Origin of the sequence: Mesorhizobium sp. BR-1-1-10 (genome assembly GCF_020165595.1) — a bacterium.
Classification (GTDB): domain Bacteria; phylum Pseudomonadota; class Alphaproteobacteria; order Rhizobiales; family Rhizobiaceae; genus Mesorhizobium; species Mesorhizobium australicum.
In genome coordinates this window covers 1-103386 of record NZ_JAIUIL010000018.1, presented here as the reverse complement: position 1 = coordinate 103386, position 103386 = coordinate 1, and the positions used below count along the sequence as shown (strand labels likewise).

Genomic DNA, 103386 nt, shown 5'->3' with positions numbered 1-103386 from the left:
CAGCGCTTCCGCGCTGGCGCGGCCGATGCCCGAGGAGGCTCCCGTGACGAGCGCGGTCTTTCCCGAATTCCTGTTCATTTGGTGCTCCAAAATCATGAGGGCTAGCTTTTTCGCCTCGTTAGAATTATGCTCGTAATATCACATTACACTCATAATGCAATAGAAGAAAGGAATCGCAGCCATGCGCTATGAAAAAGGCCGGAAGGACGCCTCGCGCAGCCGGATCATGGAGGTTGCCGCCAACCGTTTTCGCGGTGACGGTATCGCCGCGTCCGGGCTCGCAACCATCATGAAAGACGCCGGCCTGACCAACGGGGCCTTCTATCCGCACTTTCAATCCAAGGCGGCGCTTGTCCGTGAAACCGTGGCAGCGGCCTTGGAGGATCAGTCGGACCAGATCCGCGAAGCTTTGGCTGCCGGCGGCCTGGATATGGCCATCGACGCTTATCTGTCGACGGCACACCGGGACAATCCGGGACAGGGCTGCGCGTCCGCCGCATTGCTGCCGGAGATCGCACGCGAGCCTTCCGAAACACGTCAACTCTATACCGAGCGCTTGCTGACCCAGGTGCGCCAGGTGGCGGCGGAACTGCCGCCGCGGACCCGGAATCGGGAAAGCGTTGCGCTGGGCATCTTTGCGACCCTTATCGGCGCCCTTCAGATGGCCCGCGCCGTGGACGGAACGGAACTCTCGGAACGCATCCTCGCGGCAGGGGCAGACGCGGCGCGCACGCTAATCCAGCGGGATAGCGAGGCTTCCTCCTAGGTTCGAGCGAAGCTGTAGCTCAGACGAAGTCTGCAAGGTGCCGGCAAGCTGATCTCGGCTCTCGTAGCAGAGGCGCTTGACGGTCGCTGGGCGCTGAAACTTTCCGCAAGCCGGCCTCGTTGCTGCGCAATCGCTTCCTGAGGCGATGACAAGTCCCTCCAATCAATGCCTCGCTGGCTGCGCCCGCGAGGCCTTTTTTGTGCGGCGACAAGGCCGTCCTGCCGGAACCCGGAACCATCCGCGAGCCGCGAAGTTGTCCAGACGACCTGAAGCCTGGTCGTCCAGCGTCAGCGGCGATGAGCAGCAGCGGGGAAGATTGCTCAAAACCAAGCAGTAGCCTGGAGCCGTGGCTCGCGTTCCAAATACTGCAAATATTTCAAAGGTTAGACAGAACACATTTTGGCGGAATTAGGGAATCTTGGTCTGATAAACCGGAACTTTCGGGCAAACTGTTTCGTTATAACCTTGATCGTTGCTTCGACGATCACAAAGCAACAGGGAAGGATCCAGTCATGAACATCAAGATGATCTGTCTTGGCGCGATGGCGCTTTCGATGGCCACCGGTTCGGCTCTCGCGGGAGGCAGCACGGGAACATCCGCTCTCGACGATCCTGCCAAGATGAAGCCGTTCTACACGGACTCAGGCATGAAGAAGATGGTCGGCAATGATGACTTCGTCAAAGCCTGGAAGGCCCTCACGCCCGAGGACCAGACCGCCATGAAGACCGCCTGCGCCGACGAGGCCAAGAACGCCAACCCGACCAACACGCATCCGGAGTTCTGCAGCAGCGTGAAATTGAACGGCGGCAGTTGATAACGCGCCGCAGCCGTGAAAACAGCCCCGTTCGCGGGGCTGTTTTCGTGACCGCCGTGCTTTGCCCTGCCGCTACTCATTCGGCCCCCACTCCAAGTGCCTGACCCCACGAGTTTTTGCCTCAATCAACACATTTCCCGCTTTTTTCAAGAAGAGGAAAAAACAGCGTCCTTGCTCTGGCCATGTTGCACTGCGAAATATATGCTGCATTGCAATATCGGCTACCCGGCCGGACAGGTGACGGCTGGGCGCAAACGAAGGAGCTGTGGTGGCGGCATCGTTTCGGCCTGACATACAGGGCTTGCGCGCGCTGGCGGTTGGCGGCGTCGTCGCCTACCATTTCGGCCTCACGGCGCTGCCTGGCGGCTTTGCCGGGGTCGACATCTTCTTTGTCATTTCCGGCTGGCTGATCACCACGCATTTGATGCAGGAGATCACCGAGACCGGCCGGCTCGACCTCTGGCGCTTCTATGCCAGGCGCGCACGGCGCCTTCTGCCGGCCGCCATCTTCGTCATCCTGGTCACGCTCGCCGTCGGCACCTTCATCATGGCGCCGCAGGAACAGGCGCTCTATTCGCGCGGCGCCATGTATGCCGCGGCCTACACCATCAATCTGTGGCTGCTGCGCTGGTCGTTCGACTATTTCGCCGCCGATGCCTTGAGCAACCCCTTCATCCACTTCTGGTCGCTGTCGGTGGAGGAGCAGTTCTATCTCGTCTGGCCGGCACTGCTTGTCTTCGCCGCCTGGCTGCATCGGGGCCGGCGCATGACGGTGCTCGTGATCGGTACCGTCGGCCTCGCCTCCTTCGCGGCTTGTCTCTGGCTCACCAGTCTCTCGCCGGCCTGGGCTTTCTATTTCTCGCCGCTGCGGGCCTGGGAATTCGCCGCCGGCGGCCTGGCGACCTTTGCCGCGCCAATCTTGTGGCGGCATCAGTCCTGGCTGCGGGCGGCACAGGGATGGCTGGGCTTGGCGCTGATCGCCGTCGCCTATCTCTGTTTGAGCGAAGACCTGCCCTTCCCCGGCTGGTACGCGCTGCTGCCGGTTGCCGGCTCCGTGCTGGTGCTGTTGAACGGCGCCGGCGAGCAGGGCGATGCCCCGGCCAGGACTCGCTGGCGGGCCTTGGCGCCCGCCGCCATGCTCTCGCTGCCGCCCTTGCAGTGGGTCGGCACGCTCTCCTATTCGCTCTATCTCTGGCATTGGCCCGTCATCGTCTATGCCACCATGTTGCAGCCCGACCTCGGCGTGGCGCAGCGCATCGGCTGCGCCGTGCTGGCGCTGGCGCTGTCGGCGGCCACCTACCGGCTGATCGAAAACCCCGCGCGGCGCGGCGACTGGCTGGCGGCGACAGCCAGAGCCTTTCGCTTCGACGCCAGCCCGGCCGCAGGACCGCTTCGGCTTTTCCCCGGGCTTGCCCTCGCCCCGGCCCTCGTGCTGACCGCCGCCGGCGTGGCTGCGGCCTACGCCAACGCGCATCTGGCCACGCGCAACATCGACCCCACCCAGCGCGGCATCGAAGAGGCCGCCGAACAGCCGTCCATCGCGCGCGCCGTCGACAAGGACTGCCTGCTCGATTTTCACACGGTGGAGCCGAAACCTTGCACCTTCGGGCCGGCCGACGCCGCCCACACCATCGTGCTGTTCGGCGATTCGCATGCCGACCACTGGTCGACGCCGCTGGTCGAGGCAGCAAAACGCAACGACACCAAAGTGATCACCTACCTCAAATCCTCGTGCCGCGCTTCACGCCTGTCGACCTTCAACGCCGTGCTCAAGCGCGACTACACCGAATGCGACGCCTGGCGCGAACAGGCGATTTCAGACATTATCCGCAGCAAGCCGCGCCTGGTGGTGATCTCGGAATTCTCGATCGGCAATCTGACACGCGACATGTCCGCCGCCAGCCGGAAGGCCGAGATAGCTCGCTGGCAGGCTGGCCTGCGCTCCACCTTGGAGGCCTTCAGCCAGGCCGGCGTCGAGGCCGCCGTCATCCGCGACACGCCGATCGGCGACAGCTTCGCGAACGCCTGCGTCGCCCGCGCGCTGTGGTGGCGCGAGGCGCCGTCGCTGTGCGACACGCCGAGGGCCGAGGCCGCCAATGACGACGTGGCCGCCGCCGAGCGCGCGGTGGTGAAAAGCATCCCCGACACGCTCTATGTCGACCTCACCGACCGCTTCTGCGGCCCGACCGAATGCCACGTCTTCATCGACGGCAAGCTCGCCTTCCGCGACAGGCATCATCTGGCGACGGCCTTTGCCGAGACATTGGCAGGACCGCTGGAAAAGGCGCTGTTCTAGAGGGTTTCCTTTCTCCTGCGGAAGAAAGAAGAGGCGCCCGCTTACTCGGCCCCCGTTGCATCCAGGGGAAATGGACAGCGGCGGCCAAGGTTCAAAACGCCCCCCAGCATGCTGACAGGTACGGCCAGGGCGGCATCGCCGGACAGGTCCTTTCGCGCCCCGGCAAACAGCTCGAACGATCGATCCACCGATTTATGGGAACAGGGCCGCGGCTGCAGCGTTTATTAGGCACACCTTAAGAAGGAGGTTGTCATGAAAAAGCTCTTGCTTGCATCCGTGATCGCGGCCGCTTCGGCGATGGCGGTGATCGCTCCGGCAAATGCCGCCAGCATCACGCTCGGCATCGGGAACGGCTATGATGACGACTACTACGTTCCCAGACATCGCGACTATTACCGTCACTACTCCGACGATAGCGACTATTACGGTGGCTACTCCGACGATGGAGCCTATTACCGCCGTCACCACTATCGTTATGGCGTGTACGACGACGGCTACCGGCCGCGCTATTACGGCATGTACCATCGCCGCTGCCACACCGAGTTGGTGAAGCATTGGCGCCACCACCACCGTGTAATCGAGAGAGTGCGGGTCTGCGGCTACTGACCTTGGGATTTGGCCCGGCCGGCGTTAGCCGGCCGGATCAATATTGCCGTCCGGCTTGCGTAAAACACCAGCATCTGCCGGCGCGCCCGCATCGTCGGGGTTGAACTAACCCTAACGCCTCATCATCATCCCATAGTGCACGGCCAGCAGGTCGAGCCCTACCTTCAACAGCCTTGTCACCACATCGCGGCCTTCGCCATCCTGTTCGGCCACGGTCTTCACCGGCTGTTCCAGGCACACGACCTTATGCACGATTGCCGCCACGTCCCAATGCCCGAGGGCCCGTGTCGCGGCGGCGTGCGTGCGGCCGGCGTTGAGCACGCTGTCGGCGATGCCGCCGCCGATGCGGCCGCCGTCGACGCGCTCCGTCCAGCGCATCGGCTTGATATCGGCCTGCTGGCTGCACCGGAAGTGCTCGCGGTAGCGCATGCCGGCCTCGCGCTGTTGGCGGGTCAGCGAGGTGATGCCCAGCAGCGGGTCGACATTGCGCATCCGCACGATGCCGCCGGTGGAAGTGTGGCCGTCATTCGACACCTCGTAGACGCGCCGCGCCTCGGCCGTGCCCGGTGTCAGCCGCTTGCGGCCGAAGGCATCGTCCTTCAGCGCGAAATCATGGCCGACCTCGCGACGGATGCGCACCTGCTCGGCCTCGCCTCTCGGCAGTTTCGGCGCTTGCGGCCTGGCGGCCTTGGTTTTTTTGGGCATGGGTGGCTCCTTGGTTGCGTTCGAGTGGTGGCCAATTCTCAGTCGGCTCTGGCGTGGCCGACGGCGTCCCCCTCTCCGTCCCGGCTTCGCCGGGCCACCTGCCCGCCGCTTCGCACAGGCGAGGAAACCAGGCCGGCGCCCCTCCGCGCCAGCAACTCCCGCATCACCCGCCGCTCGCGCACTTCGATGCAGAGCTGCGCGCTCGAAGGGCAGAACTGCGCGTTGCCGCTCCTCACCTCGCCGCGCACGAAGCGCTGGATGGCGGCCTGCAGGTCGCCCAGCTCGGCATCCCTGATCGCGCCGAGGTAGCCGCGCAGTTGCATCTCGACGTCAGTCAGGGCGGATTGCGGGAAGCAGGAGAACATTGCCGCCAGCGCCTTCGTTGCCTGCTGCAGTTCGACCGTGGTCATATCCGCGGATCTCCTCGATGATGGCGTTGGCGGCGTCCCCGTGGGTTTTCGGCCTGGTCCAGCCCGGCGGCTTTTTGAGCCGGCCCGGTCTTTCGCGCCCTTCGCGCGCTGAAAAAGCCGAAGCTTTTTCCATCTGGTTTCTGGACTCTGGAGAATGCCGCGTCAAAACATCGGCATTTGCTTGGGTATGCGCCTTTGTTTTCAAGGCGGTGGCGGCTCCGCCGCGCGCGCCGGCGGCCGCTCTCGCCTCGCTCTTGAGCCGCGCCTTGCGCAGCTCCTTCGTCAGTCTCTTGTGTCCGATCTCGTCGCCCTCGCGCTCGAAGAAGGCGAGCAGCTCGGCACTGATCGCGCGCCATCGCTTCAACGGCAGGCGCGCCACGCGCGCCAGCCTCGCGTCATCCTCGGGCAGGCTTCCCCCGGCGTTCCACATCGCCATCAGCAGCAGCATGTAGGCGCCGATCTGCTCGGTCGAGAGTTGCAGCGTGTCGCCGACGAAATCGGAGACGTAGAGCTGCATGAAGGGCCGTTCGCTCATGCCGCGCACCACCTCGTTCTTACAGCCGCGCTAATGGAACCCGCCGCCGGTCCGGACGTTGTGACGCGTCCATGCCCAAGGGGAGGATTGCCCATGACGGCTTTCATGCCGGTGACCCTGCGTTTCTGCGACAACAAGACCATGCTGGTCGGCTCGGTGGCCGATGCGGCGACAGCGCTTCGTCACCAATGGCCCGACAAAACCGCGCCGGGCTATCTCGAGGCGGCGCGGCTCGTCCGGCTCGCGGTCGAGGGCACTTGCTGTCCGCGCCCCGCCTTCGAGGCCTTCCGCGAGGCGGCCAGGCAACAAGGCATATTGGTGGCCAAGCCAAGAAGCCGCGCGCATGAGTGGCTCGACGCGGCGGCGAGCCCCTGAGACGGCCGCGATGCAACCGGCGGCAGGCCTTGTGCGTTTATGAGCGTCGGCTCGGAAGCCGCGCCCGCACCGAAGGTGAATGCCGTGGGTACGATGAAGACCGGAGTGCCGCTCAAAGTCTCCCTGGACGGCCATGTCGAGGAGATCGAGACTGTCAGCGAGGCCGCCGATTTCCTGCAGCGCTGGCCGATCGAGCGGCGGGGCCACGTCTATCGCAGCGCCCTCAACGCCTGCAGCGCCGCCATCGCGGCGCAGATCTCCCAATCCGATGCGATGAAAGTGTTCACCGGCTTTGCCCGGGTTGCCGGCATTCTGGTTGCCGGCGGCGGCCCGGCGACGATGCTGGAGCGACGGGCGGTGCAGCCGCCCAAACAAGGGCGCCAGATGCCGAAATAGCGGTGCGGCGCGATAGGCGTTCACGGTAATTCTCCCGGTATTGGCGGCGATCGAAACTGGTGACGGCGGCGTGAGAAGCGCCTTTTCCTCCATTCAACGGGGAGAAGGGACCGAGCTTCACCCGGCTTCGCAAACAGGGCGGTGAAAGCGCGCCTGATGATAGCTGCAGTAGCTTTTCAACGCCGTGGTGCGCATGCCGCAGCACAGCATGTCCTGGCCGGGCCGTCCGCCGGGCTGACCATTTTTAGCATCTTCCTCCGGCGCTGGGTCGAGCGGAGCACGGCAGCGGGTGAACAGGCAATCGATGAAGCGCATGGCCACGCCATGCGGCTGCCGGCCGATAGGACCGCGCGGCGACGCCGGCACCTTGAAGCGGTAGGTTTGCCCATCAGCGATCAGCACGCCCGCCTCGCGTTGGAAAAGCCGTGGCCGGACGGGCGAAGGGGCCTGCTTCGGCCGCACGGCCGGTGTGCTCCCCGGCTGCGGGATGGCGCCGGCACGGCTCGTTGGAGGTTCCGCCTTGGCGGCTCGGCTCGCCGCCGTGGCCATCGCCGTGCCGGCCGCCGACGGGCCCTTGCCATTGGCGAAGCCGATCGCGCCCAGCATGGCATTGCGATGGACGATGCCGATAATGGCGTTGCGCGATACTGGGCTGCCGCGCTGTGCGCTGAACGCCGCCGCGATCCTGGAGGCCGAAAGCCCATCCCCGAGCCAGGCGGCAATCGCCTGCAATTCGCTGTCACTGTAGCTTGCCATGTCCGTCTCCATTGCGCGGCCAGCGGCCGCCGTGGACGGCGCCGTCAGGCAAGCGTGGGGTTTGCCCGCGGCCGTCATGGGCGCTGTCGGGCCTGGTCGGCCTGTCGGCCGCTGGGATTGCTGTGGACGAGCCGGCTCTCAGCCTCGCCGGGCGACCTGCGGCGAGGCGCGCAAGCCGCGCCCGCGCCAGGTCTCTATCGGGGGGCCGAACCAGCCCTGCCCGTCATCGGCTCGTACAGGATCTACGGTGCCGTTCTGCGTGCGACAGGCAACACCCGCGGCCGGGTCGAATGGGGGGCCGGAGCCGCGGCGAGCGGCGGCTCCGGCCGTTCCGGCCGCCGGGAACGGGCGGACCGGACGCAAGGCCGATGCACCAAGGCAATCGGCTTCGCGCTTCGCCCCGGCCGGGGAGGAGGCGGCCGGGGCGGAAGGGAAAGGGCAGGCCGGCAAGGCCGGTCTGGAGGTGCTGTCGACTCTGAGAGGGTTGAGCTTTTGCATAAGTCGATATAAGCATAACTCAAAAATTCATGCAAGCCATTCTTTCATGGACGAAAGCAGGACTTGCCGGTCACATGAGGCCATGGTGAAAACGCAACTGTCGATCAGGGTCGGGGCCGCGATCCGCCAGGCACGCAAGCAGCGTGGCCTGGTCATGCGCCACATCGCCGAGCACAACGACACCGATGTCGCCGCCGTCGGCAACTGGGAAACCGGGCGCAACCTGCCCAAGACCGAAAACTTGCTGAAGACCGCCGCCTTCCTGCGCGTCGACCCCGTGGCGCTGGGCCAAGGGCAGGTCGTCTTCCTCGACGATGCCGGCCCGGTGGCGGACGCCGAGATCGTCACCGACGCCGGCCCGCTGCCGGCCGGAGCGATGGACATTCCGGTGCTGGGCGCCGCCGTCGGCGGCGACGACGGCGACTTCACCTTCAACGGCGAGCCGGCAGGATACGTGCAGCGTCCGCCAGGGGTCCGCAACCTGCCGAGAGTATTCGCGCTCCATGTCCTCTCGGATTCCATGGTGCCGCGCTACGAACCCGGCGACATGATCTATTGCGGCGGCCGCGACGCGGTGCCGGGCGACCATGTGGTGATCGAGACCTTTCCCGACGAGAACGAGAAGAACGGCAAGGCCTTCATCAAGAAACTGGTCCGGCGCACGGCGGGTGAGCTGGTGGTCGAGCAGTACAATCCGCCCAAGACGCTGACCTTCAATCGCTACGCCATCAAGCACGTCTGGCGGGTGATTCCGCTGAAGGAACTGCTGGGATACTAGGCCGGGCCTGCGTACCGCGGGCTATGGCCCGCGAGCCACGATAGCATTCAGCGTCAAGGACAACACCGTGACGGTCTTGCAAGCCTTTCACGCAGGGCGAGACGTTGCCCTCTTCGACGAAGACGACGTCTGCTGACGACTTGGCCAGCCGGCGCCCTCAAGCCCGCCTCGACCCCTCCAGCGGCACGTCGCGGCCGCTCAGCATGCGCGCTTCCGAGCGCACGCGCTGGCGCTCGTCGATGAAAGCGGCCTGGATCGAGATCGCCGTGCCAGGCAGCCCGTCGGCCCGGCAGGCCGAGCAGACAATGCGGCCCGACAGCGCGGCCAGCGGCGTGCTCCCATTCACACCGAAGCGCTTCAACTGATCGGGCCGCCACCACCTGTTGCGGCCGCAATCGGCGCACTCGACCGACAGCGAGGCGACCTGCGCGATCACTGCTTCCCTGCCTGGCAACGCCATCACTTCTCCGTCCTTTTGTTCGTGCTTTGTTCCTATCTTCCCGTGTTTCGAAGCAGGAGTCGAGTCGCAGTTTCCAAACTCCTCCAAAAGTCTCCCTTCTATGTACGTTTGAGTTATGCTTATATCACACTTGCAAATGTGAGTCGGCGCGGGATCACCTCGCGCCAGATCCGGGAGCAAGAATGGATGCCGCCGATTTCGCCCGCGCCTGCGGCTACACCGGCGACAGTCCCGCCTTGCTCGAAGCCTTCGAGGCGATCCGCCGCACCGGCATCGCGCAGGCCCGCCTGGATCATTTCAGGCGCAAGGCCGTCATCGACGAGTTGAAGCGCGCCGAGCCGCTGTTCCTGGCCGCGATCGACCCGGCGCTGTCGGCGCACGAAGCCGTCGAGGATGCAGCCCGTTTCATCGCCGGCTGGCGCAACATGCCGCGCTGGCGCCAGGAACGGCGCCTGGCCGATCTTGCCAGGGCGAAGCAGCAGCGGCTCGTGGCGCGCTTCTTCCGCCGTTTCGGCCATCGTCTTTGGGCACTTGAAGTAGCCTGAGGCCCGAGCACGGCTGGACCGAGCCATTTGCGGTTTCAATCCCTGATTTTTCTTTCTAGATTGCGCCTGGGGTGCCTGTTCGTTCGACGCACATAATTTGGAATGTTCAAGACTGCCCGCTCAAAAGTTCAGACCTGGATAACGGCCGGCGCGGGAACCATTGCCGCCTTGTTCGTCGCCGGCCTGATGGGGGCATTCGGCGCCCTGCCCGCCCATGATCCACCACAATTGCCGCCAGACGCCGTCATCGAGGCCGGCCGCTGGCGCCTGCAGCCGGTGCGCGCCTATGTCGGCCATGCCGGGGTCCACGGCGTGCCGCTGAAGCCGGGCCAGAAGGCACTGGTGCTGGAAGTCGACATGACCAACCGCACCGCGCAATCCGACAAGGGCTATTTCAACGTCTTCGCGCCGGACGGCGTGATCCTGTCCGATCCCGTGCCGATGATCGTGTTGACACGCGATTCCACGATGACGCCGGAACTGCATCCCGGCATGACCGAGCGCATGGCCTATGTCTGGCCGCTTGCCGGGGACGCCGCCGTGCCGGCAAGCCTCGCCTTCGGCGTCACCGCCGAGATCTTCAAGCCGCGCGACAATCTCTATGGCACACCAGGCTGGTACAACCCCTACCGGCTCGGCACCGTCACCTTGCCGGTCGCCGACCTGCCGGCGGCCGGGCAGTCGCAGAGTGGGCAGTCTCAGAGTGGGCAGCCGGAAAGCGGCCCATGAGGATACGCGTGCTTGGCAATCTCGCGATCCTTTGCGCCACCGTGGTGCTGAGCTACGGCATGCAGATGACGAAGCCGCATTATGCCGACCTCACCGCACCTATCCCCATCAATGGTTCGATGCATGACACGGTGCGCGCGCGCAGCTTCGCTGTCAGCTTGGACAAGGTGATCTTCGCGCGCCGGCTCAAGACCAATCAGTTCGGCCAGGAGAAGCTTTTGACGACCAGCGGCCTATGGGCGGTGGTAACAACAAACCTCACCGCGACCAGCACCTCCACCGCGGTCGCCGACGGCTTCTGGCAAGGCCCGACCGGGCTGCGTTATCACCAGACGGAGCGGCTGGGCTACCGCCCCGACATGCCGCCGCACGGGGTCGATCCGGGCCTGGACAAGCGTAGCCTGTTCGTTTTCGAGGTACCACCGGACCAGATCCGCGGCGCCAGGCTGCTGATATCGGCGCGCCAGTTCGGCCCGCTCGACGGGCAGGCCCGCATCAGCCTCGACGCGCTGCCGACCGGCGCTGACGGCCAGCCGGCCGACATCCTGCCGGAATTCGACCTCGACGCGGCGCCGGGCCTGACACCGCAGGACAAGACACCGCAGGGCAAGACATGAGCGCCGTTTCGACAGACACCCCGACCGTGGACCGGCAATCCGAGCGACGATGGCGCCGGCGCGGCTTGATGGCGCTCGCCATCCTGCTGCCGCTGACACTGGCCGAGACCAGCCATGACAGCGTCCGCGAATGGCTGCATGGCGAGGACCTTATCGCCAGGGATGTCGAGTTCGGCCAATCCGTGCCGTTCGGCGGCAGCGGCTGGAAACTGGCCGATTTGCGCGGCGGCAAGGCCGGCCGCCTGCCCAACCACGCCTTCGCCGTCATCGCTACCTTCACCGTGACCATTGGCGACCCAGACCTGCAGAAACAATGGCTGGGCTGCAAACTGATGCTGACCGATGCCGCCGGGCGCCGATGGCTGCCCGATTTCATCAGCGGCGTCAGCCTGCCCGACGGCGTGATGAATTGCGCTTCGGCCATCTTCTCCGGCGCCAAAAAAGGCGATGTCATCACCGTCGGCGACACCTTCATCGTGCCCGAGGACGCGGTGAAAACCATTCGCCCCGCCGTCGGGCTGGGCAGCGAACGGCCGTGGTATCTGCGTTTCCAGCGGCCGCCGAAGTGACAGCGCCCCAGGCTCGGCTCTGCAAGGCCGGCGCCAACAAATCCTCTACTTCCGCGCTTCGACAGTCTCGGTCACCCGCTTGGGCAGCGAGAACGCCGTCTCCAGCACGGCGGCGAGAAAACATATCCTGATCGGCTCGATCAAAATGCCGGTGGAGGAATCCTGGAACGGGCTGCCGAACAGCAGCGTCAGTCCATGGGAGAAAATCTGCCAGACATCGAGCTCGTGCGGGCCAATCAGCCGCGTCGCGCCAAGCCACAGCCAGGCCGCGCCCCAGTCGAGCAGGCGGTAGCCGACGATCAGCGTGCACAAAAGCACCAGGCTGGAACTCACCGTCAGCCGCACGCCATTGGCGATTGGCAGATAGCGCGAACGATAGCCGGCGATGAAATGCTCGACGAAATCGCGCAGGAATTTCGGCAGTCCGGCATAGCGCCGGCCGAACCGCTCGACGCGGCTGTCGACCCGCATCAACGCCGCGTCGTCGCGCACGTCATAGCCATAGATCAGCGCCGCCATCACCAGCCAGATCAGCGGCAAAAGCATGTAGAAAAACAGATTGACCGCCACCGTCGAGGGCGCGATCGAGGTGATCTCGACCGGCACCACAGGTGCGGCGCTCGTCGCCGGCACCACAGGTGCGGCGCTCGTCGCCGTCACCGGGCTCGCCAGCCCGTCGATGGACGCCTGCAGCACGGACCAGAGATTGCGGCTCATCAGCCAGTGCAGCGCGCTGTCTTTCCAGCGGCTGATGACGTAGAGACCGACGAAGATCCAGTTGGTCTCGCAGATCACCACCACGATCTGCCAGAACGACGTTGCTCTCGTCTTCGTCTGCATGAACTTGGCCAACCGGCGGATCAGCCATGACACGGCGACCGAAATCAGCAGCCAGCGCGAATCGAGCACGTCGAGCACATTGCCGCTCTGGCCGAAATCGGCCTGTTCGAGCGAGGCGCGCGAATATTGGCGCACGATATCGCCGAGGAACCCCCAGGCGGCGTAATAGGCAAAGAACGGCAGCAGCGCGATGGTGATCATGCGCACCAGCCGCGAGCCGCGCCGGTCAGTACCTCTCGCCTCCTTGCCAGCGACTTCGCTCTCGGAGGCCGCGGCCTTGTCCGCGCCGCGCTGCGCGGCCAGCACATTGGGCAGGCCCGGCCGCAGCACATGGAACATCGCAACCGTCACCACCAGCTGCGCCAGCGCCACCAGCGTCAGCATGGCAAGCCCGGCGAAATGGTTGGCGAGCGCCACCCTGGCAGCCAGCTGCAGCAGGAGATCGCCGGCCAGCACCCCGGCCAGCACCAGCGCCACGAGCTGCGGCCAGAAGCGCCGCAGCAGCGAAAAACTCAAGCTGATCGGCCCGATGATGTCGGCAACCATGAGATTCTTTCACGCTGCCCCGCGCGAAGCCTTTCTAGCAAGGCGCGGATGTTTTGCAAGAAATGGGGCAGCTTTCCTGGCAAACGGCTAGGGTGAGCGCACAACCTCTCGCTCCTATCGCCTCACCCGCGACTTCAGCCAGCGGTCGAACGCCACGGCCAGGATCAGGATCAGCCCGATGACGATGCTTTGCGTGTAGGACGAGACGTTGTTGAACTGCAGGCCGTTCTGCAGCACGCCGATCAGGGCGGCACCCACCACCGTGCCGCCGACCGAGCCGATGCCGCCGAACAGCGAGGTGCCGCCGATGACGACGGCGGAGATCACCGTCAATTCGTAGCCGATGCCGGCGACCGCTTCGGAAGAATTCAGCCTGGCCGACAGCACGAAGGCGGCGAGCCCGGCGAAGAAGCCGACGATGACATAGACCGAGACCAGGATACGGTCGACGCGCAGGCCCGACAGCCGCGCGGCCTCGGCATTGCCGCCGACGGCATAGACGGCGCGGCCATAGCGGGTGTAGCGCAGCACGATATGGCACAGGATGGCGGCGATGGCGAAGATGATCGCCGGCACCGGCACCGGACCGATCAGCCCCGTGCCGAACCAGCGCATCGAGGCGTCGAAGCCGGAGATCGGGCCACCATTGGAAATGGTCAGCGTCAGCCCGCGGAACACCGTCAGCCCACCCAGCGTGACGACGAAGGGCGGCACTTTCAGCCTTGTGATGGCATACCCCTGCACGCCGCCGGCGAGCGCACCGACCACCACAGCGGCCAGCAGGGCGGCGAACCAGCCAAAACCTTGCGTGCCTGACGTCGACAGAGACAGCGTGTTGGCGGTGCCGCCCTTGGCGACCACGGCCGCGACCATGCCACAGAAGGCGAGCAGCGAGCCGACCGAAAGATCGATGCCGGCGGTGAGGATGACGAAGGTCATGCCGAGCGCGATCAGCCCGGTGATCGAGATCTGCCTGGTGATGTTGAACAGGTTGATCGGGTCGATGAAGCTCGGCTTCAGCACGGTGAAGACGATGACCAGCGCCGCCAGGAACAGCAGCGGCCCAAAGCTCATCAAAAGCCGCGCGATCGTCACGCCGCCGCGCTGGCTCTGTTCCTCGGCGATGCTCATCGTGCCTGCCCCTCCGCATCCTGTGCCGGCGTATCCTGCCTGTCGAGCGCCATCAGTTCCATCAATCTTTCCTCGTTTGCCTCGACGCCCGGCATTTCGCCGGTGATGCGCCCCTTGCGCATGGTGACGATGCGGTCCGACACCGCCAGCACCTCGGGCAATTCGGACGAGATCATCATCACCGCGATGCCGCGCGCCGCCAGTTGCACAAGGATCTGGTGCACCTCCGCCTTGGCGCCGACATCGACGCCGCGCGTCGGCTCGTCGACGATCAGCACTTTCGGGTCGCGCGCCAGCCAGCGCGCCAGGATCACCTTCTGCTGGTTGCCGCCCGACAGGCCCTCGATCGCCTGCTCGGCCGAAGCCATGCGGATCGACAGCATCTTCCTGAACCCCGACAGCGCGTCGCGCTCGCGCCGCTCGGCCATGAAGCCGAAGCCGTTGCTGAAGCGCCCGAGGGACGCGACGGAGAAATTCGGCAGGATACCAAGTGCCGCGAAGATCGCCTGGTGCTTGCGGTCTTCCGGCACCAGCCCAATGCCGAGCGCGATGGCGTCGGCCGGCGATGCGGGCGCGATCTGCTTGCCGTCGAGCGTGATCATTCCCGCCGCGATGCGATCGGCGCCGAAAATGGCGCGCGCCAGTTCCGTGCGGCCGGAGCCGACAAGACCGGCGACGCCGAGGATCTCGCCCGCCTTGAGGTCGATATCGACACCGTCGAGCACTATGGCGTGCGGCGCTTCGGGATCGCGCACGGTGCGCAAGCCCCGAACCGACAGCACCACATCGCCGGCCGCCGCGCGTAGCGCCGGACGGGCGTAAAGTTCGGAAGCGGCGCGGCCGACCATCTTTTCGATGATGGCGGGCAATTTGACCGGCCCACCCTGACGCTCGAGATGTCCCGCCAGCCTGCCGTCGCGCAGCACCGTCATGCGGTCGCAGATGGCGGATGCCTCTTCCAGCCGGTGGGTGACGAACATGATGGCAACATGGTCCTTGCGCAGCCGGTCCATGATCGACAGCAGCCTCTGCACCTCCGTCTCCGTCAGCGCCGAGGTCGGCTCGTCCATGATGATCAGCCGGCTTTTCAAGGACAACGCACGGGCGATCTCGACCAGCTGCTGCTCGGCCACCGACAGCGCCGAAACCGGCGTCATCGGATCGATGGTAAGGCCTACACGGGCAATGATGGCGCGGGAATCCTGCTCCATCTTGCGCCAGCTCACCAGCCCAAGCCGGCCGATCGGCGCGCGGCCGATGAAAATGTTCTCGGCCACGGTCAGCGTCGGGATCAGGCTGAGTTCCTGGTAGATGGTGACGATGCCCAGCCGCTTGGCCTCCTGCGGGCTCGCCGGCTGGTAGTCGGCGCCGTCGAAAGTGATGCGGCCGCCGGACGGTGGCATGACGCCCGACAGGATTTTCAGAAGCGTCGATTTCCCCGCGCCGTTTTCGCCAAGCAGGCCAAGGATTTCGCCGGCGCGGACATCGAGCGAGACATCGCTCAGCGCGGTGACGCCGGCGAAATGCTTGGTGAGGCCTTCGACGGCAAGCAGGATCGGCGATGCGGCTTCAGATGGAGACAAGGAGTGCTCCTTGATGCGGTTCAGGCTGTGCTTGAACACCCCCCTCTGTCCGGCAGGACAGAGGGGGGTGCTGTCCCGCCCGCCTCGCCAATCGGCCGATGTCCACCCGCCCCTCACTTCGTCTCGTTCAGCCTCTCCGCCTTGTCGAGATTGTCCTTGCCGATGACGATGGGCGTCAGCAGCACCAGCTTCTCCTTCGGCTGGGTCTTGTCCTTGGCGTAGGCGACCGCGATCTGCACGGCGGTGCGCGACTGCTTGCCTGGGAACTGTTCGACCGTGCCGGCGAGCTTGCCGTCACGCACGGCCACCAGCGCTTCCGGCAGCGCGTCGAAGCCGTAGATCTTGACGTCGCTGAAATTGCGCGCGGCACACGCTTCGAGCGCGCCGAGCGCCATGTCGTCATTGGCGCAGATGATGGCGTCCGGCTTGCCGTTGGCGGCAAGGCCGGCTTCCGTCACCGTCAGCGCCTCGGCGCGGGCGAAGTTGGCGGTCTGCTCGTAGACGATCTGGTACTTGTCCTTCAGCGGATCGAGCACATTGTGCACGCCCTTGTTGCGGTCGATCGCGGGACCCGCGCCCGGCTGGCCCTGCAGGTGGAACAGCTTGGCGCCATTGGGGAACGCCGCCACCACGGCCTGGGCTTCCGCCTCGCCGCCCTTGACATTATCGGCGCCGACATGGGCCAGAATGCCCTGGACACCGTCGACGCGGCGGTCGATCGTCACCACGGGAACGCCGGCCTTGACCGCTTCCTCGATGGCTGGCGCCAGCGCGTTCACGTCGAGCGGCGAGATGACGATGGCGTTGACCTTCTGCACCAGCGCCGCCTCGATGTCGGCGGTCTGCTTGGTGGCCGAGTTCTGGCCGTCGCTCTCGGTCAGGTTGACGCCTTGCGCCTGCGCTTCGGCCTTGATCTCGTTCAGCATGTGCACGAAGAACGGAAAGCCGAGACTGGGCACCGAGCCCAGTATGGTGAGTTTGTCCTCGGCGAAAGCCGAGCGTGCGGCGAGCATCATGGCGCCCGCGGCCACGGACGTCATCAGGAATTCGCGTCTGTTCATGGGTTCCTCCTCCACAGAAGCGCACGGTCCCTAAAAACCGGGACCGGTTTCAGGAAGGATCATGCGCCGGTTAAAGTGTTGGAGCATCCTCCTTGCGCCAAGAACGCATGCCGCTCCAGCTGACCGCCGCCTAAATTCCTCCGATCGGCGTCAACAAGAGGATGCTAACCCAGGGTCAACCATTTGTGCAACATCGATATAACAGCCAGGACAGCAACTTGTCGGAATTGTCTGAATTTTGGACTCTCGGTCCGAAGGCCTTCTACGTCAGGAACGCCAAGGAGCGGCTCCAGAGCTGCGCGGCCGCCGTTGCATTGTAATCGGACAGTGCCGGGTCGGAAAAATAATGTCCCGCGTTTGGATAGCGGAAAACCTGCACATCCGCTCTCGCTGCCTCCGCGCTTTCCTGCCAGGCGCTGACGTCGGGCTCGGGGAACAGTGGATCGGTGTCCGCGACATGCAGTTGGATGGGCAAGCCGGGTCGTGTGTTGGCAGGCACGGTCGCCAAACCATGCAACAGCAGAACACCCCGCTGCCAGCGGCCGCGACTCCCAGAATTCCGCCACCACGCCGGCTCCCATCGAGATACCCGCCAGCACCGCATCCCCCGGCGTCGAGGCCAGAGCCTCTCGCGCCTTCAGGCAGATGGCACCCCAGCCGATCCGCGCCTTGATCGCGAAACCTTCATCGAGATCATCCGTCGCCGCACCCTGATAGAGGTCTGGCAGTGCGACCGCATGGCCGCAGGCGCGAAGGCATTCCGCAAGATGACGCTCGATCGGGCGAAGGCCAAGAACCGAGTGAAACAGGATGACGTCCGCCATGCACCGGCCCCTAGGTCGCGCAGATCCAGACATTTTACCTGCCGGGACTTGCAGCCTCAAGGCACACCGCATCGGCTTCCATTTTCCCGGTGCGCCACTACCTTTGGGACGGCCAGGCCGACGAAATGGAGACACCATATGAAGCCGCGCATCATCTGCCACATGCTTGCCTCGCTCGACGGCAGCCTTCATCCGAGCCGCTATACTGAAAGCCCCGACGGCAGCCGGGCGGAGTGGTCGGGCCTCTATGAAAAGATCCACAACGACCTCGAAGGTGACGCCTGGATCGTCGGCCGCGTCACCATGGCCGAGATGAGCAAGGCCGCCGCGCATCCGCCCGAGCATGTGGGCAAGGTCGATCGGCCGCATCATTTCGCGCGGCGCGACGCGGGCAGCTTTGCCGTGGCGCTCGATGCCTCGGGCAAGCTGCACTTCGCCAAACCCGATATCGGCGGCGACCATGTCGTGGTGCTGCTCGGGTATGATGTGGCCGACAGCCATCTGGCCGAGCTCGCCACTGAAGGCGTGTCTTATATCGTGTCGCAAACGCCCGGCATCGATCTCGCCGCCATGCTGGACGTGCTTGCCCGTGAGCTCGGCATCCGCCGTCTGCTGCTCGAAGGCGGCGCCGGCATCAACGGCTCCTTCCTGGCGGCGGGGCTGGTCGATGAACTCAGCCTTCTCATTGCCCCCGCGCTCGACGCGCGGGCGGCAAACCAGGGCTTTGTCGAGTTCGGTGAAAGCGGCCTTGCCGACAAGGTGCGGTTGTCGCTCAAGGATTGCAAAGCCCTCGCGCATGGGCTCGTCCATTTGCGCTATGCCGTCACCCCTGGCTAAGGCCGCGTCTTGCGCGCCTCAGTATCGCATCGCGTCCAGATCGGCGATCAGCGTCGGGCCGGTCGGACGCCAGCCGAGCCGCGCCTGGGTCAGCGCGCTGGAGGCCGGCAGGTCCATGGGGGCGAACATCGCCATCCAGCCGAAATGCTCCGCCGCCTTTTCCGGCGCGATCGAAACCACCGGCAGGTTCAGTCCCCGGCCAAGCGCCTCGGCGATCGCGCGTACCTCGACGCCTTTCTCGCCGACGGCGTGATAGCGCGCGCCGGGCTGCCGCTTCTCCACCGCGAGCCGGTAAAGACGCGCGGCGTCCGCGACATGGCCGGCCGAATAGCGGTTGCGGCCCTCGCCGACATAGGCCGAGGTGCCCTTCTGGCGCGCGATCTCGATGAGCGGCGAAATCAGCCCCTGCTTAAGCGTGTTGTGGACCTGCGGCAGGCGCATCACCGACAGGTTGATGCCCGCCTCCAGCAACGCATTCCCGGCGAGTTCCGAGGCGATGCGCGGATTGGGGTGATCGGGGTTGAAGACATCCTCGACGGCCAGTTGGCCGTGGCCGGGACTGCCCATGCCGACGCCCGAGGTGATCACCAGCGGCCGGTCGGAGCCGGCGAGTGCCTGGCCGAGCGCGGCGATGACACGGCTGTCCTTTTCGCAATTCTCGGCGAACCGCGAAAAATCATGGTCGAACGCGGTGTGGATCACGGCTTCCGCCTCCGCCGCGCCGTCGCGCAGGCCTTGGGGATTCTCGAGGGTTCCCCGATACACCTCGGCGCCGGCGGCGGCCAACGCCTCGGCACCGGCATCGGAGCGGGTGACGCCGACGACCTGATGGCCGGCCTGAAGAAGTTCGGGAACGATGGCCGAACCGATGAAACCGGTCGCGCCGGTTAAAAAGATACGCATGCAAAATCTCCTGCACAGTTGCCTGCGTACTATCGCTGCTCTATTATTCCATTAAAGTAGTGATCTTATCATGGTATAATGGCTAACAGGATGTCCAACACTTCCGCCGGTTCGCTCGCGGCATTCCTGAAAGACAGACGCACCCGGCTCGACCCCTCATCGTTCGGCTTTTCCGGGCGCAGGCGCACGCCGGGACTGCGCCGGGAAGAGGTCGCGCAACGCGCCAACATCAGCCCGACCTGGTACACATGGCTGGAACAGGGACGCGGCGGCGCGCCTTCGGCCGACGTGCTGAACCGGATCGCCAAGGGCCTGCTGCTGACCGAGGCCGAGCGCGAACATCTTTTCATGCTGGGGCTCGGGCGCCCGCCCGAGGTCCGCTACATCGGCGCCGACGGCGTCAGCCCCAGGCTGCAGCGCCTTATCGACACGCTCGAGGCAAGCCCGGCCCTGATCAAGACGGCGACCTGGGATGTCGTCGCCTGGAATCGCGCCGCGCAAGTCGTGATGACCGATTACAGCACCTTGCCCACTGGCCAGCGCAACATCCTGCGGTTTATGTTCCTGAGCCCCACCATCCGCGCCAAGCAGCACGATTGGGAGAACCTCGCCCGTTTCGTGGTCGGCGCGTTCCGGGCCGATGCGGCGCGCGCCGGCGCGGTGTCAGAGGTCGCCCAACTGGTGGAGGAGCTTTGCAGCGCCAGCCCGGAATTCGACGCGCTGTGGCGGGAAAACGACGTGCTCAGCCATGGCGACGGGACAAAGCGCCTGAAGCATCCCGAACTCGGCGACATCGAGCTGGAATATTCAGCCTTCGCGGTGGATGGCCGGCCGGATCTGAGCCTGACCGTCTACAATCCGGTGGACAGCAAGGTCGCCGACCGGATCCGCGATCTCGCCCGGCGGCACAAGGAGCGAGAGGCGGACCTGTCGCGTTGACTCTGGATCCCATTCAAGGCGGCGTTCGCACACCCGTTCAGCTTGCGCAAGGTCGGCGATGCATTTGCACGGTTGGCCCGCCGCCGGCCGGCAGCGGGCCAGGCGCCGCTACTGGATGATCTTGACGATCTTGCGGGTGCTTGGATCCACGATCACGGTCCGGTTGTCGACCACGGTGTAGCGATACTTGACGTTGGGGACTTCGTGGAGTTCGACGGTATCGGGCAAGGCCGTGCCGACGTTGAGTTCCACGCCGGGAAGCTTGACCGAAGCCAGCGGCTGCTTATGCACATACTCCTTGATCACTGTTTCCTGCTCGGGCTGGATGACGACGTCCTCGGCAGCGGCTGCGCCGACACCTGCGAGCAACAGAACCGCGGCTACGGCGGCAAGATCTTTTTTCATGAGTACCTCCATCTGAAACCTGCACAGCGCAACATTGTCACCGCGCTGCCGGATCGAACTTCAGGCATGATTGAATGTTCCAGGGCTTGGGCTTCGGTCCGGCCAGCGCCAGACTTAGGTCCCATCGAAAAACGCAATAGTCCTGCCGGCGCCGCCGCCGGGAACGGCCGTCTTTCACGCTCGTTGTTCGCTGCAAGTTCATCGCGGATATCCGACCGATGTCGGGCACTGCGGGTGTGTTTTTGCGAATTGGCGCAGCTACGTCCCTTCCTGCGCCAATAGGGTTCGCTCACTGCTTCAGGCGGTGAGCGAACCCTAAACCCTCGGCGTCAGCCGATAAGTGAGGAGGTTTAATGTTCAGCGACAAGGAAACCCGCCTTATGGAGGCGGCGCTGGTGATGGCGGTCCCGTTGTCGGCCTTGATCGCCGTCCTGCTCGTCAGCCTTACTTTGAACTGGTAGCAGCCCTTGCTGCCTTTATCGCCAATCGTGGGGTCGAGTTGAGGCCATGGGACAACAGATCCGCCCATACAATCCCAACCTGACCATGCTGGCCCGATCTGACCATGCTAGCCGCCAAAGGGAGGAGAATCGCGCCTTTGTCGCCGTGGAGCAAGGCGGACGGTACCGGCGCGCTTTCCGCCACCCCGCTGATCGGGCCTTGCCCTCGCTGCACAACCAGCGCTTACCGCTGCCCGTGGAAATCGCGGTCCGTTTGTGACCCTTTCAGAAAGGAGCCCGGCCTGCTTTGGCGGAGGGCTCGGCACGTTGCGAGCAGGCCGGGCTATGCTCCGGCTGCCACACTTGGCGGAGGCTCGGCCGGTGCAAAGGCAGGTTGTGCGTTTATCGCTCGACCCGCAACTCGGACTGAAGTCCTGCGAACCAGGCGCATTGGTCCCAAACATTGAACATAGTTTGCTGGCGCTCGTTGCCGAGAGGGACGCGTGAATTGGAGAAGAGCAATGCAGCTTGGTGAGATCATCGCCAACACCTTGGCCATCCTCTTGCTGGTCTGTTTTCTCGCCAGCACATTCTTCCTTTTCGGAAAGCCATTGTGGCCGGAGCAGCATGCCCGCATGATCATCATCGTGCCGGTTGACGCGATGGCGACAGCCTCGACCAGCCGCAGTGGCCCACCTGTGTTGCCAGGCACCTTCGACACCGGCCTTGCCCATCCAAGGCCGTCCTGATGGGCATCGGCGATGGTGAGCCGACGCTGGCCGGTGCGACGGAGCGCTGCTCGCGGCAAGCCTGCAAGCCTAGTCGAGCTTCTGGATGCGCCCTTTGTCGAGACGGAACACGCCATCGTTGCCGCCTTGTTGCTCGAAGTCGGTCTGCAGCTCATCCCAGATACCAAGATATCTGCCGCACTCGGCGCAACTGATCCGCGTCGATGGTGTCGCATCGGCCGGGATTTGCAGGCGGATGGTGCCGCAAAAAGGGCACTCCAATCGGTGATCGAGATATTCGCCAGGGCGCGTCTGTAATAGCCTGCGCACAGCTTCCTCCTGGATTTGGGTGGAAGCAGGATGATCGCTCCCAAGCGCCCACGTGTCTTCGCGTCGCGGACGGCCTTTGACAAGTTACGCCAGCCATTGGCGGGGTCAATAAACAAAGACATGACTGCCAATCACCAGCCCAATCCTGGAAGCGTGGCGGCCGCCGCATCTCTCCAGGCAGACGCCTGACCCCGGCAGCGAATACAGCTTCACGAACGGCCCGGAACCAAACCACCCGGCAGCGGTTTCCCAATGGAAGGGACCGCAAACCACGGAAGCAGCAATGGAACTTTTGACCTTGGAACTTGCCAGGGCGAGGCAGCGACTTAACCGGGCGGAACTCGCCCTTGAACGCGCAAACGCGATGCTGGACGAAGACTGTGGCGTCGGTATCAATCTGCGGCTTTGTGACAGGATAAGATCCGCGCAACAACGCGTCGGTGAAGCGAAGGCTCGTCTTGTGAAGCTCGATCGCGCCAGCACGGATTCAGCTCACTCCGGCTGAGCTTACGCGCCACCGAGAGAGCTTCCCGCCCGGACCCTCGTTCAGGCAATCGCAAGCTCAGCCTTGATCCAAATCCACCGGCAGTGGCCTTGCAAGTCTCATATCTTGCGCCGGGAACCGGTCGAGCGTTGGTCGCTGAGATGCGGGCGCCAGCCATGCACCCGGTCCCGCCCGGCGGCCTTGGCGCCGTAAAGCGCCTCGTCGGCGCGTCTCAGAAGATCGGCAATCTCCATCGCGGCGCCGTCCGCATCGAGGGTGCTCACCCCAATGCTGACCGTGACGATACCCTTTTCGCTGCCGGCATGCGCCATGGCAAGGTCGCGCACCTTGCTCCTGAGGGTCTCGGCGATGACGAAGGCGCCCCGGGCGTCGGTCTCCGGCAGGATGAGCGCGAACTCCTCGCCGCCGTAGCGGGCCGCCGCGTCGGCCGGACGGCGGGCAGTCGCCTGGATGCAGCGGCTCACGGCGCGCAGGCAATCATCGCCCGCCGGATGGCCGTAATGGTCGTTGAACCGCTTAAACCAGTCGACATCGATGATCACCAGGCTGAGCGGCGCCGCATTGCGCCTGGCGCGCGAGAATTCGCGCGCCAGCGCTTCATCGAAGGCGCGGCGCGTCCACAGTTCGGTCAGCCCGTCGCGGTGCGCCAGAAGGTTCAGCTTCTCGTTGACGGCCAGCAGTTCGGCCTCGACCTGCTTGGCCTCGGTGATGTCGGAAAACACGCTGAGGCTGCCGCCGTCGCCTGTCGGCCGGGTGCGTACGTCGAGCCAGCGGCCGTCGGCGAGCCGGACCTGGCGGTGGCTGACAAGCTTCTGCGAGGCCATGATGCCGTCGATCCAGCCCTCGACCGCGTCTGGCGGTGTGGTCCCCTCGCCCCGCGCCGCCGAGGCGCGCAGGATGTCGCGATAGTCGGCGCCGGGCACCCTCATCTCAGCCGTCTTAGGAAACATGGCGCGATACTGGTCGTTGCACAGCACCAGCCTGCCGTCCGGGTCGAACATCACCAGACCGTCGGCCATGTGTGTCAAGGCGTCTCCGAGCCGGACCCGACTTTCCGCCAGCTCGGTCTCGAGCTGCTTGCGCGCCGTGATGTCGCGATTGTGCGTGATCAGGCCGACGACGGCCCCGCTCCTGTCGCGAAAGGGCGCCTTCAAGGTCGCCAGCCAGCCTTCGGTTCCATCCTCGTGATGAAGGTGCTGTTCGATGGTGGACGAGACGCCCGACGCCAGCACGGCAAGCTCGTCCTCGCGGAAACCTTTCGCCGTCTCGCGCGGATAGAAGTCGAAGTCCGTCTTGCCGATCAGCGCCTTGGCGTCTGGCGCCTGCATCAGTTCGGCCGTTGCCGGATTGGCCGCGATGAACCGCCCGTCGAGGTCCTTGACGTTCAGGCAATCCGGCAGCGTCTCCACCACGGCCTTGTAGATGCGCCGCGACTGCAGCGCCTCGAGGCGCCGCCGCTCCTGATAAAGCGTAAGCCCCGACAGCACCACCGAGACGAAGATGAGCAGGGAGGAAGGCAGCGCAACCTTCGGCAGGACTGTTTGCAGCACATCCCGCGGCAGGACGCTGAGGCCAAGCAGCGACGCCGCCGCTGCCGCCGCGCCGAGGGTCATGATGTCGACCATGGTGGGCCGGCGGCCCCTAAGGGCAAGGTTTCCGGCAACACCGACCAGCATGGCGGCCGCGATCCCCACCGCGCCGGCGAAGGCGCCGATGCCACCCTCGAAAGTCCGGAACGCACCGGCCATAACCCCGGCGACGACGCCGGCGACGGGACCGCCGAAGAAGCCGGCAACGGCAATCATCGTCGCCCTGAGATCGGCGAGCACGCCAGGCTGCAGCTGCATTGGTGTGAGCATCAGGACGATGGCTCCGGCGCCCATCAGCAGGCCGAAGGTCGCCGCCTTTGCGGCGGGCGCCCAGCGGTCCAGCCACACATGGGTGTGGATCCAGACCGACACGAACATCGCCACGACCGCCAGATTGGCCAGCAATTCGGACCAGGGCGAACCCATTGGGCGCCTTTCCTGTTACCGGGCTTTCGCCGTACCGCCTCCTCGATAGACCCTCAATGACAACAAAGTGTTACATCAGGGATTGCCTTTGGTCGAAGGAGCCAGGCCGTCGCGCCCCCCCTCACCACCGCATCCCGTCGACAAAATCGATGAATGCCCGCAGCGGCGCTGGCGTCAGGCGGCGGCCGGGGTAGTAAAGGAACGGACCCGAGAATTCCTGCCACCAAGGCTCCAGCACGGGCTCGAGCCTGCCATCGTCGAAATAGGGGCGCAGCCAGTCCTCGAACAATGAGACGATACCGCCGCCGTCGACCGCCACGCTGACAGCGAGGTCCATCGCCGTGCCGGTGCTGACCAGCAGCGGGCCGGTCGGGTCGACGCTCACCGTCTCGCCGTTGCGTTCGAAGTCCCAGGGCGGCATGGAGCCGCTGGCGAAGCGGCCGCGCAGGCAGGCGTGATCGAGCAGGTCGCGTGGATGGCCGGGCCGGCCGCGCCGATCGAGATAGGCCGGTGCGGCGGCGGTGGCGAAGCGCTGCCGCCGCGGGCCGATCGGCACCGCGATCATGTCCTGCTCCAGCCGTTCGTCATAGCGGATGCCGGCATCGCAGCCGCTCGCCAGTATGTCGACGAAACTGTCCTCGGCGGTCACTTCGACGCGGATGTCGGGATAGGCCGCGAGGAAGGGCGGCAGAAGGCGCGGCAGCACCAGTTTCGCCGCCACCACCGGCACGTTGAGCCGTAGCGTGCCGGCCGGACGGCCGCGAAACCCGTTGACCACGTCGAGCGCGGCCTCGACCTCGCCGAGCGCCGGACCGAGCCGCTCCAGCAGGCGCGCGCCGGCTTCGGTGGGCGCGACGCTGCGCGTGGTGCGGTTGAGGAGCCGCACGCCGAGCCCGCTCTCCAGCCGTCGCACCGTCTCGCTCAGGCTGGAGGCGCTGAAGCCGGTCGTCCGCGCCGCCTGCCGAAACCCGCCGGCGCGCGCCACCGCCATGAATGCCTGGAGGTCACCCAGATCCGATGCCATTGTTCACCTTTCCGCACAGCCTGTGCCGATTGCGCCATATTATCGCGCGGGCGGGGACTGTCTATATCGAGCCGATCCAAAGGAGATCGAGACCCATGACCGACATCAGCAAGGCCGGAACTTTCAAGCTCGGCGACCGCACCGTGAAGCGCCTGGGCTATGGCGCCATGCAACTGGCCGGACCCGGCGTCTTCGGCCCGCCGAAGGACCGCGACGCGGCGATAGCCGTGCTGCGCGAGGCCGTTGTCAGCGGCGTCGACCATATCGACACATCGGATTTCTATGGTCCGCACGTTACCAACCAGATCATCCGCGAGGCGCTGCACCCCTATCCCGCGGACCTCACCATCGTCACCAAGATCAGTGCGCGGCGCGGCGCGGATGCTTCGTGGATCCCGGCGATGTCACCGCAGGAGCTGACGCAGGCCGTGCATGACAACCTGCGCAATCTCGGGGTGGATGCGATCGAGGTCGTGAACCTGCGCTCGATGCATGGCATCCACGGGCCCACCGAAGGCTCGCTCGAGCCGCAACTCGACACGCTCGCCGAACTGCAACGCCAAGGACTTGTGCGCCATATCGGCCTGAGCAACGTCACCCGCAAGCAGATCGCGCAGGGACGCGGCATGGCCGACATCGTCTGCGTGCAGAACCAATACAACATCGCGCATCGCCAGGATGACGCGCTGATCGACGAGCTTGCCGCCGACGGCATCGCCTATGTGCCGTTCTTCCCGCTCGGCGGCTTCACGCCGCTGCAGTCGAGCACGCTTGCCGACGTCGCGCAAAAGCTCGGCGCTACCCCCATGCAGGTGGCGCTCGCCTGGCTGTTGCAGCGCTCGCCCAACATCCTGCTTATCCCCGGCACCTCGTCGGTCGGGCATCTCAGGGAGAACCTGGCGGCGGCCGAGCTTAAGCTGCCGGCGGATGCCGTCCAGGTCTTGAACGGCATAGCAGGCGAGACCGAGCAGGCTGCGTGACGCGTCGAAAGGCCCCTTGCCGGATATACCATTGCTGTTTGGCCGCTTGCCGCCGGGGGCCTCGATGCGGCCTCGGCGGCAGCTTGCTAAGCTGACGCTGCCCATGGCATCTGTCCTATACCACGGATCGACCCAAGCAGCATGGCAGCACGACCACCACCGCCCGGCAGGCCGCCACCCGGCAAGCCACGCAGCGCCGGCCCTCCCGGCGTCAGCCTGAACCGCGCGCTCTCAAAACTCGGCCTGTGCTCGCGCACGCAGGGCGAGGCGCTGATCGCGCAAGGCCGCGTGCGCGTCGGCGGCAAGGTGGTGCGCGATGCCGCGCTGCGCGTCGACATGAACCGCGACAGGATCGTCGTCGATGGCGTCGAGGTGGTTGCCGAGCGCAAGGTCTATCTGATGGTGAACAAGCCGCGTGGGCTGGTCACCACTCGCCACGACCCGCTCGAGCGCGACACCGTCTATGCCTGTCTCGAAGGGCTCGACCTGCCCTTCGTTTCGCCGGTCGGCCGGCTGGACAAGGCCAGCGAAGGCCTGCTGCTGATGACCAACGACACACGCTTCGCCAACCGGCTGATGGACCCGGCCTCGCATCTGCCCAAGACCTATCACGTGCAGGTCGCCACGGTGCCGGATGAAACGCTGCTGGACAAACTCCGCGCGGGCGCCACCATCGACGGCGAGGCCTTGGCGGCCAATTCGATCGAATTCCTGCGCAGCGGCGGTCGCACGGCCTGGCTGGAGATCGTGCTCGACGAAGGCAAGAACCGCCACATCCGCCGCCTGCTCGCCGCTCACGGCATCGAGGTCAAGCGCCTGATCCGCGTCGCCATCGGCCGCCTGCCCCTCGGCGACCTCGCCAAGGGCGCCGCGCGGCACCTCACGCCGGAGGAACTGGCGCTGCTGGCGCAGTGAGTGGGCGACGAAGCCCACTATTCGACGTTGATGCTGACGACGGTCTGATGGGCATTGCCCATATAGGTGTGGACCGAAAACGTGACCTGGTCGCGCCCCTTGTATCCGGGGTTCGACCGGTAAAACCCCTTGATGCCGTCCACTTTGTGGGCATTGCATTTCCAGCGCTCGTTCGATTTGCTGAAACCGGTATAGAGCTTGGCATGCACGAGCCTGATCTTCCCGTGGCTTGGGCCCGCGACGATCCTGACATCGTTCGCGCCGGCACTGGAACAGTCGGCATTCAGGCTGGCATCCCTGAAAATATAGATCTCCTGTCCGGAGAGCGCCACCTTTCCATAGCTTTCCGCCGCCGCCGGCCAGGCGGCACATCCCAGAACCGCCAATGCCGTTATCGCACCTGTCGTCCGACGCTTCATTTCAACGATCCTCCTGCTTGTGCGATTTAGGGCAATTCCAGGAAAAGTGCGTAATGGTTTTCCGTCCGGAATTGCGTAAAACAAAGCGTTCGGGCGAGCACTACTCCACCTTGATGTTGGTGACGTATTTGAACGCGTCGCCGTCATAGGTGTGAACCGAGATCGTCACCTGATCCCAGCCCTTGAAGCCAGGGCTCGACCTGTAAAGCGCCTTGATGCCATTCACCTTGTGGGAATTGCATTTTGCCCGGTCGTTCGACTTGTTGTAATGCGTAAACACCCCGTCATGGACGAGTTTTACATTTCCGTGGCTTGGACCCGAGACCACCCTCACATCGTCCCTGCCCGCGCTGGAACAATCCACGTTCAGGCTCGCTCCGCCGAAGAAATAGACATCGCGGCCCGAAAGCGCTGTCTTTTGGGAGGTGAACATGCGGTTGGAAGCAGCCGCCGGACTAACCGCAAAAGCCAGAAGCGCCAGGCCGGCCATGATGCTTGTCGCGCGGTGAGACATGTTTTTTCCCCCGTTTCAGAAATTTCCCACCGGCGATTTTATGACGGCACAAATCCAGGCTCAAATCACGGAAACAGCCATACCAATCAATTCATGGTTATCAGAACAAAATCGAGTAAAGGCCCGGCGATCGCCCTTATCAACACTCTGCCGAATGAAATGGAGTATTCCTGTCGAAACAACGCCATGAAAATCGTCAAGCCATAAACTTTGCCAAGAACAGATTGCCGATTGCGCTGTTTGACACCTGCCGATGATTTCTCCCTCGCGCCGTCCAGGAGTCGCTCAGGCCCGAATAGACCATCGCACCCCCCTCTCCTGACAGAAAGCTGTCAGGAGGCCTGGGCTATGCATCGGCTGGAAGCCCGGCCCGGGCTTCAGCGACCAAGGAACCTAAGCGATGAATTTCGTCTCAGTCCGCATCATCACATCGGATGTCCAGCGCCTCGTGCGCTTCTACGGTGAGGTCACCGGCATGCCGGTGACGGTCTATACCGAAGACTTCGCCGAACTGACGACGCCAGCCTGCACGCTGGCGATCGGCAGCACGCGCACCTTGATGCTGTTCGGCGGCGACATCGCCCGCCCCGCCGACAACCACACGGCCATCCTCGAATTCCGCGTCGGCGACGTCGATGCCGAATTCGCCCGGCTGTCGGACCTCATCAAGAGCACGACCGTGCAGCAGCCGACCACCATGCCCTGGGGGAACCGCTCGCTGCTGTTCCGCGACCCCGACGGCAATCTGGTGAATTTCTTCCAGCCCGTCAGCGCCGAGGCGATCCGGAAGTTTGACAGATAGAGACGGTCGGGATTGGCTAGGGTTTGGAATTGCCGAAGCCTCCCCGCGTTCGTCATCCCAGGGCGGAGCAGCCGCGAAAGCGGCGTCGCGGAGACCCTGGGATCCATGCCGCGATGCTGGCCGTGGAGTGCAGCGGAGCAGATTCCGCACCGTGGCCGCGCTCGGAGGTCGCGGCATGGATCCTCGGGTCTGCGCCGCGTCGCTACGCTCCTTGCTCCGCCCGTGGATGACGAGAAGACGGCGCTTCCGCGCCGAGCCGGTGCCCGCCCTACTTCCCGTTCCACTTGCGCACGACCGGCTCGCCGAAATGATGCTCGTAGCCGAGCACGCTGATGCTGGCCGTGTCGAGCACGAACAGCGCCCCGCCTTCCGGCGGCAGGCCGAGCCAGCGGGCGGCCAGCACGCGCAGGAAGTGCGCGCTGGAAAAGATCAGTATGTCGGCATTGGCCTTGCGCAGGCGCTCGATGATCCTGTCGGCGCGGATGCCGACATCGGCCGCCACCTCACCTTGCGGACAGCCGTCGCGAAACACTGTCCAGCCCGGCCGCTCGGCCAGGATCTCTTTCGTCGTGCGCCCTTCATAGGCCCCGTAGTCCCACTCCTGCAGATCGTCCATCTTGACGCTTGTCGCGCCAAAGCCGGCAAGCACGCTGGTGTTGTAGGCGCGCTGCGAGGGGCTCGACCAGACGGCTGAGAACGTTAGGCCTTTCAGCCGCTCCGCAACACCCCGCGCGGCCGCCTCGCCGGCCGGCGTCAGCGGCATGTCGGTGCGCCCGGTATGCTGCCCCGAAAGGCTCCACGCCGTCTCGCCATGCCGGACCAGATGGATCTGCGGAAACGCGTTGCTCATGGGATGCCTTTCGAAGTCGGCGGCACCTTAGAGGACGATGCGGCAAAGGGGAATCCGGGGTACTGGCGAAACCTCGCCTGGCCCTGATTCCCGCCGCATTGGCACAATGATTGAGCGTGCGGCATAACTATCTCTGCTGGATAGTCATCAGGCACGACAGGCAACACCATCATGTACAAACATCTGCTCATCGCCACCGACGGTTCTGACCTGGCCGGCAAGGGTGTCGCCCAGGGCCTCACACTGGCCAAGGGCATCGGCGCCGCCGTCACCTTCGTTACCGTCTCGGAACAATTCCCGATCTTCGCCTGGGGCGGCGCCATGGCCGGCTATGCCGCCGGCGACGAACTGGTCACCTATCAGGAGGAAGCGCGCCGCTATGGCAAGGAAGTGCTCGACAAATGCAAGGCATCCGCCGATGCCGCCGGCCTGTCCGCCACGCTGGTCCATGTCGAGGACAAAAGGCCGGCCGAAGCGATCCTGGAACTGTCGCGGGCGCAAGGCTGCGACCTGATCGTCATGGCCTCGCACGGCCGCCGTGGCCTCGGCAGGCTGCTTCTGGGCAGCCAGACGGCGGAAGTGCTGTCCTACACCGAGATCCCGGTGCTGGTGGTGCGGTAGCGGCCGCAACCCGATATTTTCAAGCTGGCGCCATCGGTCAGCGCGGTTTCACCGGTGCGGCTTCATTCGCCAAGGCATATTCAACCCGTGGCGGATGCCCGAAGAGCTGTTTGTAGGCGCGGCTGAAGGCGGCTTCGGACTCGTAGCCGATGCGCAAGCCGATCTCACCCACGCGTGCGTCTCGCCTGGCCAGCAGATCGCGGGCCAGGCCCAGCCGCCATTCATTCTGGTAGCGCAGCGGCGAGCGCCCGACGAGCGCGGCGAAACGCTCGCAGAAGCTGGAACGGGACATGCCGGCTTTGTCGGCCAGTTCATTGATGCTCCACCGCTGCAGCGGCCTTTCGTGAATGGCTTTCAGGGAACGGGCGATGCGTGCATCCGAAAGCCCGCCGAGCCAGCCCGTGGCGCGTCCTTCATGCACCCAACTGCGCAAGGTGCGGATGACCATGAGATCGATGATGCGGGAAATCATCAAAGCCGCCCCGGGCTGGGCGTCGCTGGTTTCGACCATCAGGAAAGGCAGCATTCCATCGACCCACCCTGCCCCCTGGGCACGCTCGATATGGATGCATCGTGGCAAGGCGAAGATCATTCCCCGCAGGCTGTCAGGATCGAACCAGAAGCGGCAGGCGACGATCGCCACCTGCGGATGCGACGCCACCAGCCGCAACGTGCCGGGACCGCGAGGCAGGAGCACGAGGTCGCCGGCCTCTATGACGACAGGGGCCTGATCCCTACTCTCCATGCGCAGCGCGCCGACGGTCACCACGACGATATGGGCTTGGCCCTCGTCGAGATCGAGTTGCTCCGCCTGTGCCAGCGTGCGTGAGAAAACCTCGTCGCCGGTAAGCCTGATCTGCGCCAGCACATGCGAGAGAAGGTCCCCGGAGACACCGGCACGCGGCCCTCCATCCGGAAGAATGGTCAAATTTTCAGGCGATTCCATCATGGATGCGGCCGGCCGGCTCCCCTACATTCCTTACGACGATAGCGCATTTTCGTGCTGATTATGCGCCGTTTTTTTCTTGGATCAAAACCAATCCCGCAGCCAAGGCTGCGAGAACGGGCTGTTCCAATCATCCAACTCGGCGAACGTGGTTCCAAATCGATCAAACGGGTCAATCGCCGTCCAACCAACGAGACAGGAAATTCCAATGAGCACTCAAACCATTCAGGCGCCCGGCGCCCCATCGCAGTGGCTGAAGTCCTATTATTTCCTCCGGGCCGGCTTTTCGGTCGCCTGGGTGGCGGCCGCCTTCACCCTTGGCAAAAGCGCGCCGCCGGTCTCCGCGCTACTCCTGGTCGCCTACCCCTTGTGGGACGCTGTCGCCAATATTCTGGACGCGCAGCGCAGCGGCGGCCTGAAAGCTAATCCCAGCCAGGCGCTCAACGCGGCGGTCAGCACCATCACGGCCATTGCCGTCTTCATCGCACTTGAACAAGGCCCGCACGCGGTTCTGGCGGTGTTCGGTGCGTGGGCGGTTCTCTCCGGCCTGTTCCAGCTTGCGACCGGTGTGCGCCGTTGGCGGGCAGGCGCGCAATGGGCGATGGCGCTGAGCGGTGCGCAGTCGGCGCTTGCCGGTGGCTTCTTCATCAAACAGGCAATCGGCACCGCGACGCCTGGCATCACCGACATCGCGCCCTATGCCGCGTTCGGTGCCTTCTATTTTCTCGTCTCGGCCGTATGGCTGGCCGTCACGCAGGCACGCAAGCCCACGTAAAGGCCTGGGACTGGTCGCCGCGGCCGCCTTCGCTCACACCACTTCCAGCACCTTGCCCGTGTCGTGCTGGCGCACGAAATCGACGCGGCCGCCGTCCCAGTGGTAACTGTAGTGGCGGCCCTGCACAGGGACACCGATGACGTCGGGCCAGAAGATGCCGATGCACTCCCCATCGGGCATGCGCACGCTGTTCCACACCAGCCCGTCGCTGCCGGCGGCCCGCAGCGCCCGCCCTTCCGCCTGCGACGCCGTGTAGTCGTCGGGATCGAGCACGCCGGGCACGGCGTTGACGTCGTCGAGGTCGCGATCGACGCTGCCGATCAGCACGCGGAAATCGGCCGTCCAGCCGGGCGCCTCGTTGGTGGCGCGCATGAATTTCTGGTGATGGTGGATGGTTTCGGCCAGCGCCACGTCCTCGCTGTCGCCGGCATAGTAGATGCCGTAGCTGCCGTCCGAAAACCGGCCGGGCCGAAGGACGGAACAATGCACGAAAGGCGCCATGACGAAACTGGCGCCGGGACCGGAAACCCGCCTTGCGGCCGGCACCTTGCCGAGATCGCCAAGCTCCAGCCGGATGCGCGGGTTGGTCTTCTCCTCGACGGCGGCGAGTGCCTCCCAGTCGCGCGGATCGGCGATGTCCTCAAAGAGATCGATCGGCGGATGGATGGAGCGGATGATGCGGTAGGTCTGGGGCCAGTGGACGCGGCGCCGGACCGCGAGCCCACTCACCATGCACCACGCTCCGCGTCGAGCCATTCGCGCATCGCCGCGAGATCGGAAATGTCGCCGCGCAGCATCACGTCGAGCGCCGACTGCCCGCCGAAGGTGGCATTGGGCTTGCGTATCCAGGCATAGCCGCGCGCCGGCTCGGTGAAGAGGTAACGCAGCCCCTTGTGGATGCCCATCAGATGCGCCATGCGGGTGCGCAGGTCGCGGTCGATCCGGCCGATGCCGCCCTCCTTCCAGCGCGCCCAGGTGCGCGCCGAAATGCCGCCAAGCAGGACGCAGGCCTCGAAGTCGGTGAGATTCCAGGCCTTGAATAGGTTGATCGTGGTGCGCGCCAAAGCGCCTGCCTCTTCATCCGAAATGGCTGAGCCGACAGTGGCCGGTGTGGCGGTGATGGCTTGAAGCTGCATGTTTAGACCTCGCTAATTGGCAGATATATAGCATGTATATGCCAATTGGCAAGGCGGGGAGCCATTGCCAGTGAAGACCGCACTGATGGCGATTAGATGGTCCGAACAATATTGCATCAACAATTACGGTCGAATTTCCCGGTAGTTGGATTTCCAACTAAGGTCGCGCGTGCCCCTAAACGGTCCTTGGCGCGGTTCCGCGACCCGTGACAAACCGCAAGATCGGTCGAGCGCGTCATGTCCGCATACGCTTTAGCTGGTGCTGCCACGGAGAACGGAATGATGAATGCGGCGCTTCAAAACTACCATGCCCGGATGCAGAGAGTGTTGGATCATATCGACCAGCATTTGAACGGCAATCTGGACCTGGATGCTTTGAGCGGCATCGCGGCATTTTCCAAATACCATTTCCACCGGCAGTTCACGGCGACCTTCGGGCTGTCCGTGCATCGCTATGTCCAGCTTGCCCGCATGAAGCGCGCTTCATACCGGCTGGCCTTCAGGGATGCCGAAAGCGTCACTGACATAGCAATGGATGCCGGTTACGATGCACCGGACGCCTTCGCCCGCGCCTTTCGGCAACGGTTCGGGCAGTCTCCTTCATCGTTCCGGAAGTCGCCCGACTGGGCACCGTGGCTTGCGGCCTTCGGGCCTATGGACAATGCAAGGAGCAAGCTCATGCACATTACCTATGACCACGACGACGTGACGATCCGCGATGTGCCCCCGACGCCGGTGGCGATCATGGAACATCGAGGCGACCGGGCGACACTCGGCGACACCATCCAGCGGTTCATCGCCTGGCGCAAGGCCGCCGGCCTGTCGCCGGAGACGAGCCCGACTTTCAACGTCTTCCGTTCCGAGAGGATCCCCGCCAACCCAGCCGATTACAGCATGGACCTGTGTGTCGGGACTGACCTGCCGATCGACGCTGATGACGGGCAAATGATGGCTGGCGTGATCCCCGGCGGACGCTGCGCCGTGTTGCGCGTCGTCCACAATACCAATAACCTAGAGCCAGCCGCGCTCTACCTTTATCGCGACTGGCTTCCTGCCAGCGGCGAGGAAGCGCGTGACTTCCCGATCTATTGCCAACGGCACTTTTCGATGTTCCCGAATGTGCCGGTGCCTGATGTGGTCTGCGAATTGTTTCTGCCGCTGAAATAGAGCCTTCTGACGGGACCTGTCCCTTCTGACCGGGCCGGCGTTGCGCCGGCCCGAAAGTCCTGCACTACTCCGCCGCCTCGTACCCCGCGATGCCCTTGATCTCGAGGAAATCCTCGAGCCCGTATTCGGCGTATTCGCGGCCGTTGCCCGACTGCTTGTAGCCGCCGAAGGGCAGGCCGGCGTCCCATTGGGGATAGTTGATGTAGACATTGCCCGAGCGCATGCGGGCCGCGACCTCGCGCGCCTTCTGTAGGTCCTTGGCCTGGATGTAGGAGGCAAGGCCGTAGACGGTGTCGTTGGCCTGCTCGACAGCCTGCTCGACCTTGTCGTAGGGCAGGATCGCCAACACCGGCCCGAAAACCTCCTCGCGCGCGATGCGCATGTCGTGGGTGACGTCGGCGAACACGGTCGGCCTGACATAGTAGCCGCGATTGAGTTCGGCAGGCCGGCCGGGGCCGCCGGCGACCAGCCTGGCACCCTCGTCGATGCCGCTCTGGATCAGGTCCTGGATCTTGTCGAACTGGACCTGGCTGACGACTGGGCCGAGCTTGGTGTTGGCGCCGTCGGCCGGACCGACCGTGAAGCTTTCCGCCGCCGTCCTGGCATATCCCGCGGCCTCGTCGTGGCGGTCGCGCGGCACGAACATGCGCGTCGGCGCGTTGCAGGACTGGCCGCTGTTGCTGAAGCAGCCGGCGACGCCCTTGCTGACGGCGGTGGCGAGGTCGACATCCGGGAACAGGATGTTGGCCGACTTGCCGCCAAGCTCCTGATGCACGCGCTTGACGGTGTCGGCGGCAGCCTTGGCCACCAATATGCCTGCCCGGGTCGAACCGGTGAACGACATCATGTCGATGTCGGGATGGCTGGACAGCGCCTGGCCGACGCCAGGGCCGTCGCCGTTGACGAGGTTGAACACGCCCTTCGGCACGCCGGCCTCGTCGATGATTTCGGCGAAGATGATGGCGTTGACCGGCGCGATTTCCGAGGGCTTCAGCACCATGGTGCAGCCGGCGGCGAGTGCCGGACCGACCTTGCAGGTGATCTGGTTCAGCGGCCAGTTCCAGGGCGTGATCAGGCCGACGACGCCGATCGGCTCCTTGACCACGAGATGGTTGCCCTTGACGTGGCGGAACTGGAAATTCTTCAGCGTCTCGGCCATTTTGGCCAGATGCGCCAGGCCGATGCCGACCTGGCTGTCGAGCGCCATCTGGCGCGGCGCGCCCATCTCGCGCGACACGGCGACCGCCAGGTCCTTGCTGCGCTTCTTGTAGACCTCGATGACGCGGTTGAGGATGTCGAGGCGCTCCTCGACCGAGGTGAAGCCATATGTGTTGAAGGCGCGCTTGGCGGCGGCCACAGCCTTGTCGACATCGGCCCTGGAGCCGAGCGAGATCCGCGCAAAGGCGTCCTCGTTCGATGGATCGATGACGTCGAGCGTGTTGGGCACGACAGGATCGACCCACGCGCCATCGATGTAGAACTGCAGATCGTGTGACATGATCTCTCCTTGAGGTGCCGCATGGCCGGTCAGGCCGTGACATCTGGCCAGAAATAACGATGCGCGAACGGCGCTGTCAAACGCAACCCCCGAACTGGTTGAGCCAGCGCGGCAGTGGTTGAGCCAGAGGGCTGGACCAGCGATGAGCGGACTATAGCAGCGTATGCCCGGCTTCGCCCAGCAAACCTCTTGCCGCAGGCTCGTCAGCCGCTTTCACCAGCAGGTGGTCGCCATCGAAGGTCGATACCAGGAAGATGCCTAGCCCGTTTTCCGACAGCGGCCTGATGACGGACAGCACGATGCCGGTTTCGTCGAACGCGAACGGCCCCTGCAATTTGAAGGCGACCCAGTCGCGGTCATGCTTGACGGCATCGGGCACGCGATCCTGAAGGCAGGTGATCGAGAGCTCGTCGTCGGTCCTGGTGATGCTGACGAAACCTGGTCCGTCCGCCCAGCCAGGAATACCGTCAGCGGCTTGAAGCCGCGAAATCGCATAGAGCCCGGACAGTTGCTTCAGCGCTACCCTCGCAGCCATCGTCGCGCTCCGATCGTCATGCCAACCTCTTGCTCATATAGACCGTCACCCCATTCATGAACGGCTCTTCCCGGTCGACCGTATAGCCGTGCCGCTTGTAGAGCGACACGTTGGCTTCGAAGGCGCCGTTGGTCAACAGGCGAAGCTCGTTGCGGCCCGCCTCGCGCGCCTTGATTTCCGCACGCTCCAGCAGGAGCCGGCCGATGCCCCTGCCCTGCGCTTCCGGCGCGACGCAGACGTTCTCGATCCACAGGTGATCGTCGGCCAGCGTGGTCTCGATCATGCCGACGATGCGGCCGTCCTCGACGGCGAGGTCGAACCGATGCTCGGCGATGGCCTTTTCGTAGTCGGCGCGCATCGGCAGCGGCTCGCGGCCGATCACCGGCACCCATTTGGCATAGGCGGCACGCACAATGTCGCGGATGGCGGCGGCATCGGCGGGTTCGGCCGGCCGAAACCGGATGGCAGACTCGATGGTCATGACAGTGCTCCAAGCATGAAAAACCCCGCCGGCTGTTGTCGCGGGCGGGGCTGGAAACGAGCGAACCGGATTTATCCTGCCGGCCTTTGTCGTCGCGCAATCAGCGTGCCGCTCCGCGCTGGGCGGAAGCGGCGTCGCTTGGCGATGACGGGCGCGGGAACGAACATGGCGGCAAGCTGGAGCAGCAACGGTCCCGCGTCAAGACACCGCCTCGGCCTGTCATTGGGCCAAACCGTCGGCAACGCCTTGGCCTGATACGGCTGGGACCCTCAGCGATCGATCCTCGCCGCCTGTTGCGGGGAGTATCGTTCTCCCTGGACGGCAATCGCCGAGACCGCGTTCTCGATATCGCGAAGATCGTCCGCGGTCAGGGCAACGGCGAGAGATCCGATGTTTTCCTCAAGGCGGTTTAGCTTGGTCGTACCTGGGATCGGAACGATCCAGGGCTTGCGCGCCAGCAGCCAGGCAAGCGCGACCTGTGCCGATGTCGCGTTCTTGTCAGCCGCGATCGCGACGATGGCGTCGACCAGTGCCTGGTTTGCCTGGCGGGCTTCCTCCGTGAACCGCGGAACGCTGTTGCGGAAATCGTTGGCATCGAACGTCGTCCCGGCGTTGATGGCGCCGGTGAGGAAACCCTTGCCCAGCGGACTGAAAGGCACGAAGCCGATTCCCAGTTCCTCGAGGGCCGGCAGGATCGCCTCCTCGGGCTCACGCCACCAGAGTGAATATTCGCTCTGAAGCGCGGCGACCGGCTGCACCGCATGAGCGCGGCGGATGGTGCGCACGCCCGCTTCCGAGAGGCCGAAATGCTTCACCTTGCCTTGGCTGATCAAGTCCTTCACCACGCCAGCCACCTCTTCGATCGGCACGACCGGATCGACCCGATGCTGGTAGAGAAGATCGATGTAGTCCGTCCTCAGCCGCTTGAGAGAGGCCTCGACGACGTCGCGAATATGCTGCGGCCGGCTGTCCATGCCCTGGTGTCCGGCCGCACCGGCGATGTCGATGCCGAATTTGGTGGCGATCACCACCTGGTCGCGGATTGGCTGCAACGCCTCGCCGACGACCTCTTCGTTCCTGAACGGTCCGTAGACCTCCGCCGTGTCGAAGAAGGTGACCCCGCGCTCGAATGCCGCCCGGATCAGACGGACTGCATCCGGGGTCTCCATCGGCTGCCCATATGACTGGCTCATGCCCATGCAGCCAAGGCCGATGGCCGAGACTTCGAGGCCGCTGTTTCCAAGTGCGCGCTTTTGCATTGTCACTGTCCCTTCTTCTCGGCGTCGGCCTGTTCGAAGACGTTGCGGGCGATGCCGATCGCGGTGCTTGCCGGCGGCCATCCAGCATAGAAGGCAAGATGCGTGATGGCCTCGATGAGCTCGTCAGGGGTTACGCCATTCTCGAGCGCCCGCTTCATGTGGAACGGCATCTCGTTGATCCGGTAGCCCGAGACCAGGCTGGCGACGGTGACCAGGCTGCGGTCGCGCGGCGAGAGGCCGGGGCGTTTCCAGACGTCGCCGAAAAGCACCTCGTCGGTATAGGTGCCGAGTGCTGGAGCGATGTCGGAAAACGGGCTTTTGGGAGGCGCTGGGGCATCGGTCATGAGGGTCTCCTTCTTGTGCTATCGGTGGGTGCGCGGCCTGGTCGGTCAAATCCCGTATTGTTCGTCGGTGACATGCTCCATCCAGTCGACGACCTTGCCGTCGAGCGCTTCGGCAATGGCGATATGGCTCATCGCCGTTGTCGGCGACGCCCCATGCCAATGCTTTTCGCCGGGCGCGAACCAGATGATGTCGCCGGGACGGATCTGTTGGATCGGCCGGCCTTCGCATTGCACCAGACCGGCGCCCGACAGAACGATAAGTGTCTGGCCGAGCGGGTGCGTGTGCCAGGCCGTGCGCGCGCCGGGCTCGAAGGTCACGGTGGCCCCGCCGACGCGCGCGGGGCCGCTGCCCTTGAAGGGTGCATCGATGCGCACCGCCCCGGTGAAATATTCGGCGGCTTCGCCGAGGGCTGCGAGCCGCTTCGTGTGATCTCCACGTTTTCCGTCCTTTCGTGATGCCGGGAGGACATTGCCGCCAGGCCAGGAGCGCCGGCTTGTTCGGCCGATTGCGTTCTATTTAGGGGCTGCGATGGTCATGAGTAGCTGCTATATCCGGCATGTACTTATGAGAGAAATTCATCAATGCCACGCGACAATCTGAATGAGTTGACCGCCTTCCTCGCCGTCGCGCGCGAGAAGAGCTTCACCAGGGCGGCGGCCAAGCTTGGCGTATCCCAATCGGCGCTCAGCCATGCCTTGCGCACGTTGGAAGAGCGGCTGGGCGTGCGGCTTTTGACCCGCACCACGCGCAGTGTCTCGCCGACCGAAGCCGGCGAACGCCTGGCCCGCACCGTCGGACCGAGGCTCGACGAGATCGAAAGTGAGCTCGCCGCCTTGAGCGCATTGCGAGAAAAGCCCGCCGGGACCATCCGCATCACCGCTGGCGAACATTCGGCCGACACGGTCCTGTGGCCGGCCATCGCCCGGCTGTTGCCGCAATATCCCGACATCCGGGTCGAGATCGTCGTCGACTACGGCCTGACCGACATCGTGGCCGGGCGTTATGACGCCGGCGTACGGCTGGGTGAACAGGTGGCGCGAGACATGATCGCGGTGCGCATCGGTCCCGACATGCGCATGGCGGTGGTCGGCTCGCCGGCCTATTTCGCAAGCCGGCCGAAGCCGCGCATGCCGCAGGACCTGACCGATCACAATTGCATCAACCTGCGCCTGCCGACCCATGGCGGGCTCTATGCCTGGGAGTTCGAGAAGGCCGGACGCGAGCTGAAGGTGCGCGTCGACGGCCAGTTGATCTTCAACACGGCGGGGCTGCGCATGAATGCCGTGTTGGCCGGCGTCGGCCTCGCCTATCTCCCGGAGGATCAAGTGACGGCGCATCTCGCCGATGGCCGCTTGTTGCGGCTCATGGCCGACTGGTGCCCGCCGTTTCCCGGCTATCACCTCTACTATCCCAGCCGCCGCCAGGCGACGCCCGCCTTTACGCTGCTGGTCGATGCGCTGCGTTATCGCGGCTAGCCTACGGGTCCAGGAACCAATTCAGCCGGACAGCGTTCACGGTGGTTAAATGGAACCTTGCGCATGACGGACCTGTCGAACAGTTCGACACTCGATCTATCCCATCAAATCCTCGATAATCTTCCTGTCGCCATCTACACGACCGATAGCGAAGGCAGGATCACCTATTTCAACCGGGCCGCGGCCGATTTTGCCGGGCGCGAGCCCGAGCTCGGAAAAGACCAGTGGTGCGTAACGCACAAGCTGTTCACGACCGACGGGCAGGTGTTGCCGCACGACCAATGCCCGATGGCCGTTGCGTTGCGGGAGAACCGGCCGGTCAGAAACCAGTCGGCCATCTCGCAGCGTCCCGACGGCACGCGCGTGCCCTTCCTTCCCTATCCCACCCCGCTCCATGACGACCAAGGCAGGCTTGTCGGCGCCGTCAACATGCTGTTCGACCTCACCGATCGGCATCTTGCCGACGAGGCCAGGCATCATCTGTCGGCCATCGTGGAATCCTCCTTCGATGCAATCGTCAGCAAGGATTTGAACGGCGTCATCAAGAGCTGGAACTCAGGCGCCCAACGCCTGTTCGGCTACACCGCCGACGAAGCGGTCGGCAGGTCCGTGACGATGCTGATACCCGATGACCATCTGGACGAGGAGCCGCGCATACTGGAGCGCATCCGCAAAGGCGAGCAGGTCGAGACCTACGAGACCATCCGCCGCCGCAAGGACGGCAGCCTAGTGCCCGTATCCCTGACGATCTCGCCCGTACGCAATGCCGTCGGCCGGATCATCGGCGCCTCCAAGATCGCCCGCGACATCTCGATAGCCAAGGAGAGCGAATATCGCATCCGCATGCTGATGCGCGAGGTCAACCATCGGGTCAAGAACCAGTATTCCGTCATCATCTCTATGATCCGCGAGACCAGCAAGAGGTCCTCGACACCGGCGGAGTTCGAACGCCAGGTGCGCGAGCGCATCATGGCGCTGTCGCTCTCGCACGACCTGCTGGTGTCCGGCGACTGGCGAGGCGCGACGATTTTCGAGTTGCTCCTGGCACAAGCCAAACCGTTCGGCAACGAGGAACGGATTTCCATGGCTGGCCCTTCCCTGACGCTGAACCCCAATGCCGTCCAGTATCTCGGCATCGCCTTTCATGAACTGGCGACCAACTCCGCCAAATATGGCGTGCTTTCGGCCGCCGAGGGAACGATATCGGTGCAATGGAAGGTGAGCCAGGCAGGCGCCCTGAAACGGTTCCAGCTGATCTGGAAAGAGCGCGATGGTCCTCAGGTGCAGAACATCGGCCATGGCGGTTTCGGCACCGTCGTGCTCCAGCGCGTCGCTCCAGCAGCTGTAAGTGGCACCGGCGTTCTCGAATATGACAGCCACGGCGTCACCTGGACCCTTGAAGCCCCCTTGTCGCAGCTCGAAGCCTCGGTCGACAGCGAGCACGTCGACCCACAGGCGATCGACGAGGTGATCGGCGGACCGGAATTCGAAGTCCTTCCCTGATGCCGCACTCGCATTCCGGCATCGCCGCTCTATGTCTTCCCCGAACAAGCATTTCTCGCCGTCCGGAACAGTCGTGGAAGACATGCGGTTGGCAAAGCACCGGAGCATGCTATGACCGATGAAGATCTTGCCAATAGCTATCGTGGTTACATCGCCTGCCTCAACGCCCAGGACTGGCGGAGCCTAGACCGCTTCGTACACCAGGAGGTGCACTACAATGGCGACCGGGTCGGCCTGTCGGGTTACCGCGACATGCTGGAGCGGGATTTTCGCGAAATTCCCGATCTCTATTTCGACATCCAACTGCTGATCGCCGATACGCCTTTCATAGCGAGCCGCCTTCAATTCAACTGCACGCCAAAGGAAACTTTTCTCGGCCTGCCGGTCAACGGCAGGAAAGTGTCCTTCAGCGAGAACGTCTTCTACGAGTTTCTCGACGGCAGGATCAGGCACGTCTGGTCGGTGATCGACAAGGCGGCGATCGAAGCGCAGCTGTAGGCCGGCCCCTTTCTCAGCTTTCGAGGGGCCAAGACCGTTCGTAAAAATCGATCATTCTAACGAAAATAATTCGTTGGAAAGATTAGTCTTGGAATGACATTTCTCCGGCGTACTCGCACGGAGAATTGTATTGTCGTCCCTGACTCCCATCGCAAACGGTATTCCGAAAGGCCTGATTTCCGCCGATCTGGCCCAAGGTCGCAAGCGCCTCGATTTCGTGGGGAACGGCATCATTCCCGGCATCGTGCTGGTGGCGATGATCACGGCCGTCGCCTTCTCGGCCCGCAATGTCTCCGGTTTTGCCCTGTTCAGCCCGATGATCCTGGCCGTCGTCGCCGGCATGGTCTATTCCAACGTGCTCGGCACACCGGTGCACGCCAAGGCGGGCATCGCCTTTTCGCAAAAGCGCCTGCTGCGCTTCGCCATCGTGCTGCTCGGCTTCCAGCTGACGCTTGGCCAGGTCGTCTCGATCGGCGCCGGCGGCGTCGGCATCGTCGCACTGACCCTTGGCGCCACCTTCGTCTTCACCATCACGCTCGGCCGGCTGATCGGCGTCGACGCCAAGCTCACCCAGTTGATCGCCGCCGGCACCTCGATCTGCGGTGCCTCGGCGATCGTCGCCACCAACATCGTCACCGATGCGCGCGACGAGGACGTCACCTATGCCGTCGCCTCGATCACCTTGTTCGGCACCATCGCCATGCTCGGCTTCCCGCTGCTGGCGCCGCTGCTCGGCCTCGACCAGCACGCCTTCGGACTGTGGGCCGGCGCCTCCATCCATGAGGTGGCGCAAGTCATCGGCGCCGGTTTCCAGAACGGCACCCAATCCGGCGAGATCGCCACCGTCGCCAAGCTGACCCGCGTCGCCATGCTTGCGCCGATGGTCATCGCGCTCGGCCTGATGGCGCGCCGCAAAAGTGACGACCAGTCGGCTGCACGCCCGCCCATGCCGTGGTTCGTCGCCGCCTTTGTCGCCGTCGTGGCCTTGAACAGCCTGGTTACGATACCAGCCGAAGTGAAGCAGGCGGTAGTGCTGGCCACCACCATCATGCTCACCATGGGGCTGGCCGCCATGGGCCTGCAGGCGGACATTTCGCAACTGCGCTCGCGCGGCCTGCGCCCGCTGGCGCTCGCCTTCTGCGCCTTCCTGTTCATCGGCGGCTTCAGCCTGATGCTGGTGAAGGTCTCAGGGTAACTAATCCTGGAACGAACTCGCCGCGACATAGATCGCCGCCAGCGCCTCGATGCCGGCCTGGTCGGCACTGTCGAAGCGGCCGGGCAGCGGGCTGTCGAGATCGAGCACGCCGAAAACGCCCTCCTCGTCCACAAGCAGCACGACCAGCTCGGAGCGCGAGGCGGCGTCGCAGGCGATGTGGCCGGGGAAATCATGCACGTCCTTGATCAGCATCGAGGTGCCGAGCTCGACCGCCGTTCCGCATACGCCTTGGCCGACGGCGATGCGCACGCAGGCCGGCTTGCCCTGGAAGGGCCCCAGCACAAGTTCCTCGTCCGATGCCAGGAAATAGAAGCCGGCCCAGTTGAGGTCGGGCACCATCTGGAAGATCAGCGCCACGGTGTTGGCGGCGTTGGCGATCGAATCGTGCTCGCCCTCGAGCAGCGCCTCCAATTGCTTGGCAAGGTCGCGGTAGAACGCGGCCTTGTCTGAGATATCGATGGCCTGGGCCGCGAACATGACTTGTCTCCAAACTGGGAATCGCGGTTCCGTTTCCGCAAACCCTGCACCAAACGACCACCGGACCATCCTAGGCAATTCCAGGAAAATGCGAAACGGTTTTCCATTCGAAATTCTGTCCGTTGGCGCCTTGGCGCTATCTCCATTCCCCGCGCAAGATTTGATTCCGGCGGGAGAAAAATTTCAAAAGTATTATTTCGAAGCGCGGTCTCCTGACGCCGACAAGGAGGCCAAATTATTCGAAAGATTGAATTTTTCCTTCCGGGCGCCTATTTATCGAGAAGTTCATTTTCACGATTTCACGCGCGAAGGAGATTTCTTCAATGGCCGACGGCAATCAGACGATCATGCAAAAAGCTGAAGCCCGCTTTGTCGACAAGCAGAAGAAAACCGCGGAGCGCAACAAGGCAACCGCCGAATACATGTCCGAGGCGAGGGCCAGGGAGATCAAGACGGCAAGGCTGAGGGAATTGCGCCTGGCCAAGGAAGAAGCCGATCGCGTGGCGGAAGCGCTGAACCCGGCGCCGAAAAAGAAGCGTGTGGCCAAGAAGGCATAGAGTCACTCCAAGGACGTGAGCGGTCTCCCGCTGGGCTTGCACCAAGTCAAGGAATGCGGCGGCTCAAGCCACGTCTGACGTTCCAGCCATGCAATGATCCTGCCGACCAAGGGCAAGAGGGTCCAGCTCCACACCGCGGCGCGTTCCCTTTCACCTGCCTTTCGGCCTCGAAGATGCGAAACGTCGCGGCCGCGCGAAATAGCGGATGGTACCGAGGAACCCTGATCTGGCCATTTTCCTCTTGATCGGTCCCCCGATCTGGCCTAGCCTTCAAGTTGAGAAAAGGTTTTTCCAGACAGTCCCGATGGGGTTCGGCCGTTAGCCGGGCTTTATTCCGGCCGGTAAGGGAAAACCTTTTTCCAACCAAGGATTTCTGCCGCGATGGCATCGGACGACCAGCCAGTTCCGGTCTTTCCCAAACCCGTCACCTTGCGCGACGTGGCCGCGCAGGCCGGCGTCAGCGTTGCCACTGCATCCAAGGCACTCAATGATCAGGGGCGCATGACCGCCGAGACCCGCGAGCGCATTCGCGAGACGGCGCGCAACCTGGGCTTCCGGCCTAACAGCCTGGCGCAGAGCCTGCTGAGGCGCCGCTCCTTTACTGTCGGCCTGCTCACCAACGACACCTATGGCCGTTTCTCGCTGCCGCTGATGTCGGGCATTTCGGATGCGCTGGTCGATGCCGGCGTCTCGGTATTCCTGTGCAATGTCGAGGAGGATCCCCGTCTCGGCCAGCTCCATGTCGAGGCCATGCTCGACAAGCGCGTCGACGGCATCATTGCCACCGGCAAGCGCATCGACCGCCATCTGCCGATCGATCTCGCCAATTTGCGCATCCCCGTGATCTACGCCTTCACTCAGCCCGATCCCGACGCCGTCGCCTTCGTTTCCGACGATGCCGGGGGGGCGCGGCTGGCCGTCGACCATTTCTGCCGGCTCGGCCGCAAGCGCATCGCCCATGTCACGGGCCCGGCCAGTTTTGCCGTGGTGCATGAACGGGCGCAGGCCTATCGCGCCGCGCTGATCGAGAACGGCCTGTCCGTCATCGAACCCCTGCTCGGCGCCTGGTCGGAAGCCTGGGGGCATGAGGCGGTGACGATCCTTTTCGATGGCGGGGGAGAAAAGCCGGACGCCGTCTTCTGCGGCAACGACCAGATCGCGCGCGGCGTCATCGATGCTCTGCGCGAGCGTGGCTTGAGCGTTCCCGGCGATGTCGGCGTCATCGGCTTCGACAATTGGGAGATCGTGGCCGAGGCGACCCGCCCGCCGCTGACCTCGGTCGACATGAACCTGACAGCGCTCGGCCGCGAGGCCGGGCTGACCCTGCTTTCCCTGGTCGGCGGCAAGCCCGCCGCGCCGGGCATCAGAAAACTGCCGTGCCGGCTGGTGGTGCGGCAGTCCTGCGGCCGCCTGCCCGACGGCTGAAAAGACGGCTGAGAAACGAAGCGCCGCGATCGGCGGCAAGCCGCGCATCGCGGCTAAATGAGGAGGAGGAGAACATGAGGACTTTGATTGCCAAACTGGCCCCGACCAAATTGGCCCTGACCAAATTGACGTTGACGGCTGCCGTTCTGGGTTGCGGCCTGCAATTTGCCGCCGCCGAAACCGCCAACATCTGGGTACGCGCCGACGGCTCGAACTTCATGCCGAGGATCGTCGACGCCTTCAACAAGGCGAACAAGGACCAGGTCAAGCTCGACATTATCCCCAATGCCGAGATCATCCCGAAATATGGCGCGGCCGCGGCCGGCGGCACGGCGCCCGACGCGCTGTCGCTCGACCTGATCTACACGCCCTCCTTCGCGGCCGCCGGCCAGTTGGAGGACATCACCGACTGGGCGAAATCGCTTCCCTATTTCGCCAGCCTGTCGCCCGCGCATGTGAAGACCGGCACCTACAAGGACCGCATTTACGGCCTGCCCTTCTCGGCCGACGCCTCGGTGCTGATCTGGAACAAGAAGCTGTTCAAGCAGGCAGGCCTCGACCCTGAAAAGGGCCCGGCCAACTGGGCCGAGATCGAAGCCGACGCCGAGAAGGTCAACGCGCTTGGCGGCAACATCAAGGGCTTCTACTTCTCCGGCAATTGCGGTGGCTGCAACATCTTCACCTTCACGCCGCTGATCTGGGCCTCGGGCGGCGACATCCTGTCGGAGGACGGCTCCAAGGCGACGCTGGACAGCCCGCAATTGCGCGGCGCCATCGATCTCTACCGCTCGATGGTCAAGAAGGATTTGGTGCCGGCGGGCGCGCAGACCGATACGGGCGCCAATTTCTTTGCCGCCTTCGCCGCCGGCAATATCGGCATCTCGCCCTCCGGCGCCTTCGCCATCGGCGCGCTCAACACGCAATATCCTGATGTCGACTACGGCGTCACCTTCCTGCCGGGCAAGGATGGCAACTGGTCGTCCTTTGCCGGCGGCGACAATTTCGTCGTCACCAAGGGCACCAAGAAACTCGCCGTGGTGAAGGAGTTCCTGGACTTCGCCTATTCGCTCGAAGGCCAGACGATCCTCGCCAAATACGGCAGCCTGCCGGTGCGCGGCGACATCGCCAAGGACGCGCTGAAGGAGCTCGACCCGCGCTACCAGATTGCCGCCGAGGCGATGGCCAAGGGCAAGACGCCGTATTCGGTGGTGTTCAACGACCTGATCAACTCCGCCAACGGCCCGTGGACACAGATGATCAACGAGGTGTTCTTCGGCGACGACGTCGATGGCGCCATAGCAAACGCCCAGGAGACCATGCAGTCGATCATCGACCAGGCGCCGCAGAAGTAGCGCCGCCTCCACCTCCCCCTTGAGGGGAGGTCGGACCGCAGGTCCGGGTGGGGTCGTCTCGGCAGTGCTCGACGTTCCTTGATGTCGGCGCGCTTGGCGGAGGACCCCACCCCCGGCCTTCGGCCGGACCCTCCCCTCGAGGAGGAGGGGACGCAGCGCCAGGGAAACAGCCATGACCACCATCACCGCAACCACCGCCCCACCCCGCGTCCGCAAACGCGTTGGCGCCGGGCGCCGGCAATGGATTGGCCTGCTCTATGTCGCGCCGGCGGTGGCGCTGGTCATGCTGTTCTTCGTCATTCCGCTCGGCATGACGGCCTGGATGTCGCTGCACAACTGGCCCTTGATGGGCGAGCACTCCTTCATCGGCCTCGGCAATTACTGGGCAATCCTGCGCGACACCAGGTTCTGGAACGCGCTGAGATTCACCGGTTACTACACGCTGATCGTCACCATCGCGATCTTCGCCGTCGCCTTTCCGCTGGCGATCTTCATCGAGCGGCCGCGCCCGTTCACCAACCTCTACCGCACCATGTTCTTCATGCCGGCGGTGGTCGGCTTTGCCTCGGCGAGCCTTTTGTGGTCGTGGCTGCTCAACGTCGATTCCGGCCTGTTCAGCCCCGCCGCCTACGATCTCGGCCTGATCGACAAGAAGTTCAACCTGCTCGCCACCTTCCAACCGGCCTTCTGGTCGATCATCGCCATGGTGGTGTGGAAGGTCGCTGGCTTCACCATGATCATCCTGATGACCGGCCTGCAGTCGATCCCGCAGGATCTGCAGGAGGCCGCCGTCATCGACGGCGCCGGGCCGTTCGCCAGGTTCCGGGCGATCACCTTGCCGCTGATGCGCCGCACCCTGGCGCTGGCGCTGATCCTGTCGGTCGCGGGCTCCATCCTTGCCTTCGACCAGTTCTACATCATCCTGCGCGGCGGCCCGCGCAACCAGACGCTGACGGCGGTGTACTGGATCTTCAACCAGTCCTTCGTCTCGTTCAAGCTCGGCTATGGCGCGGCACTCTCGATGGTGCTGCTGGTCATCCTGGTGGCGCTCAGCCTCGTCCAGCTCTGGTTGCTGCGCAAACCCGAGGGGCTCGACTGATGGCGCAGGCGATATCGGGCACAGGCAAGCTTGCCGCGCGCTTGGCCAGGCATTCCACCGGCATCGTCGCCTCGGTGCTGTTCGTGGCGCCGATCGTGTGGACGGTGCTGTCGGCCTTCAAGCCGGCACAGGAGGCGCGCCTGCCGCCCCTGCCGCCCTGGCCGACGACGGGCTTCTCGCTGGAGAACTATCAAACGCTGAACAGTTTCGGCGACGGCCTGTGGGCCTCGGCGCAGAACAGCATCTATGTCTCGGTGATGACGGTCATGCTGTCGGTCATCGTCAGCGTGCTCGCCGGCTACGGTTTTTCGCGGTTTCGGTTCCCGTTCAAGGACTTGTTCTTCGTCCTCATCCTGTCGACGATCATGATCCCGTTCCAGTCGATCCTGACGCCGATCTTCCTGGTGCTGACCAAGCTTGGCCTGCACAACACGCTGACCGGCCTGGTCGGCGTCTATGTGACGCTGCAGCTGCCGTTCTCGATCTTCATGATGCGCAACGCCTTCGACGCGGTGCCGCGCGAGATCGAGGAGGCCGCGCGCATGGACGGCGCCGGCAACGCCACCATGCTCATGAAGGTCATGCTGCCGCTGGTCTGGCCTGGTGTCGTCACCATCGCGCTGTTTGCCTTCCTCGGCGCCTGGAACGAATTCCTCGCTGCCCTGGTGCTGATGACCGACCAGTCCAAGTTCACGCTGCCGGTGATGATGACCGCACTTCAGTCCGGCCGCTTCGGCGCCATCGACTGGGGCGCGGTGCAGGCGGGCGTCACCGTGATGATGGTGCCGTGCCTGATCCTGTTCCTGGCTTTGCAGCGCTTCTACATCCGCGGCCTGATGGCCGGGGCCGTCAAATAGAGCATGATCCCGAAAAGTGGGAACCGGTTTTCGGAAAGATCATGCCCAAACAGAGAGATAGACGTCAGATCGAATGGAGTGAGTTCATGACCGCATCGCCATCCCCCCGGCACGCCACCCCAAATAAATCGCAGGAGACGGGCAAGCCGAAGCTCGCCTTCCGCCCGCTGCCGGTGCCGCAGGTCGACGTGCGCGGCTTCTGGGGCGACCGCGCCGAGGCGGTTGCCACGCGCACCGCCGACATCCTTTACGACCGCTGCGTGGCGGCGCGCATGCTGGAGCAGATCGATCCGGACCAGCCCTCGCCAGGCGTCGTCATTCCGTTCCACTCGCCCTCGCCCGACGAGGCGGCCTCCGCCGGTTTCACCGGCTCGACGGTGACCACGCAGATGTTCTGGGATTCCGATCTCGGCAAGACGATCGAGACCGCGGCCTATTCGCTCTACCGGCGTAAGAATCCCGAACTGGAGAAGAAGATCGACGCCGTCATCGACATGTATGGCAGGCTGCAGCAGGAGGACGGCTATCTCTCCAGCTGGTACCAGCGCATCCAGCCGGGCAAGCGCTGGACCAATCTGCGCGACTGCCATGAGCTTTATTGCGCCGGCCACCTCATCGAGGGCGCGGTCGCCTACTACCAGGCGACGGGCAAGCGCAAGCTGCTCGAGATCATGTGCCGCTATGCCGACCACATCGCTTCGGTGCTGGGGCCCGAGCCCGGCAAGAAAAAGGGCTATTGCGGCCATGAGGAGATCGAGCTGGCGCTGGTCAAGCTGGCGCGGGTGACGGGCGAACAAAAGTACATGGAATTGGCCAAATATTTCATCGACCAGCGCGGGCAGCAGCCGCACTATTTCGACGAGGAGGCGCGCGCCCGTGGCGCCGACCCGAAGGCTTATCATTTCAAGACCTACGAATACAGCCAGTCGCACATACCGGTGCGCGAGCAGGACAAGGTCGTCGGCCACGCGGTGCGGGCCATGTACCTTTATTCGGGGATGGCCGACATCGCGACCGAATATGGCGACGACACGTTGCGGGTGGCGCTCGACCGGCTGTGGGACGACCTCACCACCAAGAACCTCTACATCACCGGCGGGCTCGGCCCGTCGGCGCACAATGAGGGCTTCACCAGCGACTACGACCTGCCCAACGAAACCGCCTATGCCGAGACCTGTGCGTCGGTCGGGCTGGTGTTCTGGGCGAGCCGCATGCTCGGCATGGGGCCGAACGCCCGCTACACCGACATGATGGAGCGCGCGCTCTACAATGGTTCCATTTCCGGCCTGTCGCTCGACGGCTCGCTGTTCTTCTACGAGAACCCGCTGGAAAGCCGGGGCAAGCATAACAGATGGAAATGGCACCGCTGCCCTTGCTGCCCGCCCAATATCGGGCGCATGGTCGCCTCGATCGGCAGCTATTTCTACAGCCTGGCGGACGACGCGCTGGCGGTTCATCTCTATGGCGACTCCACCGCCCGCTTCGACATTGCAGGCACACCGGTCACGCTGACGCAGGCGAGCCGCTATCCCTGGGATGGTGCCGTCGAGATTACCGTTGAGCCGCAGGCGCCGGTAGAGTTCACGCTGCACCTGCGTGTGCCGGCCTGGAGCGGCAACGCCGGCCTGGCCGTCAATGGCGAGACGGTCGACCTCGAGGATTTGACCAGTGATGGCTACGCCGCGATCCGGCGCAGGTGGCAGAAGGGCGACCGTGTCCGGCTCGATCTCGAAATGCCGATCGAGCGGCTCTATGCCAATCCCGAGGTGAGGCAGGATGCCGGCCGCGTCGCGCTGTCGCGCGGGCCGCTGATCTACTGCGTCGAGGCGACCGACAATGACAGCCGCCTGCATCGCTTGACCCTGCCGCGCACGGCCGGCATCGAGGCGCATGACGAACCGGATCTGCTCGGCGGTGTGGTGACGCTTTCAGCCACGGCACAAGCCGATGCCGGGGATGGCTGGCAGGACGGCCTTTATCGCTCCGATCCGCCGGCCAGGGTCGAGACGCGCCTGACCGCCATCCCCTATTTCGCCTGGGACAACCGCGAGCCCGGCGAGATGCTGGTCTGGTTGCGGGACGGTTGATGCCGGCGGCAAACGCCATGGGGCGGCCGGTTATGTCCGGCTTGACTCGGCGGCGGCGGTCAGCGGCTTTTTCGGCGCTGCTTTCGCGGCGCTGCCGTCGATATGCGCCCAGGCCGGCCGCTCGAACAAGAACATGCCGAAGCCGATGCGCTGCACGATGAAGTAGAGCACGACGGGGCTGACGATCGAGACCAGCAGCACCGCCAGGCTGAGCAAGCCCGTGTCGGTCAGCAGGCCGCTTGCCAGTGCGGCGCCGCGGAACAGCGACATCGGAATGGTGAAGGCGACATAGACGACCAGCGAATGTTCGCCCAGCCAGCGCAGCCATTCCATGGCGGGAAATTTCGACAGGAAACCGCCAAGCACGCAAAGCGCCACGGCACCGGCGACGGCCAGGACGAGATGCAGCGGCGGCCATGCCGCCAAGCCCATCTGCATGCCGACCGGCTGCATGGCATAACCTGGCGAATAGACCAGCAGGCCATTGACGACAGCCCACAGGACGAGCCCGGCGACAGCCACAGCCGGGCGGGCTTGCGTCCATTCGACGAGCCGGAACACCAGCGGCGCCATGACGAAGCCAACGTAGAAAAAGACGAAATAGGCGGCGAATTGTTCGACCGCGTAGCTGTCGGGATGCGGCGCCCACATCTGCAGACCGGCGGCGATCGGGATGACGATCCAGGCGGGCACGGCAAGCTGCCGCAGCAGTTTCGCGGCAAGACCGAACACCGCCAGCATGTAGATGAACCACAGGACGCCATAGGGCTGGACGACGGCCATTGCCAGGTCGTGCAGCATGCCGGCGGGATCCCGGCTGAAGATGCCGATCTTCAGCCCGATCGAGATGATCGCCCACAGCACGTAGAAATAGAGGTAATGGACGACGCGCCGGTCGATATAGCGCAGCCACGGCCGGTCGATCACCTGCGACAGGAACAGCCCCGAGATCAGGAAGAATTCCGGCATCCGGAACGGCGTCGCGAAGCCGATGACATAGTGGAGAAAGCCGACGCCGCCTGTATACTCGCCGGTGTTGTAGGCCGAGTACATCATGACCACGAGGATGATCGAGAGGCCTTTGGCCGTGTCCACCCACGGCATGCGCATCGGGCTGCTGTTCATGGCGGCGAATCCAAACCGGCCGGCCCGGCTGGCCAGCCATCATCCCGCGATGTCTAGCACCATCAAGCTTCCCAGATCGTAAACGCGGCTGTCTTGCGGTGAGGCTGGCAGCGTCCGCGGGCCGCCGTGTTGAAGCCGTTGGCAATCATCTGCCGTCCGCGCTGCCCCTCGCCTGCCTGCCGGCATCATCTCCCCGTAAACGGGGCGAGGGACGCCGTTCTCGCCGATTTCGCCAATCGCCGGCGTTGCGGAAAGAGCTTCGGCCTCGCGGCAGCCCTCTCGCCCGTTTACGGGGAGAGATGTCCGGCAGGACAGTGAGGGGCAGCGCCGACCGTGACCTCTATGCACAATGAACGATTACTTTCGGGACTTGGATTTGTTCAAAGCCACCGCCGCGCGTACAAGCGCCTTGAAGGCCTCCTCGTCGACCTCCTCGCCTTTCTGGAAATCGATGGCGCGCCGTGTGTTGCCTTCGAGGCTGGAATTGAACAGGCGCGCGGGATCGGGCAGCGCGGCACCCTTGGCGAAGGTCAGCTTGACGACCGCCTTGTAGGTCTCGCCGGTGCAGATCATGCCGGCATCCTCCCACACCGGCACGCCGCGCCATTTCCACGTCTCGACCACGTCGGGATCGGCTTGATGGATCAGCGCGCGCAGCCGCCCCAGCATCTCGCCGCGCCAGTCGCCCAAGTCCTTGATCCTGCCGTCGATCAGCTCGGAGGGAGATTTGCTGTCCTCGGTGGTCGTCATTGTGGTTCTCCTTCGAACTGAAGATAGAGCGCTTACATGCGCTCGCCAGGCAAGAGGCTCGCCTGCTTCACCCAGGCGCTGAACTGCGCTTCGTCGAACGCGTCGTCCTCATGAATATTGAGGTAGCGCGTGTCCTGGCTCCTGGATTCGCCCGGCGGCACCGGATCCAGCGACATGCCGCGGAAGAAGGCCACCTTGATGTATCTGGTGAAGCAATGGAAGCTGAGGAACCAGCCCTCGCCCTCGACGCCGTAGAAAGGCGAGTTCCATTTCACCGCCTTGTTTACGCCAGGCACGGCGCGCTCGATGAGCGCGTCGAGCCGCCCGCCCATCTCGCGCTTCCAGCCCGGCATAGCCACGATATAGGCCTGCACCGGAGCGTCGCCATAGCCCTTGGCGATCTGCGGATTGCCACCGGAAAGCAGCTTCGGCTCAGCCTTGGCCGGGGTCGCCTTGGCCATGCGCTTTCCTCCTATCCATTGGCTCGCTGTGCGCTGCGTCCTTTCGCGACATAGGGCAGCACGAACATATAGAGGCCGCTGAACAGCATAAGGAAGAGCGGCGGCAGTGGCGAATAGACCACCCAGGCCGGCGGCTGTCCAAACGCCATGGTGACGAAATTGGCGACGACGGTCGCCGTGAAGATGATCGACAGCCAGCGATGCGCTTGCCGCATCCATTTGCTCCAGTCCAATTCTGCCTCCTCTTGCGCTATGCGTTGAAACCCGGCGCCCTACCAGCGCGCCAGTTCGGTGATCTGGATGAGATTGCCGCAGCCATCCTCCAACTTGGCGATGGTCGAGCCGGTCACGTCGGTAGGCGCCATGGCAAAGGCACCGCCCTTCGCCTTGATGCGCTCATGGTCGCCCTTGATGTCGTCGGTGAAGAGCATCAGCGCCGGCTGGCCCTGCTTGAAGATCGCCTGCTGGTAGGCCTTTGCCGCCGGGTTGTCGTTCAGCGCCAGCTGCAATTCGGTGCCGTCGGGCTCTTCGGCCGAGACGACCGTCAGCCAACGGAACGGCCCATTGCTGAAATCGGCTTTTTTGGTGAAGCCCAGCACGCCGGTGTAGAAGGCAAGCGCCTTTTCCTGATCGTCGACATAGATGCTGGTCAGTTTGATCTTCATCGCTTTTTCTCCATGGTTTCGCCGGCGGGAAACCCGCCCTCTATTTTTTCTGTGTGGCTTTGTGGCTTTCAGTTCGGCCGAGAGGCCTCAGTCCGTCCGCGCCAGAAGCTCTTCCAGCTTTTCCAGGAATTGCGGCCAACCCACCTTGGCGCCGCCATAGGCCCGCTTCTGGTCGGGCCGGAAACCGGCCTGCTCCATGCGCAGATGGGTTCCCGTTGGCGTCGGGGTGAGCGTGAAAGTCACCACGCTCCTGAGATCGAACGCCGGGTCCTGATGCGCGAGGTTCCAGCTGTAGGACAACCTCTTGTGCGGCTCGACGGCAAGCACCTCGCAGTCCAGCACGCCGCCCCAGTCGGCGCTGATGTTGAAGCGATGGCCGACGGCGGGTTTGAAATCGCTCTTCATCAGCCACTCCTCGATCAGATGCGGTTGCGTCAGCGCGCGCCAGAGTTTTTCGGGCGGATGGGAGATCTCCCGCTCGACGACGACAGTGCGGGTTTGCTGTGCACTATCGTTCACTGGTCCATCCTTTTGAGCAAATCCTCGAGGTCGTCGAACCGGCTTTCCCAGAACCCGGCCATATGGCGTGTCCAGTCCATCAGGGGCGCCAGCGCGGCAAGCTGCGCGCTGTAATGCGTCTGGCGGCCTTCGTGGCGGTCGCGCACCAGCCCGGCCTGCTTCAGCACGCCGAGATGCTTCGACACCGCCGGCTGCGAGACGCCGGACTGGCTGGTCAGCGCCCCGACCGTCTGCTCTCCCTGGCGGCACAGCCGCTCGAAGATCGCCCGCCTTGTCGGGTCGGCGAGCGTCCTGAAGAGCGTGTCATGAGCGTCTGGCATCTCTAATCGATAACCCGTTGGCTATTGGTTGACGTATAACCACAGGGATATATGTTCGTCAAGCGAAAGATTGCAGCGTCCTGAATACGGTGGTGGCTAGACGGCGACGTGGCTGCGACCGATCTCGCGCGCCACCAGTTCCTGCAGTTGCCACAGATTGCGGTCGCGTATGCCGCAGGCGTCGAGATGGCGGATGGTCTCGAACAGATATTGCGCGCCCGAGCCCCAATGGCCGACGGCGTTCGCCAGCGTCGCCGCGACCGCGGGCTTGTCCAGTTTGCCGGCATAGCGCGGGTTGGCGGGATCGACGACGAAGCCGAGCGCCAGGCACGGCCCGCTTTCGGTGCTGACCCGCAGCCAGCGCGGCACGTTGACGGCGGGCAGAATGGTCATCTCGCGGCGCAGCAGCGCTTCCAGATTGGCGGCTACCGGTTCGGCGATCTCGAACACCATGCCCTGGCACTGGCCGCCACGGTCGAGCGCCATCATCAGGCCGGGCTGCTCGAGCGTGCCGCGAAAGCGCTGCACCGTGAAGCAGAACGACCGGTGCCAGCCCCGCGCCACCGCCCGCTCGCCGCCCCTCACCTCGCCCGCCGGCTTCCACAACAGCGAGCCATAGGCGAACAGCCTCAGCGGCCCGGCCGGTGCCGAGGCCAGGATCTCGTCGCGAAACCGCGCATAGTCGTCATCGGTCATCGGGATCATGCCCGGCACCGGCCCGGCATCCTCGACCACGCGCAAGGTGCGCGCCACCAGCGCCTCGGTCAGCGCCATCGGCGCCTTGCGTGGCGCTGATTTGCGCGGTGCGGCGGAAATCGGCTTGCTCATTGTCGTGCCTCGGCCATGGCAGCCATGTTGCTGAAGGCTAGGGGATTCTCAAGAGCCAGAACCGTTCGAAACCTGGAATCCATACCTGAGCCATCCCGTGCAGCAGCTTGATCAGATTCAACAAAATCGGGCGACGTTCGGCGTGCCTTACGCCTATGACACCAGCGGCATCGGGGCTCTACGCCGGCGCGAGCGGCCGGAAGCAAGCACTTCGGAACGACATTGCCTCATAAGCGTTGTCGGCGGGGAGGAAGTCATGAACGATGCGCCGGCAACGCCCGTCGGCAGGCCGCTTTCGCCTGGCGAGCTGGTCACCGTGATGTCCCATTTCCATCGCGCCGAGATCGCCCGCATGGCGGGCTGGCGCGACCGCCTCGACCGCACCAGCAATTGGGCGATCACCGTTGTCGCGGCGATGCTGTCGGTGTCGCTGTCGACGGCCAGCGCCCATCACGGCGTGCTGCTGTTCGCCATGCTGCTGGTGCTGCTCTTGTTGTGGATCGAGGCGCGCCGCTACCGCTTCTTCGATGTCTACCGCGCCCGCGTGCGCCAGTTCGAGCGCCATTATTTCGCGCAGATCTTCTCGCCGCAGCCCGACTTTGCCTCCGACTGGCTGCTGATCCTCGGCGAGAGCCTGCGCACGCCAAAATTCCTGGTCTCGCAGCGCGTGGCGCTGGCGCGCCGCTTGCGCCGCAACTACCTGCACATGATGCTGATCCTGCTGCTCGCCTGGATCCTGAAACTGTCGACCCCGAGCCTGATCGCCCAAGGCGTGCCGGTCGGCTTTGTCGGCACGATGCGCGAGGCTGTCGGCGCCGCGGCGCTCGGTCCCATTCCGGGCGTGGTCATCGTCGCCGTGGTTGCCCTCCTCTATGCCGTCCTGCTGGCAGCCGCCTTCCTGACACCGGGCGACGACGGCGAACTCTCCTTCGGCGACGTCCACGTCTGAGTTCGATATCTCGCGACGATGGCTGCAACGCAAACCCCGGCCGCGCGTTGTGATGGTCAGTCCGCGGCGGCGTCTTGAAGGGACCCATGATCCACCCATCGGCAACAAGGTCGCACGGCACCGCGGCCGCCCTTTCGCTGGCCGCCGCCCTTCCGCTGGCCGCCGCCCTTTCGCTGGCCATCGTCGCCCTCGCCCCGGCAAGCCAGGCGCTGGCCGCGCAGCCGGCCGGCCACGCCTCGGGCATGGGCGGCTCGGCCGAAGGGCTGTTCGTCGCCGAGATCGTGCTTCTGCTTCTGGTCGGCCGTGGCCTTGGCGAAATCTTCCAGCGCTGCCGGCAGCCGGCGATCATGGGCCAGCTGATCGGCGGCATCCTGCTCGGGCCGTCGCTGTTCGGCTGGCTCTGGCCCGGCGCCCAGCATCTGATCTTCTCCACCGATCCGGCGCAGAAAAGCATGATCGATGCCGTCTCGCAGCTCGGCATCCTGCTGCTCCTGCTGCTGACCGGCATGGAGACGGATCTGCGGCTCGTGCGGCGGGTGGGTGCGGCCTGTTTTTCGATCTCGATCACCGGCGTCGTCCTGCCCTTTGCCTGCGGTTTCGCGCTGGCGCAGGTCTTGCCGGATTCGCTTCTGCCCGAGCCGAGCGAACGCATCGTCGCCGGGCTGTTCCTCGGCACGGCGCTGTCGATCTCCTCGGTGAAAATCGTCGCCATGGTGGTGCGCGAGATGAATTTCATGCGCCGCAATCTCGGCCAGATCATCGTCTCCTCGGCAATCATCGAGGACACGATCGGCTGGCTGATCATCGCCGTCACTTTCGGCATCGCCACCAATGGCAGCCTGCAGGTGCTGCCACTGGTCCTGACGGTCGCCGAAGTGGCGCTGTTCATGGTGTTCTCCTTCACCATCGGCCGCCGCCTGGTGTTCACCCTGATCCGCTGGAGCAACGATTCCTTCCGCAGCGAATACGCCGTCATCACCGTTATCCTCATCATCATGGGCGTGATGGCGCTGATCACCAACCTGATCGGCGTCCACACCGTGCTCGGCGCCTTCGTCGCCGGCATACTGGTCGGGGAATCGCCGATCCTGTCGGACCACATCGAGGGCCAGCTGCGCGGCGTCATCACGGCGCTGTTCATGCCGGTGTTCTTCGGCATGGCCGGCCTGTCCGCGGACCTCACCGTGCTTGCCGACCCGATGCTGGCGCTGCTGACGCTGGCCCTGGTGGCGATCGCCAGCATCGGCAAGTTCTCGGGCGCCTTCCTCGGCGGCCGGCTGGCCGGCATGTCGCTGAAGGAGTCCACCGCCGTCGGCAGCGCCATGAACGCACGCGGCTCGACAGAGGTCATCGTCGCCTCGATCGGCCTGTCGATGAACATCCTCTCCCACAATCTGTTCACCATGATCGTCACCATGGCCGTCATCACCACGCTGGCCATGCCGCCAATGCTGCGCTGGGCGCTCGGCCGACTGCCGGTCGGCGACACCGAAAAGCAGCGCGTCGACCGCGAATTGCTCGACGAGCGCGGCTTCGTCTCCAAGCTGGAGCGGCTGCTGCTGCTCGTCGACGACAGCCCGGTCGGCAAGTTCACCGCCTACCTCGCCGGTCTCGTCGGCGGCGGCAGCGGCATGCCGACCACGCTGCTCCACCTCGAGGATGGCAAATTGCCAGGCCCTGCCCGCGACAAAGGTCCTGAGCGCGCCTCCAAGCAGGTCAAGAGGGGGGCGGCCAGAAGCGCCAGGGCTGTCAGGAAGGCCGAGGATACGCCCGTCGACAAGGTCCACCTCACGGCCCGCACCGAGCTTGAAGCCACCGCCGAGACGATCGCGGCGGAAGCCCGCAAGGGCTACGGCCTGCTGCTGGTCGGGCTGGACAATGCGCTGGCCGAAGGCACCTTCAGCGGCACGCTGAACGCCATCACCAGCGGCTTCGACGGCCCGCTCTGCCTGGTGCTGAATGGCGCCAAGGCCGACGGCAAGATGCCGATGCTGCGCGCCGGCGCGACCATTCTGGTTCCCGTCAACGGCACCGAGGTGGCGCGGCGCGCGGCCGATTTCGCGCTCGCCTTGGCGCGGCCGCACCGGGCGCGCGTGAAAGTCCTTTATGTCTCGCAGGCCCGCAAGGGCAGCCGGCCGAGCTCGGTTTCGCACCGCCGCGAGGAGGCCGTGCTCAAGGATGTCGCCGATCTCGCCGACCGCTACGGCGTCGCCGTCGACACCGCGATCAGGACGCGCGCCACGCCCGACAAGGCGATCGCCAGGGAGGCCGCCAAGGGCGCCGCCATGGTGGTGATGGGCGTCACGCAGCGGCCAGGCGACGAGCTGTTCTTCGGCGACACGGCGAGCGCGGTTCTGGCCACCGCCGCCTGCCCGGTCGTGCTTCTGGCCAGCGACCGCGTCCGCCGAACCGAAGCCGCCGCCGAGGAGGCGGCAGCCGAGACTGGCGCTTGATGCCTGTCGGCCTCACCAGAGCACGCAATTCCCAGGGGAAAGCGCTACGCACTTTTCCTGGAATTGCGCCTACAGGCCGAGGAATTGCCGCCCGATCATGTAGCCCAGCGCCGCCGCGACGAGCGGAAACAGCGCCGGCGCGACCTTGCCGAACAAGGAGACGCTTGTGTCCTTGGGCGGCACATAGCGTCCATTGCCAAGATTCTTGGTCATTGCGTACCCCACGCCACCGGATAATTAGCAGATGCTTATTGACGCATGGCCGCATTAACGGGTTGCAAAGAAATTCGATCGAAAGCCGGCCATTCGACTGGATGACTGGCGAATGCGCCTTGGCTTGGCCTGGATCTCGGAAGCGGGTTTGCCCGCGGCCTCGCGCAGCCGCCGGGCATCCGTCGTCGCGGCTGAGCGCTAAATCCGGCAGACCGCCATGACGAAGAACTCGCGGTAGCAGAAATCGGGATCGTCGAGCAGGCGATCCGGCCGCTGCTTGAGCTCCCGCCAATAGGCCTGGTCGGCGTCAGGCAGGGCGTAGCCCGGCGCGACGCTGGCAAAATAGGCCAGCAGGTCGCGAACATAGGCGCGCGTGAAGCGAGGCGCGGGCGCCCAGCGCTCGACCAGCCAGCCCTTGCGGCTGACGATCTCCAGGCCCGCCTGCCGCAGGCGCGCCGGAAGCGTCGAACCGCAATCGGTGCCGAGCACGCCCCGGTCGCGGAACCCCTGCAGCCTGGCGGCCATGAAGCGCGCCAGCAGGGCCCGGTCCATGGGCAGGATTTGCAGGATGGTCGAATCGAAATCCTTGACCGCCAGGATGCCGCCCGGCCTCAGCACGCGCCTGGCCTCGCCGACGGCAAGCTCGAACTCGGCCGGCGTCAGATACTGCATGACATTGCCGGACCAGACGCAATCGAACGATGCGTCGGCGAAGGGCAGCGACAGGATGCTGCCGACATGCGTGGCGATTTCCGGCGGCTCGGGCAGCGTGCCCGCGAGCGCCTCGACCCGGCCGATGTTTTCGGGCGCGAGGTCGAGCGCGGCGATGAAGCCGGAGGGGCCGACGGCCCTGGCGATGAGCGGCAGGAAGCCGCCGCTGCCGCAACCGGCGTCGAGCACGCGCCAGCCCGGGCGGATGCCGGCGTCGAGCAAGGCCGCCTCGTATTCGGGCCGCGACGATTCGAAATGAAGATCGAGCCAGCCGGCCTCGCTCGCTTCGTGGCCGGTGGACGTTTGGTTCCTGCCAGACAAATGATGACCCCCCATGGCGCGGCAGGGATAGAAGCGCACCGGACGCCATCACGCAATGCCCGCGCGGCGTCGAACGACGCCGGTCTACGCCGGCAGGGACGGCTCGGTGTTGGGTTCCAGCGCTTCTTCCGCCTCATGGTCGTCCGGAAGCACGTCGCCATGCACCGCCAGCGGCCGGCCGATCCAGATGGGATCGACCAGATGGTCGCGCTTGGGATTGCTCGTGTTCGGGTGGACGAGGATGCTCAGGCCGCCATGGTTCAGCATCAGCCACGGAACCAGCGCGCCGAAGATCCCGGTCGCGAAGGAGACCTGGTACATGGCCTTGTCATGCGGCCCGATTTGTCTGTCGTGCCAATTGCCCAGGCGCACGCGGAATCGTTCCGCGATGCGCTGCCGCAGCCATTCGGCATGCTGCCGCTCGGCCTGCCCGTCGAAATAGACATGCGCGTGATAGCTGGCGATCTCGGCAAGTGGCCGTGGACTGTCTTGGCTCATCTCGATGCCCTCCTCCTCCCGCCATTCAGCCCGAGAGCGCGGTCTTAAGCAAGGTCACCGACTGCCGCTCGGCCCCCGGGAAGATCGGCACCCGCTGGACGCGGTTCCCGCCTCCCAGGCATGCCGGCACGCCGCCGGCGCCGCGAGGCTTTCGGCCCCGCCCACATCGTGTAGTCTGATCGTCCCCATGGAAATGACAAAATGAACAATCCCCCCGCCGAAACCTTGCCCTATCTGTCTTCCCGGCTGCTCGACCGCATGGCGATCTCGACAGTCGACATGGTCGACGAGATCGAACGCCAGATCGTCGGCCAGCGGCGCGGCGAGGTCTGGTGCGCGCCGAAGGCGGTCGTGCTGCCGGGCGACGACCGCTACATCATGGCGACGCTGGGCGTCGCCTCCACGCCGCCCGTGCTGGCGACGAAATCGCTGGTCGTCAATCCGCGCAACGCCGGGCGCGGACTGCCGACGCTCAATTCGCTGATCACGCTGCTCGACGCCGAGACCGGCCTGCCGCTTGCGCTGGTCGACGGCAATTGGGTGACCGAGAAGCGCACGGCCGCCCTGAGCGCCGTCGCCGCCAGGCGCATGGCGCGCGGCGATGCGTCATCCCTTGCCTTCATCGGCTGCGGGGTGCAAGCGCGTGGACATTTAGAGGCATTCGCCGACCACTTCCCCTTGCGCGAAATCCGCGCCTTCGGCCGCGGCACCGCCAACCGCGACGCGCTGTGCCAAATGGCACGCTCGCGGGGTCTGGACGCCGTGCCCTGCGATACCGCAAGGGCCGCCATCGAAGGCGCCGACATGGTGGTGACGACGGTGACCCTGGTGCCCAAACCCGAACCCTTCCTCGACGCCAACTGGCTGAAGCCAGGCAGCTTCGCCGTGATGACCGACCAGGCCCTGCCCTGGCTGCGAGAGACCATGCCCCGCTTCGACCGCATCATCGTCGACGATCTGGAACAGGAAAGAAACATGGCCAAGCCGATGGTCGACCCGGCGCTGGTTGTGGGCGATTTGACCGGGCTGGTTTGTGGGGACTTTGCGGGGCGGGAGAGCCCGGGCGAGACGACGGCGTTTGTGTTCCGGGGGCTGGCTGTTGGGGATCTGGCGGTGGCGGGGTTGGTGTATGTGCGGGCGCAGGCGGCTGGGCGGTTGGGGCTTAGGAAGCGGCGGGAACGGGTTTCGGTATGAATTGCGTTGGATCGAAGGTCGCAACCGGGATTCCGCCTGGCATCGCGCGCAATGCGATGCTGGCAAACAGACGCGAGATTGAAGACTGATTGCCGCGATCATGGCGACCTTGCGTGAGGCAGACGGGGGGTGGGCGGACCTCTAGTCGACTTCGCCAACGATATCCTATGAGCCGTCATTCGACGGGTCGTAAGAAAAGAGCGTTTAGGTCCCAGCGTCGACGCCGAAGCGATCTAGGCAAAGGTCAGTGCTTCTATCTTTACGACGGAAGCCGCGTATTCTGGAATTCTGTGCGCGACAGCCGATTCATGTTTGAAGCCGTCAACGATTTTGGTACAAAATATGAACATCTGAATCTCGGAGTCGGTGAGCCAATTTGACCTTTTTTTCAAAGCTATGGCTTCGCTTAACCGACCATGACGCAGGCGCCCCACCCCCAAGATACGTCGATCTTGCACCGACCGACAAGGCAGATGAGTCCGGCATCTATTCGGATGCTCTAACCTATGCAACCAACAATCCGAATGTATCGAATATTGCGCTAACCGGACCATACGGCTCAGGAAAAAGCAGCATCATAAAAACATTCCTGACCAAATACGAAAGGCCAGTCCTCCAAATATCTCTTGCGGCCTTCTTGCCTGAAGCTGACGGATCGGTCACAACAACTGAGGGTAGGCGGCCCCAACGAGGCACCGTTAGCAAGCAGGAAATTGAACGGAGCATCCTGCAACAGATGCTCTACGGCGCAGATGCCAATAACCTACCCCTATCACGGTTTAAGAGAATTCAGTCGCCGCGATGGTCGTCCTGGTTCATTTCCTTGTTCATTATCGTTGGCTTGATCGCCTGCTGGCACTTACTGCAGAACAGCACTGAAATCTCGAGTGGAGCTTTTTTCAGATCTCAAGACCATAATAACTGGTTTAACTTCGTTAGCTTTTCGGTCGGGTTCTTGTTTCTGTGGCAATTATTGCATTACATATACATAAAGAGCTTAGGTGTATCGCTGAAGAGTATATCTCTACGAGATATCGAGATCACTCCAGAGACTGCGGCAGAAGAGTCAATTTTGAATCGACACTTGGATGAAATCGTATATTTCTTCCAATCAACCAAATATGACCTCGTTATTATCGAAGATTTAGATAGATTTAATAATCCAGACGTCTTTGTAACCCTACGCGAGATAAACAGTCTCATAAATGCCAATGCAGGCGTGAAGCGGCAGATACGTTTCCTTTATGCGCTTCGCGACAACATGTTCGTGAACACGGATCGGACAAAATTCTTTGAATTTATCGTTCCGGTGATCCCGATTATAAACAGCTCCAACTCGATCGACAAAGTTATCGAACAAGGGGAGCGTTTGTCCCTAGACAAGCGGCTTGGTCGTCAGTTTCTGCGCGAGGTATCGCGCTACCTTAATGATCTGCGGTTGATACAAAATATCTTCAATGAGTACGCTGTTTACGTCGCAAATCTGGAGACGGATGGTGAGAATATTCTCGACGCGAACAAGCTGCTCGCTATCCTGATTTACAAGAATGTACTCCCGAGTGACTTTGAAGAACTGCACCGTGAAAAAGGAAAGCTCGCAGATATACTCCGTAGGCATGACGAATATGTCGTGGCCTCTGAGATAAGTTATAAGAACAAGATATATGAATTAGAGATCAATATTAGCAATGCCGAAAAGCAATTACCAACAGATTTGGACGAGCTCCGCAAGATTTATGCAATGACTTTGCTATCCAAAGCTCCATCCGGTTACACCATGGTCGAATTCAATGGTGTCCGGAACGACGCAATACAGTTAATTGGAAACCATCAACAATTCGACGAACTCATTGAGACGCCAGAGATCGTATTTCGTACGCCGCAGGGTCACTTGCAGAGGGTCAACATCAGCGGCTTACAAAAAGAGGTCAATTCTGAAAAAAGCTACCAAGAACGGAAAGCAGAACTCCATCACAAGTCCGGCGAATCCAAGGATGTGGCCGCACTAGCCGTTCGAGATCTGAGGGCAAAAATCTCGACGCTGCGTACGACAAAATTCAACGAGATCATTCGGAGTGACGCCAACGGCACGCAAGGGCTGTTCGAGGCTTTTGGTGAGAATAAAGAGCTGGTGAAATTCTTGGTTTTTGAGGGATTTCTTGACGATAGCTATTATCAATACACGTCTTTATTCCATTCGGGGCGCCTGTCCCCAAATGATAACAAGTACCTGATTCAGATACGAAGCTTCAACAATCCGGCACCAGATTTTCAGATCGACAATCCTAAAGAAGTTATCGCGGCAATGCGCGAAGACGATTTCCGTCAGCCTTTCACACTCAACAAAGCTCTAGTTGACTGCATGTTCAGTGAACCACGCGAATATGTCCCGCAGATTGAGAAGTTGATTGCCTACATCTCTTCGAATTTTTCCATGTGTGGCACATTCTTCTCAATCTATTATGAAAGAGGAAAACGGGTCACCGAACTGATATCTGCTCTAACCAGCAGGTGGCCAGGATTCGTGTCTACCGCGATTTCGTCTCCTGACAGTGCTAGCCATATTGCGCGGATGATTGCGTATTTGCCGGACAAGGATATTGCATCGCTGCATCAGAAGGCTTCTGGAATATCTGAGAATATTGCCACCAACCTGTCCAAAATCTTGGTTTTGGGGGTCGACTTTGAACCTGGTCGATTGGCACTGCTTAAATTCGAGCTGAAAGATCTCAGAAGCATAAGGGAGTACCCGGCCATAGCTCGGCTGATAGCCGAAGAGGGGCAATACGAACTTTCTATTGAGAACTTGGAGTTCGTGTTTCGAGACGTGTATGGTTTAACCGCTATACGCGACTTGCAAGTTAAGCATTATACAACTGTATTGAGAACCGAGAACCCGGCCCTGGTCGACAAAATTAAAAGTGAGTTTTCTCTGTATCTGAAGAACGTTCTTCTTCAATTAAACACCAACACCGAAGAGGAGGTGTGGGCGATCATTGAGGTGACCAACCATGATGAAATCGATAGTAAATATCTTGAACAGTTTATCGCGAAGCAATCCGCAAAGCTGCCCTCACTCGATCAAATTCCTACACGTCTACATTCGATGATGTTTGGCCGCCGAAAGATAGAAGCGTCGTGGGAGAATTGCTTGGCATATTTGACCGGCGAGAATTTTGATCCGGTGACACTCACAGCCTATTTGGATCACAACGAATCCCTGTCCATTCTTTCTTCAACCGCTGTGGCGGATCAGGGTTCTGCCCTGCCATTGCGCCAATTCCTGCTGAACAATAGTGATTTTAGCGATAGTACCTATAGGACCTATATCCGAGCCCTTCCAAAGCAATTCAAGCAGTTCCCAAGCGGAGTTAGCTTGGACAAGTTGCAAATATTGATTGAGGAGAGGACAATAACATTTTCGGAAGACAGCTTCGCATTCTTAGTTGAGAAACAAAACCTGCAAGTTCTTTATGTCGCAAGCAACATTGATCGCTATCTAGACGACAAAACAAAGTTTGCGTTGGACGACAATTTTCGTCAGAAGCTTTTGAATTCAAAAATTAGTGACGATCGAAAGATAAAGATCATTGCCGATATGGATTTAACGTCGTTGGCCAGTTTGCCAGATCGCGCGTCGATTATCGGACAGATATTCCACCGTGTCGTTGCAGATTTTGGTGGCCTGAGTGCGGAGGCGGCTCAAGCTCTAATTGTACACTCTAAGCCAATTGCGGCCCAGATTTCGCTGTTTAACAGATTCCAGAAGGCGTTGTCGGACGAAGAGGTATCGGCAACGCTCAATCAATTGCCTAAGCCATTTTCGGAGATTGAGCCAGGTTGGAAGCAACCAACGATACCGACAACGTCCGAAAATCTTGAGCTAGTCGAATGGTTGGAATCGCGGTCCATTATTTCTTCCTCCAAGCCGACGTTCTTTACAGACGAAATTCGTATCTACAACCGCAGGAAGAAGAGCTAGGGGTCGACAGGGTAGACGACACGTTTTCCGAAGTTGCAACACCTGCTAGGTGTCTGTCCGCTCCGCGCCCCACCAAGGCGTTCGAGAGCTTCGTGTTAATGGTGCCGAGGCATCTCCCCCTCACCCCCCAGCCAGCCGCGGCAGCAAAAATATCTCCGCTCCCGCCGGCAATTCCTTCCCCCACGTATCCCTATAAATCACCCCATCAATCGCCACCGCGATCCCCTTCTCGATCCATGGCTCCAGGCCGGGATACTGTTCAGCCAGTTTCCTGAACAGCTCCCTGATGTCCTTGGCCTCGACCTCGACCTTGCTCTGGCCCCCGGCAAGCTGGCTGAGCGCGCCCCAGAGCGTGACTTCGACCATCGCTTAAGGTGTGCCGATATTCAGGTGAGGCCGGCCTGCAAATGGCAGGTTCCTGCGCTTCCGGTGCTCACGTACTTCAAGTACGCTCCGCTCCGGTTCTCGGAACCCGCCACTTTCGGCTCGACCTGACCTGAATCTCAACACACCTTATCCCTAGCTTTCGCCTTACCCTTCCCGCTCGGCCTCGATCGCCGCGAGAATCCGTGGCGGCGACATCGGGATGTGGGTCATGCGCACGCCGGCCGCGTTCGACACCGCGTTGGCGATCGCCGCCAGCGGCGGCACGATCGAGGTTTCGCCGACGCCGCGCACGCCATAGGGGTGATTGGGGTTGGGAATTTCCAGGATCTGCGTGTCGATCATCGGCAGGTCGGAGCACACCGGGATGCGGTAGTCGAGGAAACCGGCGTTCTGCAGCCTTCCGTCCTTGCCGTAAATATACTCCTCGTTGAGCGCCCAGCCGATGCCTTGCGCCGCACCGCCCTGGTACTGGCCCTCGACATAGGTCGGGTGCACCGCCTTGCCGGCATCCTGCACCACCGTGTAGCGGATCACCTTGGTCGAACCCGTCTCGGGGTCGACCTCGACGTCGCATATATGGGTGGCGAAGGAGACGCCGGCGCCGTCGGCGACGAGCTCGCTATGGCCGGCGATCGGCCCGCCCGTGGTGCCCGATTTGGCCGCGATCTCCTTCAGCGACAGCTTGCCGAGATTGCCGTGCTTCTCGCCCTTGGCGACCGCGTGGCCCTGTTCCCAGATCACGTCGTCGACGGAGATGTCCCACATCTGCGCGGCGCGCTCGCGCAGGATTTTTATCGCGTTGCGTGCGGCCGAGATGGTCGCCATCGAGGACGAGAAGGTGCCGCGGCTGCCGTCGGTCATGTCGTTGTAACCGAGGGACGAGGTGTCGGCGACCACCGCCTTGAGCTGGGAATAGTCGATGCCGAGCTCCTCCGCCGCGACCAGCGACAGCGACGCGCGCGAACCGCCGACATCGACGGTGCCGACGGCCAGCGACACCGAGCCGTCCATGCCGATGTTCAAGTCCACGCAGGTCTGGCCGCCGAAATTGAACCAGAAGCCGCAGGCCATGCCCCTCCCCTGGTTCTCCTTCAGCGGCGCCTTCATGTGCGCATGGCTCTTCACCGCTTCCAGCGTCGGGCCGATGCCGATCGGGCCGTAGACCGGGCCGTAGGACGACCGCGTGCCTTCCTGGGCGGCGTTCCTGATGCGGAACTCGACCGGATCCATGCCGAGCTCCTTGGCGAGCTCGTCGACGGCACTTTCCACCGCGAAGGCCGCCATCGGCGCCGAGGGCGCGCGATAGGCGGCGGTCTTCGGCCGGTTGACCAGCACTTCGAAGCCCACCGTCTTCACGTTGTCGAGACGATAGCAGGCGAACGCCGTCATGGCGCCGATCTCGGCCCAGGAGCCGGCATAGGGGCCGGCGCTGTAGCGCAGCGTCGCTTCCGCCGCCGTGATGGTGCCGTCCTTGCGGGCGCCGATCTTGACATCGATCGAGGTGGCGCTGGTCGGACCCGAGGCGCGGAACACCTCGTCGCGGGTCATCACCAGCTTCACCGGGCGTCCGGCCTTGCGCGACAGGGCGAGCGCCACCGGCTCGGCCCAGACATGGGTCTTGCCGCCGAAACCGCCGCCGATCTCCGACGAGGTGACGCGCAGCTTCGAGGCTTCCATGCCGAGCAACTGGGCGCAGTGCTGGCGATAGACGAAATGGCCCTGCGTGCAGACCCAGAGATCCGCCGTGCCGTCGGAACTGACATTGGCCACGCAGGCATGCGGCTCGATGTAGCCCTGGTGCGTCTGCTCGGTCTTGAACGAGCGCTCGACGATGAAGTCGGCAGCCCCGAAACCCTGATGGACGTCGCCATGGCCGAATTGCGAGCGCTTGGTGACGTTGGAGGGCTTGACCGGCTTTTCCTCCAGCCCTTCGGTGAAGATCGTGTCGTTGATCAGCGGCGCGTGGTGCGCCATCGCCTCGTCGACGTCGGTGACATGCGGCAGCACCTCGTAGTCGACCTCGATCAGCTTCAGCGCTTGCCGCGCGGTGCGCGCATCGATCGCGGCGACGGCGGCCACCGCATGGCCGTCATAGAGCGCCTTGGTGCGCGCCATGCAATTGTCGAGGATGTCGTACATGGCGGCATCGCCATCGGTGAGGTCGGGCAGGTCGGCGGCGGTGATCACCGCCTTGACGCCGGGAAGCGCTTCCGCCTTCGAAGTGTCGATCTTGCGGATCTTGGCATGCGCGTGCGGGCTGCGCAGCACGCGGCCGACCAACTGGCCGGCCATGTTGAAGTCGGCGCCGTAGCGGGCGCGGCCGGTCACCTTGTCGACACCGTCGGGGCGGATCGGGCGCGTGCCGACGGATGCGAATTTACGCCCCGAAAAACGCGGATCGAAATTCATCTCAGGCTCCCTTCATAACGATGGCCGCGTCCTGGACGGCGCGCACGATCTTGTCGTAGCCGGTGCAGCGGCAGAGATTGCCGGCCAGGCCGAAGCGGATTTCCTCCTCGGTCGGGTCGGGGTTCTTGGCTAAGAGGTCCTTGGCCGCGATCAGGAAACCTGGCGTGCAGATGCCGCATTGCAATGCGGCGTGCTCCAGGAATTTCTGCTGCAGCGGGTGCAACCGGTCGCCATGCGCCATGCCCTCGACGGTCTCGATGCGGCGGCCTTCCGCTTCCGCGCCGAGCACCAGGCAGGAACAGACCAGCCGGTCGTCGACGATGACGCTGCAGGCGCCGCAATCGCCCGTGCCGCAGCCTTCCTTGGCGCCGGTCAGTCCCAGCCGGTCACGCAGCACGTCGAGCAGCGTCTCGTCGGGCTGGCAGAGATATTCGACATTGTCGCCGTTGATCGTGGTTGAAACCGCTACGCCAGCCATCATTTGCCTCCTGCACGTGCATAGGCGGTCTGTGCGGCCCGCCTGGCCAGCACGCCCGCAACCTTGCGCCTGAATTCGATTGTGCCTCTTTTATCGTCGATCGGCCGGCAGGCGCCGGCGCAGACCTTGGCCAGCCGCTCCAGCGCTGCTTCGTCGAGCTTGCGGCCGATCAGGGCCTCGGCCGCTTCTTCCACCAAAAGCACGGTCGGCGCGGCGGCGCCGATCGCCACGCGGGCCGCCGTCACGACGCCAGCACCGTCCAGCGTCAGGTTGACGCCGGCGCTGACCACGGCGATGTCCATCTCCGTGCGCGGAATGAACCTGAGATACGCATCGGCCGAACGCGGCGCGGGCTTGCCGAGCAGGATCGCCTCGATGATCTCGCCCTTGGCGAGCGCTGTCCGGCCCGGCGCGGTCGGCACCGTCTCGACGGCAATGGTGCGCTTGCCCGACGGGCCGACGACCACGGCCTTGGCGCCCGCAGCCACCAGCGCCGGAACGCTGTCGGCCGCCGGCGAGGCGTTGCACAGATTGCCGACAATGGTGCAGCGTCCCTGCACCTGCTTCGAGCCGATCAGCTTGGCCGCTTCGACCACGCCAGGCCAGGCCTTCTTCAAGCCGGCGTTCTCGCCCAGCACGGCGCAAGGCACGGCGGCGCCGATGCTGAAGCCGTCGGCGGTTTCCCTGATGTCGCGCAAGCCGGCGATCGACTTGATGTCGACGATCAGTTCGGGTTCGACAAAGCCGCCCTTCATCCTCACCAGGAGGTCACTGCCACCGGCAAGGATGGCGGCGGGGCCGGCCGATCCGGCCAGTTGGCCGACGGCGTCTTCGATTGAAAGCGGACGTATGTAGCGCATCGTCTCCCCTTGGTATCGCGATTTTCAGCGACCGTTATAAACAATCGTCTCATAATGACCATCCGTTTCCCGAGCCGAGGCGATTGGGCCAGGTGCGGCAAAATGCAGTCCACTCGACCTGGAACATGGCCGGGAAGCGTCAGCCAGTGGGGCCAATTGGGGCTTGACCGCCCCGCCCCGTGCGTCAATCCTTCCCGGCCAAGGGAGGAGTTTCCATGCGACGTCTGTTGGCTGTGCTTTGCGCCGTGATGCTGGCCGCGCCGGCTGGCGCCGCGACGCTCTATTACGGCGCCCGGGTTGGAATGGAGCTTACCATCGTCAAAAAGTCGGGCCTCGGCTCCACGCACGCCAGCATCCTGGCCAGGCACGACAGGCGGAAGGCCCGCCTCTACTGCCGCGAATATGGCCATGATTTCACCGAGGAGTGCATTGATGCGGAAATGAAGGCGCCCCTGCATTTCGAAATCACCGCCAACTGCAAGACCGGCGAATTCACCACCTTCTATGGCGCCGCCATGCTGTTCCAGGGCCGCAACAAGGGCACGGATGTGACGACCGATTACCGGATCACCGCCGTCGACGAGAAAGTGGTGCTGGATGGCTCCGGCGCCTCGGGCTACGACTATACGCTGGACCAGTTCAAGGCGCTCTGCCCCAACCGCGTGAAGTAGACCGGTCGCGAGGCCTGGCCCGCCAAAGCCCGGGACTTGGACTGTGGCAAGCACGGCCGTTTATCGTTAGCAGAGGACCGCAGTGGAGGCGAAAGACCATGACCCTGACCAATCGCGACATTGTCGAACTGACCGAATGGCGGCGCAAGCTGCACCGGCAGCCGGAAATCTCGAACGAAGAGGAGAAGACGGCGAAAGAGGTCGTCTCCTTCCTCGCCGACACCGGGCCGGACAAGGTGCTGACCGGCCTCGGCGGCAACGGCGTCGCGGCCATCTACGACAGCGGCAAAAACGGACCAACCGTCCTGTTTCGGTCCGAACTCGACGCGCTGCCCATCGAGGAACTGTCCGGCGTGCCGCATGCATCGCAAATTCCTGGCAAGTCGCATATGTGCGGCCATGACGGGCACACCGCCATCCTGGCCGCCCTTGGCCGCCAGTTCGGCCGCGAACGTCCCGCCAGCGGCCGCGTCGTGCTGATGTTCCAGCCCGCCGAGGAAACCGGCAATGGCGCGGCCGGCGTCGTCGCCGATCCGCGCTTTGGCGAGATCGCGCCGGATTTCGCCTTCTCGCTGCACAATCTGCCTGGCGTGCCGTTCGGCGAGGTCAGGCTCAAGCCCGGCGTGGTCAATTGCGCCTCGCGCGGCATGCGCATCGTGCTGGAGGGCAAGACCGCGCATTCCTCCATGCCCGAGACCGGAACCTCGCCCATGCCGGCGATCTCGGAGCTGATGCCGGCCCTGCCCGCGCTCGGCCGCGCGACTTTCGCCGACGATGATTTCTCCATGGTCACCGTCACCCATGCGCGGATGGGGGAAGCCGTGTTCGGCATCGCGCCCGCCCACGCCGAGGTCTGGGCGACGCTGCGCACCCGCCGCGACGAGCGCATGGCGGACCTCTGCGCCGCCGCCGAAACCCTGGTCAAGGAGATTGCCGGCCGCCACGGCCTCTCCGCCAGCTGGGATTATCACGAGATCTTCGTCGCCAGCGTCAACGCACCGGATGCGGTCGAGCACCTGCGGCGCGCCCTCGATGAAGAGAGCGTCGCGCATGGCGAGGAAGCCTTGCCGATGCGCGCCTCGGAGGATTTCGGCCTGTTCGGCCACAGCGCCAGGTCGGCGATGTTCTTCCTCGGTGCCGGCGAGCGGCACCCTGCCCTGCACAATCCCGACTATGACTTTCCCGACGACCTGATCCCGATCGGCTCGAAGATCTTCATGAGGACCGCGCGCAACCTTCTCGGCTGATCTCAGCGGCACGCCGGCCAGCTCCGCCGCAAAGCTCTGTCAACTGGCCACCTGGATGCCTCGAACTGGATATTCCCAACGGGCCGGATTGTGTGGCATCTGTGAGGGCAATGCGAGGAGTTCGAAAATGTACACGCCGCCCGCCTTCCGCGACGACGACAAGGACAGCCTGATGGCCACGATCCGCGCCGCGCGGCTGGCCAATCTCGTCACCGCCACGGCGGACGGGCCGCTCGCCACCCCCCTGCCGCTTTTTCTCGATGAGACCGAGGGCGAGCACGGCGTCATCCATGGCCATCTGGCCAGGGCCAACCCGCAGTGGCGCGTTCCCGCGATCAGCGACGGGCTCGCCATCTTCATGGGCCCGGACGCCTATGTGACGCCGGCTTGGTACGCCACCAAGCAGGAAACCGGCAAGGTCGTGCCGACCTGGAACTACGCGGCGGTCCACGCCTACGGTCCGGTCGAGTTCTTCGAGGATGCCGACAGGCTGCTGGAAGTCGTCACCCGGCTGACCAACCTGCATGAAGGCGCGCGCGCCGCGCCCTGGGCCGTGTCGGACGCGCCGCCCGACTTCATCCAGTCGCAGCTTCGCGGCATTGTCGGCCTGCGCATGCCGGTCGTCAGGCTCGAAGGCAAGCGCAAGATGAGCCAGAACCGCAACGCCGCCGACCGCGCCGGCGTGGCCTCCGGGCTGGCCGCGAGCGAGCGCCCGACCGACCGCGAGGTCTCCGCCCTCATCCCGTGAAGGCACGGCGCCTCACCTTGCCAGCACCAGTTCCGCGTCGTCGAGAACGTACCGGACATAACGGTAGTCGCGAATGAAGCTGATCCGGCCGTCGCGCCATTCCAGCCACATGAAATGACTGGGTTTCGCGTCGGCCCGGTCTTCGAACACCGCGATCACCTCGCGGCCCTCGACCCATGCCGGCCTGAGCCACAGGCCGTCGCTCCTGGCGTAGATGGTGAAGAACATGCCGACGTCGGCGGCCCCCGCGCGCGGCTTGTGCGTGGACTGATGGAGCCTCACATCGTCGGCCAGCAGCGCGCGCAAACCGTCCCAGTCGCGTCGGTTGAACAGATTGACGTAGCGCAGGATGGCCGCCGATGCGATGCGCGCGTCGGGAAGCGGATTGGCCTCGGCGTTGATCCGCCGAAGCCGGGCGCGGCCGCGCGCCAGATGCGCCTTCACCGCATCGACCGTGATGCCGAGCAGGGCGGCGATGTCGGCCAGCGGCTCGTCGAGCACATCCCTGAGGATGACCACGCTGCGTTGCGTCACCGGAAGCTCGGCGAAGCGCGACACGGCGGTTTGCACGGCTTGCCTGCGCATCAGCACCTCCACCGGGTCGGCTTCGTCGGCTATGTCGAGCGCCGCCTCGATCGGCTCCGCGGCGCGGATCGCGCGGCTACGCAACAGGTCAAGCGCGCGGTTGTGGGCGATCCGGAACAGCCAGGGTCTGAGCCGAGGCGCCTCACACAACTCCTCCAGGGCAACGACGGCGCGCGCGAACGTGTCCTGCACGACATCCTCGCCGTCGATGACCGAGCCCATCAGGCGCGAACAATAGCGGTGCAGCTCCGGCCGCAAGGCGGTGGCAAGGGCAAGCAGCCCTTCCTGCCGGTCGCGCTCCACCGCTGGCTTCGCGTCGCTCAAGGACCGGCGCCCTCCATGATCGTCACCCCGGCGTCGCCGCTGAGGCCAAAGACGACGCCCTCGCCATATTGCGGGTCTTCCAGCAGCGAGACCACCCTGTCGCCGAAAGCCCGGGGCGGCATCGGCGCGCCGAAGCGGGTGACGAATTGTTCCGGCGTGATGCCCATCGAGCCGGCATAGGCGCCGGCGGCCGCATCGCCGATCCCGGTGTCGAGGATCATCTGCCGCGGCACGATCGCCTGGAAGCGTATGCCGAGGCCTTTCTCCTGCGCTACGCCATTGGCGTATTTGGCCATGAACCAGAGCATCCGCTTGGCGCCGCCATAACCGCCCGACATCTGCGACCCGGTCACGGCCGCACCGCTCGACCCGACCAGCACCCGGCTGCCCGGCCCGAGCGGCAGGTTCAGCGCCGCCTGCAGCCAGTAGAGCCCGGCCCTGACATCGGTTTCCCAGGCGATGGAGAAATCCTCCCACTTCAACTGGTCCAGCCGCCCCATCCGGGGCGTGGCGCCGGCGTTGAGCACCAGTATGTCAGGGCGGACCTCGCCAAGAATGCGATAGGCGGCGTCCTCGTCCGTGACATCGGCGGCGATGGTGGCGACCCCAAGCCGGGCACCGACCGCCTGCAGCGCCTCGGCGCCCCGCGCGACCACGGTCACGCCGGCACCTTGCTCGACAAGCGCTTCGACCAATCCGAGGCCAAGCCCACGGCTGCCGCCGGTGACCACGATTTTCTTATCCCTGAGGCTCATTTGACCCTGCTCCAGTGTTTCACTGTAGCTAAGACGTTTGAGGATCCGGAAAAGAGTCAGCCGTGGGGGAGATTTGTCGTCAGCCAGAAGCCGGGTCGACAGTCCGCGCCGCTGCTCGCTATGGATCTTGACGAAAATTGGTGCGCCGGTTTGGACATTGGGGCGCAACATGTGCTCCATGGGCAGGTGACGAAGCGGTGGGGAAGAAGTGAAGCGCGTTTTTCGATTGTTTGCGGCGGCCGTCATGGCGTCCGCGCTGAGCGGCTGCACCAGCGTTTCCTACTACGCGCAATCGCTGGAGGGCCATGTCCGGATCATGGCCGCGCGCCAGGACGTTGGAAAACTGATCGAGGCCCCTTCGACGCCGGAGGCATTGCGCGCCAAGCTGACGTCGGCGAGCGCCATAAGGCGGTTCGCGACGGATGAGCTGGCACTGCCCGACAACAGCAGCTATCGCAGCTATGTCGACATCCACCGGGACGCCGTGACCTGGGCCGTTTTTGCCGCCCCGCAATTCTCGCTCACGCCCAAGACATGGTGCTTTCCGGTTTTCGGCTGCGTTCCCTACCGGGGATACTTCGATCGGAAATCCGCGACCGAAAGCGCCATGGCACTTCATGGAAAGGGGCTGGACGTCTATGTCACCGGCATCACCGCCTATTCCACGCTGGGCTGGTCCAGCGACCCGCTGCTCTCGACCATGCTGCGTCAGGACGACACCTATCTGGCGAGCCTTGTCTTTCATGAACTGGCGCATCAGCGCCTCTATGTGAACGGCGATTCCGCATTCAATGAGGCTTTCGCGGTCGCCGTCGAAACCACCGGCACGAGAAAATGGCTCCGCGCCGCCGGCGATCGCGCCGGCTTGCGCCGCTACGAGGCCGATCGCAAGCGCAGCGCCGATTTTCTCGCACTGGTGTCGAAAACCCGCGACGAGTTGCGGCAGGTCTATGAAAGCTCCCGGCCCCCCGACGGGATGGCGGCGGCCAAGGCAGCCACGCTCGACAGGTTGCGGACGCGCTACCGGCAAATGCGCGACGGAAGCTGGCACGGATACCGGGGATACGATGCCTGGTTCAACGCGCCGATCAACAACGCAAAGCTCGCCGCGACGTCTGTCTATGGCGAACAGGTTCCTGCGTTTATTCGCTTGTTCGATTTATGCTCCGGCGATTATCCAAGGTTCTACGCATCCGTTCGACGGATCGCTGATCTGCCGCAATTGTCCCGTGCCGAAGCGCTCAAGGCGGCGACCACGTGCGATTGACTTGCAGAGCACGGTGGCCTTTGGCGTGCTCCGATGACTCTAAGCCTGGTTCGCCAAGACCTACGGTCCTATGTGCGCGTCGAGCACGAAACGCTCGCATTGCTCGCCGTCGGACTCGTCGATGAAGCTGTCGACATGTGTGAAGCCGAGCTTCGCCAGGATCCGCAGCGACGCGACATTGCGCGCCGCCGCCTCGGCCGTCACCTGTTCGAGCGCCAGGCTCTCGAAGGCGTAGCGAACCACTTCGCGTGCCGCCTCGGAGCCCAGCCCCTGCCCCCAATGCGCACGCCCCAGCACAAATCCCAATGCGGCCGACCTGGCATCGTCCGCGCCGAAGGACAGGGTTATCGTCCCGATCGCGTCCGCCACGCCTGTCTGGTCTATCGACCATTTGATCGCCCGGCCGTCGGCGAACTGCTGACGCGCAAGGGCGAGCCATCGCGCGCCCGCGCTGATGTCGTCGGCAACGGGATCGCCGGCAAGGGAGGCGGATTCGACATCGCTCGCGCGCGCGAACCACGCCGGGATATCCCGCTCGCCCGGCGTCCGAAGCACGAGCCTTGGTGTGGTGAGCCTGGGAACTGCTTTCATGGAGAGCATTTTCGCCCCGGGGTAGCGCCAATGCAACGGCGCTGAGAGCCGCGGCGGCTGACCGCCAGGACAGATTCGACCGCAAGCTACGCCCCAACCGCCTTCAGCCCCAGCGCCATGCACTTCAATCACTCCGGGGCCACCCGGCTACCGCCGGCCAGCGAGTGGCGTGAGATTTGGTGATGGCACCAGCCCACCACAGGGTGGGACTATGACAACGCGCGTTGGCGATTCGCCATGAACATAAACGGCTGTTGTGGGGCCGACAGCAGACCATCGGCTTCTCTGTCCAAATTCTCAGAATCGGCGACAATGCGACAATATAGTGGGCGCTCGGCTGGACAAAAAGCGGGACGGAGTAAAGCGTAGATCTGCAATACTGAACATGCCGAGGAATAGTTGGGGCTTCACCAGATTGCCGACCGGTCGATCTCGTCGATGCGCGCCCGGCCGGTTAGCGCCATTGCCGCCTCGAAGTCTCTGCGGAGCAGGTGGACACAATAGGCTACGCCGTCGGCACCATCCGTTGCAAGTGCGTAGACATAGGGGCGACCAATCATGACGGCGCTTGCCCCTAGGGCAATCGCCTTCAAAACGTCTGTGCCACGCCTCACGCCGCCGTCGAGGATGATGGGAATCCGCCCGGCTACCCGCTCCGAGATGGCGGGCAGGGCGTCGATGGTCGCTGGCAGGGTGTCGAGGTTGCGCGAACCGTGGTTCGAGACGACGATGGCATCGGCACCGGTTCTGATTGCCTGCTCGGCATCGTCAGGATCGAGAATGCCCTTCAGGATAAGCGGTAGGGTTGTCAGCGAACGCAGCCAGGCAATATCCGCCCAGGTCGGCATCGCCCGCCGCTGCGCAGTGCCAACTTTGAGCACGCCGGTGTTACGGTCCTTGAAGTATGGCGTTGCGAGGCTGTCGGGAATTTTGAATCCTGCCCGGAACTGCCTGTGGCGATCGCCTGGCGTTGGCAAGTCGACAGTCACGCTGATTGCCTTCGCGCCCAGTGCCGCCATGCGCGATACGAGTTCGCCATTGAAACCGCGATCGCTTTGCCAATAGAGCAGGAACCAGACTGGAGACTGGCTCACCGCCACGCAATCCTCGATCGCCGCCGTCGCCGTGGTACCCAGAGTGAACACCGCTTCCGCCACTCCGGCGCCGCGCGCCGCTGCCACCTCGCCTTCCGGATGCACCAGCCGCTGATATGCTATTGGGGCCAGGATGATCGGATGCGGCAGACTTTGTCCGAAGAGCGTGATCCCGGTATCAAGTCTTGTCACATCGCGTAGCACGCGCGGCCTTAATCTGATGCGGTCGAATGCGGCTTCATTGTCACGCTTGGTGATTTCGTCGCCAGCACCCCCAGCAATGAACTCGTAAACTGCGTGCGGCAATACCTCTCGTGCCGCCGGTTCAAGATCCGCTAGGCAGAGAAACCGGGTCTCGATGTCGAGCGGCATGGCCCACTCCGGTCAACGTGTCAAAAAAGTCGGCTAAGTCCAAAGACAACATTCGCGCATTTGGCCGCTGGCCGCAAGACGGCGGCACAGCGCGCAGGGCAACGAACGTCGATGACCGGGCGGCGGAAACGCGGCCAGAGGCAGACCAGGAGCTTTGAGGCTTGGATCTTCAAAAATGACTTTCAGGGCTTGTCGCTCGCATCGACTTGATCGGCCCCGAAATTGCCGACCAACCGAGCCTGCCTGCTCCCGGTTGTGGGAGAAGGGGTCATGGCGGGGTTCGGCCCTGTGGGTCGGAAGGTCAGTCCGTGGATAGGGCAGTATGTCACCGGTCTCGGGTGCCGCGCACGATGGGCCCAGAGCCTTGCTGAATCCCGAGTGGGCCCTCGACATTCTCAAGTCAATGTCGTCGACCAACTCAAGCATTCTTCGCAGGGTCCCCGCTACGCTGCAACGGGCGCAATCGCTGGAGGAAAGCGCGTCCGACACGCGCGATCGTTACGCATGCGCGGCCCATGACGGCTGAGAGATCAAGCCGGCGAACCACTGATCCGCGGTGGGCCTTTTGCCTTTCGAGATAGTTGGCAAGCGCAATGTCGTGACACAGTGGTGCAACCGCGCCGCGCCACGCCGGATTGTGCCAAGACTCTTCATGCAAGGGATCGTCATGCCAGATGGGCCAGTCGATCGAGCTTGGGCGTTGCACGGCGTCCTCCTGAGACACGCGGAGTGAGAAACAAGGGGCTCAGTGCGGCAATCTCCTCGACAGCCGTGAGAAACGCGCAGCAACCAGCGTGATGGAATCGTGAAAAGCGCGATTTTGGCAGAATCACGGTTGAAATAGGGACGGCGACACGAAAGGATCGCCGGTGCGTGGTGGCTGTTGTGGCGGATCCGATGACCGGGCCTCATCTCTATCTACTGGGTGGTTTCGACTTTGCCGGCGTTGGGGCTGCGGTCCCCGCCTTCAGCCGCAAGGCGCGGGCGATGATGGCTTACCTCGCGCTGCAATCGGGACATGCGCAATCGCGCGAAAAGCTCGCCGCCCTTTTGTGGGGTGGCAACAGCGAGACCCAGGCGCGGATGAACCTGCGACAAGCGGTTTCGGTTGTCGGCAAGGCTATGCAAGCTTCTGGCAGCGCTCGCTTCCTCAGGGATAGCGACAATGTCGCCCTTCATCTCGATGGCCTTGATTTCGATGTCGCGCGGTTCGAGGCGCTGGCGGCCAGCTCGGAGCCTGATAACCTCGAACAGGCGCTTGTCGTCTATCGCGGCGACCTGCTTGACGGTTTCGGCCTGAAGCAGGAGCCTTTCGAGGACTGGCTGCGGATCGAGCGCGAGCGTCTGAGGGCAACGGCTGTCGCGGCGCTGGACAGGCTGGTCGCGCATTATAGTGCAACCAAGGATCCGGCCTCCTGCGTCCGCGCTGCTACGCGCCTGCTCGCCATGGAGCCGTTGCGGGAGGACATCCACCGCGCCCTGATGCACGTCTATGCGGCGCAGGGCCGGATCAATCTGGCGCTCAAGCAATATGACAATTGCCGCGATGCGCTGCAGCGGGAGCTGAGGCTGCAGCCCGAGCCGGAGACAAGACATTTGCACGATACGCTGCGGGCCCGCCGCACGACATCGCCGCGTCCGGCCTCGGCCTCCGAGCCGCCGCGCGCCGAGGCGGGCGGCGAACCCCTGCGCCCCTACACCCACTATGTCAAATCCTCCGGGGTCAGCATCGCCTATCAGGTGACCGGCGACGGGCCGATCGACCTGATCTATGTGCCTGGATGGGTCTCCAATCTCGACCTTGCCTGGGCCTCGCCACGGCTTTCGCATGTGTTCCAGCGGCTCGGCAGCTTCTGCCGCTTGATCCGCATGGACAAGCACGGCACAGGGCTATCCGACCGCAATGTCGGTTTGCCGACCATGGAAGAGCGGATGGAGGACATGCGAGCCGTGCTGGATGCGGTCGGCTCGAAGCGCACGGTTGTGTTCGGCGGTTCCGAGGGCGGCCCCATGTGCATGCTATTCGCGGCGACCTACCCCGAGCGCACGGCGGCACTTGTGCTCAACGGAACCTATGCCAGGGGCAGATGGTCGAAGGATTACCCTTGGGCAAGGACGGCCGAGCAGGTGGAAGAAGACCTGGCCACCATTGAGAGACAGTGGGGAGAGCCGGCGGACATGGGCAATGCGGCCCCCAGCCTGATGAACGACACGTTCGAAAGAGAATGGTTCGCCGCTTACCTCAGGAATTCAGCCTCGCCCGCAGACGCGATCTCGCTCTGGCGCTGGGGAACCGAAATCGATGTTCGCGACATCCTGCCTGTCATTCATGTTCCGACACTGATCGTTCAGACGTCGGGCGACCGCTGGGTCAAACGGGAAGAAGGACGCTACCTCGCAACGCATATCGAAGGCGCCAGATATGTCGAGCTCACCGGCCGGGATCACGTGATCTGGGGCGAGAATTCCGATCGCCTCGTCGACGAGATCGAGGTTTTCGTCACCAACGCTCTCCAGGCGACACCGGGCGAACGGCTCCTGGTGTCGGTGCTGTCGCTGGAGATAAGCGACCCGCATTCTGACTCCGGCGCAGATCTGATTGAGCGACACGCAGACGAGATCAGAAGCCAATTACTTCTCGCCGAAGGCAGGCAGATCAGGCGCTCGCCAAGCCGAATGCTCGCGGTGTTCCAACGACCGACGCGGTCGATCCAGTGCGCGATCGCGATCCGCCATCGCCTGAGACAATCCGGTCTGGATGTCCGCTCCGCGGTCCACACCGGCGAATGCGAGGAGCGCGGCGATGACTTCACCGGCATCGCGATCGAGCTGTCATCGCGATTGCTCGACCATGCCCGGCCGGGCGAGATCATCGCGTCGCGGACGGTGCGCGATCTCGTGGTTGGCTCCGGCCTGACATTCGAAGATTATGGCGAGATGGAAGCGAGCGGGATGCCCGGCGTGCTCGCGTTCTTTTCCGTCAGTGGGGCGCCGTCCGGCGCTGGCGGGTGACCAGCCACGGATAGCCATTTCGGCCACGCGTTTGCACTTTGTGGTGGCTCAAAGCACGATGGGCACGGTGAGGAGTCTTGGCGCGGCCGCGACCTCCGCAGTCCTCCTTGCAATGTCTGCTATCAGGACTTGGCGAAGACAATTTATACGTCCGAAATGCGGCGCATTCCTGACGTAGGTAGCCAACGTGCGTCTCGTATCACATCTTGCGATTGCCCACCCGGTGGCAGCACGGCGGCCCAACCCGCCTGTCCTACACAAAGCTGTCACCAACTGAGCTTATCCGATCCTCGGGAATGAACCATCCACATGACACGCCTTGAAACCGCCGGCCGGAGGGCGATCGGGACATGTGGAATGCTGTTTTCGGAGACGACCATGCTTGAACGGACGGACAGGGCCGCACCCCATCGGGATCAGCCGAAGAAACACGATCTGTGGTTGAGCGAATTCGAGATTGTGCTGCGCGACCGTGTCATTGCCAATGGCGCGGTCAGGATCGAAGACGGCCGGATCGCGGAGATCCGCGACCGGCCTGTCGAGAATGCCGACTTCGTCGGCGGCGGCCGCCTGCTGTTGCCTGGTTTCATCGACATGCACGGCGACATGGTGGAACGGGAAGTGGAGCCGCGCAGCGGGGTCCACGTGCCGATGGAGATCGGCATCGCCGAGCTCGACAAGCGGCTGGCCTCCTGCGGCGTGACCACAGCCTATGCCGCGCTCTCCTTCATCGGCAACAGCGCCACGGCCGCCTTGTTGCGCTCGGAAGAACACACATCGTCCATCATCGAGACCATCACCGGGCTGAAAGACCACCTTCTGGTCGATCACCGCATCCATGCCCGCTTCGAGGTGACGTTCAGCGCGGCTGTCGGCGTGCTGGAAAGATTGATGGATGCCGGCAAGCTGCATTTGGTTTCGCTAATGGATCACACGCCCGGCCAGGGACAGTACCGCGACGTCGAACTGTATATCGCCCGCCTGGCCAAGGAGCGCGGCATGTCGATAGCCGACGTATCCGAGGTCGTCGGCAAGCGCATGGCCGATCGAAACGGGCATGGCGGTGTGCTCGGCACGCTGCAGAGCCTGTCGGCGTTTGCCCGCGCGCGCGGCATCGTGCTCGCCTCGCACGATGACGACACGCTGGAAAAGGTGGAATTCGTCCACGGCCTGGGAACCGTGCTCAGCGAATTCCCGGTGACGCTGGAGGCGGCGCGGGAAGCCCGCCGGCTGGGCATGTATACGGCCATGGGCGCGCCCAATGCGCTGCGCGGAGAATCCTATTCCGGCAATCTTTCCGCTCGCCAGGCCTATGAGGCCGGGTTGCTCGACATGCTGGCCAGCGACTATCACCCGGCCTCGATCCTGCCGGCCGTCCTCGGCCTGGCGAAACTGAGCGACGGTGGCCTGGCGAAGGCGGCGGCGCTGACGAGCGCCAATCCGGCCGCCGCACTCGGGCTCACCGATCGCGGCGCCATCGAAGCTGGGCTGCTGGCCGATCTCGTCGTGGCCGACCGCCAGCCGGTCCCACGTGTGCGAGCCACCTTCCGCGCCGGCCGCATGATCTACGGCGACGGCACGCTTGAACCGGCGCGGAACAGGGCGATCGAGGGAGGCCGCGACCGGCCGCTGCCAGCCGACCGAGGGCAATCCCAGGACTAGACACCTAGGCAACTAGGGCTTAGCGGTTCTCTGGGGAAAAGCGCGTGGCGCTTCCCCAGTAGTTGCTAAAGATCGAGCGCCACCATCATCCCGCGCACCTCCGCCATTTCCAGCAGCAGATCCTGCAGGTTTTCGGTGGTCAGCGGCGCACCCGATATCGCCGGCAGTTCGGCGATACTCTCCCTCATCGAAATCACGGGAGCCCCGGTTTTTTCCGAAAGCAGCCGCGCGATGGCCGCGCGGACAAGCGCAATCTGGTCAGGCATGATTCCCCTTTCATGCTACGATAACGCACCATTTTCTTCATGCTGTATGCCTTGCCGCAACTTATGCGAGCGTTCATTCACGCTTGCAAGTCGTCTCATTGATGTTCGTATGATCGACAGCCGCCCAACGGGGAGAGCGACGGCATCCCGCCGTCGGCGTCTTCCATGGCGCGGAGCAGGGCAAGCGGCACTTCGTGCCGGCAGAGCCCGATCAAAATCCTGCCTTGCACCGTCACCGGCAATTCGGTGTATCTGTCGAAAATGGAATAGGTGCCTGTCGGCTCATTCAAAATCTCGAAACGGTCCATGCAAACCTCAACCTTCCCCGGAACGCAGTAACGCACGCGTCCATCGGAGGTTGCCTAAAAAATCGATTTTTTCGGGGAGGCGCGAAAGAGTTCCAATTGGCTCTTGCCGAAGCCGGCGGCCTCGCTCATCCATGGCGTACAGACACTGGGGCCAATGATGACCGAGACCAGCCTTCACCTCGTCGAAGCGTCGATCGACCAATTGCGCCAAGCGCTCGACAACGGCGCCATCACCAGCGTCGAACTGGTCGCGGCCTATGTCAGGCGGATCGCGTATTTCGACCGGCACGGCATCGCGCTGAACGCCGTGCCGGTGCTCAACCCTGAAATGTTCGAGGATGCCGCCGCTTCCGACGAGCGGCGCCGGCAAGGAAAGACGCTTGGCCCGCTCGACGGCATCCCCTACACCGCCAAGGACAGCTACAAGGTCAAAGGCCTGACGGTGGCTGCCGGCTCGCCCGCCTTCGAGCATCTCGTCGCCAATGAGGACGCCTTCACCATCGCCCGGCTGCGCGCCGGCGGCGCGGTGCTGATCGGCCTCACCAACATGCCGCCCATGGCCAATGGCGGCATGCAGCGCGGCGTCTATGGCCGCGCTGAAAGCCCCTACAATGGTGACTATCTGACCGCCGCCTTCGCGTCGGGCTCCTCCAACGGCTCGGGCACCGCGACGGCGGCCAGCTTCTGCGCCTTCGGGCTCGGCGAAGAGACGTGGTCGTCCGGCCGTGCGCCGGCCACCAACAACGCGCTGGTCGCCTACACGCCCTCGCGCGGCGTCATTTCGGTGCGCGGCAACTGGCCCTTGGTGCCGACCATGGATGTCGTGGTGCCGCACACGCGCAGCGTGCCCGACATGCTGGAACTGCTTGACGTCATCGTCGCCGACGATCCGGAAACGCGAGGCGATTTCTGGCGCGCCCAGCCTTGGGTGGCGCTGCCGAAAAGCTCCGGGATGCGGCCACGACGTTATACCGACCTGACGCTTGCGGGTTCGCTGAAGGGCAAGCGGCTCGGCGTACCCAGAATGTATATCGGCCGCGACGCAGAAATAGATCGCCCAATCGAAACCCGCGCCTCGGTACTTGATCTCTGGGAACAGGCGGCCGCGGATCTGCGGCGGCTCGGCGCCGAAGTGGTCGAGGTCGACTTTCCCGTCGTGTCCAACTATGAGCGCGACCGCCCAGGCGCGCGGACCATGGTCGAGCGTGGGCTGGTGCCCGGGGACTTCGCCGACCGCGAAATCTGGGATCTCTGCATCTGGGGCTGGGACGATTTCCTGCGGGCCAACGCCGACCCTGCTCTGCCCGATCTCGCCTCGGTCGACGGCCCAAAAATCTTCCCGCAGCCACCGGGCACGCTGCCCGACCGCTATGAAGGCGGCTTCGATCTGGCGCAGTATGTCGAGCGGGCAAAGCTCGGCGTCGCGCCCTTGACCCACATTCCCACGATCGCAGATGGCATCAAGGGACTCGAAGCAACAAGACGCATCGACTTCGAGGACTGGCTGGACGCACAAGGCCTCGATGCCGTGGTCCTGCCGGCCGCCGCCGATGTCGGCCCGGCCGACGCCGACGTCAACGAGGCGTCAGCCGATCTGGCCTGGCGCAACGGCACCTGGGTCGCCAACGGCAATCTGGTCTGGCGCCATTTCGGCATCCCGACCGTCACCGTGCCGATGGGCACAATGGCCGATATCGGCATGCCGGTCGGCCTGACCTTCGCCGGCAAGGCCTATGACGACCAAAGGCTGCTTTGCATGGCCGGCGACTTCGAACGTTCCACGCAGCGCCGCACCCAGCCGCCGCGCACGCCTGAATTGCCTGATGATGTCTTTTCGCGCCAGCGTACTCAAGCCGGCAATGGCAAGGCGCCGATAGTGGAAATCGCGCTAACAGCTGAAACGCGCGCGTCCGGTGATCACGACGAGATCACGGTCACAATCGACCTGGCTGTCGAGGCAAGCGAAGCGGAGCACGCCAGCCTCAACGTGCATGTCAACGGCCAGGCGATTGACATGCACCAAGCCGGCACGCGGCTCAGCGGGCGGGCGCTCGTCCCTGCCGTCGAGCATCGGCGCTTTCACAGCGTCTGGCGCGGCTCATACGGTTCGATCGTCACGGCGGTGGTGCGGCTACAGGATGGACGCAGCGCCGGCGCCTATGTGGTCACCGGCGGAATCGAGTGATGATGCGCCGCACGAGCCGCCTTACCATGCACAACGGGCCAAACCACGGAACCCAGCCATGATCAAAGTCAAGCAACTCGCCCATGTCTGCATTTTCGCCAACGACCTGGAAGAAACACGGCGCTTCTACGAAAATGTCCTTGCCATGGACATACAGTTCAATTTCCTGCGCGATGGCACGGTTTTCGGTTTCTACCTCAATTGCGGCGGCCGCAGCCATGTCGAGGTCTTCCAGAAAGAGGGCGCGCGGTTCAGCGAGACGGACCAGATCAACCATTTCTGCCTGGAGGTCGAAGACATCGACGCCGCGATCGCGCACATCGCGTCCATGGGCGTGGACATCACCGCCAAAAAGCACGCCTGCGACGACACGTACCAGGCCTGGCTGCGCGACCCCAACGGGGTGAAGATCGAACTGTTCGAATACACCGGCAAAAGCGCGCAATTCACCGGCGGCGACCGCGTCGCGGACTGGTAGGCTAGTCGCGCGCGGCCCACAGCAAACCGCGCTCCGTGATTAGCGCCATTTCCGGCACCGCGAACTCGTCCGCCGTATGGCCAAGGGAACTGTAAAAAACCTTGCCCGCGCCATAGCGGCGCTTCCAGACGACCGGCATGACGACGCCGCCAATTCCGGGAAAATGCGCGTCGGTAAAGGTGGTGGTCGCCAGCACCTCGTTGCCCGGGTCGACATGCATGTAATATTGCTCCGACCGGTAGGCGAAATCGCTGACGCCTGTCGTGACCGGATCGTCCGGCCGGGTGATGACGACATGGTAGTCGATGATGTTGCCGGGATGCGCGACCCACTGGCCGCCGGTCATGAACTGGTAGTCGGGCTCCGCGCGAAAACTGTCGCCCATCGTGCCGTGAAAGCCGCCGAGCCCGCTCCCCAGGCGAACCGCCTGCGTCAGGTTGTTCAGCTCGGCCTTTTCGATCGTCGACATGGTGATGACAGGCACGATGAGATCGAATGAAGCAAGGTTCGGATCGGCGAACATCGCTGTCCCCTCGCCGAGCGTGACCGCGAAGCCGTTACGCTCCAGCATGTCGCGGATAACGTTGGCGCTGCGCTCTGGCGTGTGGCCTTCCCAGCCTCCCCAGGCAATCAGGGCTTTCCTGGACATGCGGCAACCTCCCTCGATCCATTAGACCGACGACCGCTCCCCGCACGGGTCAGCGCCAGCCGAGCGCCGGCGCGACATGGGTGAGGATCGCCTCGATGACATGGGCGTTGTAGTCGACGCCGAGCTGGTTGGGAACCGTGAGCAAAAGCGTGTCCGCCTCGGCGATCGCTTCGTCCTGCGCCAGCTCCTTGATCAGCACGTCCGGCTCGGCGGCGTAGCTGCGGCCGAAGATCGCCCTGGTATTTTCCTCGATAAAGCCGATCTGGTCGCGGCTCTCATTGCCGCGCCCGAAATAGGCGCGGTCGCGGTCGTCGACCAGCGCGAAGATGCTGCGGCTGACCGAGACGCGCGGTTCGCGTTCATGCCCGGCCGCCTTCCAGGCTTCGCGATAGATGCGGATCTGCTCGGCCTGCTGGACATGGAACGGCTTGCCGCTCTCGTCGAATTTCAGCGTCGAGCTCTGCAAATTCATGCCGAGCTTCGCCGCCCATTCAGAGGTGGCGTTGGTCGCCGCGCCCCACCAGATGCGCTCGCGCAAGCCCTCCGAATGCGGCTCGAGCCTGAGCAAGCCGGGCGGGTTGGGGAACATCGGCCGTGGATTGGGCTGGGCGAAGCCTTCGCCGCGGAGCGTATCGAGGAACACCTCGGCGTGATGCCGCGCCATGTCGGCGTCGCTTTTGCCTTCCTGCGGCACATAGCCGAAATAGCGCCAGCCATCGATCACCTGCTCGGGCGAGCCGCGGCTGATGCCGAGTTGCAGCCGGCCGCCGGCGATGATGTCGGCCGCACCCGCATCCTCGGCCATGTAGAGCGGATTCTCGTAGCGCATGTCGATGACGGCCGTGCCGATCTCGATGCGGCTGGTCTTGGCGCCGACGGCCGCCAGCAGCGGGAATGGCGAGGCGAGCTGGCGGGCGAAGTGATGCACGCGAAAATAGGCTCCGTCGGCGCCGAGCTGCTCGGCGGCGACGGCGAGATCGATCGATTGCAACAGCGCGTCGGATGCCGAACGCACCTGCGATTGCGAAGAGGGCGACCAGTGCCCGAATGACAGGAAACCAATTTTTTTCATGGTCCTGAAGTATATGCGGGCGGCACATGCTTCAATGGCGAAAGAACAGGGTTACACACCGTCGCCCTCCGCAATAGCTTAAACGCGCAACACCAGAGAGGATGGATGCTCAGGGGAATCCGCATCGTCGAGATCGAGGCGCTGGGACCGGCGCCGTTCGCCGGCATGCTTTTCGCCGACCTCGGCGCCGATGTCATCGTCGTTCACCGCAGGGAGCCGTCCGTGCCGGGCGCGCCCCAGCGCTCGCTGCTCGATCGCGGCAAGCGCTCCATCGCGCTCGACCTGAAGAATATGGACGACGTGGCCGTGCTGACGCGCCTCATCGCCACCGCCGACGGGCTGATCGAGGGTTTCCGGCCCGGCGTCATGGAGCGTCTCGGGCTTGGCCCGGAGGCCTGCCTCGCGGCCAATCCGCGCCTGGTCTACGGCCGCATGACCGGCTGGGGCCAGCACGGTCCGCTGGCCGCCACCGCCGGCCACGACATGAACTATATCGGCCTGTCCGGCGCGCTCTGGTACGGCTCCTTGCCGGGAGAGCCGCCCATGGCGCCACCGACGCTCGTCGGCGACGTCGGCGGCGGGGCGCTCTATCTGGTGATCGGCATGCTGGCCGCCATGATGAACGTGCGCGCCGGCGGCCAGGGCATCGTCGTCGACGCGGCGATCGTCGACGGCTCGGCCCATATGATGAACCTGCTGATGTCGCTCGCACAGTCCGGCGCGCTTGCCGCCGACCGCGGCCGCAGCCTTCTCGACGGACCGCATTGGTGCCGCGTCTACCGGACATCGGATGGCGGCTTCATCAGCGTCCAGTGCGTCGAACCTAAATTCTATACGCTCTTCCTCGACAGGCTTGGCTTGACCGCCGATCCGCAATTCGCCAACCAGTTCGATCGCGAACTCTGGCCGCAGCTGGGCGACCGGCTGGCGGCGATCTTCGCCACGCGACCTCGCGACGCATGGGTCAAGTTGTTCGCGGGCTCGGACGCCTGTGTCGGCCCAGTCTTCAGCCCCCATGAAGCGGCCCAGCATCCGCACATGGCCGCACGCGGCACATGGCTGACGGTGGACAGCATCCTGCAGGCGGCGGCCGCGCCGCGCTTTTCCGGATGGGAACAAAAGACACCGGCCAAGAGCCCCATGCGCGGCGAACATGACGCAGAAATCCGCGCAGGCTTGCCGAGTTGAGGCGAGGTCCATGACAGTTCGGTCGATCGTAAAATTCCCCAATCCCCTCCTTCGCGCCGTGGCCGAACCCGTGGAGCTGTTCGACGACGATCTGCAGGCCTTGGCCAGCGACCTCATCGACACCATGCGCGCGGCCCCCGGAATCGGTATCACCGCCCCGCACATCGGCATTCTGAAACGCCTGGTCGTCATCCAGCTCCCTTCCGCGGCAAAACCGGCGATCTATGTAAATCCGGCCGTCGTCCAGGCCTCGACCGAAATGATCCGTCATGAGGAAGGCAGCGTTTCGATGCCCGGTGTCACCGAGGACATCGAACGGCACGCCCGCATCCGCGTTCGCTATCAGGATCTGGATGGCGGTGAGCGATTCGAGGACGCCGAGGGCCTGCTGGCGGTTTGCCATCAGCATGAGATCGATCAGCTCGACGGGCTGTTCTGGACGCACAGGCTGACCCGCCTCAAGCGCGACCGGCTGATCAAGCGCTATGGCAAGCTGATGCGAACCTCGTAGACGCCACGGGGCGGATCGCAATGTTACGCCGGGCGCGTGGCCGCGCCGGCGGACCGTGTCACGTTCGCAACGTGATGGCCTGATCGCGGACGAAACGTCCGCCGGTCATTTTCCGCAGTGGTGATCGTTGATCTTGTTTATCGCAAAACCGTCCGGACCAGTCCGGTGGTAGGAGCAGGCTCCAGCAGCCGTTGTGAACAACTGCTGGTCGTAGTAGCGCGGGCCGCCGAAGAGGAAGTCGATGAGATCGTCATTGGCGGGAACGTAGCGCTCCTGTTCGTCCTGGTGATGACGGTGCTTGGCGCCCGCGAAAGCCAACGAGGACATGTCGAAGCCCATCGCGAGAGCAAGAGCGCAGATCGCCAATCGTTTCGTTGTCATCGCAAACACCCTTCTGTTCGGGATTCGATCATATGTCGAAAATCGCCAGATGACGAAAAGTTCCTGAACAAGGGCCTTGCTCCGGCCGATGCGCGGCAGTCGGCGACGGGCCCGGACCGCGGGCGCCCTCACCTGAACATCGCCACGCCCTCAATCCGTCTGGATCCAGACGGATTTGGTCTCCAGATACTCGTGCAGATGCTCGATGCCGCCCTCGCGGCCATGGCCGGACATCTTCATCCCGCCGAAAGGCACGGCCGGATCGATGGCGTGGTACATGTTGACCCAGACCGAGCCGGCCTTGATGCGGCGGGCTAGCTTGTGCGCGGTGCCGAGGTGGGTGGTGAAGACGCCGGCCGCAAGCCCGTAGGGCGTCGCGTTGGCGCGCGCGACGGCCTCGTCCAGCGTGTCGAACGGCATCGCCGAAATAACGGGTCCGAAAATCTCCTCCCGCGCGATGGTCATGGTGTCCGACACCGCGCCGAAAACGGTCGGCGCGATGAAGTTGCCGCCGTCATAGAGTTCGCCTGTCAGCCGCGCCCCGCCGGCGACCAGTTGAGCGCCTTCGTCGCCGCCGGCCTTGATGTAGCCTTCCACCTTGCCGGCCTGCCTGGCATTGATGAGCGGCCCGATTTCGGTCTCCGCCTCGATGCCGTGGCCGATGCGCAGTTTTCCGGCGAACTCCGCCAGCCGGCGCACGAATTCGTCATGGATCTCGCGCGCCACGAACAGGCGCGAGCCGGCAATGCAGATCTGGCCCGAATGCACGAACACCGCCATCGCCGCGATTGGGACAGCCTTGTCGATGTCGGCGTCGCGGCAGACAATGATCGGTGACTTGCCGCCAAGCTCAAGCGAGACGCGCTTGAGGTTGTTGACAGCAGCCCGCGCGATCGCTTGACCTGTCAGCGTCGAGCCGGTGAAGACGATCTTGTTGACGTCGGGATGTTCGGCGAGCCGCGCGCCCGCTTCGGCCCCGGTACCGGTGACGATGTTGACGACGCCGTCGGGCACGCCGGCTTCCTGCATCAGCCCGGCGATCAGCAGCGGCGTCAGCGATGCCTCCTCGGACGGTTTCAGCACGATGGTACAGCCCGTGGCGAGCGCCGGCGCGATCTTCCAGATCGAGGCCGCGGTCGGCGCGTTCCAGGGAATGATCGCGCCAACGACGCCAACCGGCTCGCGCCTTGTGAAGGTGACGATTTCGCCCGGAATGGAATTGTCGATCGCCTCGCCATGCAGCGCCGTCGCCATGCCTGCATAGAAGCGCAGCATGCCGATGACGCGGCGCCGGTTGGCCAGCGTGCGCGTGATCGGCAGCCCCATGTCGAGCGTGTCGCAAACGCTGAGCTCTTCCCAATGTGTCTCGAACAGGTCGGCGATCCTGAGCAGCACGCATTGCCGCTCATAGGGCGAGAATTTCGACCATGGACCTTCGAAAGCCGCGCGCGCCGCCGCGACCGCTGCATCGACATCGGCGGCTCCGCCACGCGGCACCGTCGCCAGCACCTCGCCGGTCGCCGGATTCAGCGCCTGCATCACCTCGCCGGACTGCGCTGCGACCCACTTGCCGTCGATGAACATCGGCCGGAATTCGCCATGGTAGAGCGACGTGGCCTTCGCCCTCGGGTCGAAATTCACCGTCATCCCTTCCTCCTCGCGAATTTCCGGGCAACTATTACTCCCGGCGGGGGCGACCTCAACAAGGAAAGCTGAAGGGCGTTCGGATAATCGGACCGCCAGCGTCCGCGCCCGTGTTCACCAGAAAGGCGCAACAACAGGTCCTTGCGGGTTTAAAGATGCCTAGCCCCCGCCGCCCGGCGTGCGTTCCGACAGGAATCGCGTTAGAGCGCCTGGCGTCCCGTTGCGGATCTCGACGTCGTTCCGGCGCGCGATCGCGGCGCGCACAAGCTTGGCGCCGAGATAGCGGAACGGTTCCGGCGGCATCGTCTTGCGCCGATCGAGCCCCACCAGCCCACTGCCGCTCCAGCGATCCTTCCGTTCCAGAACAAGGCTGGCGAGGACGCGGCCGCCGATTGGGGTCTGGGCAATGCCGGTCCCGTTGTAGCCCATGCCAAAGAAAATGTTGGGATGACCCTTCAAGTGATCGAAGACGGGAACATGCTCCGGCACGCAGTCGATCGGGCCCGCCCAATCATAGTCGATCGGCACTCCTCGCAGTTCGGGGTAGACGCGGGCCAGTTCGCGGATATTGTCCCGTCCGTGTTCGGGGCTGCGGTTGAAGCTTTGGCCGAAATTGCCCGCATAGGCGATGTTGCCGCTGCCGCGGCCGAAGACCACCCGGCCTTTCGGAGTGCGCTGGTAATAGAGGACCTGGCGCTGCGCGTCGCAGATGGAGGCTCCGTCGCGCCAGCCGATCCGGTCGAGCAAGTCAGGGATTTCCGCGGTCGCGACCACCTGGCTCGCGACCACGTAGAGATGCCGTCGCAGTTCGGGCAGCGCCGACAGCCAGGCATTGGCCGCCAGCACGACCTTCTCGGCCCGCACCGCGCCCTGCGCGGTCCGGACCAGGCAGGTCCTGCCGGGCACGATTTCGGTGACGGGGCTGCGCTCATGGACGACCACGCCGCGAGCGATCGCCAGATCGCGCAGGCCGGTGGCCAGCTTGGCTGGATGCACGGTTCCGGCATTCGCCTCGACGACGCCGGCATAGGAGGCGGAAGACCCGGTCCGCTGCTTGATCTCCTCGCCGGTCAGCTGCCGGAAGCGGTTGGCCCCGGCTGCCTCGGTCATCGCGACAGCGCGGTTCCAGGCTCCCTCCTGGGCCGTGGAGCTGGCCGTCCACAGCCAGCCGTCAAGCCGGAGATCCATATCGATCGTGCCGTCGCGCTGAAGTTTCTCCAGCTCTGCGATGGCATCGACGCTATCGGCGCAAAGCGCCCGCCCCTCCTCCTCGCCGACGACGGCGCTGATCTGATCGAGCTCGGCGAACCAGGAATGCACCTGTCCTCCATTGCGCCCCGAAGCGCCGGAGCCGCACTGATCGGCCTCGATCACCATGACGCGGGTTTCGGGAGCCAGGTCGCGGATCCGCAACGCCGTCCACAGCCCGGTATAGCCGCCGCCGACGATCACCACGTCGGCCTGCTCGCCGCCGACCAAGGGTTGGGTGGCCGGGGCAGCGGCAATGTCCTGCAGCCAGAACGACCGATCGGCTGTCGCCGCGACCGCCGGCTGTCTCATCCGTAAAGTGGCCATGTCAGACCCTCGTCTCGCGATTGATCAGGTCGGCATATTTCAGCGGCAGCCAGTCGGGGATGGGGCGCGGTTCCTGCGGGAAGCCGCCGAGATGCGTGCAGGTCCTGCTGGCGTCGAGAGAGGCTTTTTGCATGGCATCGTCGGCATCGAGACCCGCGAAGCAGAACGCGGTGATGAAGGTGGCGATAAAGCTGTCTCCCGCACCGCACGTGTCCACGACGGCGGTCGGCGACGCCTCGACATGGCGAACGCCTTGGCTGTCGCCGAAATAGGCGCCGCGGCTGCCGCAGGTGAGCACGACCTGGCGCGCCCCGGCCGACCGCAGCGCGGTCATGAGGGGCTCGACCGGCACGCTCGGCTCGTCTGGACCGGACGCGAAGACCAGAGGCACGCCCTCCAGCGGCAAGGCCAGATGCGCGGTCGAGACGTCGAGACTGAACGGCACGCGCTCGCGAACCAGGCGGCGCACGAGATCCTCGTTGGCATTGGTGCCCAGATGCACCCAATCGGCTTTCGAAATGACCTGCCAGTTGCGCGGCGCGGGCATGTAATTCTCGCCGACGCCGAAGGATTCGAACAGGAAAGTACGGTCGCCCGACTGGTCGCGCAGCAAGGTTACAGCCGTGTCGCCGGAGATCATCTCGACATCGTTGCGGGACAGCCCGGCGGTCTCGATCTCGCGGAGCGTTATCTCACCTTCAGGATCATCGCCAACGGCGCCGAAATAGCGTGCGCTCCAGCCATTGCGGCGCCATTGAACGGCAACGTTGAGGGCGTTCCCGCCCACCGTCAGGAGGTCCTTGTTGAGATAGACGTCGAGGCAGTTGTCACCGACGGCGACCAGATTGGGCGATGCTCCTCCGGTCATGCTGCTGTCGGCGCCCGCGTCATGTGAGGCTCGATCGCCTTGAGATTGCGTGTCCACGCCGCGACCGGGTCCAGAGCATAGGAGCCATTTCCGAACGGCTCGAAGGTCAGTTTCCCCCGATAGCCCGACGCGGCGAGGTCGTCGAGGTACTGGCCGATCGGAAGCTTGCCGTCGCCCCAGACAAGATGCCCCGCCGGCAGCCCGTCGACGATCTGCACATGCGCGAGGCGCGGCCCGAACAGCCTGACATAGTCGGCCACGGTATCGCCGGCAGTGGCCATGCCGACGGTGTCCAGGACCACGTCCATGGTGTCGGCGCCGATCTGGTCGAGCATTTCGCGCAGGCCCGCCGCATTGGTGACGACGTTGGTTTCGACGCGTTGCAGCGGCTCGAGCAGGCAGCGCACGCCGACCGAGGACGCATGGGCGGCGATCTCCGCGAGCGACTGGGCCGACCGTGCCCACGCCTCTTGCGGCGGGTCGTGTTCATATCCACGCCCGGACGTCAGGAACAAATATCGGGCGCCCAGTTCGGCGCATATGTCCGCCGCGCGGCAGAACCGCCTGACGCTGTCGCGGCGATATGCGCCGTCGCCCGACGCGATGTTGATCGGATAGATCACCTGCTCGGGCGTGAAGCACCAGACCGTCAGTCCGTTCTGCGCAAGTATCTCGCGAACCGATCGAACATGCGCGTCTGTCGCATGAAACAGGTCGAGATGCGGCGCGATGCCCCAAAGCTCGATCTCCTTGAAGCCGAAGCCGCGAAGGATCTCGGCAACGCGCTCGAATGCGTAATGCTGGAAGGCGAAGTTGGCCCCAATCAACTGGTCGACCTTGAATTGCGACATGGATGTCCTTCCCGGTGATTTATTTGCCGATGCCTTCGGAGAGGCCGCGGATGAAGTACCGCTGTGCGGCGAAGAAAAGCAGGACGATCGGCAGGGCCGAGATCGTCATCGCCGCGAAGACGACGCCGTAATTGGTGCCGTTCTTGGACATCAGCGAGGTGAGGCCGACGGGCAGCGTCTGCACCGCCGATCCATTGGTGAAGACCATCGCGAACAAATACTCGTTCCAGGCAAACAGCACGTGCAGGATGATGCAGGAGATGATGATCGGCTGGCACAGCGGCAGGATGATGCGCCAGAAGATCTGCCCCTCGCTGGCGCCGTCGATGCGGGCCGCCTCGTCGAGATCCTTCGGCAGCCCAAGCATGTAGGCGCGGATCAGGAAGGTGCTGAACGGAATCCGGAACGCCGTGTAGAGGATGATCAGCGCCCAGTAGGTGTTGTAGAGGCCGATGGCCTGCAGCATCCGCACCAGCGGGATCAGCGCCACGGTCGGACTGAGCATGAGGCCGCCAAGAACCAGGCCGACGATAAGCGGCTTGCCGGGCATTGGCGTTCGCGTCAGCCCGTAGGCGGTCCAGGCGCTGATCAGCACCGTGCAGATCGCTGAAGCGACGGTCACCAGCAGGCTCGAGACCAGATAGTCGCGGACGCCCCGGTTCCAGGCCTGCACATAATTGCCCCAGGTCCACCGCGACGGCAGCGCGAACGGGTCGCCGAAGATCTGCCCATTATCCTTGAAGCCGTTGAGCGCCATCCAGACCAGCGGATAAAGCACGACGATGCCGAGACAGATCAGGAACGAGTACAGAAAGGCTTTCGCAAGAGCGCTCCCGAAGGCCGGGCGCGCGGTCCGCCCGCTGGCCGCCATCACCGTCACAGCTCGACCCTCCGGCGCCTGGTGTACCAAAGCTGGGCCGCTCCGGTGATCATGGTCACGGCGAAGATCACGGCGGCGATCGCGGCGCCGTAGCCGAAATTGTTCTGGATGAAGCCCTGCTGGTAGAGCCATGTGCCAAGCACCTGGCTGCGGTTGTTGGGGCCGCCGGCGGTCATGACCATGACCTCGTTGAACACCTGGAACGCGCCGGTGATGGTGACGATGATCATCAGGCCGGTCATCTCGCGGGTCAGCGGCAGCGTCACGCTCCACAGCCTGCGCAGCGGTCCGGCTCCGTCCATGACCGCGGCATCATAGAGATCGCGCGGAATCTTCTGGATCGCGATCGCGAACAGGAGCGTCGAATAGCCGAAGCCCTGCCACTGGCTCATCGCGATGATCGCGTAGATCGCCGTGTGCTCGCCGCCGAGCCAGGGCTGGATGAGTTGTTCCAGGCCAATGCGCCTGAGCCCGGCGTTCAAGAGCCCGATATCCGGCTGGTAGATGAAATAGAACAGCAGGCCGGTCACGGTGATCGAGATCGCGGACGGAATGAAATAAATCGCCCGCCAGAAGCGCCTTTGCCGCTCGCTGCCCAGCCCCTCGATCAGCGCCGCCAGCACGAAGGCGCCGCCGACCTGGAAGACGATGGAGATCAACGCGTAGAGCGTGTTGTTCCACAACGCCACCCAGACGACCGGGTCGTGCAGCAGCCGCTCATAGTTGGCGAGGCCGATATTCGTGGTCTCGCCGGTAAAAATATCCTCGTCGGTGGTGCTGACGATGAAGTTGTCGACGATCGGGTAATACACGAACCAGCCGACCAGGATCACCGCAACGGCGACCCACCGGAGCGAGCCCCAGTGGCGGAACCGGCGGCCGGCTTTCGCCGCCGGCTCGCCCTTGGCGTTGCTCAAGGCAGCGCCTTCCATTCTGGCCAGACCGGGATTCGCCATTGGCCTATTTCGATGCCGCGGCCGCCTGCTTGACCTGCTCCATGACCTGTTCCGGCGTCATCGAGCCGCCGGTGAGGGCCTGGAGGCTGGACAGCCAGGCGGAGGCCACGCGCGGCGGGTTCACCGTGTCCAGCCACGGCATCAGGTAGGAAGCGGAGGCGATCTCCTTGAGGCCGGCCACGACGGACGGGTTCATGTTGGCTTCCGACGCCCCGCCGATGGTCGCGCTGGGCTGCCCGTAGGGCGGAGCCGAGAGCACCTGGCCATTCTGCTTGGACGTGACGAATTTCATGAAGTCGATCGCCAGCGGGATGTTGCTGGAGGCGGAACTGATCATGTAGCCCTCCGGCGCGCCTTCGATCGCTTTCGCGTCGCCCTTCGCGCCGTTCGGCACAGGCAAGGTGAAGAAACCCAGATCGGATACTTTCAAAGCGGAATCCGCCGACGCGCTCTGATCGAACTCGATGATTTCCTGGTAGTACATGGCCGATTTCGTGTTGCTGAAGGTCTGGATGGCCGACGAATAGGAGGTGCCGTTCACCGAGGCGCCGCCATCCGTGCAACTGTCGATGAGCTGCTTGTATTGGGTGAGCGCGGCGACATAGCCCGGGTCGCTATAGTCTGCCGTGCCGGGGTCGAAATCCTTCTCGAGTACCGCCTGCGGAACGTCGTAGGCGAGCAGCTGCCCCACATAGTGGATTGCCGGCCAGGCCTCCTTGTTGCCGAAAGAGATCGGCGTCATGCCCGATTTCCGGATCGTCTCGCAGGACGACAGGAGCTCCTCGAAGGTCTTGGGCGCGCTCAGGCCGAGCTTGGAGAACGCCTGCTTGTTGTAGCCCATGAATTTTGCGTCGAGATAGAGCGGAATACCGTAGTATTTGCCATTGTACATGAAGGCCTGAACGGCCGCCGGGGTCAGTGTCTTGCCCCACTCGGTATCGGGCCCGATGACCGGGGTCAGGTCGACGGCGCGATGGCCGCGCACGAAGTTTCCGCCCCAGCTGCCGGTCCAGGAAAAGTAGATGTCCGGGAGCGAGTTCGACGCGACCAGCGTTTTGGTCTTGTCCTTGACGCTGTCGTCGCTTTCCTGGATGAGTTCGACCTTCACGCCGGGATGAAGCTTCTCATAGTCCTGGGCGACGCCGACGAAGTAGGGCGCCAGCTGCTGCGCGCCGAATTTCGTCAGGACCGACAGCGTTCCCTGGTAATCGACCTTAGCGTTCGGATCGGCCTGGACCGCCTCGGCGCCGATACCTTGTCCCATTGTCAGACCCAGTGCCGATGCCGCGGCAAGCGCGGCGATTGCCGCCTGTGTTGAATATTTCATGATCAGTTCCCTTCTTCGTTTTTATGAGGTGAGGTGATCAGTATTCGACGCGCTTGTAGTAGCGGCGCGTCGTCAGCGGGTGATCGCGCAACACTTCCAGATGCGCGCTCACCCGTTCCAGCAACGTCGCAAGCACGATCGGCGAGATCAGCTTGCGGACAGCAGGCGAGATACCGGGCAGTTCGACCGACGCGGCATCGAGAACGTGCACCTTGTCGGTGTATCGTTTGATGAAATTTTCGACGCGATCACCCAGCGGACGGCTGGCATCTTCCCCCTTGAAGAGGAATACGCTCACACCCGGTTCGACCAGCTCCAGCGTGCCGTGGAAGAAGTCGGCGGCATGGACCGGTCTGGTCCTGATCCACTGCATCTCTTCCAGAATGCACATGCCGTAATAGTAGGCTTGCGGCCAGACGGAGCCGGCGCCGGTGAAGATGTGATAGGTTTCGTTCTTGATCGTGTCGGCGAGTTTCGCCGCGCTGTCTTCGTAGGCCGCCTTTGCCCCAACCAGCAGTTCCGGCAGTCTCTTGAGCTCGGCCACCGTGGCGTCGAAGTCCTCGTATTCGCCGCGCTCCGCCAGCAGTGCCAGCACGATCAGCAGCGACTGCAGATAGAAGGACTCCGAAGAGGTGTCGTCCTCCGCGAAGTTCGTGAAGGTGAAATCGGCTTCCCTGGCAAGTGGCGTGTCGGAATGGCCGGTGAGCGAGAGCGTGCGCACGCCTCTCTGCTTCAGGAAGGAAAGCAGCTGCACGCTTTCCCTGGTCGTGCCCGACAGCGACGGGATGACCACGAGCGACTTCCGGTCCAGCCCGGCGGGCGGATCAAGCACGACCTGCGCCGGATATTCTCCCCGCACCGGGAAGCTCGTACGGCGCTCGGCCAGCTCGATCGCTGGAAGGGTCAGAAGCTGCACGCCACCGGTCCCCATGAAATAGAGCCGCTCGACGCCCTCGCCGAGCAGCCGGTGCATGAGCGCCCTCGCCTCTCCGGCGAAGGAGACGGCTCCGCCCTGGATCTTGATGAAGCGGTCTTTGTCAAAGTTGAGCATGCAGGTCTTCCTCGTATTTTCGCCGCGGCAGGGCGTCCGCTCGTTGCAGGCACCGCCGGCGATCGCCGCGGCCACCATCGATCCGGCTGATTGTGAGATCGATCTCACATATTTAACGCACGCATTTCAGAGGTTGGCAAGTCCCCTGCCGGACGAATTCGCGGAAGAGCCTATTTGGATCGGGCGATCAGCGCCCGTGCAGCCGCGAGACCGAGCCGCGAACGATGAGACGGGTCGGGAAGCGCGTGTGGCGCGGGACCAGCTTCTTGCCGGCCAGGCGGTCGAGCAGCATTTTGGCGGCAAGCGGCCCTATTTCGGCTGTCGGCTGCGCAATGACGGTGATCTGGGGATCGGTGAAGGTGGCGAGGTTGAAATCGTCGAAGCCGACCAGCGAAACATCATGCGGGATCGACAGTCCCATCGAGCGCAGGCCGAGCAACGCGCCTTGGGTCATCAGGCTGTCCACGGTGAACAGGGCGGTCGGACGATCGCGGCGGCTGAACAGTCGAATGGTGGCTTCGACAGCATGTTCCACGGTCGAGCGTGATACGCTGACCAGCGACGGGTCGAGGGCAATGCCATGCGCTGCAAGCGAATTCTGGTAACCGGCAAGGCGCTCCTGCGCGGTGAAGATGCGCGATTCGTCCCGCAACAGGCCGATGCGCTCATGGCCATTGGCAACCAGGTAGTCCACGGCCGCGCGCGCACCGCCTTCATTGTCGACGACGACGCTGTCGCAGTGCACTTCCTTGACGACACGGTCGATCAGCACGACCGGCGTGCCCTCACGGGCGAGCTGCACGATATGCTGGCTGTCCGTCGCCGAGGTCGGCGCAAGAATGAAGCCACGGATGCTGAGCGAACGCAGGCTTTCGAGCAGTTCCTTTTCCTGTTCGACATTCTCTTCGCTGCTGGCGATCAGAAGATTGTGGCGGTGCCTGCGCAGTTCCGCCTCGATATCATGGGCAATGCGCGCGAAGAACGGATTCTGGATGTCGCCGGGAATGAAGCCGACGATCGGCAGCTGCCCGCTGCGCAGGGCCTGCGCGACGAGGTTGGCGCGATAGCCCAGTCGCTCGGCGGCTTCCAGCACCCGCAAAGCCGTCCCGTCGCCGACGTAACCGTAACTGTTGAGCGCCCGCGCCGCCGTGGCGCGCGAAACGTTGGCCGCGGCGGCCACGTCTTTCAGGGTGATCCCTTTCTGTGTCACGATCATTATGCTCCCGGGACGGTAATATCCCGTTTGGCGAACCCGCGGGCGAACTTGCCCGTACGCTATTGGTAAATAACAACAATGGTGGGCCCGGAGGGACTCGAACCCCCAACCAAGCGGTTATGAGCCGCCGGCTCTAACCATTGAGCTACAGGCCCCACGCGGGCTGGATTAATGTTTTTCGCATCGCGGCACAAGGCTTTCCCGGCGGGCTTTCGCAGATCGCCCAAATCAACCCATAATCGCGCTCTACGCGCTCCCCTGCGACTTGATCGCAGACCAAGGAGATTTTCATGACCAGACATCTTTTGCCCCTCGCGCTCGCCGCTGCAATCGCTTTTCCAGCGATGGCTGGAGCCACCGATCTGCCGACGCCGCCCCGCATCATCGTATCCGGCGAGGGCGAAGCAACCGTGGCCCCCGATCTGGCGGTGCTGACGCTCAGCGTCATGCGCGAAGCCAAGACGGCGCGTGCCGCACTCGACGCCAACAATGATGCCATGGCCGCCGTGATTGCCGCGATGAAGGCCGCCGGCATCAAGGATCGCGACCTGCAGACCGCGGGCATCCAGATCACCCCCCGCTACAACTACACCAACAAGCCGGACGGCAGCCAGGAGGCCGAACTCGTCGCCTATCAGGTGACCAACACGCTCTCGGTGCGCGTGCGCGACGTCGACAAGACAGGCGAGATCCTCGACAAGGCGGTGTCGCTCGGCGTCAACCAAGGCGGCGGCATCGCCTTCACCAATGACAATCCGGCGGCCACCGTCACAGAGGCCCGAAAGAAAGCTGTCGCCGACGCCATGGCCAAGGCCAGGACGCTGGCCGAGGCGGCCGGGGTCAGCCTGGGCCGTGTGCTCGAGATCACCGATCAGAACATCAGGCCGGCGCCGATGCCGATCAACGCCAAGGCATTCGACGCCGCGGCCGGCGCGGCGCCGGTACAGGCCGGCGAGAACGCCTACAATGTCCAGGTCACCGTTACCTTCGAACTGAAGTAGGCGGCGCTGGACGCCGTGGCCGAGCATTGCTTGGCCACGGACCTGCTCAAGAGAGACCGCCGCGGGCATTAAAAACCCCGCGGAATCGCTCCCGCGGGGGTTTCGGGCCACTTCTTTCCCTGGGGAAAGGGGCTCCAGACCTTCACAGACGGTCCACGCCTGAGATTCTCAGCGGTTGATGACCGGGCAACCGCGCTCGTTGGCGAACACGATGACGACGCGGTCGCCGTACTGACGGCCCATCACCTTGACCACGCGGCGGTTGACATCGACGATGCGGGCACGGTGCAGCCCCATGCGCTCGGCCTTGTCGAGGGCGCGGTCCGGCGAGCAGCCACGGCGCCAGTCGTCGCGGCGCTCGTCCCGGCGATGGCGATAGCCGTCATCGCCGGCATAGACGCCGAAGCGCGGATCCTGGTTGTTGCCGAAGCCAAGATAGAGGCTGTCGGCATGGGCGGGGATGGCCGCCAGCGTGCCGAGGCCGACCAGAGCCGAAAGCGCTGCCGTCTTGATGGTGGTGTACATGGTTCTCTCTCCTTGTTGCGGGCTTGCGCCCTCCTCGTGAAACCGATGGCGGGAGAATGCACCGGCCTGTCTGAACTATTTACGAACTGCCCGTTCATCCGCGGTTCATGTGGCGCCACACGGCAAGGCGCCGACCTTTCAAATCTCTCGCCGGCCAAATCCCTTACCGGCCAAATCCTTGCCGGCATTCTACAATATCGCGTCAGGCGCCTTGCCCTCGCACGGTTTCCGACAGGCAAACTCCTGACGATCTACCTGCGCGCGTCAGGGCTCGTCGTCGAGCATAAAGTCAAAATAGTCTTCCGGCTCGGCCAGGTCGGTCTCGCTCGCCTTGACCCGGCCGCGCATGGAAATGCCGGCCTCGTGCACGGTCTCGGCACTGCCGGAAACCAACCGATGCCACCAGTAGAGGTCGCGGCCCTCGGCCACCAGCCGGTAGGCGCAGGTGCTGGGCAGCCAGCTGATGGTGCGCACATTCTGCGGCGTCAGGCCGACGCAGTCGGGAACGCGCGCCAGCCGGTTGGCATAGTCCGCACAGCGGCAGCTCTCGGCGTCGAACAGCCGGCAGCCGACGCTGGTCCAGTAGATTTCACCGGTGTCCTCGTCCTCGAGCTTGGACAGGCAGCACTTGCCGCAGCCGTCGCAGAGCGATTCCCACTCGGTGGGGCTCATCTCTTCCAGCGTCTTGGTCTTCCAGAACGGGGTTTCCATTTCCGGCATGTGGCCCCAGCCGCCGCCAAGGTCAAGCGCGGCGACAGCCGGAATGAGGCTGCAAAGGGGGCCGAATGACATGAAGTTGCCTTCAAAAGGTCGGCCAATAGCCCTGTACAGCCCCTAACGATGGGCAACTGGAACCAATTTCGTTAAAAGCGGTTTCGGCAAGGATGGGACCCCACAAGGAGAATTTCGATGAAACGCCAACCACGGATTCTGGCAGGCACAGCCCTTGGCCTGTTGATGGCATCCGCGCCGTTAGGCGCGTCCCCGCTTCAGGGGACAGCCGCGTTCGGCCCCATGCAACGCGGGGGGACACCGCTGATCATCCTGGCGCAGGACACCCCCACCGACCAGGGACAGGGCGACGAGGAACAGCCGCGCAAGAAGAAGCGCGAGCAGCAACAGCAGACCGAGACCGCTCCGGCCGCGCAGCAGCCCGCCCCCGCGGCTGAAGAGCAGCAGCCGCGCAGGAAGAAGCGCGACCAGCAGCAGCAGGCCGAGCAGGCGCCCGCCGGCGAGGCCGCGCCCGC

The 103386-nt window shown here is 63.9% G+C and carries 108 protein-coding genes, 1 tRNA gene and 2 pseudogenes; 47 read left to right on the top strand and 64 right to left on the bottom strand.

Going from position 1 to position 103386, the window contains the following annotated elements:
• Window positions 1-181 precede the first annotated feature (181 nt).
• From LB555_RS28505 to LB555_RS28490, 4 genes are all read left to right on the top strand, one after another.
• On the top strand, window positions 182-766 hold the full coding sequence (locus LB555_RS28505; RefSeq protein ID WP_140663505.1) for a TetR/AcrR family transcriptional regulator: 585 nt from the start codon (window positions 182-184) through the stop codon (window positions 764-766).
• A gap of 512 nt (window positions 767-1278) precedes the next feature.
• Window positions 1279-1581 (top strand): hypothetical protein, encoded by a 303-nt coding sequence (locus LB555_RS28500; protein ID WP_015316825.1) that lies wholly within the window; start codon window positions 1279-1281, stop codon window positions 1579-1581.
• Between the two features lie 268 nt (window positions 1582-1849).
• Entirely contained in the window at window positions 1850-3877 is a 2028-nt protein-coding gene (locus tag LB555_RS28495; protein ID WP_224684307.1) for an acyltransferase family protein, read from the top strand.
• Between the two features lie 264 nt (window positions 3878-4141).
• Entirely contained in the window at window positions 4142-4483 is a 342-nt protein-coding gene (locus tag LB555_RS28490; protein WP_318013047.1) for a hypothetical protein, read from the top strand.
• Between the two features lie 111 nt (window positions 4484-4594).
• Here LB555_RS28490 and LB555_RS28485 read toward each other — a convergent pair whose 3' ends face one another.
• Genes LB555_RS28485 through LB555_RS28475 form a run of 3 tightly spaced genes read right to left on the bottom strand, consistent with a single transcriptional unit; the run spans window position 4595 to window position 6133 of the window.
• Complete coding sequence (locus tag LB555_RS28485; RefSeq protein WP_224684306.1) at window positions 4595-5188, bottom strand: DUF6456 domain-containing protein; 594 nt, start codon at window positions 5186-5188, stop codon at window positions 4595-4597.
• Window positions 5189-5226: 38 nt separating this feature from the next.
• A complete protein-coding gene (locus LB555_RS28480; RefSeq protein ID WP_224684305.1) occupies window positions 5227-5598 on the bottom strand; it encodes a hypothetical protein in 372 nt (123 codons plus the stop codon).
• Window positions 5519-6133, bottom strand: coding sequence for a YdaU family protein (locus tag LB555_RS28475; RefSeq protein ID WP_015316820.1), 615 nt, complete (start codon window positions 6131-6133; stop codon window positions 5519-5521). Before LB555_RS28475 ends, LB555_RS28480 begins: the two co-directional genes overlap by 80 nt.
• Before the next feature lie 93 nt (window positions 6134-6226).
• Between LB555_RS28475 and LB555_RS28470 the strand changes: the two genes are divergently transcribed.
• A complete protein-coding gene (locus tag LB555_RS28470) occupies window positions 6227-6508 on the top strand; it encodes a DUF982 domain-containing protein (protein ID WP_140617911.1) in 282 nt (93 codons plus the stop codon).
• A gap of 39 nt (window positions 6509-6547) precedes the next feature.
• Window positions 6548-6904 carry a DUF982 domain-containing protein gene (locus LB555_RS28465; protein WP_140617910.1) on the top strand — a complete coding sequence of 119 codons (357 nt, stop codon included), beginning with the start codon at window positions 6548-6550 and terminating at the stop codon, window positions 6902-6904.
• Window positions 6905-7021: 117 nt separating this feature from the next.
• On the opposite strand, the gene LB555_RS28460 is transcribed toward LB555_RS28465, so the two are convergent.
• Window positions 7022-7660: a GcrA family cell cycle regulator gene (locus tag LB555_RS28460; RefSeq protein ID WP_224684304.1), complete on the bottom strand. Its 639-nt coding sequence runs from the start codon at window positions 7658-7660 to the stop codon at window positions 7022-7024.
• 580 nt (window positions 7661-8240) lie between these two features.
• On the opposite strand from LB555_RS28460, the gene LB555_RS28455 reads away from it, so the two are divergent.
• A complete protein-coding gene (locus LB555_RS28455; protein ID WP_181166485.1) occupies window positions 8241-8936 on the top strand; it encodes an XRE family transcriptional regulator in 696 nt (231 codons plus the stop codon).
• A 157-nt stretch (window positions 8937-9093) separates the two neighbouring features.
• Here the strand turns inward: LB555_RS28455 and LB555_RS28450 are convergent, their stop codons facing one another.
• On the bottom strand, window positions 9094-9396 hold the full coding sequence (locus tag LB555_RS28450) for a hypothetical protein (RefSeq protein ID WP_015316815.1): 303 nt from the start codon (window positions 9394-9396) through the stop codon (window positions 9094-9096).
• 182 nt (window positions 9397-9578) lie between these two features.
• On the opposite strand from LB555_RS28450, the gene LB555_RS28445 reads away from it, so the two are divergent.
• The 4 genes from LB555_RS28445 to LB555_RS28430 all read left to right on the top strand — a co-directional run bounded on the left by LB555_RS28445 (window position 9579) and on the right by LB555_RS28430 (window position 11856).
• Window positions 9579-9941 (top strand): hypothetical protein, encoded by a 363-nt coding sequence (locus LB555_RS28445; RefSeq protein ID WP_224684303.1) that lies wholly within the window; start codon window positions 9579-9581, stop codon window positions 9939-9941.
• Window positions 9942-10043: 102 nt separating this feature from the next.
• Window positions 10044-10670 carry a hypothetical protein gene (locus tag LB555_RS28440; protein WP_140824353.1) on the top strand — a complete coding sequence of 209 codons (627 nt, stop codon included), beginning with the start codon at window positions 10044-10046 and terminating at the stop codon, window positions 10668-10670.
• Window positions 10667-11287 carry a hypothetical protein gene (locus LB555_RS28435; RefSeq protein ID WP_140824352.1) on the top strand — a complete coding sequence of 207 codons (621 nt, stop codon included), beginning with the start codon at window positions 10667-10669 and terminating at the stop codon, window positions 11285-11287. The genes LB555_RS28440 and LB555_RS28435 overlap by 4 nt, the downstream gene beginning before the upstream one ends.
• Complete coding sequence (locus LB555_RS28430; protein ID WP_015316812.1) at window positions 11284-11856, top strand: hypothetical protein; 573 nt, start codon at window positions 11284-11286, stop codon at window positions 11854-11856. The genes LB555_RS28435 and LB555_RS28430 overlap by 4 nt, the downstream gene beginning before the upstream one ends.
• A gap of 45 nt (window positions 11857-11901) precedes the next feature.
• Here LB555_RS28430 and LB555_RS28425 read toward each other — a convergent pair whose 3' ends face one another.
• From LB555_RS28425 to LB555_RS28405, 5 genes are all read right to left on the bottom strand, one after another.
• Window positions 11902-13242 carry a hypothetical protein gene (locus tag LB555_RS28425; RefSeq protein ID WP_224684302.1) on the bottom strand — a complete coding sequence of 447 codons (1341 nt, stop codon included), beginning with the start codon at window positions 13240-13242 and terminating at the stop codon, window positions 11902-11904.
• A 114-nt stretch (window positions 13243-13356) separates the two neighbouring features.
• Window positions 13357-14373 (bottom strand): ABC transporter permease, encoded by a 1017-nt coding sequence (locus LB555_RS28420; protein WP_140725024.1) that lies wholly within the window; start codon window positions 14371-14373, stop codon window positions 13357-13359.
• A complete protein-coding gene (locus tag LB555_RS28415; protein ID WP_263489351.1) occupies window positions 14370-15956 on the bottom strand; it encodes a sugar ABC transporter ATP-binding protein in 1587 nt (528 codons plus the stop codon). The genes LB555_RS28420 and LB555_RS28415 overlap by 4 nt, the downstream gene beginning before the upstream one ends.
• Window positions 15957-16069: 113 nt before the next feature.
• Window positions 16070-17017, bottom strand: coding sequence for a substrate-binding domain-containing protein (locus LB555_RS28410; protein ID WP_224684301.1), 948 nt, complete (start codon window positions 17015-17017; stop codon window positions 16070-16072).
• Between the two features lie 262 nt (window positions 17018-17279).
• The gene (locus LB555_RS28405) at window positions 17280-17621 is read right to left on the bottom strand and encodes a dienelactone hydrolase family protein (protein ID WP_224684300.1); all 342 of its coding nucleotides are present in this window, start codon (window positions 17619-17621) and stop codon (window positions 17280-17282) included.
• 358 nt (window positions 17622-17979) lie between these two features.
• Between LB555_RS28405 and LB555_RS28400 the strand changes: the two genes are divergently transcribed.
• Entirely contained in the window at window positions 17980-18678 is a 699-nt protein-coding gene (locus tag LB555_RS28400; RefSeq protein WP_224684299.1) for a RibD family protein, read from the top strand.
• An 18-nt stretch (window positions 18679-18696) separates the two neighbouring features.
• Here the strand turns inward: LB555_RS28400 and LB555_RS28395 are convergent, their stop codons facing one another.
• On the bottom strand, window positions 18697-19581 hold the full coding sequence (locus tag LB555_RS28395; protein ID WP_224684298.1) for an SDR family oxidoreductase: 885 nt from the start codon (window positions 19579-19581) through the stop codon (window positions 18697-18699).
• Between the two features lie 90 nt (window positions 19582-19671).
• Between LB555_RS28395 and LB555_RS28390 the strand changes: the two genes are divergently transcribed.
• Window positions 19672-20520 (top strand): helix-turn-helix transcriptional regulator, encoded by an 849-nt coding sequence (locus tag LB555_RS28390; RefSeq protein ID WP_224684297.1) that lies wholly within the window; start codon window positions 19672-19674, stop codon window positions 20518-20520.
• 108 nt (window positions 20521-20628) lie between these two features.
• On the opposite strand, the gene LB555_RS28385 is transcribed toward LB555_RS28390, so the two are convergent.
• Complete coding sequence (locus LB555_RS28385) at window positions 20629-20925, bottom strand: DUF1236 domain-containing protein (RefSeq protein ID WP_140716509.1); 297 nt, start codon at window positions 20923-20925, stop codon at window positions 20629-20631.
• A 961-nt stretch (window positions 20926-21886) separates the two neighbouring features.
• Here LB555_RS28385 and LB555_RS28380 point away from each other — a divergent pair.
• Window positions 21887-22114 (top strand): hypothetical protein, encoded by a 228-nt coding sequence (locus tag LB555_RS28380; RefSeq protein WP_015316800.1) that lies wholly within the window; start codon window positions 21887-21889, stop codon window positions 22112-22114.
• A gap of 69 nt (window positions 22115-22183) precedes the next feature.
• On the opposite strand, the gene LB555_RS28375 is transcribed toward LB555_RS28380, so the two are convergent.
• Complete coding sequence (locus LB555_RS28375) at window positions 22184-22423, bottom strand: hypothetical protein (RefSeq protein ID WP_015316799.1); 240 nt, start codon at window positions 22421-22423, stop codon at window positions 22184-22186.
• A 283-nt stretch (window positions 22424-22706) separates the two neighbouring features.
• Here LB555_RS28375 and LB555_RS28370 point away from each other — a divergent pair, with 283 nt between their 5' ends.
• Complete coding sequence (locus tag LB555_RS28370; RefSeq protein ID WP_140617896.1) at window positions 22707-22928, top strand: hypothetical protein; 222 nt, start codon at window positions 22707-22709, stop codon at window positions 22926-22928.
• 98 nt (window positions 22929-23026) lie between these two features.
• Here LB555_RS28370 and LB555_RS28365 read toward each other — a convergent pair whose 3' ends face one another.
• Together LB555_RS28365 and LB555_RS28360 are read right to left on the bottom strand one after the other, a co-directional pair.
• Window positions 23027-24943, bottom strand: coding sequence for a diguanylate cyclase (locus LB555_RS28365; protein WP_224684296.1), 1917 nt, complete (start codon window positions 24941-24943; stop codon window positions 23027-23029).
• Window positions 24944-25064: 121 nt separating this feature from the next.
• On the bottom strand, window positions 25065-25967 hold the full coding sequence (locus tag LB555_RS28360; protein ID WP_015316796.1) for a LysR family transcriptional regulator: 903 nt from the start codon (window positions 25965-25967) through the stop codon (window positions 25065-25067).
• Window positions 25968-26062: 95 nt separating this feature from the next.
• Here LB555_RS28360 and LB555_RS28355 point away from each other — a divergent pair, with 95 nt between their 5' ends.
• Complete coding sequence (locus tag LB555_RS28355; RefSeq protein ID WP_015316795.1) at window positions 26063-26947, top strand: aldo/keto reductase family oxidoreductase; 885 nt, start codon at window positions 26063-26065, stop codon at window positions 26945-26947.
• Window positions 26948-27088: 141 nt separating this feature from the next.
• The gene (locus LB555_RS28350) at window positions 27089-27862 is read left to right on the top strand and encodes a pseudouridine synthase (protein WP_015316794.1); all 774 of its coding nucleotides are present in this window, start codon (window positions 27089-27091) and stop codon (window positions 27860-27862) included.
• 17 nt (window positions 27863-27879) lie between these two features.
• Here the strand turns inward: LB555_RS28350 and LB555_RS28345 are convergent, their stop codons facing one another.
• On the bottom strand, window positions 27880-28281 hold the full coding sequence (locus LB555_RS28345; RefSeq protein ID WP_015316793.1) for a hypothetical protein: 402 nt from the start codon (window positions 28279-28281) through the stop codon (window positions 27880-27882).
• Window positions 28282-28381: 100 nt separating this feature from the next.
• A complete protein-coding gene (locus LB555_RS28340; protein ID WP_015316792.1) occupies window positions 28382-28795 on the bottom strand; it encodes a hypothetical protein in 414 nt (137 codons plus the stop codon).
• 400 nt (window positions 28796-29195) lie between these two features.
• On the opposite strand from LB555_RS28340, the gene LB555_RS28335 reads away from it, so the two are divergent.
• A complete protein-coding gene (locus tag LB555_RS28335; protein ID WP_015316791.1) occupies window positions 29196-29597 on the top strand; it encodes a VOC family protein in 402 nt (133 codons plus the stop codon).
• A 268-nt stretch (window positions 29598-29865) separates the two neighbouring features.
• Here LB555_RS28335 and LB555_RS28330 read toward each other — a convergent pair whose 3' ends face one another.
• The gene (locus LB555_RS28330) at window positions 29866-30447 is read right to left on the bottom strand and encodes a histidine phosphatase family protein (protein ID WP_224684295.1); all 582 of its coding nucleotides are present in this window, start codon (window positions 30445-30447) and stop codon (window positions 29866-29868) included.
• Window positions 30448-30618: 171 nt separating this feature from the next.
• On the opposite strand from LB555_RS28330, the gene LB555_RS28325 reads away from it, so the two are divergent.
• Window positions 30619-31068, top strand: a complete 450-nt coding sequence (locus LB555_RS28325; RefSeq protein ID WP_015316789.1) for a universal stress protein — start codon at window positions 30619-30621, stop codon at window positions 31066-31068.
• Between the two features lie 37 nt (window positions 31069-31105).
• Here LB555_RS28325 and LB555_RS28320 read toward each other — a convergent pair whose 3' ends face one another.
• Window positions 31106-32017 carry an AraC family transcriptional regulator gene (locus LB555_RS28320; RefSeq protein ID WP_015316788.1) on the bottom strand — a complete coding sequence of 304 codons (912 nt, stop codon included), beginning with the start codon at window positions 32015-32017 and terminating at the stop codon, window positions 31106-31108.
• Window positions 32018-32222: 205 nt separating this feature from the next.
• Here LB555_RS28320 and LB555_RS28315 point away from each other — a divergent pair, with 205 nt between their 5' ends.
• Window positions 32223-32789 (top strand): DUF308 domain-containing protein, encoded by a 567-nt coding sequence (locus tag LB555_RS28315; protein WP_224684294.1) that lies wholly within the window; start codon window positions 32223-32225, stop codon window positions 32787-32789.
• 33 nt (window positions 32790-32822) lie between these two features.
• On the opposite strand, the gene LB555_RS28310 is transcribed toward LB555_RS28315, so the two are convergent.
• Together LB555_RS28310 and LB555_RS28305 are read right to left on the bottom strand one after the other, a co-directional pair.
• Window positions 32823-33521 carry an RES family NAD+ phosphorylase gene (locus LB555_RS28310; RefSeq protein WP_141906936.1) on the bottom strand — a complete coding sequence of 233 codons (699 nt, stop codon included), beginning with the start codon at window positions 33519-33521 and terminating at the stop codon, window positions 32823-32825.
• Window positions 33515-33925 (bottom strand): MbcA/ParS/Xre antitoxin family protein, encoded by a 411-nt coding sequence (locus LB555_RS28305; RefSeq protein WP_224684293.1) that lies wholly within the window; start codon window positions 33923-33925, stop codon window positions 33515-33517. Before LB555_RS28305 ends, LB555_RS28310 begins: the two co-directional genes overlap by 7 nt.
• Before the next feature lie 282 nt (window positions 33926-34207).
• On the opposite strand from LB555_RS28305, the gene LB555_RS28300 reads away from it, so the two are divergent.
• On the top strand, window positions 34208-35092 hold the full coding sequence (locus LB555_RS28300; protein WP_224684309.1) for a GyrI-like domain-containing protein: 885 nt from the start codon (window positions 34208-34210) through the stop codon (window positions 35090-35092).
• A 64-nt stretch (window positions 35093-35156) separates the two neighbouring features.
• On the opposite strand, the gene LB555_RS28295 is transcribed toward LB555_RS28300, so the two are convergent.
• From LB555_RS28295 to LB555_RS28270, 6 genes and pseudogenes are all read right to left on the bottom strand, one after another.
• A complete protein-coding gene (locus LB555_RS28295) occupies window positions 35157-36590 on the bottom strand; it encodes an aldehyde dehydrogenase family protein (protein WP_224684292.1) in 1434 nt (477 codons plus the stop codon).
• Between the two features lie 151 nt (window positions 36591-36741).
• Window positions 36742-37125, bottom strand: coding sequence for an ACT domain-containing protein (locus LB555_RS28290; RefSeq protein ID WP_224684291.1), 384 nt, complete (start codon window positions 37123-37125; stop codon window positions 36742-36744).
• A gap of 16 nt (window positions 37126-37141) precedes the next feature.
• Window positions 37142-37606: a GNAT family N-acetyltransferase gene (locus LB555_RS28285; RefSeq protein WP_224684290.1), complete on the bottom strand. Its 465-nt coding sequence runs from the start codon at window positions 37604-37606 to the stop codon at window positions 37142-37144.
• 269 nt (window positions 37607-37875) lie between these two features.
• On the bottom strand, window positions 37876-38865 hold the full coding sequence (locus LB555_RS28280; protein ID WP_224684289.1) for an aldo/keto reductase: 990 nt from the start codon (window positions 38863-38865) through the stop codon (window positions 37876-37878).
• A 2-nt stretch (window positions 38866-38867) separates the two neighbouring features.
• Window positions 38868-39209 carry a carboxymuconolactone decarboxylase family protein gene (locus LB555_RS28275; protein ID WP_224684288.1) on the bottom strand — a complete coding sequence of 114 codons (342 nt, stop codon included), beginning with the start codon at window positions 39207-39209 and terminating at the stop codon, window positions 38868-38870.
• A gap of 45 nt (window positions 39210-39254) precedes the next feature.
• Window positions 39255-39646: pseudogene (locus LB555_RS28270) on the bottom strand (cupin domain-containing protein).
• A 145-nt stretch (window positions 39647-39791) separates the two neighbouring features.
• On the opposite strand from LB555_RS28270, the gene LB555_RS28265 reads away from it, so the two are divergent.
• The 4 genes from LB555_RS28265 to LB555_RS28250 all read left to right on the top strand — a co-directional run bounded on the left by LB555_RS28265 (window position 39792) and on the right by LB555_RS28250 (window position 43881).
• A complete protein-coding gene (locus LB555_RS28265) occupies window positions 39792-40685 on the top strand; it encodes a LysR family transcriptional regulator (protein WP_224684287.1) in 894 nt (297 codons plus the stop codon).
• Between the two features lie 63 nt (window positions 40686-40748).
• The gene (locus tag LB555_RS28260) at window positions 40749-42188 is read left to right on the top strand and encodes a PAS domain S-box protein (RefSeq protein ID WP_224684286.1); all 1440 of its coding nucleotides are present in this window, start codon (window positions 40749-40751) and stop codon (window positions 42186-42188) included.
• Between the two features lie 111 nt (window positions 42189-42299).
• A complete protein-coding gene (locus tag LB555_RS28255) occupies window positions 42300-42686 on the top strand; it encodes an ester cyclase (RefSeq protein ID WP_015316775.1) in 387 nt (128 codons plus the stop codon).
• Between the two features lie 130 nt (window positions 42687-42816).
• Entirely contained in the window at window positions 42817-43881 is a 1065-nt protein-coding gene (locus tag LB555_RS28250) for a YeiH family protein (protein WP_224684285.1), read from the top strand.
• Here LB555_RS28250 and LB555_RS28245 read toward each other — a convergent pair whose 3' ends face one another.
• Window positions 43882-44379 (bottom strand): GAF domain-containing protein, encoded by a 498-nt coding sequence (locus LB555_RS28245; protein WP_224684284.1) that lies wholly within the window; start codon window positions 44377-44379, stop codon window positions 43882-43884.
• A gap of 323 nt (window positions 44380-44702) precedes the next feature.
• Between LB555_RS28245 and LB555_RS28240 the strand changes: the two genes are divergently transcribed.
• The 6 genes from LB555_RS28240 (at window position 44703) to LB555_RS28215 (ending at window position 51756) form a co-directional block, all read left to right on the top strand.
• The gene (locus LB555_RS28240; RefSeq protein ID WP_015316770.1) at window positions 44703-44936 is read left to right on the top strand and encodes a hypothetical protein; all 234 of its coding nucleotides are present in this window, start codon (window positions 44703-44705) and stop codon (window positions 44934-44936) included.
• A 381-nt stretch (window positions 44937-45317) separates the two neighbouring features.
• The gene (locus tag LB555_RS28235; RefSeq protein WP_140663571.1) at window positions 45318-46361 is read left to right on the top strand and encodes a LacI family DNA-binding transcriptional regulator; all 1044 of its coding nucleotides are present in this window, start codon (window positions 45318-45320) and stop codon (window positions 46359-46361) included.
• 74 nt (window positions 46362-46435) lie between these two features.
• Window positions 46436-47713: an ABC transporter substrate-binding protein gene (locus LB555_RS28230; protein WP_140716548.1), complete on the top strand. Its 1278-nt coding sequence runs from the start codon at window positions 46436-46438 to the stop codon at window positions 47711-47713.
• Window positions 47714-47885: 172 nt separating this feature from the next.
• Entirely contained in the window at window positions 47886-48812 is a 927-nt protein-coding gene (locus LB555_RS28225; RefSeq protein WP_140724950.1) for a carbohydrate ABC transporter permease, read from the top strand.
• Window positions 48812-49669, top strand: a complete 858-nt coding sequence (locus tag LB555_RS28220; protein WP_224644177.1) for a carbohydrate ABC transporter permease — start codon at window positions 48812-48814, stop codon at window positions 49667-49669. Before LB555_RS28225 ends, LB555_RS28220 begins: the two co-directional genes overlap by 1 nt.
• Window positions 49670-49755: 86 nt before the next feature.
• Complete coding sequence (locus LB555_RS28215) at window positions 49756-51756, top strand: glycoside hydrolase family 127 protein (RefSeq protein ID WP_224684283.1); 2001 nt, start codon at window positions 49756-49758, stop codon at window positions 51754-51756.
• 30 nt (window positions 51757-51786) lie between these two features.
• Here LB555_RS28215 and LB555_RS28210 read toward each other — a convergent pair whose 3' ends face one another.
• The 8 genes from LB555_RS28210 to LB555_RS28175 all read right to left on the bottom strand — a co-directional run bounded on the left by LB555_RS28210 (window position 51787) and on the right by LB555_RS28175 (window position 56424).
• Window positions 51787-52881 (bottom strand): acyltransferase family protein, encoded by a 1095-nt coding sequence (locus LB555_RS28210; RefSeq protein WP_224684282.1) that lies wholly within the window; start codon window positions 52879-52881, stop codon window positions 51787-51789.
• Window positions 52882-53238: 357 nt separating this feature from the next.
• The gene (locus LB555_RS28205; protein WP_224597111.1) at window positions 53239-53631 is read right to left on the bottom strand and encodes a DUF1801 domain-containing protein; all 393 of its coding nucleotides are present in this window, start codon (window positions 53629-53631) and stop codon (window positions 53239-53241) included.
• A gap of 32 nt (window positions 53632-53663) precedes the next feature.
• Window positions 53664-54092, bottom strand: a complete 429-nt coding sequence (locus LB555_RS28200) for a DUF1801 domain-containing protein (protein ID WP_224597112.1) — start codon at window positions 54090-54092, stop codon at window positions 53664-53666.
• A gap of 11 nt (window positions 54093-54103) precedes the next feature.
• Complete coding sequence (locus tag LB555_RS28195) at window positions 54104-54325, bottom strand: hypothetical protein (protein ID WP_015316761.1); 222 nt, start codon at window positions 54323-54325, stop codon at window positions 54104-54106.
• A 39-nt stretch (window positions 54326-54364) separates the two neighbouring features.
• The gene (locus LB555_RS28190) at window positions 54365-54757 is read right to left on the bottom strand and encodes a VOC family protein (protein ID WP_140663587.1); all 393 of its coding nucleotides are present in this window, start codon (window positions 54755-54757) and stop codon (window positions 54365-54367) included.
• An 87-nt stretch (window positions 54758-54844) separates the two neighbouring features.
• Window positions 54845-55276 carry an SRPBCC family protein gene (locus LB555_RS28185; RefSeq protein WP_140716562.1) on the bottom strand — a complete coding sequence of 144 codons (432 nt, stop codon included), beginning with the start codon at window positions 55274-55276 and terminating at the stop codon, window positions 54845-54847.
• A complete protein-coding gene (locus LB555_RS28180) occupies window positions 55273-55596 on the bottom strand; it encodes an ArsR/SmtB family transcription factor (protein ID WP_015316758.1) in 324 nt (107 codons plus the stop codon). Before LB555_RS28180 ends, LB555_RS28185 begins: the two co-directional genes overlap by 4 nt.
• Window positions 55597-55692: 96 nt before the next feature.
• A complete protein-coding gene (locus tag LB555_RS28175) occupies window positions 55693-56424 on the bottom strand; it encodes a gamma-glutamylcyclotransferase (RefSeq protein WP_015316757.1) in 732 nt (243 codons plus the stop codon).
• A 256-nt stretch (window positions 56425-56680) separates the two neighbouring features.
• On the opposite strand from LB555_RS28175, the gene LB555_RS28170 reads away from it, so the two are divergent.
• Window positions 56681-57373 carry a DUF2270 domain-containing protein gene (locus tag LB555_RS28170; RefSeq protein ID WP_140788317.1) on the top strand — a complete coding sequence of 231 codons (693 nt, stop codon included), beginning with the start codon at window positions 56681-56683 and terminating at the stop codon, window positions 57371-57373.
• A 242-nt stretch (window positions 57374-57615) separates the two neighbouring features.
• Entirely contained in the window at window positions 57616-59826 is a 2211-nt protein-coding gene (locus LB555_RS28165) for a cation:proton antiporter (RefSeq protein WP_411970829.1), read from the top strand.
• A gap of 69 nt (window positions 59827-59895) precedes the next feature.
• Here LB555_RS28165 and LB555_RS28160 read toward each other — a convergent pair whose 3' ends face one another.
• From LB555_RS28160 to LB555_RS28150, 3 genes are all read right to left on the bottom strand, one after another.
• Window positions 59896-60039, bottom strand: coding sequence for a hypothetical protein (locus tag LB555_RS28160; RefSeq protein ID WP_181171316.1), 144 nt, complete (start codon window positions 60037-60039; stop codon window positions 59896-59898).
• Window positions 60040-60237: 198 nt separating this feature from the next.
• Window positions 60238-61071 (bottom strand): methyltransferase domain-containing protein, encoded by an 834-nt coding sequence (locus LB555_RS28155; RefSeq protein ID WP_224684280.1) that lies wholly within the window; start codon window positions 61069-61071, stop codon window positions 60238-60240.
• 84 nt (window positions 61072-61155) lie between these two features.
• Window positions 61156-61569, bottom strand: coding sequence for a DOPA 4,5-dioxygenase family protein (locus LB555_RS28150; protein WP_224684279.1), 414 nt, complete (start codon window positions 61567-61569; stop codon window positions 61156-61158).
• Between the two features lie 201 nt (window positions 61570-61770).
• Here LB555_RS28150 and LB555_RS28145 point away from each other — a divergent pair, with 201 nt between their 5' ends.
• Window positions 61771-62763 carry an ornithine cyclodeaminase family protein gene (locus LB555_RS28145; protein ID WP_263489349.1) on the top strand — a complete coding sequence of 331 codons (993 nt, stop codon included), beginning with the start codon at window positions 61771-61773 and terminating at the stop codon, window positions 62761-62763.
• A 376-nt stretch (window positions 62764-63139) separates the two neighbouring features.
• The gene (locus LB555_RS28140; RefSeq protein ID WP_224684278.1) at window positions 63140-66745 is read left to right on the top strand and encodes an ATP-binding protein; all 3606 of its coding nucleotides are present in this window, start codon (window positions 63140-63142) and stop codon (window positions 66743-66745) included.
• A gap of 120 nt (window positions 66746-66865) precedes the next feature.
• Here the strand turns inward: LB555_RS28140 and LB555_RS28135 are convergent, their stop codons facing one another.
• The 4 genes from LB555_RS28135 to LB555_RS28120 form a co-directional block, all read right to left on the bottom strand.
• Window positions 66866-67111, bottom strand: a complete 246-nt coding sequence (locus LB555_RS28135; protein ID WP_224684277.1) for a MoaD/ThiS family protein — start codon at window positions 67109-67111, stop codon at window positions 66866-66868.
• Window positions 67112-67276: 165 nt separating this feature from the next.
• Window positions 67277-69541, bottom strand: coding sequence for a xanthine dehydrogenase family protein molybdopterin-binding subunit (locus LB555_RS28130; protein WP_224684276.1), 2265 nt, complete (start codon window positions 69539-69541; stop codon window positions 67277-67279).
• 1 nt (window position 69542) lies between these two features.
• Window positions 69543-70019, bottom strand: coding sequence for a (2Fe-2S)-binding protein (locus tag LB555_RS28125; protein WP_015316741.1), 477 nt, complete (start codon window positions 70017-70019; stop codon window positions 69543-69545).
• A complete protein-coding gene (locus tag LB555_RS28120) occupies window positions 70019-70879 on the bottom strand; it encodes an FAD binding domain-containing protein (protein ID WP_224684275.1) in 861 nt (286 codons plus the stop codon). The genes LB555_RS28125 and LB555_RS28120 overlap by 1 nt, the downstream gene beginning before the upstream one ends.
• 215 nt (window positions 70880-71094) lie before the next feature.
• Between LB555_RS28120 and LB555_RS28115 the strand changes: the two genes are divergently transcribed.
• The 3 genes from LB555_RS28115 (at window position 71095) to LB555_RS28105 (ending at window position 73545) form a co-directional block, all read left to right on the top strand.
• Window positions 71095-71550, top strand: a complete 456-nt coding sequence (locus tag LB555_RS28115) for a hypothetical protein (RefSeq protein WP_224684274.1) — start codon at window positions 71095-71097, stop codon at window positions 71548-71550.
• 98 nt (window positions 71551-71648) lie between these two features.
• On the top strand, window positions 71649-72797 hold the full coding sequence (locus LB555_RS28110) for an amidohydrolase (protein ID WP_015316738.1): 1149 nt from the start codon (window positions 71649-71651) through the stop codon (window positions 72795-72797).
• Between the two features lie 127 nt (window positions 72798-72924).
• Entirely contained in the window at window positions 72925-73545 is a 621-nt protein-coding gene (locus LB555_RS28105; RefSeq protein WP_224684273.1) for an FMN-binding negative transcriptional regulator, read from the top strand.
• Between the two features lie 12 nt (window positions 73546-73557).
• On the opposite strand, the gene LB555_RS28100 is transcribed toward LB555_RS28105, so the two are convergent.
• Both LB555_RS28100 and LB555_RS28095 read right to left on the bottom strand, forming a co-directional pair.
• A complete protein-coding gene (locus LB555_RS28100) occupies window positions 73558-74454 on the bottom strand; it encodes a sigma-70 family RNA polymerase sigma factor (RefSeq protein ID WP_224684272.1) in 897 nt (298 codons plus the stop codon).
• A complete protein-coding gene (locus LB555_RS28095; protein WP_224684271.1) occupies window positions 74451-75209 on the bottom strand; it encodes an SDR family NAD(P)-dependent oxidoreductase in 759 nt (252 codons plus the stop codon). Before LB555_RS28095 ends, LB555_RS28100 begins: the two co-directional genes overlap by 4 nt.
• A 244-nt stretch (window positions 75210-75453) precedes the next feature.
• Between LB555_RS28095 and LB555_RS28090 the strand changes: the two genes are divergently transcribed.
• Complete coding sequence (locus LB555_RS28090) at window positions 75454-76476, top strand: aminopeptidase (protein WP_224684270.1); 1023 nt, start codon at window positions 75454-75456, stop codon at window positions 76474-76476.
• A gap of 60 nt (window positions 76477-76536) precedes the next feature.
• Here the strand turns inward: LB555_RS28090 and LB555_RS28085 are convergent, their stop codons facing one another.
• A complete protein-coding gene (locus LB555_RS28085; protein ID WP_224684269.1) occupies window positions 76537-77067 on the bottom strand; it encodes a GNAT family N-acetyltransferase in 531 nt (176 codons plus the stop codon).
• 407 nt (window positions 77068-77474) lie between these two features.
• Entirely contained in the window at window positions 77475-78533 is a 1059-nt protein-coding gene (locus LB555_RS28080; protein ID WP_140665969.1) for an alpha-hydroxy acid oxidase, read from the bottom strand.
• A gap of 897 nt (window positions 78534-79430) precedes the next feature.
• Between LB555_RS28080 and LB555_RS28075 the strand changes: the two genes are divergently transcribed.
• Complete coding sequence (locus tag LB555_RS28075; protein ID WP_224684268.1) at window positions 79431-81545, top strand: alpha/beta fold hydrolase; 2115 nt, start codon at window positions 79431-79433, stop codon at window positions 81543-81545.
• Between the two features lie 435 nt (window positions 81546-81980).
• Window positions 81981-83207: an alpha-D-ribose 1-methylphosphonate 5-triphosphate diphosphatase gene (locus LB555_RS28070; RefSeq protein ID WP_224684308.1), complete on the top strand. Its 1227-nt coding sequence runs from the start codon at window positions 81981-81983 to the stop codon at window positions 83205-83207.
• A gap of 65 nt (window positions 83208-83272) precedes the next feature.
• On the opposite strand, the gene LB555_RS28065 is transcribed toward LB555_RS28070, so the two are convergent.
• Together LB555_RS28065 and LB555_RS28060 are read right to left on the bottom strand one after the other, a co-directional pair.
• Window positions 83273-83473: a hypothetical protein gene (locus LB555_RS28065; protein ID WP_224684267.1), complete on the bottom strand. Its 201-nt coding sequence runs from the start codon at window positions 83471-83473 to the stop codon at window positions 83273-83275.
• A gap of 95 nt (window positions 83474-83568) precedes the next feature.
• Window positions 83569-83781 carry a hypothetical protein gene (locus tag LB555_RS28060; protein WP_224684266.1) on the bottom strand — a complete coding sequence of 71 codons (213 nt, stop codon included), beginning with the start codon at window positions 83779-83781 and terminating at the stop codon, window positions 83569-83571.
• A gap of 157 nt (window positions 83782-83938) precedes the next feature.
• Here LB555_RS28060 and LB555_RS28055 point away from each other — a divergent pair, with 157 nt between their 5' ends.
• Window positions 83939-85966: an amidase gene (locus LB555_RS28055; protein WP_224684265.1), complete on the top strand. Its 2028-nt coding sequence runs from the start codon at window positions 83939-83941 to the stop codon at window positions 85964-85966.
• 58 nt (window positions 85967-86024) lie between these two features.
• Window positions 86025-86444, top strand: coding sequence for a VOC family protein (locus LB555_RS28050; RefSeq protein WP_224684264.1), 420 nt, complete (start codon window positions 86025-86027; stop codon window positions 86442-86444).
• A gap of 1 nt (window position 86445) precedes the next feature.
• On the opposite strand, the gene LB555_RS28045 is transcribed toward LB555_RS28050, so the two are convergent.
• Entirely contained in the window at window positions 86446-87093 is a 648-nt protein-coding gene (locus LB555_RS28045; RefSeq protein ID WP_224684263.1) for a ThuA domain-containing protein, read from the bottom strand.
• Window positions 87094-87142: 49 nt separating this feature from the next.
• Window positions 87143-88165 carry an LLM class flavin-dependent oxidoreductase gene (locus tag LB555_RS28040; RefSeq protein ID WP_140713849.1) on the bottom strand — a complete coding sequence of 341 codons (1023 nt, stop codon included), beginning with the start codon at window positions 88163-88165 and terminating at the stop codon, window positions 87143-87145.
• 105 nt (window positions 88166-88270) lie between these two features.
• On the opposite strand from LB555_RS28040, the gene LB555_RS28035 reads away from it, so the two are divergent.
• Both LB555_RS28035 and LB555_RS28030 read left to right on the top strand, forming a co-directional pair.
• Window positions 88271-89353 (top strand): CaiB/BaiF CoA transferase family protein, encoded by a 1083-nt coding sequence (locus LB555_RS28035; protein ID WP_224684262.1) that lies wholly within the window; start codon window positions 88271-88273, stop codon window positions 89351-89353.
• A gap of 10 nt (window positions 89354-89363) precedes the next feature.
• The gene (locus tag LB555_RS28030; protein ID WP_140665939.1) at window positions 89364-89864 is read left to right on the top strand and encodes a peptide deformylase; all 501 of its coding nucleotides are present in this window, start codon (window positions 89364-89366) and stop codon (window positions 89862-89864) included.
• A gap of 105 nt (window positions 89865-89969) precedes the next feature.
• On the opposite strand, the gene LB555_RS28025 is transcribed toward LB555_RS28030, so the two are convergent.
• The 11 genes from LB555_RS28025 to LB555_RS27975 all read right to left on the bottom strand — a co-directional run bounded on the left by LB555_RS28025 (window position 89970) and on the right by LB555_RS27975 (window position 100768).
• Complete coding sequence (locus LB555_RS28025; RefSeq protein WP_140793215.1) at window positions 89970-90245, bottom strand: hypothetical protein; 276 nt, start codon at window positions 90243-90245, stop codon at window positions 89970-89972.
• Window positions 90246-90395: 150 nt separating this feature from the next.
• Entirely contained in the window at window positions 90396-91892 is a 1497-nt protein-coding gene (locus tag LB555_RS28020) for an aldehyde dehydrogenase family protein (RefSeq protein ID WP_224684261.1), read from the bottom strand.
• 156 nt (window positions 91893-92048) lie between these two features.
• Window positions 92049-93464, bottom strand: a complete 1416-nt coding sequence (locus LB555_RS28015) for an NAD(P)/FAD-dependent oxidoreductase (RefSeq protein WP_224684260.1) — start codon at window positions 93462-93464, stop codon at window positions 92049-92051.
• 1 nt (window position 93465) lies between these two features.
• The gene (locus tag LB555_RS28010) at window positions 93466-94332 is read right to left on the bottom strand and encodes a PfkB family carbohydrate kinase (RefSeq protein ID WP_224585578.1); all 867 of its coding nucleotides are present in this window, start codon (window positions 94330-94332) and stop codon (window positions 93466-93468) included.
• Entirely contained in the window at window positions 94329-95183 is an 855-nt protein-coding gene (locus LB555_RS28005) for a sugar phosphate isomerase/epimerase family protein (RefSeq protein ID WP_224527422.1), read from the bottom strand. The genes LB555_RS28010 and LB555_RS28005 overlap by 4 nt, the downstream gene beginning before the upstream one ends.
• A gap of 19 nt (window positions 95184-95202) precedes the next feature.
• Window positions 95203-96054, bottom strand: coding sequence for a carbohydrate ABC transporter permease (locus LB555_RS28000; protein ID WP_041163763.1), 852 nt, complete (start codon window positions 96052-96054; stop codon window positions 95203-95205).
• Between the two features lie 5 nt (window positions 96055-96059).
• Window positions 96060-97019: a carbohydrate ABC transporter permease gene (locus tag LB555_RS27995; RefSeq protein ID WP_224527425.1), complete on the bottom strand. Its 960-nt coding sequence runs from the start codon at window positions 97017-97019 to the stop codon at window positions 96060-96062.
• Window positions 97020-97023: 4 nt separating this feature from the next.
• A complete protein-coding gene (locus LB555_RS27990; RefSeq protein ID WP_140665927.1) occupies window positions 97024-98346 on the bottom strand; it encodes an ABC transporter substrate-binding protein in 1323 nt (440 codons plus the stop codon).
• Window positions 98347-98383: 37 nt separating this feature from the next.
• Window positions 98384-99397: an SIS domain-containing protein gene (locus LB555_RS27985; protein WP_224684259.1), complete on the bottom strand. Its 1014-nt coding sequence runs from the start codon at window positions 99395-99397 to the stop codon at window positions 98384-98386.
• A gap of 187 nt (window positions 99398-99584) precedes the next feature.
• Complete coding sequence (locus LB555_RS27980; RefSeq protein ID WP_140876579.1) at window positions 99585-100613, bottom strand: LacI family DNA-binding transcriptional regulator; 1029 nt, start codon at window positions 100611-100613, stop codon at window positions 99585-99587.
• Between the two features lie 79 nt (window positions 100614-100692).
• Window positions 100693-100768 (bottom strand) — tRNA-Ile (locus tag LB555_RS27975).
• A 135-nt stretch (window positions 100769-100903) separates the two neighbouring features.
• Here LB555_RS27975 and LB555_RS27970 point away from each other — a divergent pair.
• Window positions 100904-101614 (top strand): SIMPL domain-containing protein, encoded by a 711-nt coding sequence (locus LB555_RS27970; protein ID WP_015316249.1) that lies wholly within the window; start codon window positions 100904-100906, stop codon window positions 101612-101614.
• A 168-nt stretch (window positions 101615-101782) separates the two neighbouring features.
• Here LB555_RS27970 and LB555_RS27965 read toward each other — a convergent pair whose 3' ends face one another.
• Complete coding sequence (locus tag LB555_RS27965) at window positions 101783-102139, bottom strand: hypothetical protein (protein WP_015316248.1); 357 nt, start codon at window positions 102137-102139, stop codon at window positions 101783-101785.
• Between the two features lie 264 nt (window positions 102140-102403).
• Entirely contained in the window at window positions 102404-102850 is a 447-nt protein-coding gene (locus LB555_RS27960; protein ID WP_041163697.1) for a YcgN family cysteine cluster protein, read from the bottom strand.
• Between the two features lie 198 nt (window positions 102851-103048).
• On the opposite strand from LB555_RS27960, the pseudogene LB555_RS27955 reads away from it, so the two are divergent.
• Window positions 103049-103386: pseudogene (locus LB555_RS27955) on the top strand (flagellar motor protein MotB); the annotation flags it as partial.

What these genes read in the sequence shown, in the direction of transcription:
- LB555_RS28505 (WP_140663505.1), top strand. Translation starts at nt 182, where the DNA reads ATGCGCTATGAAAAAGGCCGGAAGGACGCCTCGCGCAGCCGGATCATG.
- LB555_RS28500 (WP_015316825.1), top strand. Translation starts at nt 1,279, where the DNA reads ATGAACATCAAGATGATCTGTCTTGGCGCGATGGCGCTTTCGATGGCC.
- LB555_RS28485 (WP_224684306.1), bottom strand. Translation starts at nt 5,188, where the DNA reads ATGCCCAAAAAAACCAAGGCCGCCAGGCCGCAAGCGCCGAAACTGCCG.
- LB555_RS28480 (WP_224684305.1), bottom strand. Translation starts at nt 5,598, where the DNA reads ATGACCACGGTCGAACTGCAGCAGGCAACGAAGGCGCTGGCGGCAATG.
- LB555_RS28475 (WP_015316820.1), bottom strand. Translation starts at nt 6,133, where the DNA reads ATGAGCGAACGGCCCTTCATGCAGCTCTACGTCTCCGATTTCGTCGGC.
- LB555_RS28470 (WP_140617911.1), top strand. Translation starts at nt 6,227, where the DNA reads ATGACGGCTTTCATGCCGGTGACCCTGCGTTTCTGCGACAACAAGACC.
- LB555_RS28465 (WP_140617910.1), top strand. Translation starts at nt 6,548, where the DNA reads ATGAGCGTCGGCTCGGAAGCCGCGCCCGCACCGAAGGTGAATGCCGTG.
- LB555_RS28460 (WP_224684304.1), bottom strand. Translation starts at nt 7,660, where the DNA reads ATGGCAAGCTACAGTGACAGCGAATTGCAGGCGATTGCCGCCTGGCTC.
- LB555_RS28455 (WP_181166485.1), top strand. Translation starts at nt 8,241, where the DNA reads ATGGTGAAAACGCAACTGTCGATCAGGGTCGGGGCCGCGATCCGCCAG.
- LB555_RS28450 (WP_015316815.1), bottom strand. Translation starts at nt 9,396, where the DNA reads ATGGCGTTGCCAGGCAGGGAAGCAGTGATCGCGCAGGTCGCCTCGCTG.
- LB555_RS28445 (WP_224684303.1), top strand. Translation starts at nt 9,579, where the DNA reads ATGGATGCCGCCGATTTCGCCCGCGCCTGCGGCTACACCGGCGACAGT.
- LB555_RS28440 (WP_140824353.1), top strand. Translation starts at nt 10,044, where the DNA reads ATGTTCAAGACTGCCCGCTCAAAAGTTCAGACCTGGATAACGGCCGGC.
- LB555_RS28435 (WP_140824352.1), top strand. Translation starts at nt 10,667, where the DNA reads ATGAGGATACGCGTGCTTGGCAATCTCGCGATCCTTTGCGCCACCGTG.
- LB555_RS28430 (WP_015316812.1), top strand. Translation starts at nt 11,284, where the DNA reads ATGAGCGCCGTTTCGACAGACACCCCGACCGTGGACCGGCAATCCGAG.
- LB555_RS28425 (WP_224684302.1), bottom strand. Translation starts at nt 13,242, where the DNA reads ATGGTTGCCGACATCATCGGGCCGATCAGCTTGAGTTTTTCGCTGCTG.
- LB555_RS28420 (WP_140725024.1), bottom strand. Translation starts at nt 14,373, where the DNA reads ATGAGCATCGCCGAGGAACAGAGCCAGCGCGGCGGCGTGACGATCGCG.
- LB555_RS28410 (WP_224684301.1), bottom strand. Translation starts at nt 17,017, where the DNA reads ATGAACAGACGCGAATTCCTGATGACGTCCGTGGCCGCGGGCGCCATG.
- LB555_RS28405 (WP_224684300.1), bottom strand. Translation starts at nt 17,621, where the DNA reads ATGCGGTGCTGGCGGGTATCTCGATGGGAGCCGGCGTGGTGGCGGAAT.
- LB555_RS28400 (WP_224684299.1), top strand. Translation starts at nt 17,980, where the DNA reads ATGAAGCCGCGCATCATCTGCCACATGCTTGCCTCGCTCGACGGCAGC.
- LB555_RS28395 (WP_224684298.1), bottom strand. Translation starts at nt 19,581, where the DNA reads ATGCGTATCTTTTTAACCGGCGCGACCGGTTTCATCGGTTCGGCCATC.
- LB555_RS28390 (WP_224684297.1), top strand. Translation starts at nt 19,672, where the DNA reads ATGTCCAACACTTCCGCCGGTTCGCTCGCGGCATTCCTGAAAGACAGA.
- LB555_RS28385 (WP_140716509.1), bottom strand. Translation starts at nt 20,925, where the DNA reads ATGAAAAAAGATCTTGCCGCCGTAGCCGCGGTTCTGTTGCTCGCAGGT.
- LB555_RS28380 (WP_015316800.1), top strand. Translation starts at nt 21,887, where the DNA reads ATGCAGCTTGGTGAGATCATCGCCAACACCTTGGCCATCCTCTTGCTG.
- LB555_RS28370 (WP_140617896.1), top strand. Translation starts at nt 22,707, where the DNA reads ATGGAACTTTTGACCTTGGAACTTGCCAGGGCGAGGCAGCGACTTAAC.
- LB555_RS28365 (WP_224684296.1), bottom strand. Translation starts at nt 24,943, where the DNA reads ATGGGTTCGCCCTGGTCCGAATTGCTGGCCAATCTGGCGGTCGTGGCG.
- LB555_RS28360 (WP_015316796.1), bottom strand. Translation starts at nt 25,967, where the DNA reads ATGGCATCGGATCTGGGTGACCTCCAGGCATTCATGGCGGTGGCGCGC.
- LB555_RS28355 (WP_015316795.1), top strand. Translation starts at nt 26,063, where the DNA reads ATGACCGACATCAGCAAGGCCGGAACTTTCAAGCTCGGCGACCGCACC.
- LB555_RS28350 (WP_015316794.1), top strand. Translation starts at nt 27,089, where the DNA reads ATGGCAGCACGACCACCACCGCCCGGCAGGCCGCCACCCGGCAAGCCA.
- LB555_RS28345 (WP_015316793.1), bottom strand. Translation starts at nt 28,281, where the DNA reads ATGAAGCGTCGGACGACAGGTGCGATAACGGCATTGGCGGTTCTGGGA.
- LB555_RS28340 (WP_015316792.1), bottom strand. Translation starts at nt 28,795, where the DNA reads ATGTCTCACCGCGCGACAAGCATCATGGCCGGCCTGGCGCTTCTGGCT.
- LB555_RS28335 (WP_015316791.1), top strand. Translation starts at nt 29,196, where the DNA reads ATGAATTTCGTCTCAGTCCGCATCATCACATCGGATGTCCAGCGCCTC.
- LB555_RS28330 (WP_224684295.1), bottom strand. Translation starts at nt 30,447, where the DNA reads ATGAGCAACGCGTTTCCGCAGATCCATCTGGTCCGGCATGGCGAGACG.
- LB555_RS28325 (WP_015316789.1), top strand. Translation starts at nt 30,619, where the DNA reads ATGTACAAACATCTGCTCATCGCCACCGACGGTTCTGACCTGGCCGGC.
- LB555_RS28320 (WP_015316788.1), bottom strand. Translation starts at nt 32,017, where the DNA reads ATGATGGAATCGCCTGAAAATTTGACCATTCTTCCGGATGGAGGGCCG.
- LB555_RS28315 (WP_224684294.1), top strand. Translation starts at nt 32,223, where the DNA reads ATGAGCACTCAAACCATTCAGGCGCCCGGCGCCCCATCGCAGTGGCTG.
- LB555_RS28310 (WP_141906936.1), bottom strand. Translation starts at nt 33,521, where the DNA reads ATGGTGAGTGGGCTCGCGGTCCGGCGCCGCGTCCACTGGCCCCAGACC.
- LB555_RS28305 (WP_224684293.1), bottom strand. Translation starts at nt 33,925, where the DNA reads ATGCAGCTTCAAGCCATCACCGCCACACCGGCCACTGTCGGCTCAGCC.
- LB555_RS28300 (WP_224684309.1), top strand. Translation starts at nt 34,208, where the DNA reads ATGAATGCGGCGCTTCAAAACTACCATGCCCGGATGCAGAGAGTGTTG.
- LB555_RS28295 (WP_224684292.1), bottom strand. Translation starts at nt 36,590, where the DNA reads ATGTCACACGATCTGCAGTTCTACATCGATGGCGCGTGGGTCGATCCT.
- LB555_RS28290 (WP_224684291.1), bottom strand. Translation starts at nt 37,125, where the DNA reads ATGGCTGCGAGGGTAGCGCTGAAGCAACTGTCCGGGCTCTATGCGATT.
- LB555_RS28285 (WP_224684290.1), bottom strand. Translation starts at nt 37,606, where the DNA reads ATGACCATCGAGTCTGCCATCCGGTTTCGGCCGGCCGAACCCGCCGAT.
- LB555_RS28280 (WP_224684289.1), bottom strand. Translation starts at nt 38,865, where the DNA reads ATGCAAAAGCGCGCACTTGGAAACAGCGGCCTCGAAGTCTCGGCCATC.
- LB555_RS28275 (WP_224684288.1), bottom strand. Translation starts at nt 39,209, where the DNA reads ATGACCGATGCCCCAGCGCCTCCCAAAAGCCCGTTTTCCGACATCGCT.
- LB555_RS28265 (WP_224684287.1), top strand. Translation starts at nt 39,792, where the DNA reads ATGCCACGCGACAATCTGAATGAGTTGACCGCCTTCCTCGCCGTCGCG.
- LB555_RS28260 (WP_224684286.1), top strand. Translation starts at nt 40,749, where the DNA reads ATGACGGACCTGTCGAACAGTTCGACACTCGATCTATCCCATCAAATC.
- LB555_RS28255 (WP_015316775.1), top strand. Translation starts at nt 42,300, where the DNA reads ATGACCGATGAAGATCTTGCCAATAGCTATCGTGGTTACATCGCCTGC.
- LB555_RS28245 (WP_224684284.1), bottom strand. Translation starts at nt 44,379, where the DNA reads ATGTTCGCGGCCCAGGCCATCGATATCTCAGACAAGGCCGCGTTCTAC.
- LB555_RS28240 (WP_015316770.1), top strand. Translation starts at nt 44,703, where the DNA reads ATGGCCGACGGCAATCAGACGATCATGCAAAAAGCTGAAGCCCGCTTT.
- LB555_RS28235 (WP_140663571.1), top strand. Translation starts at nt 45,318, where the DNA reads ATGGCATCGGACGACCAGCCAGTTCCGGTCTTTCCCAAACCCGTCACC.
- LB555_RS28230 (WP_140716548.1), top strand. Translation starts at nt 46,436, where the DNA reads ATGAGGACTTTGATTGCCAAACTGGCCCCGACCAAATTGGCCCTGACC.
- LB555_RS28225 (WP_140724950.1), top strand. Translation starts at nt 47,886, where the DNA reads ATGACCACCATCACCGCAACCACCGCCCCACCCCGCGTCCGCAAACGC.
- LB555_RS28220 (WP_224644177.1), top strand. Translation starts at nt 48,812, where the DNA reads ATGGCGCAGGCGATATCGGGCACAGGCAAGCTTGCCGCGCGCTTGGCC.
- LB555_RS28215 (WP_224684283.1), top strand. Translation starts at nt 49,756, where the DNA reads ATGACCGCATCGCCATCCCCCCGGCACGCCACCCCAAATAAATCGCAG.
- LB555_RS28210 (WP_224684282.1), bottom strand. Translation starts at nt 52,881, where the DNA reads ATGAACAGCAGCCCGATGCGCATGCCGTGGGTGGACACGGCCAAAGGC.
- LB555_RS28205 (WP_224597111.1), bottom strand. Translation starts at nt 53,631, where the DNA reads ATGACGACCACCGAGGACAGCAAATCTCCCTCCGAGCTGATCGACGGC.
- LB555_RS28200 (WP_224597112.1), bottom strand. Translation starts at nt 54,092, where the DNA reads ATGGCCAAGGCGACCCCGGCCAAGGCTGAGCCGAAGCTGCTTTCCGGT.
- LB555_RS28190 (WP_140663587.1), bottom strand. Translation starts at nt 54,757, where the DNA reads ATGAAGATCAAACTGACCAGCATCTATGTCGACGATCAGGAAAAGGCG.
- LB555_RS28180 (WP_015316758.1), bottom strand. Translation starts at nt 55,596, where the DNA reads ATGCCAGACGCTCATGACACGCTCTTCAGGACGCTCGCCGACCCGACA.
- LB555_RS28175 (WP_015316757.1), bottom strand. Translation starts at nt 56,424, where the DNA reads ATGAGCAAGCCGATTTCCGCCGCACCGCGCAAATCAGCGCCACGCAAG.
- LB555_RS28170 (WP_140788317.1), top strand. Translation starts at nt 56,681, where the DNA reads ATGAACGATGCGCCGGCAACGCCCGTCGGCAGGCCGCTTTCGCCTGGC.
- LB555_RS28165 (WP_411970829.1), top strand. Translation starts at nt 57,616, where the DNA reads ATGGGCGGCTCGGCCGAAGGGCTGTTCGTCGCCGAGATCGTGCTTCTG.
- LB555_RS28160 (WP_181171316.1), bottom strand. Translation starts at nt 60,039, where the DNA reads ATGACCAAGAATCTTGGCAATGGACGCTATGTGCCGCCCAAGGACACA.
- LB555_RS28150 (WP_224684279.1), bottom strand. Translation starts at nt 61,569, where the DNA reads ATGAGCCAAGACAGTCCACGGCCACTTGCCGAGATCGCCAGCTATCAC.
- LB555_RS28145 (WP_263489349.1), top strand. Translation starts at nt 61,771, where the DNA reads ATGAACAATCCCCCCGCCGAAACCTTGCCCTATCTGTCTTCCCGGCTG.
- LB555_RS28135 (WP_224684277.1), bottom strand. Translation starts at nt 67,111, where the DNA reads ATGGTCGAAGTCACGCTCTGGGGCGCGCTCAGCCAGCTTGCCGGGGGC.
- LB555_RS28130 (WP_224684276.1), bottom strand. Translation starts at nt 69,541, where the DNA reads ATGAATTTCGATCCGCGTTTTTCGGGGCGTAAATTCGCATCCGTCGGC.
- LB555_RS28125 (WP_015316741.1), bottom strand. Translation starts at nt 70,019, where the DNA reads ATGGCTGGCGTAGCGGTTTCAACCACGATCAACGGCGACAATGTCGAA.
- LB555_RS28120 (WP_224684275.1), bottom strand. Translation starts at nt 70,879, where the DNA reads ATGCGCTACATACGTCCGCTTTCAATCGAAGACGCCGTCGGCCAACTG.
- LB555_RS28115 (WP_224684274.1), top strand. Translation starts at nt 71,095, where the DNA reads ATGCGACGTCTGTTGGCTGTGCTTTGCGCCGTGATGCTGGCCGCGCCG.
- LB555_RS28110 (WP_015316738.1), top strand. Translation starts at nt 71,649, where the DNA reads ATGACCCTGACCAATCGCGACATTGTCGAACTGACCGAATGGCGGCGC.
- LB555_RS28105 (WP_224684273.1), top strand. Translation starts at nt 72,925, where the DNA reads ATGTACACGCCGCCCGCCTTCCGCGACGACGACAAGGACAGCCTGATG.
- LB555_RS28095 (WP_224684271.1), bottom strand. Translation starts at nt 75,209, where the DNA reads ATGAGCCTCAGGGATAAGAAAATCGTGGTCACCGGCGGCAGCCGTGGG.
- LB555_RS28090 (WP_224684270.1), top strand. Translation starts at nt 75,454, where the DNA reads ATGGCGTCCGCGCTGAGCGGCTGCACCAGCGTTTCCTACTACGCGCAA.
- LB555_RS28085 (WP_224684269.1), bottom strand. Translation starts at nt 77,067, where the DNA reads ATGAAAGCAGTTCCCAGGCTCACCACACCAAGGCTCGTGCTTCGGACG.
- LB555_RS28080 (WP_140665969.1), bottom strand. Translation starts at nt 78,533, where the DNA reads ATGCCGCTCGACATCGAGACCCGGTTTCTCTGCCTAGCGGATCTTGAA.
- LB555_RS28075 (WP_224684268.1), top strand. Translation starts at nt 79,431, where the DNA reads ATGACCGGGCCTCATCTCTATCTACTGGGTGGTTTCGACTTTGCCGGC.
- LB555_RS28065 (WP_224684267.1), bottom strand. Translation starts at nt 83,473, where the DNA reads ATGCCTGACCAGATTGCGCTTGTCCGCGCGGCCATCGCGCGGCTGCTT.
- LB555_RS28060 (WP_224684266.1), bottom strand. Translation starts at nt 83,781, where the DNA reads ATGGACCGTTTCGAGATTTTGAATGAGCCGACAGGCACCTATTCCATT.
- LB555_RS28055 (WP_224684265.1), top strand. Translation starts at nt 83,939, where the DNA reads ATGACCGAGACCAGCCTTCACCTCGTCGAAGCGTCGATCGACCAATTG.
- LB555_RS28050 (WP_224684264.1), top strand. Translation starts at nt 86,025, where the DNA reads ATGATCAAAGTCAAGCAACTCGCCCATGTCTGCATTTTCGCCAACGAC.
- LB555_RS28045 (WP_224684263.1), bottom strand. Translation starts at nt 87,093, where the DNA reads ATGTCCAGGAAAGCCCTGATTGCCTGGGGAGGCTGGGAAGGCCACACG.
- LB555_RS28040 (WP_140713849.1), bottom strand. Translation starts at nt 88,165, where the DNA reads ATGAAAAAAATTGGTTTCCTGTCATTCGGGCACTGGTCGCCCTCTTCG.
- LB555_RS28035 (WP_224684262.1), top strand. Translation starts at nt 88,271, where the DNA reads ATGCTCAGGGGAATCCGCATCGTCGAGATCGAGGCGCTGGGACCGGCG.
- LB555_RS28030 (WP_140665939.1), top strand. Translation starts at nt 89,364, where the DNA reads ATGACAGTTCGGTCGATCGTAAAATTCCCCAATCCCCTCCTTCGCGCC.
- LB555_RS28025 (WP_140793215.1), bottom strand. Translation starts at nt 90,245, where the DNA reads ATGACAACGAAACGATTGGCGATCTGCGCTCTTGCTCTCGCGATGGGC.
- LB555_RS28020 (WP_224684261.1), bottom strand. Translation starts at nt 91,892, where the DNA reads ATGACGGTGAATTTCGACCCGAGGGCGAAGGCCACGTCGCTCTACCAT.
- LB555_RS28015 (WP_224684260.1), bottom strand. Translation starts at nt 93,464, where the DNA reads ATGGCCACTTTACGGATGAGACAGCCGGCGGTCGCGGCGACAGCCGAT.
- LB555_RS28010 (WP_224585578.1), bottom strand. Translation starts at nt 94,332, where the DNA reads ATGACCGGAGGAGCATCGCCCAATCTGGTCGCCGTCGGTGACAACTGC.
- LB555_RS28005 (WP_224527422.1), bottom strand. Translation starts at nt 95,183, where the DNA reads ATGTCGCAATTCAAGGTCGACCAGTTGATTGGGGCCAACTTCGCCTTC.
- LB555_RS28000 (WP_041163763.1), bottom strand. Translation starts at nt 96,054, where the DNA reads ATGGCGGCCAGCGGGCGGACCGCGCGCCCGGCCTTCGGGAGCGCTCTT.
- LB555_RS27995 (WP_224527425.1), bottom strand. Translation starts at nt 97,019, where the DNA reads ATGGCGAATCCCGGTCTGGCCAGAATGGAAGGCGCTGCCTTGAGCAAC.
- LB555_RS27990 (WP_140665927.1), bottom strand. Translation starts at nt 98,346, where the DNA reads ATGAAATATTCAACACAGGCGGCAATCGCCGCGCTTGCCGCGGCATCG.
- LB555_RS27985 (WP_224684259.1), bottom strand. Translation starts at nt 99,397, where the DNA reads ATGCTCAACTTTGACAAAGACCGCTTCATCAAGATCCAGGGCGGAGCC.
- LB555_RS27980 (WP_140876579.1), bottom strand. Translation starts at nt 100,613, where the DNA reads ATGATCGTGACACAGAAAGGGATCACCCTGAAAGACGTGGCCGCCGCG.
- LB555_RS27970 (WP_015316249.1), top strand. Translation starts at nt 100,904, where the DNA reads ATGACCAGACATCTTTTGCCCCTCGCGCTCGCCGCTGCAATCGCTTTT.
- LB555_RS27965 (WP_015316248.1), bottom strand. Translation starts at nt 102,139, where the DNA reads ATGTACACCACCATCAAGACGGCAGCGCTTTCGGCTCTGGTCGGCCTC.
- LB555_RS27960 (WP_041163697.1), bottom strand. Translation starts at nt 102,850, where the DNA reads ATGGAAACCCCGTTCTGGAAGACCAAGACGCTGGAAGAGATGAGCCCC.